The 112459-nt window shown below is 61.7% G+C and carries 108 protein-coding genes and 1 pseudogene (2 of these 109 only partly in view); 50 read left to right on the top strand and 59 right to left on the bottom strand.

Features of this window, described 5'->3' with window-relative positions; genetic code table 11:
- A protein-coding gene (puuD, locus tag EFB14_RS02740) for a urate hydroxylase PuuD (RefSeq protein WP_126822476.1) crosses the window boundary here: on the bottom strand, window positions 1-950 show its 5' portion. Its footprint begins 289 nt before the window's first position; only the first 950 of its 1239 coding nucleotides appear in the window; it begins with the start codon at window positions 948-950; its stop codon lies off the left edge, out of view.
- 321 nt (window positions 951-1271) lie between these two features.
- On the opposite strand from puuD, the gene EFB14_RS02735 reads away from it, so the two are divergent.
- Window positions 1272-1604: a hypothetical protein gene (locus tag EFB14_RS02735; protein WP_003565666.1), complete on the top strand. Its 333-nt coding sequence runs from the start codon at window positions 1272-1274 to the stop codon at window positions 1602-1604.
- Between the two features lie 44 nt (window positions 1605-1648).
- Here EFB14_RS02735 and gcvA read toward each other — a convergent pair whose 3' ends face one another.
- The gene (gene gcvA / locus EFB14_RS02730) at window positions 1649-2563 is read right to left on the bottom strand and encodes a transcriptional regulator GcvA (RefSeq protein WP_126822474.1); all 915 of its coding nucleotides are present in this window, start codon (window positions 2561-2563) and stop codon (window positions 1649-1651) included.
- Window positions 2564-2664: 101 nt separating this feature from the next.
- Between gcvA and EFB14_RS02725 the strand changes: the two genes are divergently transcribed.
- The gene (locus tag EFB14_RS02725) at window positions 2665-2856 is read left to right on the top strand and encodes a hypothetical protein (protein ID WP_126822472.1); all 192 of its coding nucleotides are present in this window, start codon (window positions 2665-2667) and stop codon (window positions 2854-2856) included.
- Here the strand turns inward: EFB14_RS02725 and xdhC are convergent.
- The 4 genes from xdhC to EFB14_RS02700 all read right to left on the bottom strand — a co-directional run bounded on the left by xdhC (window position 2832) and on the right by EFB14_RS02700 (window position 8597).
- Entirely contained in the window at window positions 2832-3647 is an 816-nt protein-coding gene (gene xdhC, locus EFB14_RS02720) for a xanthine dehydrogenase accessory protein XdhC (protein WP_126822470.1), read from the bottom strand. The two genes, EFB14_RS02725 and xdhC, sit on opposite strands and share 25 nt — an antisense overlap.
- Window positions 3648-3918: 271 nt before the next feature.
- The gene (xdhB, locus tag EFB14_RS02710) at window positions 3919-6258 is read right to left on the bottom strand and encodes a xanthine dehydrogenase molybdopterin binding subunit (RefSeq protein ID WP_126822468.1); all 2340 of its coding nucleotides are present in this window, start codon (window positions 6256-6258) and stop codon (window positions 3919-3921) included.
- Between the two features lie 67 nt (window positions 6259-6325).
- The gene (gene xdhA, locus EFB14_RS02705) at window positions 6326-7792 is read right to left on the bottom strand and encodes a xanthine dehydrogenase small subunit (protein ID WP_126822466.1); all 1467 of its coding nucleotides are present in this window, start codon (window positions 7790-7792) and stop codon (window positions 6326-6328) included.
- A 28-nt stretch (window positions 7793-7820) separates the two neighbouring features.
- Entirely contained in the window at window positions 7821-8597 is a 777-nt protein-coding gene (locus EFB14_RS02700; RefSeq protein ID WP_126822464.1) for a 3-hydroxybutyrate dehydrogenase, read from the bottom strand.
- Between the two features lie 254 nt (window positions 8598-8851).
- On the opposite strand from EFB14_RS02700, the gene glpK reads away from it, so the two are divergent.
- A complete protein-coding gene (glpK, locus tag EFB14_RS02690; protein WP_126822462.1) occupies window positions 8852-10345 on the top strand; it encodes a glycerol kinase GlpK in 1494 nt (497 codons plus the stop codon).
- Between the two features lie 27 nt (window positions 10346-10372).
- Here glpK and EFB14_RS02685 read toward each other — a convergent pair whose 3' ends face one another.
- A complete protein-coding gene (locus EFB14_RS02685) occupies window positions 10373-11335 on the bottom strand; it encodes a hypothetical protein (RefSeq protein ID WP_126822460.1) in 963 nt (320 codons plus the stop codon).
- A 187-nt stretch (window positions 11336-11522) separates the two neighbouring features.
- Here EFB14_RS02685 and EFB14_RS02680 point away from each other — a divergent pair, with 187 nt between their 5' ends.
- From EFB14_RS02680 to map, 5 genes are all read left to right on the top strand, one after another.
- Window positions 11523-11897 carry a YciI family protein gene (locus EFB14_RS02680; protein WP_125847483.1) on the top strand — a complete coding sequence of 125 codons (375 nt, stop codon included), beginning with the start codon at window positions 11523-11525 and terminating at the stop codon, window positions 11895-11897.
- Window positions 11894-13153, top strand: coding sequence for an RNA polymerase sigma factor (locus EFB14_RS02675; protein ID WP_126822458.1), 1260 nt, complete (start codon window positions 11894-11896; stop codon window positions 13151-13153). Before EFB14_RS02680 ends, EFB14_RS02675 begins: the two co-directional genes overlap by 4 nt.
- Window positions 13154-13242: 89 nt before the next feature.
- Window positions 13243-13710 (top strand): SRPBCC family protein, encoded by a 468-nt coding sequence (locus EFB14_RS02670; protein ID WP_126822456.1) that lies wholly within the window; start codon window positions 13243-13245, stop codon window positions 13708-13710.
- 266 nt (window positions 13711-13976) lie between these two features.
- Entirely contained in the window at window positions 13977-15038 is a 1062-nt protein-coding gene (locus EFB14_RS02665) for an LLM class flavin-dependent oxidoreductase (RefSeq protein WP_126822454.1), read from the top strand.
- Between the two features lie 39 nt (window positions 15039-15077).
- A complete protein-coding gene (gene map / locus EFB14_RS02660; protein ID WP_126822452.1) occupies window positions 15078-15836 on the top strand; it encodes a type I methionyl aminopeptidase in 759 nt (252 codons plus the stop codon).
- A gap of 106 nt (window positions 15837-15942) precedes the next feature.
- Here the strand turns inward: map and EFB14_RS02655 are convergent, their stop codons facing one another.
- Window positions 15943-16518 carry a PadR family transcriptional regulator gene (locus tag EFB14_RS02655; protein ID WP_126822450.1) on the bottom strand — a complete coding sequence of 192 codons (576 nt, stop codon included), beginning with the start codon at window positions 16516-16518 and terminating at the stop codon, window positions 15943-15945.
- Between the two features lie 166 nt (window positions 16519-16684).
- Between EFB14_RS02655 and EFB14_RS02650 the strand changes: the two genes are divergently transcribed.
- Together EFB14_RS02650 and sbmA are read left to right on the top strand one after the other, a co-directional pair.
- On the top strand, window positions 16685-17869 hold the full coding sequence (locus tag EFB14_RS02650) for a YbfB/YjiJ family MFS transporter (protein WP_126822448.1): 1185 nt from the start codon (window positions 16685-16687) through the stop codon (window positions 17867-17869).
- Window positions 17870-17994: 125 nt separating this feature from the next.
- Entirely contained in the window at window positions 17995-19260 is a 1266-nt protein-coding gene (sbmA, locus tag EFB14_RS02645) for a peptide antibiotic transporter SbmA (RefSeq protein ID WP_126822446.1), read from the top strand.
- A 228-nt stretch (window positions 19261-19488) separates the two neighbouring features.
- On the opposite strand, the gene EFB14_RS02640 is transcribed toward sbmA, so the two are convergent.
- Complete coding sequence (locus EFB14_RS02640; RefSeq protein ID WP_126822444.1) at window positions 19489-20478, bottom strand: polysaccharide deacetylase family protein; 990 nt, start codon at window positions 20476-20478, stop codon at window positions 19489-19491.
- Between the two features lie 119 nt (window positions 20479-20597).
- Between EFB14_RS02640 and EFB14_RS02635 the strand changes: the two genes are divergently transcribed.
- From EFB14_RS02635 to der, 3 genes are all read left to right on the top strand, one after another.
- Window positions 20598-21182 (top strand): NnrU family protein, encoded by a 585-nt coding sequence (locus EFB14_RS02635; protein ID WP_126822442.1) that lies wholly within the window; start codon window positions 20598-20600, stop codon window positions 21180-21182.
- A gap of 103 nt (window positions 21183-21285) precedes the next feature.
- Entirely contained in the window at window positions 21286-21969 is a 684-nt protein-coding gene (locus EFB14_RS02630; protein ID WP_126822440.1) for a tetratricopeptide repeat protein, read from the top strand.
- A gap of 16 nt (window positions 21970-21985) precedes the next feature.
- Window positions 21986-23407, top strand: coding sequence for a ribosome biogenesis GTPase Der (gene der / locus EFB14_RS02625; RefSeq protein ID WP_126822438.1), 1422 nt, complete (start codon window positions 21986-21988; stop codon window positions 23405-23407).
- Window positions 23408-23665: 258 nt separating this feature from the next.
- Here der and EFB14_RS02615 read toward each other — a convergent pair whose 3' ends face one another.
- Together EFB14_RS02615 and EFB14_RS02610 are read right to left on the bottom strand one after the other, a co-directional pair.
- Window positions 23666-24847 (bottom strand): glycosyltransferase family 4 protein, encoded by a 1182-nt coding sequence (locus tag EFB14_RS02615; RefSeq protein WP_126822436.1) that lies wholly within the window; start codon window positions 24845-24847, stop codon window positions 23666-23668.
- Between the two features lie 237 nt (window positions 24848-25084).
- The gene (locus EFB14_RS02610) at window positions 25085-26125 is read right to left on the bottom strand and encodes a glutamine synthetase beta-grasp domain-containing protein (RefSeq protein WP_126822434.1); all 1041 of its coding nucleotides are present in this window, start codon (window positions 26123-26125) and stop codon (window positions 25085-25087) included.
- 432 nt (window positions 26126-26557) lie between these two features.
- Between EFB14_RS02610 and gstI the strand changes: the two genes are divergently transcribed.
- Complete coding sequence (gene gstI / locus EFB14_RS02605; RefSeq protein WP_125847454.1) at window positions 26558-26749, top strand: glutamine synthetase translation inhibitor GstI; 192 nt, start codon at window positions 26558-26560, stop codon at window positions 26747-26749.
- 73 nt (window positions 26750-26822) lie between these two features.
- Here the strand turns inward: gstI and EFB14_RS02600 are convergent, their stop codons facing one another.
- The 7 genes from EFB14_RS02600 to EFB14_RS02570 all read right to left on the bottom strand — a co-directional run bounded on the left by EFB14_RS02600 (window position 26823) and on the right by EFB14_RS02570 (window position 33902).
- Window positions 26823-27758 (bottom strand): sugar kinase, encoded by a 936-nt coding sequence (locus tag EFB14_RS02600; protein ID WP_126822433.1) that lies wholly within the window; start codon window positions 27756-27758, stop codon window positions 26823-26825.
- 176 nt (window positions 27759-27934) lie between these two features.
- Window positions 27935-28276, bottom strand: coding sequence for a hypothetical protein (locus EFB14_RS02595; protein ID WP_126822431.1), 342 nt, complete (start codon window positions 28274-28276; stop codon window positions 27935-27937).
- 177 nt (window positions 28277-28453) lie between these two features.
- A complete protein-coding gene (locus EFB14_RS02590; protein WP_126822429.1) occupies window positions 28454-29440 on the bottom strand; it encodes an ABC transporter ATP-binding protein in 987 nt (328 codons plus the stop codon).
- Complete coding sequence (locus EFB14_RS02585; protein WP_126822427.1) at window positions 29433-30434, bottom strand: ABC transporter ATP-binding protein; 1002 nt, start codon at window positions 30432-30434, stop codon at window positions 29433-29435. The genes EFB14_RS02590 and EFB14_RS02585 overlap by 8 nt, the downstream gene beginning before the upstream one ends.
- A 1-nt stretch (window position 30435) precedes the next feature.
- On the bottom strand, window positions 30436-31353 hold the full coding sequence (locus EFB14_RS02580) for an ABC transporter permease (protein ID WP_126822425.1): 918 nt from the start codon (window positions 31351-31353) through the stop codon (window positions 30436-30438).
- Window positions 31350-32273: an ABC transporter permease subunit gene (locus EFB14_RS02575; RefSeq protein ID WP_017965401.1), complete on the bottom strand. Its 924-nt coding sequence runs from the start codon at window positions 32271-32273 to the stop codon at window positions 31350-31352. The genes EFB14_RS02580 and EFB14_RS02575 overlap by 4 nt, the downstream gene beginning before the upstream one ends.
- 48 nt (window positions 32274-32321) lie before the next feature.
- Window positions 32322-33902 (bottom strand): peptide ABC transporter substrate-binding protein, encoded by a 1581-nt coding sequence (locus tag EFB14_RS02570; protein WP_126822423.1) that lies wholly within the window; start codon window positions 33900-33902, stop codon window positions 32322-32324.
- Window positions 33903-34187: 285 nt separating this feature from the next.
- Here EFB14_RS02570 and bglA point away from each other — a divergent pair, with 285 nt between their 5' ends.
- A complete protein-coding gene (gene bglA, locus EFB14_RS02565) occupies window positions 34188-35834 on the top strand; it encodes a beta-galactosidase BglA (RefSeq protein WP_126822421.1) in 1647 nt (548 codons plus the stop codon).
- Window positions 35835-35837: 3 nt separating this feature from the next.
- On the opposite strand, the gene EFB14_RS33315 is transcribed toward bglA, so the two are convergent.
- The 4 genes from EFB14_RS33315 to EFB14_RS02545 form a co-directional block, all read right to left on the bottom strand.
- Window positions 35838-36005 carry a ParE family toxin-like protein gene (locus EFB14_RS33315; protein WP_483475587.1) on the bottom strand — a complete coding sequence of 56 codons (168 nt, stop codon included), beginning with the start codon at window positions 36003-36005 and terminating at the stop codon, window positions 35838-35840.
- Window positions 36006-36088: 83 nt separating this feature from the next.
- Window positions 36089-36289, bottom strand: coding sequence for a hypothetical protein (locus EFB14_RS02555; protein ID WP_126822419.1), 201 nt, complete (start codon window positions 36287-36289; stop codon window positions 36089-36091).
- Between the two features lie 58 nt (window positions 36290-36347).
- On the bottom strand, window positions 36348-38045 hold the full coding sequence (gene ade / locus EFB14_RS02550) for an adenine deaminase (RefSeq protein WP_126822417.1): 1698 nt from the start codon (window positions 38043-38045) through the stop codon (window positions 36348-36350).
- A 117-nt stretch (window positions 38046-38162) separates the two neighbouring features.
- Window positions 38163-39266: a branched-chain amino acid ABC transporter substrate-binding protein gene (locus EFB14_RS02545; protein WP_126822415.1), complete on the bottom strand. Its 1104-nt coding sequence runs from the start codon at window positions 39264-39266 to the stop codon at window positions 38163-38165.
- A 459-nt stretch (window positions 39267-39725) separates the two neighbouring features.
- Here EFB14_RS02545 and EFB14_RS02540 point away from each other — a divergent pair, with 459 nt between their 5' ends.
- On the top strand, window positions 39726-40640 hold the full coding sequence (locus EFB14_RS02540; protein ID WP_126822413.1) for an HD-GYP domain-containing protein: 915 nt from the start codon (window positions 39726-39728) through the stop codon (window positions 40638-40640).
- 76 nt (window positions 40641-40716) lie between these two features.
- Here EFB14_RS02540 and aptA read toward each other — a convergent pair whose 3' ends face one another.
- Window positions 40717-42042 (bottom strand): omega-aminotransferase AptA, encoded by a 1326-nt coding sequence (gene aptA, locus EFB14_RS02535; RefSeq protein WP_126822411.1) that lies wholly within the window; start codon window positions 42040-42042, stop codon window positions 40717-40719.
- 132 nt (window positions 42043-42174) lie between these two features.
- Here aptA and EFB14_RS32790 point away from each other — a divergent pair, with 132 nt between their 5' ends.
- A complete protein-coding gene (locus tag EFB14_RS32790) occupies window positions 42175-42336 on the top strand; it encodes a hypothetical protein (protein ID WP_164737479.1) in 162 nt (53 codons plus the stop codon).
- A 73-nt stretch (window positions 42337-42409) separates the two neighbouring features.
- Here the strand turns inward: EFB14_RS32790 and EFB14_RS02530 are convergent, their stop codons facing one another.
- The 5 genes from EFB14_RS02530 to EFB14_RS02510 form a co-directional block, all read right to left on the bottom strand.
- Window positions 42410-42727, bottom strand: a complete 318-nt coding sequence (locus tag EFB14_RS02530; protein WP_125847423.1) for an ArsR/SmtB family transcription factor — start codon at window positions 42725-42727, stop codon at window positions 42410-42412.
- 117 nt (window positions 42728-42844) lie between these two features.
- A complete protein-coding gene (locus EFB14_RS02525) occupies window positions 42845-43594 on the bottom strand; it encodes a HugZ family pyridoxamine 5'-phosphate oxidase (RefSeq protein WP_126822409.1) in 750 nt (249 codons plus the stop codon).
- A 31-nt stretch (window positions 43595-43625) separates the two neighbouring features.
- Complete coding sequence (gene choV / locus EFB14_RS02520) at window positions 43626-44678, bottom strand: choline ABC transporter ATP-binding protein (RefSeq protein ID WP_126822407.1); 1053 nt, start codon at window positions 44676-44678, stop codon at window positions 43626-43628.
- Window positions 44675-45520, bottom strand: a complete 846-nt coding sequence (gene choW, locus EFB14_RS02515; RefSeq protein ID WP_125847417.1) for a choline ABC transporter permease subunit — start codon at window positions 45518-45520, stop codon at window positions 44675-44677. Before choW ends, choV begins: the two co-directional genes overlap by 4 nt.
- Before the next feature lie 75 nt (window positions 45521-45595).
- Window positions 45596-46552: a choline ABC transporter substrate-binding protein gene (locus EFB14_RS02510; protein ID WP_126822405.1), complete on the bottom strand. Its 957-nt coding sequence runs from the start codon at window positions 46550-46552 to the stop codon at window positions 45596-45598.
- Between the two features lie 237 nt (window positions 46553-46789).
- On the opposite strand from EFB14_RS02510, the gene EFB14_RS02505 reads away from it, so the two are divergent.
- The 3 genes from EFB14_RS02505 to EFB14_RS02495 all read left to right on the top strand — a co-directional run bounded on the left by EFB14_RS02505 (window position 46790) and on the right by EFB14_RS02495 (window position 49867).
- A complete protein-coding gene (locus EFB14_RS02505; protein ID WP_126822403.1) occupies window positions 46790-47392 on the top strand; it encodes a thymidine kinase in 603 nt (200 codons plus the stop codon).
- A 121-nt stretch (window positions 47393-47513) separates the two neighbouring features.
- Window positions 47514-48587 carry a hypothetical protein gene (locus tag EFB14_RS02500; RefSeq protein ID WP_126822401.1) on the top strand — a complete coding sequence of 358 codons (1074 nt, stop codon included), beginning with the start codon at window positions 47514-47516 and terminating at the stop codon, window positions 48585-48587.
- Between the two features lie 149 nt (window positions 48588-48736).
- The gene (locus tag EFB14_RS02495) at window positions 48737-49867 is read left to right on the top strand and encodes a DUF2333 family protein (protein WP_126822399.1); all 1131 of its coding nucleotides are present in this window, start codon (window positions 48737-48739) and stop codon (window positions 49865-49867) included.
- Between the two features lie 4 nt (window positions 49868-49871).
- On the opposite strand, the gene EFB14_RS02490 is transcribed toward EFB14_RS02495, so the two are convergent.
- Together EFB14_RS02490 and EFB14_RS02485 are read right to left on the bottom strand one after the other, a co-directional pair.
- Window positions 49872-50333 (bottom strand): PAS domain-containing protein, encoded by a 462-nt coding sequence (locus EFB14_RS02490; RefSeq protein ID WP_126822397.1) that lies wholly within the window; start codon window positions 50331-50333, stop codon window positions 49872-49874.
- Window positions 50334-50380: 47 nt separating this feature from the next.
- On the bottom strand, window positions 50381-51106 hold the full coding sequence (locus EFB14_RS02485) for a helix-turn-helix transcriptional regulator (RefSeq protein WP_126822395.1): 726 nt from the start codon (window positions 51104-51106) through the stop codon (window positions 50381-50383).
- Window positions 51107-51450: 344 nt separating this feature from the next.
- Here EFB14_RS02485 and EFB14_RS02480 point away from each other — a divergent pair, with 344 nt between their 5' ends.
- Entirely contained in the window at window positions 51451-53163 is a 1713-nt protein-coding gene (locus tag EFB14_RS02480; protein WP_126822393.1) for a hypothetical protein, read from the top strand.
- Window positions 53164-53250: 87 nt separating this feature from the next.
- Here the strand turns inward: EFB14_RS02480 and EFB14_RS02475 are convergent, their stop codons facing one another.
- The gene (locus EFB14_RS02475) at window positions 53251-53781 is read right to left on the bottom strand and encodes a TIGR00645 family protein (RefSeq protein ID WP_126822392.1); all 531 of its coding nucleotides are present in this window, start codon (window positions 53779-53781) and stop codon (window positions 53251-53253) included.
- A 155-nt stretch (window positions 53782-53936) separates the two neighbouring features.
- Between EFB14_RS02475 and EFB14_RS02470 the strand changes: the two genes are divergently transcribed.
- Window positions 53937-55616, top strand: coding sequence for a formate--tetrahydrofolate ligase (locus EFB14_RS02470; protein WP_126822389.1), 1680 nt, complete (start codon window positions 53937-53939; stop codon window positions 55614-55616).
- Window positions 55617-55912: 296 nt separating this feature from the next.
- Here EFB14_RS02470 and EFB14_RS02465 read toward each other — a convergent pair whose 3' ends face one another.
- Window positions 55913-56920 (bottom strand): extensin-like domain-containing protein, encoded by a 1008-nt coding sequence (locus EFB14_RS02465; RefSeq protein WP_376772330.1) that lies wholly within the window; start codon window positions 56918-56920, stop codon window positions 55913-55915.
- A gap of 208 nt (window positions 56921-57128) precedes the next feature.
- Here EFB14_RS02465 and EFB14_RS02460 point away from each other — a divergent pair, with 208 nt between their 5' ends.
- From EFB14_RS02460 to queF, 6 genes are all read left to right on the top strand, one after another.
- On the top strand, window positions 57129-59339 hold the full coding sequence (locus tag EFB14_RS02460; protein ID WP_126822387.1) for a TonB-dependent hemoglobin/transferrin/lactoferrin family receptor: 2211 nt from the start codon (window positions 57129-57131) through the stop codon (window positions 59337-59339).
- Window positions 59340-59607: 268 nt separating this feature from the next.
- Window positions 59608-61797, top strand: a complete 2190-nt coding sequence (locus tag EFB14_RS02455) for an anthranilate synthase (protein ID WP_126822385.1) — start codon at window positions 59608-59610, stop codon at window positions 61795-61797.
- 163 nt (window positions 61798-61960) lie between these two features.
- Window positions 61961-62200: a hypothetical protein gene (locus EFB14_RS02450; RefSeq protein WP_125847391.1), complete on the top strand. Its 240-nt coding sequence runs from the start codon at window positions 61961-61963 to the stop codon at window positions 62198-62200.
- A gap of 15 nt (window positions 62201-62215) precedes the next feature.
- The gene (locus EFB14_RS02445) at window positions 62216-62887 is read left to right on the top strand and encodes a DUF2161 domain-containing phosphodiesterase (RefSeq protein WP_126822383.1); all 672 of its coding nucleotides are present in this window, start codon (window positions 62216-62218) and stop codon (window positions 62885-62887) included.
- 148 nt (window positions 62888-63035) lie between these two features.
- Window positions 63036-63950: a CDF family cation efflux transporter EmfA gene (gene emfA / locus EFB14_RS02440; protein WP_126822381.1), complete on the top strand. Its 915-nt coding sequence runs from the start codon at window positions 63036-63038 to the stop codon at window positions 63948-63950.
- The gene (gene queF / locus EFB14_RS02435) at window positions 63950-64414 is read left to right on the top strand and encodes a preQ(1) synthase (protein WP_008530693.1); all 465 of its coding nucleotides are present in this window, start codon (window positions 63950-63952) and stop codon (window positions 64412-64414) included. The genes emfA and queF overlap by 1 nt, the downstream gene beginning before the upstream one ends.
- 135 nt (window positions 64415-64549) lie before the next feature.
- Here the strand turns inward: queF and EFB14_RS02430 are convergent, their stop codons facing one another.
- The gene (locus EFB14_RS02430; RefSeq protein WP_126822379.1) at window positions 64550-65323 is read right to left on the bottom strand and encodes a DUF2076 domain-containing protein; all 774 of its coding nucleotides are present in this window, start codon (window positions 65321-65323) and stop codon (window positions 64550-64552) included.
- A gap of 231 nt (window positions 65324-65554) precedes the next feature.
- Here EFB14_RS02430 and EFB14_RS02425 point away from each other — a divergent pair, with 231 nt between their 5' ends.
- From EFB14_RS02425 to leuA, 3 genes and pseudogenes are all read left to right on the top strand, one after another.
- The gene (locus tag EFB14_RS02425; RefSeq protein ID WP_125847383.1) at window positions 65555-66139 is read left to right on the top strand and encodes an ATP-dependent Clp protease proteolytic subunit; all 585 of its coding nucleotides are present in this window, start codon (window positions 65555-65557) and stop codon (window positions 66137-66139) included.
- Window positions 66140-66292: 153 nt separating this feature from the next.
- Window positions 66293-67523: pseudogene (locus EFB14_RS02420) on the top strand (benzoate/H(+) symporter BenE family transporter).
- Window positions 67524-67865: 342 nt separating this feature from the next.
- The gene (gene leuA / locus EFB14_RS02415) at window positions 67866-69596 is read left to right on the top strand and encodes a 2-isopropylmalate synthase (protein WP_126822375.1); all 1731 of its coding nucleotides are present in this window, start codon (window positions 67866-67868) and stop codon (window positions 69594-69596) included.
- 338 nt (window positions 69597-69934) lie between these two features.
- Here leuA and EFB14_RS02410 read toward each other — a convergent pair whose 3' ends face one another.
- From EFB14_RS02410 to EFB14_RS02395, 4 genes are all read right to left on the bottom strand, one after another.
- On the bottom strand, window positions 69935-70777 hold the full coding sequence (locus EFB14_RS02410; protein ID WP_126822373.1) for an anti-sigma factor family protein: 843 nt from the start codon (window positions 70775-70777) through the stop codon (window positions 69935-69937).
- A 2-nt stretch (window positions 70778-70779) separates the two neighbouring features.
- On the bottom strand, window positions 70780-71289 hold the full coding sequence (locus EFB14_RS02405) for an RNA polymerase sigma factor (RefSeq protein WP_125847375.1): 510 nt from the start codon (window positions 71287-71289) through the stop codon (window positions 70780-70782).
- Window positions 71290-71477: 188 nt separating this feature from the next.
- On the bottom strand, window positions 71478-72038 hold the full coding sequence (locus EFB14_RS02400) for a tetratricopeptide repeat protein (protein ID WP_125847373.1): 561 nt from the start codon (window positions 72036-72038) through the stop codon (window positions 71478-71480).
- A 158-nt stretch (window positions 72039-72196) separates the two neighbouring features.
- Window positions 72197-73105, bottom strand: a complete 909-nt coding sequence (locus EFB14_RS02395; protein ID WP_126822617.1) for a metallophosphoesterase family protein — start codon at window positions 73103-73105, stop codon at window positions 72197-72199.
- Between the two features lie 73 nt (window positions 73106-73178).
- On the opposite strand from EFB14_RS02395, the gene EFB14_RS02390 reads away from it, so the two are divergent.
- On the top strand, window positions 73179-73655 hold the full coding sequence (locus tag EFB14_RS02390; protein WP_126822371.1) for an NUDIX domain-containing protein: 477 nt from the start codon (window positions 73179-73181) through the stop codon (window positions 73653-73655).
- A gap of 6 nt (window positions 73656-73661) precedes the next feature.
- Here the strand turns inward: EFB14_RS02390 and EFB14_RS02385 are convergent, their stop codons facing one another.
- The gene (locus EFB14_RS02385; protein ID WP_126822369.1) at window positions 73662-74648 is read right to left on the bottom strand and encodes a glutathione S-transferase family protein; all 987 of its coding nucleotides are present in this window, start codon (window positions 74646-74648) and stop codon (window positions 73662-73664) included.
- 204 nt (window positions 74649-74852) lie between these two features.
- On the opposite strand from EFB14_RS02385, the gene EFB14_RS02380 reads away from it, so the two are divergent.
- Complete coding sequence (locus EFB14_RS02380; RefSeq protein ID WP_126822367.1) at window positions 74853-75416, top strand: GNAT family N-acetyltransferase; 564 nt, start codon at window positions 74853-74855, stop codon at window positions 75414-75416.
- A 9-nt stretch (window positions 75417-75425) separates the two neighbouring features.
- Here the strand turns inward: EFB14_RS02380 and EFB14_RS02375 are convergent, their stop codons facing one another.
- The 5 genes from EFB14_RS02375 to EFB14_RS02355 are packed head-to-tail and all read right to left on the bottom strand — an operon-like array spanning window position 75426 to window position 82672.
- The gene (locus EFB14_RS02375; protein ID WP_126822365.1) at window positions 75426-75842 is read right to left on the bottom strand and encodes a GNAT family N-acetyltransferase; all 417 of its coding nucleotides are present in this window, start codon (window positions 75840-75842) and stop codon (window positions 75426-75428) included.
- 4 nt (window positions 75843-75846) lie between these two features.
- Window positions 75847-77916 (bottom strand): hypothetical protein, encoded by a 2070-nt coding sequence (locus EFB14_RS02370; protein ID WP_126822363.1) that lies wholly within the window; start codon window positions 77914-77916, stop codon window positions 75847-75849.
- Window position 77917: 1 nt separating this feature from the next.
- Complete coding sequence (locus EFB14_RS02365; RefSeq protein WP_126822361.1) at window positions 77918-80731, bottom strand: DUF4159 domain-containing protein; 2814 nt, start codon at window positions 80729-80731, stop codon at window positions 77918-77920.
- The gene (locus EFB14_RS02360; protein ID WP_126822360.1) at window positions 80728-81648 is read right to left on the bottom strand and encodes a DUF58 domain-containing protein; all 921 of its coding nucleotides are present in this window, start codon (window positions 81646-81648) and stop codon (window positions 80728-80730) included. Before EFB14_RS02360 ends, EFB14_RS02365 begins: the two co-directional genes overlap by 4 nt.
- Before the next feature lie 13 nt (window positions 81649-81661).
- Window positions 81662-82672 carry an AAA family ATPase gene (locus EFB14_RS02355; protein ID WP_125847355.1) on the bottom strand — a complete coding sequence of 337 codons (1011 nt, stop codon included), beginning with the start codon at window positions 82670-82672 and terminating at the stop codon, window positions 81662-81664.
- A gap of 158 nt (window positions 82673-82830) precedes the next feature.
- Between EFB14_RS02355 and EFB14_RS02350 the strand changes: the two genes are divergently transcribed.
- From EFB14_RS02350 to EFB14_RS02340, 3 genes are read left to right on the top strand one after another with little or no spacing between them, the layout of a single operon-like run.
- Window positions 82831-83454, top strand: a complete 624-nt coding sequence (locus EFB14_RS02350) for a DUF1285 domain-containing protein (protein ID WP_126822358.1) — start codon at window positions 82831-82833, stop codon at window positions 83452-83454.
- Window positions 83451-84101 (top strand): CoA pyrophosphatase, encoded by a 651-nt coding sequence (locus tag EFB14_RS02345; RefSeq protein ID WP_126822356.1) that lies wholly within the window; start codon window positions 83451-83453, stop codon window positions 84099-84101. Before EFB14_RS02350 ends, EFB14_RS02345 begins: the two co-directional genes overlap by 4 nt.
- Window positions 84098-85351 carry a CCA tRNA nucleotidyltransferase gene (locus tag EFB14_RS02340; protein WP_126822354.1) on the top strand — a complete coding sequence of 418 codons (1254 nt, stop codon included), beginning with the start codon at window positions 84098-84100 and terminating at the stop codon, window positions 85349-85351. Before EFB14_RS02345 ends, EFB14_RS02340 begins: the two co-directional genes overlap by 4 nt.
- A gap of 73 nt (window positions 85352-85424) precedes the next feature.
- Here the strand turns inward: EFB14_RS02340 and EFB14_RS02335 are convergent, their stop codons facing one another.
- The 3 genes from EFB14_RS02335 to hemF form a co-directional block, all read right to left on the bottom strand.
- Window positions 85425-85610, bottom strand: a complete 186-nt coding sequence (locus EFB14_RS02335) for a DUF1059 domain-containing protein (protein WP_010029983.1) — start codon at window positions 85608-85610, stop codon at window positions 85425-85427.
- Between the two features lie 112 nt (window positions 85611-85722).
- Complete coding sequence (locus tag EFB14_RS02330) at window positions 85723-85986, bottom strand: hypothetical protein (RefSeq protein ID WP_126822352.1); 264 nt, start codon at window positions 85984-85986, stop codon at window positions 85723-85725.
- Between the two features lie 103 nt (window positions 85987-86089).
- Window positions 86090-87001: an oxygen-dependent coproporphyrinogen oxidase gene (hemF, locus tag EFB14_RS02325; protein WP_126822350.1), complete on the bottom strand. Its 912-nt coding sequence runs from the start codon at window positions 86999-87001 to the stop codon at window positions 86090-86092.
- A gap of 177 nt (window positions 87002-87178) precedes the next feature.
- Here hemF and EFB14_RS02320 point away from each other — a divergent pair, with 177 nt between their 5' ends.
- Complete coding sequence (locus tag EFB14_RS02320; protein WP_126822348.1) at window positions 87179-87439, top strand: hypothetical protein; 261 nt, start codon at window positions 87179-87181, stop codon at window positions 87437-87439.
- 3 nt (window positions 87440-87442) lie between these two features.
- Here EFB14_RS02320 and EFB14_RS02315 read toward each other — a convergent pair whose 3' ends face one another.
- Window positions 87443-89089 (bottom strand): Na/Pi cotransporter family protein, encoded by a 1647-nt coding sequence (locus EFB14_RS02315; protein WP_126822346.1) that lies wholly within the window; start codon window positions 89087-89089, stop codon window positions 87443-87445.
- Window positions 89090-89289: 200 nt separating this feature from the next.
- The gene (locus tag EFB14_RS02310; protein ID WP_126822344.1) at window positions 89290-89751 is read right to left on the bottom strand and encodes a tRNA (cytidine(34)-2'-O)-methyltransferase; all 462 of its coding nucleotides are present in this window, start codon (window positions 89749-89751) and stop codon (window positions 89290-89292) included.
- Between the two features lie 385 nt (window positions 89752-90136).
- Between EFB14_RS02310 and EFB14_RS02305 the strand changes: the two genes are divergently transcribed.
- Complete coding sequence (locus EFB14_RS02305; RefSeq protein ID WP_126822342.1) at window positions 90137-91993, top strand: ABC transporter ATP-binding protein; 1857 nt, start codon at window positions 90137-90139, stop codon at window positions 91991-91993.
- Between the two features lie 107 nt (window positions 91994-92100).
- Here the strand turns inward: EFB14_RS02305 and EFB14_RS02300 are convergent, their stop codons facing one another.
- Entirely contained in the window at window positions 92101-92331 is a 231-nt protein-coding gene (locus tag EFB14_RS02300; protein ID WP_126822340.1) for a CopG family ribbon-helix-helix protein, read from the bottom strand.
- 163 nt (window positions 92332-92494) lie between these two features.
- Here EFB14_RS02300 and EFB14_RS02295 point away from each other — a divergent pair, with 163 nt between their 5' ends.
- Complete coding sequence (locus tag EFB14_RS02295; RefSeq protein ID WP_126822615.1) at window positions 92495-94408, top strand: ABC transporter ATP-binding protein; 1914 nt, start codon at window positions 92495-92497, stop codon at window positions 94406-94408.
- On the opposite strand, the gene EFB14_RS02290 is transcribed toward EFB14_RS02295, so the two are convergent.
- Complete coding sequence (locus EFB14_RS02290; protein ID WP_126822338.1) at window positions 94364-95296, bottom strand: endonuclease/exonuclease/phosphatase family protein; 933 nt, start codon at window positions 95294-95296, stop codon at window positions 94364-94366. The two genes, EFB14_RS02295 and EFB14_RS02290, sit on opposite strands and share 45 nt — an antisense overlap.
- Window positions 95297-95583: 287 nt before the next feature.
- Here EFB14_RS02290 and petA point away from each other — a divergent pair, with 287 nt between their 5' ends.
- The 4 genes from petA to EFB14_RS02270 all read left to right on the top strand — a co-directional run bounded on the left by petA (window position 95584) and on the right by EFB14_RS02270 (window position 99117).
- The gene (gene petA, locus EFB14_RS02285; protein WP_126822336.1) at window positions 95584-96162 is read left to right on the top strand and encodes a ubiquinol-cytochrome c reductase iron-sulfur subunit; all 579 of its coding nucleotides are present in this window, start codon (window positions 95584-95586) and stop codon (window positions 96160-96162) included.
- 14 nt (window positions 96163-96176) lie between these two features.
- Window positions 96177-97445, top strand: a complete 1269-nt coding sequence (locus EFB14_RS02280) for a cytochrome b (RefSeq protein ID WP_126822334.1) — start codon at window positions 96177-96179, stop codon at window positions 97443-97445.
- Window positions 97446-97470: 25 nt separating this feature from the next.
- Window positions 97471-98355: a cytochrome c1 gene (locus tag EFB14_RS02275; RefSeq protein WP_126822332.1), complete on the top strand. Its 885-nt coding sequence runs from the start codon at window positions 97471-97473 to the stop codon at window positions 98353-98355.
- A gap of 219 nt (window positions 98356-98574) precedes the next feature.
- Window positions 98575-99117 carry an adenine phosphoribosyltransferase gene (locus EFB14_RS02270; RefSeq protein ID WP_126822330.1) on the top strand — a complete coding sequence of 181 codons (543 nt, stop codon included), beginning with the start codon at window positions 98575-98577 and terminating at the stop codon, window positions 99115-99117.
- Window positions 99118-99137: 20 nt separating this feature from the next.
- Here the strand turns inward: EFB14_RS02270 and EFB14_RS02265 are convergent, their stop codons facing one another.
- Window positions 99138-99605 carry a MaoC family dehydratase gene (locus tag EFB14_RS02265; RefSeq protein WP_126822328.1) on the bottom strand — a complete coding sequence of 156 codons (468 nt, stop codon included), beginning with the start codon at window positions 99603-99605 and terminating at the stop codon, window positions 99138-99140.
- Window positions 99602-100072: a MaoC family dehydratase gene (locus EFB14_RS02260; RefSeq protein ID WP_126822326.1), complete on the bottom strand. Its 471-nt coding sequence runs from the start codon at window positions 100070-100072 to the stop codon at window positions 99602-99604. The genes EFB14_RS02265 and EFB14_RS02260 overlap by 4 nt, the downstream gene beginning before the upstream one ends.
- Before the next feature lie 80 nt (window positions 100073-100152).
- On the opposite strand from EFB14_RS02260, the gene EFB14_RS02255 reads away from it, so the two are divergent.
- Window positions 100153-101226 (top strand): hypothetical protein, encoded by a 1074-nt coding sequence (locus tag EFB14_RS02255; protein WP_126822324.1) that lies wholly within the window; start codon window positions 100153-100155, stop codon window positions 101224-101226.
- 77 nt (window positions 101227-101303) lie between these two features.
- Here the strand turns inward: EFB14_RS02255 and ychF are convergent, their stop codons facing one another.
- A complete protein-coding gene (gene ychF / locus EFB14_RS02250; RefSeq protein WP_126822322.1) occupies window positions 101304-102407 on the bottom strand; it encodes a redox-regulated ATPase YchF in 1104 nt (367 codons plus the stop codon).
- Window positions 102408-102560: 153 nt separating this feature from the next.
- Between ychF and EFB14_RS02245 the strand changes: the two genes are divergently transcribed.
- The 3 genes from EFB14_RS02245 to clpS all read left to right on the top strand — a co-directional run bounded on the left by EFB14_RS02245 (window position 102561) and on the right by clpS (window position 103632).
- Window positions 102561-102839 (top strand): AbrB/MazE/SpoVT family DNA-binding domain-containing protein, encoded by a 279-nt coding sequence (locus tag EFB14_RS02245; protein WP_126822320.1) that lies wholly within the window; start codon window positions 102561-102563, stop codon window positions 102837-102839.
- Complete coding sequence (locus EFB14_RS02240) at window positions 102829-103227, top strand: type II toxin-antitoxin system VapC family toxin (protein WP_126822318.1); 399 nt, start codon at window positions 102829-102831, stop codon at window positions 103225-103227. Before EFB14_RS02245 ends, EFB14_RS02240 begins: the two co-directional genes overlap by 11 nt.
- Window positions 103228-103320: 93 nt before the next feature.
- The gene (gene clpS, locus EFB14_RS02235) at window positions 103321-103632 is read left to right on the top strand and encodes an ATP-dependent Clp protease adapter ClpS (protein WP_126822316.1); all 312 of its coding nucleotides are present in this window, start codon (window positions 103321-103323) and stop codon (window positions 103630-103632) included.
- A 30-nt stretch (window positions 103633-103662) separates the two neighbouring features.
- Here the strand turns inward: clpS and EFB14_RS02230 are convergent, their stop codons facing one another.
- The 5 genes from EFB14_RS02230 to EFB14_RS02210 all read right to left on the bottom strand — a co-directional run bounded on the left by EFB14_RS02230 (window position 103663) and on the right by EFB14_RS02210 (window position 108946).
- Window positions 103663-104115 (bottom strand): GNAT family N-acetyltransferase, encoded by a 453-nt coding sequence (locus EFB14_RS02230; protein ID WP_126822314.1) that lies wholly within the window; start codon window positions 104113-104115, stop codon window positions 103663-103665.
- A 4-nt stretch (window positions 104116-104119) separates the two neighbouring features.
- Complete coding sequence (pth, locus tag EFB14_RS02225; protein WP_126822312.1) at window positions 104120-104851, bottom strand: aminoacyl-tRNA hydrolase; 732 nt, start codon at window positions 104849-104851, stop codon at window positions 104120-104122.
- A gap of 210 nt (window positions 104852-105061) precedes the next feature.
- Complete coding sequence (locus EFB14_RS02220) at window positions 105062-105775, bottom strand: substrate-binding periplasmic protein (protein WP_125847531.1); 714 nt, start codon at window positions 105773-105775, stop codon at window positions 105062-105064.
- Window positions 105776-105799: 24 nt separating this feature from the next.
- Window positions 105800-108151: an EAL domain-containing protein gene (locus EFB14_RS02215; RefSeq protein WP_126822310.1), complete on the bottom strand. Its 2352-nt coding sequence runs from the start codon at window positions 108149-108151 to the stop codon at window positions 105800-105802.
- A 186-nt stretch (window positions 108152-108337) separates the two neighbouring features.
- Entirely contained in the window at window positions 108338-108946 is a 609-nt protein-coding gene (locus EFB14_RS02210) for a 50S ribosomal protein L25/general stress protein Ctc (RefSeq protein WP_125847302.1), read from the bottom strand.
- 289 nt (window positions 108947-109235) lie between these two features.
- Between EFB14_RS02210 and EFB14_RS02205 the strand changes: the two genes are divergently transcribed.
- Together EFB14_RS02205 and EFB14_RS02200 are read left to right on the top strand one after the other, a co-directional pair.
- Complete coding sequence (locus tag EFB14_RS02205) at window positions 109236-109424, top strand: hypothetical protein (protein ID WP_126822308.1); 189 nt, start codon at window positions 109236-109238, stop codon at window positions 109422-109424.
- Window positions 109425-109559: 135 nt separating this feature from the next.
- A complete protein-coding gene (locus EFB14_RS02200; RefSeq protein ID WP_126822306.1) occupies window positions 109560-111020 on the top strand; it encodes a hypothetical protein in 1461 nt (486 codons plus the stop codon).
- A gap of 36 nt (window positions 111021-111056) precedes the next feature.
- Here EFB14_RS02200 and EFB14_RS02195 read toward each other — a convergent pair whose 3' ends face one another.
- On the bottom strand, window positions 111057-111962 hold the full coding sequence (locus EFB14_RS02195) for a LysR family transcriptional regulator (RefSeq protein WP_126822304.1): 906 nt from the start codon (window positions 111960-111962) through the stop codon (window positions 111057-111059).
- A 117-nt stretch (window positions 111963-112079) separates the two neighbouring features.
- On the opposite strand from EFB14_RS02195, the gene EFB14_RS02190 reads away from it, so the two are divergent.
- Window positions 112080-112459, top strand: the start of a protein-coding gene (locus EFB14_RS02190; protein WP_126822302.1) for an aldo/keto reductase. Its footprint extends 649 nt past the window's final position; only the first 380 of its 1029 coding nucleotides appear in the window; the start codon lies at window positions 112080-112082; the stop codon falls past the right edge of the window.

The raw sequence follows: 112459 nt of genomic DNA, 5'->3' as shown, positions 1-112459 counted from the left end.
GCGGGTGCGACGGCTGCCGCATCCGTTTCGCCGGTCAGCAGCTTAGGCACGGTCGAAAGCCACATGATCAGGATGAAGAGGATAAGGGTGACGATCCATGTCCAGGTCGGCCGCCCTTTCCTTGCATGCGTGGTGTTGAACCAGTGGCGGATGGTGACGCCCATCAGGAAGACCAGCGCGGCGATCACCCAGTTGAACTGCGTGCCGAAGGCCAGCGGATAATGGTTCGACAGCATGAAGAAGATGACGGGCAGCGTCAGGTAGTTGTTGTGCAGGGAACGCTGCTTGGCGATCTGGCCATATTTGGGATCGGGCGTGCGGCCGGCAATGAGATCGGCAACGACGATCTTCTGGTTGGGGATGATGATCATGAAGACGTTGGCCGACATGATCGTCGCGGTGAAGGCGCCGAGATGCAGGAAGGCGGCGCGGCCGGTAAAAAGCTGCGTATAGCCCCAGGCCATGAAGACGAGCACGGCATAGAGCACCGCCATCAGTCCCCAGGTGTTTTTCCCAAGCGGGGATTTGCAGAGCAGGTCGTAGACGATCCAGCCGAAGGCAAGCGATGCCAGCGAGATCAGGATCGCGACGGGCGGGGTGATGTCGAGCACGTGCCGATCGATGAGGAAGAGGTCGGCGCCGCCGTAGTAGACGATGCAGAGCATCAGGAAGCCGGAAAGCCAGGTGAAGTAGCTCTCGTATTTGAACCAGGTCAGGTGCTCCGGCATCTGCGCGGGCGCCACCAGATACTTCTGGATATGGTAGAAGCCGCCGCCGTGGACCTGCCATTCCTCGCCATAGGCGCCGGGCGGCAGATGCGGGCGTTTCACCAGGCCGAGATCGAGCGCGATGAAATAGAAGGACGATCCGATCCAGGCGATCGCGGTGATGACATGGAACCAGCGTGCCGCGAAGGCCAGCCATTCCCATGCTATGGCATATTCATACATCGAGTTCCCCTATCTTCCTCCGACTCGCGACATTGCGGAAATTTTGGCGGGGAGGGAAGAGGAGATTGCAGGACTGCACATGCGCCTGGCTTCTGCAACGGCGGCAAGGCCAAAGCTGCCGGCCGCGACCGCATCGTCGATCCCTGTTGCGTGCCTAAAAGCTGCCGAGAAGACTGTGCATTATCCCCTGCTTATACTTGATCTGCTCATTGAGCAGATCTTGAAACCGTAATGGCTAGATTACAGTTATGTTGCAGGCCGCCGGAATAAAATAAGAACCGTTGGATATCGGCGGCGCATTCATCGACGGAGAAGATGCCCATGCGCAGTATTCTGACGTGTGTGATGATTGCGTATGCGTCGCTGGCGACGGCTCACGACGCACCTTCGGGGTGGAGTTATGACCCCTACTGTTGCAATGGCGACAGTCATAATGGCGATTGCCAGATGATCCCTTCCAAAAGCGTGGCGGTGACGCCAGGCGGGTATCGTGTAACGCTGCTGCCGGGCGACCACCGGCTGGTCACGCATGCTCACGTCTTCCTGCTGCCGATGACGAAGGCGATGCAATCCGGCGACAACGACTATCATCTCTGTCTGTTCCCGAACGAGGATACGCCGCGCTGCTTCTACGCGCCGGAGATGGGCTACTGAAACAGGACCAAAGATCGGGCCCGGCCAGGTGCCGAGTCCGATCTCTAGCTCTTCGTTGTCGCATCTTTTCCGGCTAGGCTCATCTCATCGAGGATCCAGTTGCGGAAAGCTTTGATCTTCGGCACGTTGCGGCGGTTTTCGGGGTAGACCAGCCAATAAGCCTTGCCGTCGCTGAGGGTGAGTTCGAAGGGCTGGTAGAGCCGGCCGAGCGCGATCTCGCCCGCATAGAAGGCTGGGTTGAGGATGGCGACACCATGGCCGGCCATCGCCGCATCGGCTTCCACGGCCTGGGAGCCCAGCTGGTTGCGCGGGCGCTGGTCGAGATCCGTCTCAGTGACGCCGGCTGCCTCGAACCATTGTTTCCACCAGGCGTCGCCGGCGTCGAAGAGGTCGAATTTCAGAAGATCGCGCGGCTCCCGAATGCCACCCTTCGACTCCGCCAGCTTCGGGCTCAACATTGGCGTGAACTCCAGGCCCATCAGGCGATGCAGCGTCAGTCCCGGCCAGTCGCCGTCGCCCCAGCGGATGCCGACATCGATCTGCTCGCGGGTGAAATCGATGATGTCGGAGGTCGCCTGAAAACGAACCGCGATCGCCGGATGCTTCAAATGGAAAGAGCCGAGGCGCGGGGCCAGCCATTTCGAGGCGAAGGTATGGGTCGAGCTGATGGCCAGCGTGCCCTCGACGCTGTCGCGCGCCGTCGCCACAGCGTCATGCAGCAGGGCGAAGGCTTCGGTCACCTTCGGCGCCAGCCGCTCGCCGGTATCGGTCAATGCGATCTGGCGCGGCCGGCGCAGGAAGAGCTGCTCGCCGACATTCTCCTCCAGCAGCTTGATCTGGTAGCTGACGGCCGTCTGCGTCATGCCGAGTTCGTCGCCCGCCTTGGTGAAACTGCCGAGCCGGGCGGCGGCCTCGAAGACGCGCAGCGCATTCAGCGGAAATTGTTTCGAGAGTTTCATGGATAAGTTCTCTTGATGCAGACAGACGGTCGTTCGATTGGAATTGCAGCATTTTTGGCAGCAGACTGCAACACATACCATCAATCTGACGAGGTGATGTCATGGATTGCCAAGCTATCGACCAGAGCCGCCTGCAGCCGACCATCGGGATTTTTCAGCGCATCGGCGGCAGGTTGGCGCAGATCTGGCGCATGCCCAGGCTCGATCTCGACACGGCGCCGGACCGGGTCAAGCGTGATCTCGGTTTCCTCGACGGGCGCGATCCCCATTACGAGGACGAATGCAGGCGGTAGGCCGCGAGCGCCGTCAGGATTTCGGCGGCGGTCATGGCGGCGATCACTTCGGGGCGTTTGTCCCTGACGGCGGAGCCGCCGATCGGCAGCGTCAGCCGCTCCATCCAGCCACGCTCGCCGCCGCCTTCGCGGGAAAGCCAGCTTGCGAAGGTGGCGCGCTTGGTCGATGAGCCGATCATGCCGATATAGGCGAGATCGGTCCTTTCCAGCGCCTCGCGGGCGATCAGAAAATCCAGCGCGTGGTCATGAGTCAGTATGACGACCGCGCCGCCGGCGGGAATATCCTTCACCAGCGCCTCGGGCATCGGCACGAGCCGGGTCCTGGTTTCATCAGGCAGGTTGGCGAGTTCTTCCTGCCTGGTTTCGACGACCGTCACCGACAGCGGCAGCGGCGCAAGTGCCATCGCCAGCGCCCGGCCGACATGGCCGGCGCCGAAGAGAAGGATTTCTGGCAGACGCTCGATCTCGCCGGCAAGCCTTGCATCGAGCTCATCTTTCACCGCCTCCGTCAGCCGCCGAAACCGCAACTGCGTACGTCCGCCGCAGCACTGGCCGATCTCCGGGCCGAGCGGAATGTCCATCGCGGGCACCCCGCCAGTTCCGGCCAGCATCTCCCGCGCATTCCGGATCGCCATGAATTCAAACTGCCCGCCGCCGATCGTGCCCCACAGCGTGGTCGGCGATACGAGCATGAAGGCCCCGGCCTCGCGCGGGGTTGAGCCTTGCGTGCCTGTGATGTCGATGAGGATGCTGTCGGGGTGGGCGGCGAGGAACGTGGGGAGGTCGGTCATGGGTGGAAGGCCGATGAGCGGGTGGGTGTGGCACCCCCCTCTGTCCTGCCGGACATCTCCCCCACAAGGGGGGAGATCGGCAAGAGGTTAGGCCCTCGCCTCCTCTCAATCCTGTTGGAGGAGGAGCAGCAACTGAGTTGTTTGGGGAAGCCGTCACCCCCAGCCAATCTCCCCCCTTGTGGGGGAGATGTCCGGCAGGACAGAGGGGGGTGCCGCACGCTCCAGCCCCTCCGTCCATCCTGCTCAAACACCAAATCAGCCGGACGCATCTCTACACCCGCTTCATCCGCTCCACCGCCATCAGCACCCGTTCCGGCGTCGCCGGGGCATCGAGCCTGGGGCACACCCTGTAATCCGCGACACTCGCCACCGCCATCGACAGCGCCTCCAGCACCGAGATCGCCAGCATGAGGGGTGGTTCGCCGACGGCCTTGGAGCGGCCGATGGTGGCCTCAGTGTTTTCAGACCATTCGGCAAGCCGCACGTTGAAGATCTTCGGGCGGTCGGAGGCGAGTGGGATCTTGTAGGTGGAGGGGGCATGCGTGCGCAGTCGGCCCTTGTCGTCCCACCAGAGTTCTTCCGTCGTCAGCCAGCCCATGCCCTGGACGAAGGCGCCCTCGACCTGGCCGAGGTCGATCGCCGGGTTCAGCGAGCGGCCGACGTCGTGGAGGATGTCGGTGCGGTCGATCAGATATTCGCCGGTCAGCGTGTCGATCGAAACCTCGGTGCAGGCGGCGCCATAGGCGAAATAATAGAAGGGCGTGCCGCGGCCGGCTTTGCGGTCCCAGTGGATCTTCGGCGTCTTGTAGAAGCCGGCGGCGGAAAGCTGGACGCGGGCGAAATAGGCCTGCTTGATGAAATCGGGAAAGGGGATCTCGCTCTCGCCGACACGCACGCGGTTCGGCAGGAAGACGACGTCGGAGGGCGTCACATTCCATTTCTCGGCGGCGAACGCCACCAGCCGTTCCTTGATCTGGCGAGCAGCGTCATAGGCGGCCATGCCGTTCAGGTCCGAGCCGGAGGATGCGGCCGTCGCCGAGGTGTTCGGCACCTTGGCCGTCGTCGTCGCGGTGATCTTCACCCTGTCGATATCGACCTGGAAGCTGTCGGCCAGCACCTGAGCCACCTTGGTATAGAGGCCCTGGCCCATCTCGGTGCCGCCGTGGTTCAGGTGGATCGAGCCGTCCTGGTAGATATGGACGAGGGCGCCGGCCTGGTTGAAGGCGGTCATGGTGAAGGAGATGCCGAATTTCACCGGCGTCAGCGCGATGCCCTTTCTGATGTAGCGGCTGTCGCGGTTGAAGGCGATGATGGCGTTGCGCCGGGTCCGGTATTCAGCCGTTTCCTCCAGCTCTTCGACGACGCGGGCGATGATATTGTCCTCGACCTCCTGGTGGTAGGGGGTGAGCGTGCGCCCGGAGCCCGGCTGTCCGTAGAAATTCAGCTTGCGGATATCGAGCGGGTCCTTGCCGAGGGCATAGGCGATTTCTTCGATGAAGCGCTCGGCGCCGAGCATGCCCTGCGGGCCACCGAAACCGCGGAAGGCGGTGTTGGAGACCGTGTGGGTCTTCAAGGGCTTCGACGTCAGATGCACATGCGGATAGAAATAGCTGGAATCGGCATGGAAGAGGGCACGGTCGGTCACCGGTCCCGAGAGATCGGAGGAGAAGCCGCAGCGCGCCGCATAAGTGGCGTCGACCGCGTGGATACGGCCTTCGGCGTCGAAGCCGAGTTCGTAGTCGACGAGGAAATCGTGGCGCTTGCCGGTGGCGCTCATATCCTCGTCACGGTCCGGGCGGAACTTGATCGCGCGGCCGAGCTTCTTGGCGGCGATCGCCGCAAGGGCTGCGAACTGGTTGCCCTGCGTCTCCTTGCCGCCGAAGCCGCCGCCCATGCGGCGCACGTTGACGGTGACGGCATTGGAGGGGATATCGAGCACGTGGCCGACGATATGCTGGATTTCGCTCGGATGCTGCGTCGAGGACCAGACGGTCACCTCGTCGTCCTCGCCGGGGATTGCCACGGCGATATGGCCTTCGAGGTAGAAATGCTCCTGGCCGCCGATGCGCATCTGGCCTCTCAGCCGCCTCTCGGCGTTCGGCATCTCCGTTTCCGGCTCGCCGCGGTGCAGTGTCATCGGCGTGATGACAAGCGGGCTGCCATTTGCGAGCGCGCCGTCGATATCGCTCCAATGCGGGAGATCGCGGTATTCGATCTTTGCCAGCAGTGCGGCGCGGCGGGCGGCGTCGCGCGTTTCGGCGATGACGGCAAAGATCGGTTGGCCGTGGAACTGAACCAAAGTTTCCGCGAGCAGCGGCTCGTCGTGGCTGCCGTTGGAACTGACGTCGTTGACGCCGGGCACATCCTTGCCGGTGAAGGTCCAGACGACGCCGGGATAGGCGGCGACCTCAGACAGGTCGATACTGAGGATTTCGGCATGCGCCCGGTCGGAAAGGCCGAGGGCGCCGTGCAGCAGGCCTGTGGGTTCGGGAATATCGTCGATATAATCGGCGGTTCCGGTGACGTGCTTATGCGCTGAATCATGGCGCAACGAGCCATGCATCGGGCCAGCGATAATGGCTTTGCGGTCTTCGAAGGTGGACTTGTCCATTAGTGGTGTCCTCCGGGAAGATCGCCCGTCGCTGGTGCTCTGCGGCTGGCGCTGGTCAATTTCTTCATCACGCCACCTCCTCGAACCGCTTCAGCTCCGCCGGTGCGCCCACCGTTTCCAGATAGAACCGCGTCAGCAGGTTCTTCGCCGTCAATTGCCGGTATTCTGCTGTGGCGCGCCAGTCGGTGAGCGGCTGGTAATCGGCGTCGAAGGCGGGGCGGGCTGCTTCGATTGTTGCTTCCGTCCAGGGTTTGCCGATCAGTGCGGCCTCCACGTTGCGGGCGCGTTTTGGCGTTGCCGCCATGCCGCCGAAGGCGATGCGAATGTCGGTGACGATCTCGGCGTCGTCGAGCGTCAGCAGGAAGGCGCCGAGGACGGCGGTGATGTCCTCGTCGCGGCGCTTGGTCACCTTGTAGGCGGCAAAGCGGCTGGTTTCCTTGGGATAGGGCACGAACACGCTTTCGACGAATTCGCCGGGCCTGCGGTCCTGTCTTCCATAGGCGATGAAAAACTCTTCGAGCGGTATCCTGCGCTGGCCTTGCCGGGAGCGCAGCGTCAGCGTCGCGCCGAGCGCGATCAGCGGCGGCGGGCTGTCGCCGATCGGCGAGCCGTTGGCGATATTGCCGCCGATCGTGCCCATGTTGCGCACTTGTTCGCCGCCGATGCGGTCGATGAGCCGCCCGAGCGCCGGGATCTTTTTGGAGATCGCCGCAAAGGCGCTGCTGTAGCTGACGCCGGCGCCGAGGGTGACGCCGTCCTCGCTCGCCGTGATGGACTGCAGTTCGCTCAGGTGATTGATGAAGACGACAGGGCCTAGCCGCTTCATCTGTTTCGTCACCCAGAGACCGACATCCGTCGCGCCGGCGACGACGGTTGCCTCGGGCTCCTGCGACAGGATTTCCGCGAGCGCCTGGACCGAGGCCGGCACGATCAGCCGGTCTTCGCCGTTCCCAATCCTGATGGTGCCGCTCGCCTGCATCGCCCAGAGCCGGGCGACGATTTCCGACCGCGTCCGCTCCAGCGGGTCGAAGAGCGCGCTCGGTCGCATCCGGCTCACCTGCTCGGCCGCCTTGACGATCGGCTCATAGCCCGTGCAGCGACAGAGATTGCCCTGCAGTGCCTTCTCGATCTCCCGGCGGTCGGGCTTTTCCTTCGTCAGCCACAGGCCATAGAGCGACATGACGAAGCCGGGCGTGCAGAAGCCGCATTGCGAGCCATGACAATCCACAAGCGCCTGCTGCACGGGGTGCAGCGCGCCGTCCCTGCCGGCCAGATGCTCGACCGTCACCACATGCGTGGCGTGCAGCGAGCCGATGAAACGGATGCAGGCATTGACGGATTCATAGGCGAGCTTGCCGTCGGCCAGCCTGCCGACGAGCACGGTGCAGGCGCCGCAATCGCCCTCCGCGCATCCTTCCTTGGTGCCGGTCAGGCGTCGCTTCAACCGCAGAAAATCGAGAAGTGTCTCGGTCGGCTTGATATCGGTGAGCGCGATGTCTTCGCCATTCAGGATGAAGCGGATGCTGTCGTTCATGATATTCCCGGTTATTTTTTCCAAATGGTTAAGCCGCCGTCCAGCCACCGTCAATCGAGATATGCGTTCCCGTCACCTGGCGGGCGGCATCGCTCGCGAGATAGAGCGACAGCGCGCCGATCTCCTCCGCCTTGACGAATTCACGCGTCGGCTGCGCCTTGAGGATGACTTCGCTTTTCACCTGCTCCTCGGTCATGCCGCGCGCCTTGGCGGTGTCGGGTATCTGCTTCTCGACCAGCGGCGTCAGCACATAGCCGGGGCAGATGGCGTTCACGGTCACGCCGAATTCGGCAAGTTCAAGTGCTGCCGTCTTCGTCAGGCCTAATATACCATGTTTCGCCGCAACATAGGCGGATTTGAAGGGAGAGGCGACGAGCCCGTGGGCCGAGGCGATGTTGATGATGCGGCCATGCTTCCTCGCCTTCATCAGCGGGATGGCGGCGCGCATGGTGTGGAAGGAACTGGACAGATTGATCGCGATGATCTGGTCCCATTTCTCGATCGGGAAATCCTCGATCTTCTCGACATGCTGGATGCCGGCATTGTTGACGAGGACATCGACGGTGCCGAACGTTTTCGCCGCCGTTTCGATCAGGTCGGCGATTTCGGCGGGCTTGGTCATGTCGGCTGGGTGATAGATCGCCCGGCCCTTCGACAATGATTCAAGCCGCGCGACGATCGTCTTGATTTCATCGGCATTTCCGAAACCGTTGATAACGACGTTGTCGCCCGTTTCAGCAAAGGCGGTGGCGATCGCAAGGCCGATGCCGCTGGTGGAGCCGGTGACGACGATTGATCTGCTCATGCTGTTCTCTCCTGACATCGATGCTGCGTTGCAACGTTATGGCGAGGTTATGCCCAAAGCCGGCAGGCTGGCAATTCCGCTTTATTCGCTTTTCTCGCCCGCATCCGTGTCCTATTGATTTGTCACGATAATCGACATCGAGCATTTCCGTTTTTCTCCGAATCACGGAAATGCTCTATCTCTTTGTTTCACGCAATTCCGGACGCAAAACCGCTGTACACTTTTGCTGGAATTGCTCTAGCGGGAGGGGTTTCATGAGCGGATATGTTCTGGCGATCGATCAGGGAACGACGTCGACGCGGGCGATTGTTTTCGATGGAGACATGCGCGTCGCCGGCAAGGGCCAGAAGGAATTCAGCCAGATCTACCCACGCTCCGGCTGGGTCGAGCATGATCCCGAGGAGATCTGGGCTTCGGTGATATCGACCGTCAACATGGCGTTGCGCGATGCCGACATCGAAGCCAGGGATATTGCGGCGCTCGGCATTACCAACCAGCGCGAGACGGTTGTGGTTTGGGAGCGCGAGACGGGCCGGCCGATCCAGAACGCCATCGTCTGGCAGGACCGGCGCACGGCAAGTTATTGCGACAATCTCAAGCGGCAGGATCTGGAGCGGGTTTTCACGAAGAAGACCGGTCTCATCCTTGATCCTTATTTTTCCGGCACCAAGCTCTCCTGGATGCTCGCCAATGTGAAGGGCGCGCGGGCGCGCGCTGCGAGGGGCGATCTCTGCTTCGGCACGATCGACACTTTCCTGATCTGGCGGCTGACCGGCGGCAAGAGCTTCGTGACCGATGCCACCAATGCCTCGCGCACGCTGATGTACAACATCGCCGAAAACGCTTGGGATGAAGACCTGCTCGATATTCTGAGGGTGCCCGCCGCCATGCTGCCGGATGTGAAGGATTGCGCCGCCGATTTCGGCACGGTTGATCCCGGCCTCTTCGGTGCTGCGATCCCGATCCTCGGCGTTGCCGGCGATCAGCAGGCGGCGACGATCGGTCAGGCCTGTTTTGCGCCGGGCATGCTGAAATCGACCTACGGCACCGGTTGCTTCGCCCTGCTCAACACCGGCGCCGACATGGTGCGCTCGAAAAACCGGCTGCTGACCACGATCGCCTATCGCCTGAACGGCGAGACGACCTATGCGCTGGAGGGGTCGATCTTCATCGCGGGTGCCGCCGTGCAGTGGCTGCGCGACGGGCTCGGCATCATCGGCAAGGCCGGCGATACCAACGACCTCGCCGAAAGGGCCGATCCGACGCAAGAGGTCTATCTCGTGCCCGCCTTTACCGGCCTCGGTGCGCCGCACTGGGATGCCAAGGCGCGCGGCGCGATTTTCGGGCTGACGCGCAACAGCGGCCCGGCGGAACTTTCCCGCGCCGCGCTGGAAGCCGTCTGCTACCAGACCCGTGACCTGCTCGATGCCATGCAGAAGGACTGGAAGAACGGCGCCGAGGACACCGTGCTGCGCGTCGACGGCGGCATGGTCGCCTCCGACTGGACGATGCAGCGCCTCGCCGATCTTCTCAAAGCTCCGGTCGACCGCCCGGTAATCCTGGAAACGACGGCCCTGGGCGCCGCCTGGCTCGCCGGCAGCCGGGCAGGGGTGTGGCCGGACAGAGAGAGCTTTTCGGCGACGTGGAAACGGGACCGGCGCTTCGAGCCCGACATGGACGAGAAGACCCGTGCTGCCAAGCTCAAGGGCTGGAAGAATGCGGTCAAGCGGACGCTGAGCGAGATGTGAGGGTGGAATGATTCCGGAGGCGCCGGGTTATTCCTTCAGCCATGGCGTCGCCGTGCTCCAGAAGATCACGTTCGCGCCGAGATAGTCTTGCGCAAAGGCGGTGAATTCGGCCTTGGTGAAGGGCTTCTTCGTCGCCGGGTTCTTGTAGGTCAGCGTCGGCTCCTGCACGGCGAGGCCGACATAGGCAAGCTTGCCCTTGTATTTGTTGAAGAAAGGGTAGGAATTCTTCATCTGCGCCTTGCGGTTCGGCACAATATCAGGCCCGCCGAGGCCGACATTGTTCTTCGCCGCGAAATCGAAGAGACGGCCCATGTAGTTGTGGTCGTTTTCCCACTCGCAGGGCCAGAAGTTCACATATTGCACGACCATGGACTTTGCGAAGGCCTTGCGGGCGAGGGCGAGGTTTTCCATCTCCGCCGAGAAATAGGCATCGCAGGAGAAACCCTTCGGCTCGTGCTTGGGGTCGAGATCGATCGCCGTTTCCGGCAGGTTGACACCGTAGACCCGGCCGTCGAATTTTTCGGCGAGCGCCTTCAGCAGCGCCTGATAGCGGGCGCGCACTTCAGGGTTCCATTGCTGGGCGACCCAGCCGGAACCGACAGGTTTGTTTTCGCCAGGATTGTCGAATTGCGGGGTGAGGCCGCCGTCATATTCCGGTTCGGTCAGCATATAGTCCGGAATATTGCGCGCCTCCGGACTGAAGAAGCGGTCCTGCACCTGGATGAACAGCTTCTTGTTCAGTGCCTCGGCGATGGCGAGGCCTTGCTCGATGGCCGAGAAATCATACTGGCCCTTCGCCGGTTCCAGGCTTTTCCAGTTATAGACGACCTGGACGCCTGAAATATCGGGCCGGGCGAGCGTGGCCTTTACGGCATCGAGATCGCCGGAGCTCGTGTAGAGGAAGTTTTCCGGCGCGGAGGCGGCATGGGCAACCCGCATCGGCAGGAAGAGGGCGGCAAGGGCGACGAGAAATCTCTGAGATCTGTTCATGGCGTTCTCGCATGGAAAGGTGATGGAAATGCCGACAGCTCTCCGGGTCAAAAGAGGCAACTCCATGACTAACAAGGGCGCGGCTCACAGGCGCGCTCAAGCGGGTGCTTGCAACCACCGATAATTTTTTGATGCGGCCTGTCGGGTAAGGGGTTACTCCTTCGTCATTCGGAAAGAGGAGTGATCGATGCTTTACGCAATCCTTTGTTACGCCCATGAGGAAACCGTCTTCGCCTGGACCAAGGAGGAAGAGGCTGCCGTCATGGAAAAGCTCTACGCCGTGCAGGAGCCGCTTGCCAAAGCCGGCAAGCTTGGCCCCGTCGGCCGGCTGATGCCGACGACCGCGGCGACAACAGTGCGCAAGGGCAAGGACGAGGCTCTCGTCATCGATGGGCCTTTTGCGGAAACGAAAGAGGCGCTTCTCGGCTTCTACGTGATTGATTTCGATACGCTGGAGGAGGCGGTCGCCTTCTCGAAACAGCTTTCCTCAGTCAATCCCGGTTCCACCTCTTACGAAATTCGGCCTTTCTACGTGTTCAGGCCGGGAGATGCTGCATCATGACCGACATTGCCTGGATCGACCTTGCGCTTGCCTCTGCCCGCCCGAAGGCGCTCGGCGCGCTGCTGCGCTATTTCCGCGATCTCGATACCGCGGAAGAGGCGTTCCAGGAGGCATGCCTGAGGGCGATCCGCACCTGGCCGGAGAAAGGGCCGCCGCGCGACCCGACGGCCTGGCTCATTTTCGTCGGGCGCAACAGCGGCATCGATGCCGTGCGCAAACGGTCAAAGCTCCAGGCTCTGCCGGATGAGGATACGATCTCCGATATAGAGGACGCCGAAAGCGATATTGCCGAGCGGCTTGATGATTCCAACTATCGCGACGACATCCTGCGGCTTCTCTTCATCTGCTGTCATCCCGATCTGCCCGCGACCCAGCAGATCGCGCTGGCGCTGCGCATCGTCTCCGGCCTTTCGGTGTCGCAGATCGCGCGCGCCTTCCTGGTGTCCGAAAGCGCCATGGAGCAACGCATCACACGGGCCAAGGCGCGCGTCGCCAAGGCAGGCGTGCCATTCGAAACGCCGAGTCCGCAGGAGAGGGCGGAGCGGCTTTCGATCGTCAGTACGATGATCTATCTCATCTTCAACGAGGGCTACAGCCAGGCCGATCCCAAGCGCGAGGCGGCCGCCTTCAGCGATGAGGCGATCCGGCTCGCGCGCCTGATGCTGCGCATCTTTCCCTCCGAACCGGAGCTGATGGGGCTGCTTGCAATGATGCTTCTGCAGATCTCGCGCCGGCAGGCACGCTTCAGCGCCGAGGACGAAATCGTGCTGCTCGAGGATCAGGACCGCTCGCTCTGGAACCAGCCTTTCATCAACGAGGCCCTGGCGCTGCTCGACAAGGCGCTGCGTCACCGCCGGCCCGGGCCCTTCCAGCTTCAGGCGGCGATTGCCGCGATTCATTCCCGGGCAAAACGGGCTGAAGATACCGACTGGGTCGAGATCGATCTGCTCTATCGCGCGCTGGAACGTATCCAGCCGTCCCCTGTCGTCACGCTCAATCGGGCAGTGGTGATTTCCAAATTGCAAGGCCCGCAGGACGCGCTCGATCTGGTCGATCCGCTCGGCGAGAAGCTCGACGGCTATTTCTATTATCATGGCCTGCGCGGCAATCTCTTAAAGCAGCTCGGCCGCAACGGCCAGGCGCGCGAAGCCTTCGACCGCGCCATTGCGCTTGCCCAGTCGGCGGCGGAAGCCGCCCATATCCGTCACCAGATCGACAAGATGCAGGAAGACGCCGCCCGGCCGATCGCAAAATAATTCGGCGTGCTGTCGGAACGTCGAACGTCCACGCGTCCTTGCGACAACCTGATACGAAACAGGTTTCATTCAAACGGAGAGATGTTGAAATGACCGCCAGCACGCAGCATGAACTTGTCCTCGTTCGCGAGTTCGACGCCCCGCGCGAGAAGATCTACAAGGCATGGACCGATCCCGATCTGCTGAAGCAGTGGTTCGTGCCGCGCCCCTGGGGCGTGGCGGAAGCGACGCTTGACGTTCGCCCCGGCGGTTCCAACGTCATCGTCATGCAAGATCCCGAGGGAAATCGATACCCGAACCGCGGCGTCTATCTCGAAATCATCGAGAACGAAAAGATCGTCTTCACCGATGCCTATACCAGCGCCTGGGTGGCGTCGGAAAAACCTTTCTTCACGGGCATCATCCTGCTCGAAGAACTCGGCAACGGTAGGACCAAATATACCGCCAAGGCGCTGCACTGGCGCGCTGAAGACAAGGAAGCGCACGAAAAGATGGGCTTCCACGAGGGGTGGGGCAAGGCAGCGGACCAGCTGGCGGAACTGCTGGCGACGATGTGAGCGACGGGGACGGCGCGGTGAAGGCCGCACCGTCCCGACGCTTCAAGTGTTGCGTGAGGCCTCTTGGAAAATGATTCCGCCCATGCCTCGAAGTCGTTGAATTCAGATTCGAATTGTGGTCCGGGCGCGTTCTGCGGTGGACGTGGGCGCAGTACCAAAATCATCACGCTGCTATCAAGATTCTCGAACATTCCGTTCCAGAGTTTGTATTTGCGTTCGCTCCTGCCGATCCTTATCTCCGGGCTGAATTCAACGGGATGCCGATAATGGAACTGGGTCTTTATACGTTTGCCGACGTCAATCCTAACCCCTCTCGCAGCAAGGGAGTGGAAGGGGCTGAACGGCTGAAGAACCTGATCGAGGAAATCGAGCTTGCCGATCAGGTGGGGCTCGATGTCTTTGGGCTCGGCGAGCATCATCGGCCGGACTATGCGGCATCCGCTCCTGCAGTCGTCTTGGCCGCGGCCGCGGTCAAAACGAAGAACATCCGGCTGACCAGCGCGGTCACCGTGCTCTCCTCGGACGATCCGGTGCGCGTCTTTCAGCAGTTTTCGACGCTTGACCTGCTTTCCAACGGCCGCGCCGAAATCATGGCGGGGCGCGGTTCCTTCATCGAGTCCTTCCCGCTGTTCGGCTACAATCTCGAAGATTACGACCAGCTTTTCGAGGAGAAGCTCGATCTGCTGCTGGCGCTGCGCGACAGTGAGACGGTCGATTGGAAGGGCGAGCTTCGCGCGCCGATCAATGGGCGAGGCGTTTATCCCCGGCCGCTGCAGGATCCGCTGCCGCTCTGGATCGCCGTCGGCGGTACGCCGCAATCGGTGGCCCGTGCCGGCGCCCTCGGCCTGCCGGTGGCACTGGCGATCATCGGCGGTGAGCCGCGCCGTTTTGCGCCGCTCTTCGATCTCTATCGCGAGGCGGCGCGCCGGGCAGGGCAGGACCAGGGGAAGCTGAAGACCAGCATCAACGTCCACGGCTTCATCGCCGATACGACGGAAGCGGCCGCCGACCAGTTCTACGGACCGCAGGCCGAAGTGATGAACCGCATCGGCCGCGAGCGCGGCTGGGGGCCGACCAGCCGGGCGCATTTCGACATGTCGCGCGGGCCGAACGGCGCGCTCTTCGTCGGCGATCCCGAGGTGGTCGCCGAAAAGATCATTGCCCATCACGCGCTTTTCAAGAACGACCGCTTCCTGCTGCAGATGGCCATCGGCCTAATGCCGCATGATCAGATCATGCGTGGCATCGAGCTCTACGGGACGAAAGTGGCGCCGATCGTCAGAAAGGCATTGACTGAAAAGGGCGAAGAGGCGAAAGCCTCAGCTTGAGGTGGCCGCGGCCGCCCTGCGCAAGGCCGGAACAGACGAATGGTTATCGCAAACGACGACGAACTGGTAAAGCTCAAGGAAATCGGCCGCATCTGCGCCAACGCCATCCAGGTAATGGCGGCGGCGATGGAGCCCGGCATGACGACGCTGGAGCTCGACGAGATCGGCCGCAAGGTGCTCGAGGGCTCGGGCGCGCGCTCGGCGCCGGAGTTCTGCTACCAGTTTCCGGGCGCGACCTGCATCAGCATCAACGAGGAAATCGCCCACGGCATTCCGGGCGCGCGCGTCATCCGCGCCGGCGATCTCATCAATATCGACGTTTCGGCTGAGAAGGACGGCTTCTTCGCCGATACCGGCGCTTCCTTCGCGGTGCCGCCGGTCAAGCCGAAGATCGAACGGCTCTGCCGCGACGGCAGGCGGGCGCTCTGGGTCGGTCTCAACCAGGTGAAGTCGGGCGAACCGCTGGCCAAGATCGGCACCGCCGTCGGCGCCTTTGCGCAGAAGAACCGCTATACGCTGGTCGCCAACCTCGCGAGCCACGGCGTCGGCCGCTCCCTGCACGAGGAGCCGGCCGAGCTCTCGACCTGGCCGGACCCTTCCGAAAAACGCATCATGACGGATGGTCTCGTCTTCACCGTCGAGCCCTTCCTGTCGCTCGGCGCGACCTGGGCCGAAGGCGGCGATGACGCCTGGACGCTTTATGCCGACCCGAAGGCGCCGACCGTTCAGTATGAGCATACCGTGGTCGCGACCCGCAACGGGCCGGTGATTTTGACCTTGCCGGATGAGCGGGGGTAAAGGCTACTTCTGACGTTTTCCGGCCTGGCCGGAGCGCCCGCCCGTCCTTCGAGGCCCTTCGGGGCACCTTAGGATGGGGCTCTCTTGAGCTTTGGCGCCTTCCTCTTCACCCCCGCGTTTCCGGTCTGCCTCCCTGCAGGATCTCGGTGGCGGCGCGTTCGAGGATGGCGGCGATGCGGGCGGCTTCGGGTTTGGACCAGGGATAGCGCATCCTGAGCGCCGAACGCAGCAGCATGCGGGCGGCGCGGATGTCGCCGCCGTCCTGCATGAAGTCGCCGTCATCGCCTTCGTCGGCGCCGTGACGGTCGCTTTCAAAGACACGCTTCACATAGGCCATCTTCTCACCGATGCGTTCGAGCTTGGCGAATGTTTGCAGGATCATGGCGCGGTTTTCCTCGACGCGGCGGCGACCGGTCTCGGTGATGCGATAGAGCTTCTTGGCGCCCTCGTTCTCTACTTCCGCCAGACCGGTCTCCTCGAGATAGGTGAGCGCGGGATAGATGACGCCGGGGCTCGGCACGTAGAAGCCACCCGAGCGTTCCTCCAGGATCTTGATCAATTCATAGCCATGGCACGGCCGCTCATCGAGCAAAGCCAGGATGACGAGTTGCAAGTCGCCGGCCGCGAATTTGCGGCCCATGCGGAAACCTCCGCCGAACATGCCGCCTTTAAAGCCTCTCATGGTTTTCCCTTTCATCGTTGGATATATCGTTGACTATGTCGTAAAACATATATCGTAAGATAATCCCTTTCAAGGGCGGTGACGAAAATCGGGTCTTTCGTGGAATTGATCGATCGATCAGAAATACTCGTTTGTGGCGTCTGCGTTGCGGCGCGATAAGCGTTTCATGCTTTCCCGTCCTCCTCGCTCCGCACCGAATCTCGTTGCTACCGCCGCTGCCGGCGCTGTCGCCATGGCGGCGGCCATGGGCTTCGGGCGCTTCTCCTACACGCCGATCCTGCCCGGCATGATGAGCGGCGTGCCGCTTTCGGCGGCCGATGCCGGCTTCATCGCCTCGGCGAATTTCGTCGGTTATCTCGTCGGCGCCGTGCTTGCCGCCTATGGCTGGGCGGCGGGGCGCGAACGAATGGTGGCGCTGCTGGCACTGCTTGCGACCGCGATCCTGCTTGCCGCCATGGCTGCCACCGATTCCGTTGCGATCTTTGCCGTCATCCGTTTCCTCGCCGGCCTCGCCAGCGCCTTCGCCATGGTCTTCACCTCGTCGATCGTGCTCAGCCACGGGGCAGCCGCCGGCAACGACCATGTGCAGGCGGCGCATTTCGGCGGGCCGGGGGCGGGGATTGCGCTTTCCTCGGTCATGGTGCTTCTGATCGGCCTGAGCTTTCACGACGGGCCGGACGGCTGGCGCGCCGACTGGATCGGCGGAGCGCTCTATTGCGCGGCAAGCCTCGTCGTCGTCTGGTGGCTCTTGCCGTCGGAGCCCGCCCAATCGGCGCGGACGGGCAAGGAGCCGGCGCTTGTCTGGGGCCGGCCGATGGTACTCGTCACGCTGTCCTACGGCCTGTTCGGCTTCGGCTATGTCATCACCGGAACCTTTCTCGTCACCATCGCGCGGCTGTCTGCAACGGGACCCTTCGTCGAGTTCCTCTGCTGGTTCATCGCCGGGCTGACGTCCGCGGTTGCGCTCTTTGCCTGGAAGCCGCTGGTGAGGTCGCTCGGGCTTGGCGGCGTCTATGTCGCAGCCCTTGTGGTCGAGGCTGCCGGCGTGCTTGCGACCGTGGCGCTGCCGCCTTCGGTCGCGCCGTTGATCGGCGGCGCGCTGTTCGGGGCGACGTTCCTTGCGATCACGGCTTACGGGCTGCAGATCGGCCGCAAGCTTGCCCCTGAGAGCCCGCGGCGGATTCTGGCAATGATGACGGCCGCCTTCGGCGTCGGCCAGATCGTCGGGCCTGTCGTTGCCGGCTGGATCGCGGAGCGTTCAGGCAGCTTCACCGTGCCGACGGTGATCGCCGCTGCAGCACTTCTTGTTTGTGCGGCGCTTGTCATGCCGGTGATCAAGAAAATCGCTTAACCGGTTACATCTATGTAACAATGGGCCGAACCCATTGCTGCTTCCTTCGAACTGCCTTAGTTTCCGGCACAATCAGTGTTCCATGACACTCCCGAGACTCACAGTTCAGGAAAGCAAAGCCCCCCGTGTTTCATTCCTTCTTCCCCCAGCCGAAGGCGTTCTTTACTTCGCTCGTCGTTTGGACCCTGATTGCCATTGCCGGATGGTATCTCTTCGCCGCCGGTCTCGGCGCATCGCTCGGCTACGCGCCGGTTGCAGAAGAACAGCAGCCGATTGATCTCTCGTTCTTCCTGCTCCCCGAAAATCTCTGGTTCTACAGCTATTTCCTGCTGTCGGCGGCGATCTTCTGCGCCGCGTGGCATCTGATAGCGCGGAACCACCCCTGGAAGCTGTGGTCGATCTGGGGTTCGGCGCTTATCATCTTCGTGACCTATTTCGGCGTCCAGATCAGCGTCGTGATCAACAACTGGCGCCGGCCGTTCGGTGACCTGCTGCAGAACGCATTGTCGAAGCAGCCGGGCATCTCAGTCGACAATTTTTACAGCCTGATGTGGGTCTTCTGTCAGATCGCATTCCTTAGCATGTTCGTGTCGATCATGACCGACTTCTTCACCAGTCACTACATCTTCCGCTGGCGCACGGCGATGAACAATTTCTACATGTCGAAGTGGGAAAAGCTGCGTCACATCGAAGGCGCCTCACAGCGCGTTCAGGAAGACACGATGCGTTTTTCAAGCACGCTCGAAGGCCTTGGCATCAGCCTCATCAACTCGGTGATGACGCTCGTGGTATTCCTTCCGATCCTTCTGGCGCTGTCGCATTATGTGACGGAACTGCCGTTCATCGGGCCGGTGGCGAATTCGCTCTTCTGGCTGGCGCTGTTCTGGTCTGCATTCGGCACGGTTCTGCTGGCGGTTGCAGGCGTCAAGCTGCCGGGCCTGAACTTCCGCAATCAGCGCGTCGAAGCGGCCTATCGCAAGGAACTGGTCTATGGCGAGGACCATGCGGAACGGGCTCATCCGCTGACGGTTACGGAGCTCTTCGGCAACGTCCGCCGCAATTATTACCGCATGTATTTCCACTACATGTATTTCAACGTTGCCCGCTATTTCTATATCCAGGCCGACGCGCTCTTCGTGGTCTTCATGCTGGTGCCGACGATCGTGGCGGGCACGATCACTTACGGTATCTTCCAGCAGATCTCGACTGCCTTCGGCCAGGTCAGCAACTCGTTCCAGTACCTCGTCAATTCCTGGACGACGATCATCGAGCTGCTCTCCATCCACAAACGCCTCAAGGCCTTCGAAGCGGCAATCGATGATGCGCCGCTGCCGGATATCGACCAGCGTTATCTGGAGCGTGAGGCAGGTGTGGTACACGCCGACGGTTGATGGGTCGGGGGTGTCAGCGATCTGGAGTCGCGTTCGGCGCCCTCTCATCCGCCCTGCCGGGCACCTTTGCCTCGGATGAGCCACGGGTCTCAACCCGTCCTTCGGACCCCCGAGGGGAGAAGGGGAAGCGCGGCGTTGCAACGAATCTCTTCTCTCCCGCGGGGAGAAGGTGCCGGCAGGCGGATGAGGGGGCCGCACGGCACGGCGGTTCGTCCCAGTGATTGTCTCTTAAAGCCCAGATGTCTGCTGCAGTTTCCCACGCGCCTCGATCATCGGGATCGCTTCGGAATAGCTCACACAGGCCACATCCGTCCGATGGCAGACGTCGCTGACCAGGCGGTCGAGGGCGCGCCAGTAGGCGCCGCCGTTCATTTCGACGAAGTGGAAGCCGAGTTGGAGGGGGATGCGGTTGCCGTTATACTGGCGGTCGAAGGCCTGGGAAAAGGCGGCGTAGGCGCGGTCCTCGAATTCCTTTGAATCCGCGCTGTCCTCCTCGCCTTTGGAATGACGGACGAAGAGATTGTAGTCCATGCCGATGATCGGCTTCTCACTCGGGCCTTCGGGGATCAGCGGCAGGCCGAAGCGGATGATGCCGTCTTCCTCGACCGGCATCGCTGGGCCTTTGGTGACAAGGCTCGCATCATAGGTGAAGCCCGCCTTCTTTTCGGCGGCAATCATGTCGGCGCCGGCCGTTGCCGAGAGATAGGGTGCGCGAAAGCCCTTGATGCCGTGATCGGCGAGATCCTGCCAGCCGGCCGGCTCCGCAAGATTGACACTCTTCCAGGCGTTTTTAAGCGTCTCTTGAAAGGTCGCGTATTCGGCCAACCAGTCGGCCTCGCTCCATTGGCGGCCGTCGAAATGGCCGCAGGCGTGGCTCGATATGTCGTGGCCTTCGAGATGAGCATGCCAGATATTGCCGAGGCGCTCGCGGATCTCGTCGTCGCTCTGGGCGAAGCCGACATTGGATTTCCCGCGTTTCTGGTGCGGCGCCTGGTAGGCCTTTTTCGCCGCCTCGTTCATCAGGAAAGTGCAGGAGAGGAAATAGGTGAAGTGGGCGCCGTTCTTGGCGGCCATCTCGCGGCTCTTCAGCCAGAGCGCGTTGTCGTGGGCGCCGTCAAAGGAAATGATGACGAGCTGTTTCGGCCGGTCGGCGGCCTCTGCGATTGCCGGAACGAGGAAGGAGGCAGCCAGGCAGGCGGAGAGGAGAAAACGAGACATGGGCACCGCGACAATTTGTTCGCGGTTTCCTTTACCAGAATTGCGGCGAAGCTGCGGTCGCGCTGGCATTTTTTCACGCGAGGCTCTAAGCCATGACAAACGGCACGGAAGGATCCGCAATGACATTGCTTATCGTCGGCATCATACTTTTCCTCGGCGTGCATCTGGTGCGGGTGGTGGCCCCCGGTTTCCGCCGCTCGATGATCGCGAGCCTCGGCGAGAGGGGCTGGCGGGCCGGCTATTCGATCGCGAGCATTCTCACGCTGATCCTCCTGATTTACGGTTTCGGGCAGGCGCGTCAGGTGACCGGCATGCTCTACAATCCGCCGGTCTGGATGGCGCATATCACGATCACGCTGATGCTGATCGCGATGATCTGTCTCGTTGCCTCGCTGCTGCCGGCGGGGCATATCGCGACGAAGACCAAGCATCCGATGGTGCTGTCGGTGAAGATCTGGGCGCTGGCGCATCTGCTGGCCAATGGCGAGACCTCGTCGGTGCTGCTGTTTGCGGCATTTCTGGCCTGGGGCGTCATCCTGCGCATTTCCCTGAAACGGCGGCAGCGGGCCGGCGAGATTACGCTCCGGCCGTTCGTCTCGGCCAAATATGACCTTTATGCCATCGTCATCGGCATTGTCGTCTGGGCGCTGATCATCTGGAAGCTGCACGAATGGTTGATCGGGGTTTCGCCGCTCGCCATGTGACGAATCTTTCACATCCCCCTTACAACGGCTGCAAAATGGGGTAGAAGGCCCGACAATATGCATCTTGCATGATGTTGGGTAATTTCCGCGGCCGGAGACGAGAATGGCATTCAACGACGACAGCTTCATCCGTGAAGTCAATGAGGAATTGCGGTCTGACCAGATGAAGGGCGCCTGGCGCCGCTTCGGCCGCTATATCATCGTCGTCGCCATCCTGATCGTCGTCGGCACCGCCGGCAAGGTTCTCTATCAATACTGGGACGACAACCGCTCCTCCAGCGCCGGCGACCAGTTCCTGGCGGCGATGAAGCTTGCCGACGAGAACAAGAACGACGAGGCGCTGGCCGCGCTCGACAAGCTGGAGAAGGAAGGCCATGGCGCCTATCCGGTGCTGGCGCGTATGCGGGCCGCGACCGTGAAGGCACAGAAGGGCGACGCTGCCGCGGCGATTGCCGCCTTCAACGAAATCGGCAAGGACAATGGCGTTCCGGCTGCCGTGCGCGACGCCGCGAAAATGCGCGCCGGCTGGCTGCTGATCGAGAACGGCTCCTACGAGCAGGTTTCGGCCGCGATCGAGGAAATGGCCGTGCCGGGCAACGCCTTCCGCCATTCGGCGCGCGAGGCGCTCGGCCTTGCCGCCTACAAGGCCGGGAACATGACGCAGGCGCGGCAGTGGTTCCAGTCGATCGTCGACGATACCGACAGCCCGCGCAATGTTGCCAATCGCGCTCATATGATGCTTGATCTCATTACCGCATCCGGCAAGGCGCCCGCCGCGCAGGGCTGAGTTTTAAGGAAAAAGAATGAGTTTCACGGTCGCCATCGTCGGTCGTCCGAATGTCGGCAAGTCGACGCTTTTCAACCGGCTGGTGGGAAAGAAGCTGGCGCTTGTCGATGACACGCCTGGCGTCACCCGCGACCGCCGGCCGGGCGATGCCCGGCTGATGGGCCTGACCTTCACGATCATCGATACGGCCGGTCTCGAAGAGGCCGACGAGGAAAGCCTGCAGGGCCGCATGCGCGCCCAGACGGAAGCGGCGATCGACGAGGCCGATCTTTCACTCTTCGTCGTCGACGCCAAGAACGGGTTGACGCCCGTCGATACCGCACTTGCCGAAATGCTGCGCCGGCGCGGCAAGCCGGTGGTGCTCGTCGCCAACAAATCCGAAGCGCGCGGTTCCGACAGCGGTTTCTACGATGCCTATACGCTCGGCTTGGGGGAGCCGACGCCGATTTCGGCCGAACACGGGCAGGGAATGCTCGATCTGCGCGACGCGATCGTCGAGGCGATCGGCAAGGACCGGGCCTATGCCAAGGAGGATGTTGCCGTCACGGACGTCGACATTATCGAGACGGCTGATGAGGGTGAAGGCGAAGACGAAGAGCCCGCCTATGACGACACCAAGCCGCTCAGGGTGGCGATCGTCGGGCGGCCGAATGCCGGCAAGTCGACGCTGATCAACCGTTTCCTGGGCGAGGATCGGCTTTTGACCGGGCCGGAGGCGGGCATCACCCGCGATTCCATTTCGGTCGAATGGGACTGGCGCGGCCGCACCATCAAGATGTTCGATACGGCAGGCATGCGCCGCAAGGCGCGAGTGATCGAGAAGCTGGAAAAGCTTTCCGTCGCCGATGCGCTGCGCGCCATCCGCTTCGCCGAAACCGTGGTCATCGTCTTCGATGCGACGATCCCCTTCGAGAAGCAGGACCTGCAGATCGTCGACCTGGTGCTGCGCGAGGGGCGTGCTGCCGTTCTCGCCTTCAACAAATGGGACATGATCGAGGACCGGCAGGCGGTGCTTGCGGATCTGCGAGAAAAGACCGACCGACTGCTGCCGCAGGCGCGCGGCATTCGCGCCGTGCCGATCTCCGGCCAGACCGGCTGGGGCCTCGACAAGCTGATGCAGTCGATCATCGATACGGACAGGGTCTGGAACAAGCGCATTTCGACGGCTCGGCTCAACCGCTGGCTGGAGACGCAGCAGATCCAGCATCCGCCACCGGCCGTTTCCGGCCGCCGCATCAAGCTGAAATACATGACGCAGGTCAAGGCCCGCCCGCCGGCCTTCATGATCTCCTGCACCCGCTCCGACGCGCTGCCGGAATCCTATACGCGCTATCTGATCAACGGGCTGCGCAACGATTTCGACATGCCGAGCGTGCCGATCCGCATCCATTTCCGCTCACCTGACAATCCGTTCGAAGGCAAGAAGAGACGGACGTAGCGCCAGGCTTGGCGCTGATTGGTGGCGTTTTGTGGAGTTTGGGCGCGCGCGGTGTGACTACCCCCCTCTGTCCTGCCGGACATCTCCCCCACAAGGGGGGAGATCGACCCGGGGATGGAATTTCCCCAAGCAATTGATGTTGAAACGAGCGGGTGCGCCTAGCCGATCTCCCCACCTGTGGGGGAGATGTCCGGCAGGACAGAGGGGGGTACCCTCGGACACTGCCGCATCTATCCTGATTGCAGCGGTTAAGCGCGATCAGTCCGCGGATGGAAGAGGCCCGGCGGTTTCGCTGGGCTTTCTGCTTCTCGGAAGCGACTTGGCGTACTGCCAGGCCTTTCTCCATTTCGGCGTGATGACGCCGTTGGCGGCGCGGATGTTGTTGATGAACTGCAGCGTCGCGGCTTCCCAGGAATATTGCATGGCAAGGTCGCGGGACTTCTCGCGTGAGGCCGAGAGCGCGGCAAGGCATGCCGCCCGAAGATCGTGATCGAGCGCGCCGACCTCGCTGTCCTCGCCGATAATGTCGAGCGGGCCGGTGACCGGGTAGGCCGCGACCGGCACGCCTGAGGCCAGCGCTTCGAGGATGGTATTGCCGAAGGTATCGGTCAGCGACGGAAAGACAAAGACGTCGGCCTGGGCATAGGTTTTTGCCAGTTCCTCGCCGAACTTCACGCCGGTGAAGTGTACCTGGGGATAGCGCTGCTCCAGTTCGGCGCGCGCCGGGCCGTCGCCGACGACGACCTTCGAACCGGGCAGATCGAGATCGAGAAAGGCCGGCAGGTTCTTTTCCAGCGCCACGCGACCGACTGTCATGAAGATCGGCCGAGGGAGGCCGAAGGGCTCGTCTTCAAGCGGCATGGGATGGAATTGCGAGGCGTCGATGCCACGGGTCCAAGGCATCAGGTTCTTGATGCCGCGCGCCGATAGCTCGCGGGCAAGGCTCGGCGTCGCGACCATGCAGCCGGCGCCGCCATTGTGGAACCAGCGCACGAAGGCATAGAGCCAGCTCTGCGGGATCGGCAGGCGGGCAGAAACATATTCCGGAAAGCGCGTATGATAGCTGGTCGAGAAGGGCATGCGCTTGCGCAGGCACCAGCGGCGGGCGGTGAGCCCCAGCGGCCCTTCCGTGGCGATATGCACGTAGGAGGGATTGTGTTTTTCGATCTCGCGGGCGACGCGGCGATAGCCGGCGATCGACAGACGAATTTCGGGATAGGTCGGGCAGGGGATGCTGTTGAAGCGCTCCGGCGTTACCATCGAGACTTCGACGCCCAGCTTTGCCAGTTCGCGATTGGTGTTCTCGATCGAGCGCACGACGCCGTTGACCTGCGGATGCCAGGCGTCGGTGACGATGACAAGCCGTTCCGGCAGATTGCCGACGGATGCGGCATTGGCCCAGCTCTCGCCGCTGTAAGTGTTTGCCGGACGTTGCAGCATGTCACGATTTCCATCCGCGTTGCAGTGATATGCCAACGCTCAACCCCAAAGCGGGGTTCCGGAATGGCGATTCCCGCTTGCCTATTTTGAGGCATGACCATGATGGAAATATTACAGCCGCATGTCTGTGTTTGCAGAGCCTTAGCGGCTCGATCCCCGCGAATATGTCAGCGGTCGATCGCGGCTTTCGTGCAGAAGGAATGACGGCGCCGGTCGAGGACCGGCGCCGCTGGGAGGTCAGGCGGCGGCGGAAGCCGAGCCTGCGAGCGGAACTTCCGAGATCGTCTTCAGGACCTGCGAAGCGATCTGGTAGGGGCAGCCCTGCGAGTTCGGGCGGCGATCTTCCAGATAGCCCTTGTAGTCGTTCTTGACGAAGGAATGCGGCACGCGGATCGAAGCACCGCGGTCAGCAACGCCGTAGGAGAACTTGTTCCACGGAGCCGTCTCGTGCTTGCCGGTCAGGCGCTTGTCGTTATCAGGGCCGTAGACATTGATGTGGTCCATCAGGTTCTTTTCGAACTGCGCCATCAGCGCTTCGAAATAGGCCTTGCCGCCGACTTCGCGCATGTACTTGGTCGAGAAGTTGCAGTGCATGCCCGAACCGTTCCAGTCGGTGTCGCCGAGCGGCTTGCAATGATACTCGATGTCGATGCCGTACTTTTCGGTCAGGCGCTGCAGCAGGTAGCGAGCCATCCAGATCTGGTCGGCGGCCTTCTTGGAGCCCTTGCCGAAAATCTGGAATTCCCACTGGCCCTTGGCCACTTCAGCATTGATGCCTTCGTGGTTGATGCCGGCAGCCAGGCAGAGGTCGAGATGTTCTTCGACGATTTCGCGGGCGACGTCGCCGACGTTAGAATAGCCGACGCCGGTGTAGTAGGGACCCTGCGGAGCCGGGTAGCCCTGCTCGGGGAAGCCGAGCGGACGGCCGTTCTGATAGAAGAAATATTCCTGCTCGAAGCCGAACCAGGCATCTTCGTCGTCGAGGATGGTGGCGCGGGCATTCGATGCGTGCGGCGTGACGCCATCGGGCATCATGACTTCGCACATGACGAGCGCGCCGTTGGTGCGGGCCGGGTCGGGATAGATGGCGACGGGCTTCAGCACGCAATCGGAGCTGCGGCCTTCGGCCTGCATCGTCGAGGAGCCGTCAAAACCCCAGAGCGGAAGCTGTTCCAGCGTCGGGAATACGTCAAATTCCTTGATCTGCGTCTTGCCACGCAGGTTCGGTACCGGAGTGTACCCATCGAGCCAAATATACTCGAGCTTATATTTTGTCATCGTGACTCTCTCAATGCTACGAAGGTGAGCAAATCCGGAGACGATCTCGGCGCGCAAACGCATCCGACCGCCAGGGGATGCATCTATTGAAGCATGTAGCGTGCCAGTTTGACGCCCTGCGAAAGAAAAATCGCGAATCAGCCGGCCTGCGCGCTTTTTTCCGCTTCCCCTAAAGCAGCCCGATTTCACAGCCGAAGGCTGAATCATCAGGAAGAAAGGAAATTTTCGGCCTTGGAACCGGATGAAAAATTGGGCGTTAGCCTAAACTGATGAAGTGTTGAACAAATAGGCGCCAGCTTCTGGCGTAGACAGCATAGCGATCAATCACCGTGACAGCGCTGCATATATTTTATGCAATTTGCATAAACTCTGTGCATCGTGCTATGGTTTCGGTGGCAAATGTTGATGCGCGAGCTGAATGGAGGCGATCTCATGCCCACCGGTTTCCATCGTGAATCCGCAACGATCTACCAGTTTCCCGTCAGGCCACCGCGGGCCGTCAGCCGGTTCGAACGCGCCCGGATAATGGAGCGCGAGGCTGCCGATGTCTGCGACGCAGCGCTCGACAGCTGCTGGTACCATGACGAGGCGGTTCGCGAGACCGATCGGCCGACGAAGTCCTGATTTCTGTTTCGCTCCGGGCGCAGGAATGCCGATAAGGCGGGGAGCGCCCGCGCATGGCATTCGCGTTATATCGTCATGCGCGGGCCCGGCCGCCGCTCAAGCCAAGTTTTTCCTTCACGACCAAGGCGCCGTGCTCGCTGACGACGCGGGCTGCGACGCCTGCGGCGAAGCGGGCGGCGGCAGGTGCATCGCCGGTTTCCAGATATCGGGAAAGGAAGGCGCCGTTGAAACTGTCGCCGGCGCTTGTCGTGTCGACCACCTTCTTCACCTTCTCGGCCGGAACGAAGGTCTCCTCGTCGGCGAAATTCAACCTGACGCCATCCGCACCGTTCTTGACGACGATATTGACGGCGCCGAGCGCCTTGTAGCGGTGAATGGTCGCGTCGATGGAATCGTCGCCGAAATGGGCGGCCTCGTCGTCGAAACTCGGCATGACCAGCACGGAGGAGCGGGCGCCTTCGCTGATCGTCGTGTGCATCACGTCGTAGCTCGCCCAGAGGCGGGGGCGGATGTTGGGGTCGAAGACCACGAGCTTGCCGGCGGCCTTGGCGCGGCGGATTTCGGCGAGCAACGTCGCGGCATCCTCACGCGGCAGGATGGCAAGGGTGATGCCGGAGAAATAGACGACGTCGGCGCTTTCCACCGCCTCGCGCACACGGTCAGGATCGGCGGCGAGGCTGCGGGCGGCCGAATTGTCGCGCCAGTAGCTGAAGGAACGCTCGCCGTCCTTCAGGTTGATCATATAGAGGCCGGGCGTTCTTCCCCTGATGCGGCGAATGAGGCTGGTGCCGATGCCTGATTTGTCGATGAAGGCCACCATCTCATCCGACATGGCGTCGTCGCCAAGCGCGGTGAAATAATCGACGGACCAGTCGGCGGCAAGGCAGGCGCGGGCATACCAGGCGGTGTTGAAGGTATCGCCGGCAAAGCCCTTGCGCAGCAAGCCGTCGCCCGCCTGCGAAAGTTCCACCATGCATTCACCGATCGATAGAAACCGTCTTCCGCTCACCTTGTCCTCCCGGCATGAGCGCCGCTGATCCAACAGGCCGCTCCATCGCTTTGATTATCCGCTGATACGCGGAGCCGGGCGGAGAGACAAGCGCCGATATCATCGGCGCCGATCTCATGAGGAATGAAAAGCCCGCCTTCACAGACGAAGCGAAGGCAGGCGCCGGCGAAGGATGGTTATTCGTGGATTGTGTAGCTGCCGAGTTCGCAAAGGTCCTGCGTGTCTTCGGTGGTGTCGAGGTCGGAACCCTCTTCGAATTCGAAGCGCATATCGTATTTGCAGACCGTGCGGCCGTCGGCGATGGTGATGTTGACGCTTTCGCCCGGATCGAGAACGTTCTCGCCGAATACATCTTCCTCCCAGTTGTCGACGCCGGTCGGCGAGCTGTAGAAACGCGTCAGGACGGAATTGGTCCCATTGGTGAGCTGGAACTTCAGATCTTCGGCATGCGACGGCACGGCGGAGGCGGTGACGATCGCAGCCGCAAGTGCGATCAATCCTGACAGTTTCGATTTCATGTAACGTTCCCCTGGCCCATGATCAGGCCGGAACGAAATAGCATATCGCCATCTAAATCTTCGTTATCAGAGACTATAGATTCCGAAACAAGCCCGTTTCGGAACGCTCCGTCTTGAAGATGGATGCGCAGATATTCGGGAAAGAACGAAGGCCACTTCAGGTGGCCTTCGTTCCATTCACGGCCTGTCCATGTGATAGCAGGCGGCCTTCTGGCCGGGGCGGACTTCCTCGGTCGGCGGCATTTCGGTGCGACAAATGTCGGTCGCCTTCCAGCAGCGGGGAGAGAAGACGCAGCCTTTCGGCGGGTTGAGCGGCGAGGGCGGATCGCCCTGCAGGCGGATGCGGGTGCGCAGGCGCGCAAGTTTCGGATCCGGGATCGGCGCTGCGGAAAACAGCGCCTGCGTATAGGGATGGGCGGGATGATCGAAGACGGTGGCGCAGTCGCCTGATTCCACCACCCTGCCGAGATAGAGCACCAGCACGTCGTCGGAGATCAGGCGCACGACCGAGAGATCGTGGCTGATGAAGATCAGCGTCAGGCCGAACTCTTTGCGCAATTTGCGCAGAAGCGTGATCACCTGGCCCTGGATCGAGACGTCGAGGGCGGAAACCGGCTCGTCGCAGACGATGAGCTTCGGCTTGGTGACAACAGCGCGGGCAATGCCGATGCGCTGTGCCTGGCCGCCGGAGAATTCGTGGGGATAGCGGTTGATCATCTCCGGCACGAGGCCGACAGCGGTCATGATCTCGCGCACGCGCTCGGTGCGCTTGGCCTTCGAAAGCTTCGGCTCGAAGACGGTGAGCGGCTCGGCGATGATATCGCCAACCGTCATGCGCGGGTCGAGCGAGGCGATCGGATCCTGGAAGATGATCTGCATGTCGCGGCGTGCGGCGCGCATTTCCTCATCGGTGAGGTCGAGAAGGTTGCGGCCCTGCCAGAGGATGCGGCCTTGCTGCGACTTCAGGAGCCGCAGGATGGAGCGGCCGAGCGTGGACTTGCCGCAGCCGGATTCGCCGACGATGCCGAGCGTGCGGCCTTCGGCGAGATCGAAGCTGACATTGTTGACGGCGGTGAGGAAAACCGGCGGCTTGAAGAGGCCTTTTGCCGGCAGTTCGAACTGGGTCGTCAGGTTCTCGACCCTCAGAAGCGATCGATCAGCCATGGTTCAACAACTCCTCACGGCGGGGGAACGGATGGTAGCAGGCTGCGCAGTGGCGCGGCGCCAGCGTTTCGAGGGAGGGCGGACGGTCGATGCAATCGTCCTGGACCTGCGAACAGCGCGGCGAGAAATTGCAGCCCTTCGGCAGGTGCTGCAGGTTCGGCGGGCGGCCGGGAATGACGACGAGGTCATCGACATCCTGGTCGGGGCGCGGGATCGAGGCGTGCAGCGCTGCGGTGTAGGGATGGGCCGGATTGTCGAACAGCTCGTCGACCGGCGCTTCCTCGACGATACGGCCGGCATACATGACGGCGACACGATCGGCGAGGCCGGCGACGACGCCGAGGTCGTGGGTGATCATGACAAGCGCCGTGTTCATTTCCGCCGTCAGATCGTTGAAGAGATCGAGGATCTGCGCCTGGATGGTGACGTCGAGCGCCGTCGTCGGCTCATCGGCAATCAGCAGCTTCGGTTTGGTGAGTAGCGCCATGGCGATGACGATGCGCTGGCGCATGCCGCCTGACAGTTCGTGCGGATAAAGGTGGAAGCGCCGCGTCGGGTCGGGGATGCCGACGCGTTTCAGCATGTCGAGGGCAGCAGTGGATGCGGCGCGTGCCGTCAGCCCACCATGGACCTCGAGCTGTTCCGTCAACTGCCGGGAGATCTTGAGCGACGGATTGAGGGCGGTCATCGGGTCCTGGAAGACCATGGCCATGTCCTTGCCGCGGATCTGGTCGAGTTCGCGCGGTTTCAGCGCCAGCACGTCCTTGCCTTCGAGCAGCGCCTGGCCCGTCGTCCTGCCGTTCTTGGCGAGCAGGCCCATGATGCCGAGGAAGGTCTGGCTCTTGCCGGAGCCGGACTCGCCGACGATGGCGATGCGCTCGCCGCGCCGGACGGTAAGGTTCATGCCGGAAACCGCCTTCACTTCGCCATCGGGCGTCGCGAAGGTGATCGAATAATCCTTGAGTTCGAGGAGGATGTCTTTTTCTTGGAGCATTCTATCGATCCTTCGGGTCGAACGCGTCGCGCAGGCCGTCGCCGATGAAGAGCAGGCTGAGCAGCAACGCCACGAGGAAGCTGGCCGGGAAGATCAGCAGCCACGGCATGCTTTCCATGGCGTCAGTTCCCTCGGCGATCAGCGTGCCGAGCGAGGTCAGCGGTTCCTGCACGCCGAAGCCGAGATAGGAAAGGAAGCTTTCCGTGGCAATGATCTCGGGAACGGTCAGTGCGGCGAAGATCACCACCGGGCCGACGAGATTCGGAATGATATGCTTGATGATGATCTTGAACGGCCGCTGCCCGGATGCGCGGGCCGCCTCGATGAATTCGCGATGCTTGATCGACAGCGTCTGGCCGCGCACGATACGGGCCATGGTCAGCCATTCCAGCGCGCCGATTGCGGCAAAGAGCAGATAGACGTTGCGGCCGAAGATCACCATCAGCAGGATGACGAAGAGGATATAGGGAAGCGCATACATGATATCGACGAAGCGCATCATGATCGCATCCAGCCTGCCGCCGATATAGCCCGATACTGCGCCGTAGAGCACGCCGATGAAGACGGAGACGACGGTGGCCGTCAGCGCCACGGCAAGCGAGACGCGGGTACCGTAAAGGACGCGGGCGAGAAGGTCGCGGCCGTTCGGGTCGGTGCCGAAATAGTGGCCGGTTTCGATCGAGGGCGGGATGCGGAAGGCCGCCCAATCCGGATCCTCGTAGTTGAAGGGAATGAACCAGGGACCGAGGAAGGCCACGAGGATCAGTAGCGTCAGGACGACAATCGACAGGACAGCTGCCTTGTTGCGCCCGAGGCGGCGCAGCGCATCCTTGGTCAGCGACCGGCTTTCGGGCGCAAGGCCTTCCGCCGCCAGCAGTTCCTGGGCGAGCAGCTCGCGCTTTGCGGGGTTGAGGATCATCGGTTTCTCACTTTCGGATCGAGCCACGCATAGGCGATGTCGACGAGAAGGTTCAGGAACACGATCAGCACCATGTAGAAGATAACAGTGCCGAGAACCATGCCGTAATCGCGGTTGAGCGCCGCATTGACGAAATAGCGGCCGATGCCGGGCAATCCGAAGATGCTTTCGACAACCAGCGAGCCGGTGAGAAGGTAGCTTGCCGCGGGTCCGAGATAGGACACGACAGGCATCAGCGCAGGTTTCAGCGCGTGGCGCATCACGGTCAGCCGCGGGCCGATGCCCTTGGCCTTGGCGGTGCGGATGAAGTTCTGGTTCATCACTTCGATCATCGAGCCGCGCGTGATGCGCGAGATGCGGCCTGCATGCGGCAGCGCCAGAACGACGATCGGCAGGATGAGGTATTTGATAGAGCCGTCACCCCAGCCGCCGACCGGAAACCACGCGAGATGGATGCCGAAGACGAGTTGCAGGATCGGCGCAATCAGGAAGTTCGGCAGCACGACGCCGATCAGAATGAGCGCACCTAGAATATAATCCGGTGCCTTGTTCTGATAGAGCGCCCCAAGACAGCCGACGGCGACGCCGACAATGATGGCAATCAGGAAGGCAGCCGTACCGATGGTGAAGGTGTAGGGCAGACCGATCATGATCTGCTGGGCGACAGTGAAATCCTCGCTGGCGAACGAGGGGCCGAGGTCGCCCCGCAGCAGGTCTCCGACATAGATCAGGTACTGCTGGATCAGCGGCTTATCCAGATTGTAGTGGATCGCAAGGTTCTTCAGGATCACCGGCGGCAATGGCCTTTCGCCATCGAAAGGGCCGCCGGGGGCAAGGCGCAAAACAAAAAACGAGGCTGTCACGGCGATCCACATGACGGGGATCGTCGACAGGAGGCGACGGAGGGCGTATTTGATCATGGTCGTGGGCCGGTCCTTTCCGCGATGTGCGGAAAGGACCGTTTTCCCTTACTCTTTCATCGACAGCCAGCGGGTGCGGTGGATGTCCTGAATGTTGTCGACGAAGCCTTCGATCTTCGGCGAAACGACATTCTTGGAGACGTAGTAGTAGATCGGCAGGGCGGCGGATTCATCGAGCGCCAGCTGCTCGGCCTTCTTGAAGATTTCGGCACGCTTCTTCAGATCCGTCTCGGCGTTGCCGTCCTTGATCATCTTGTCGTAATCAGGGTTGGACCAGCGGCCGTAGTTCATCTGCACGCCTGTCACCAGGAGGTTCAGGAAGTTGTCAGGATCGTTGTAGTCGGCGAGCCAGCCGGCACGGCCGATTTCGACCTGGCCACGCTGCATCTGGTCGTAATGCACCTTGGTTTCGGCGTTGACGAGTTCGACATCGACGCCGAGCGGCTTCCACATGGAGGCGATGGCGACAGCGATGCGCTTATGGTTGTCGTTGGTGTTGTAGCTGAGGACGGCGTGGAGCGGCTTGTCCGGGCCGAAGCCGGCTTCCTTCAGCAGCTTCTTGGCTTCTTCGACCTTGTCCTTGTAAGGAAGATCCTTCCAGGAAACATAGGCCGGTTCGCCGTAGTTTGCCGTGCCCGGCGGAACCCAGGAGTAAGCCGGCAGTTCGCCGGTGCCAAGGATCTGCGGACCGATGACTTCGCGGTTGATCGCCATGGAGAGAGCCTGGCGGACGCGCTTGTCGCTGAAGGGCGGCTTCTGGGAATTGACGACGTAGTAGTAGAGGCCGGAGAAGGGGGCGACATGCGCCTGGCCCGGCAGGTTCTTCTTCATCCACTCGTACTGGTCGGTCGGGAAGTCAGTGAGAATGTCGAATTCGCCGGCACGGTAACGCTTCAGCGCGGCTTCCTGGTCCTCGAGCACGAAGAACTTGGCGCCATCGATCTTCAGGTCCTTGGTGCCGTACCACTGGTCGTTCTTGACGGTTGTGACATGCGAACCCGGAACCCATTCGACCGGCTTGTAGGGGCCGTTGGTGACGATATTGCCGATCTTGACCCAATCCTGGCCCTTCGCTTCGACGACATGCTTCGGCAGCGGATAGGCCGTGTAATGCATCAGGGCGTTAATGAAGTAAGGCGTCGGATTTTCCAGGGTGATTTCGAGCGTCTTGTCGTCGATCGCCTTGACCCCGAGCTGGCTGAAATCGGTGATCTCACCCTTGTTGATCTTTTCGGCGTTCTTGATGGTGAACTGCAGATAGGCATAGTCGGCGGCGTTCTTCGGGTCGACGAGGCGCTGGAAGGCGAAGACGAAGTCTCCTGCCGTTACCGGCTGGCCATCGGACCACTTGATGCCGTCACGAAGCTTGAAGGTGTAGACCTTGCCATCAGGCGAAATGGTCCAGCTTTCGGCCTGGCCGGGGATCGGATTATCCTTGGCGTCCTCGGTGACGAGGCCTTCGAAAATGTCGCCGGCGATGCGGTTCTCCCAGTCGCCGGAAAGTTTCTGCGGATCGAGCGACTGCGGGTCGCCACCATTGTGAATATTGAGCGTGGCCGCATGCGCCGAAAATGCCAGCAATGTGCCAAGCATTGCAGAGGCGAGAAATTTTTTCGTGAATTGGTTCATGGTGGGTCCACCTTTCTAGGCTTTGCGCCTTTATTAGACATTTGTTCCCGGGTTTGACTTCTTACGTGCAGGTCAGAGCGCACCTTATCGCAAAGGCTTTGCGTTGCAACCCCAAATCCGGAGGGTGGATTCGGGTTGTGGACAAGTCTATATACGTCTCCCCCTTGCCGGTTCGCGACGAAAGCTTGCGGCGCTTATCAAGGCCTTCATGACGGCTTCACATGGTTGTCTTTTGTTGCGTCCGCTTTAGTGTGGCGGGCGCGAACAAGGCGGGAGACGTAGCCGATGGCATTGCAGGCAGGCGGGAATGCGGACTGGTGGCGGGGTGCGGTGATCTATCAGGTCTATCCGCGCTCGTTTCAAGACACCAACAGCGACGGGCTCGGCGACCTCAAGGGAATTACCCGCCGGCTGCCGCATATCGCCAGCCTCGGCGTCGACGCGATCTGGCTCTCGCCTTTCTTCAAGTCCCCGATGGCCGATATGGGCTACGACGTTTCCGATTACTGTGACGTCGACCCGATCTTCGGGACGCTCGCCGACTTCGACGAGATGATGGCCGAGGCGCACAGGCTCGGCATCAAGGTCGTCATCGATCAAGTGATCTCGCACACATCAGACCGGCACCCCTGGTTCGTCGAGAGCCGGTCGAGCCGGACCAATCCGAAGGCGGACTGGTATGTCTGGGCCGATCCGAAGCCGGACGGTACGGCGCCGAACAACTGGCTGTCGATCTTCGGCGGGCCTGGCTGGGAATGGGACGGCGTGCGCCGGCAATATTACCAGCACAATTTCCTGACCTCGCAGCCGGATCTCAACTTCCACAGCAGCGAAGTGCAGGATGCGGTGCTGGAGACGGTGAAATTCTGGCTCGACCGCGGCGTCGACGGGTTCCGGCTGGATACGGTCAACTATTATTTCTGCGACAAGCAGCTCAGAAGCAATCCGCCGCATGAGCCCGATACGGATGACGGGGGCCTCGATGCGCCCGACACCAACCCATACGGCATGCAGAACCACCTCTACGACAAGACGCAGCCGGAGAATATCGGCTTCCTCAAGCGCTTCCGCGCGCTGCTCGATCAGTATGAGGATCGCACGACCGTCGGAGAAGTCGGTGACGGGGCGCGCTCGCTGAAAACGGTGGCCGCCTATACCAGCGGCGACGACAAGCTGCATATGTGCTACACGTTCGACTTGCTGGGGCCGGAGCTTACCGCCGAACATATCCGCGGCTGCGTCGATGCTTTCCAGAAAGCCGTGACCGACGGCTGGGTCTGCTGGGCTTTCTCCAATCACGACGTCATGCGCCATGTCAGCCGGTTTGCGCTGACCGAGGAAGAGCGCCCCGTCATCGCGAAACTGGCGATCTCGGTGCTTGCAGCACTGCGCGGCTCGATCTGCCTCTATCAGGGCGAGGAGCTCGGCCTGCCGGAGGCAGAGCTCGCCTTCGAGGATCTGCGCGACCCCTACGGCATCCGCTTCTGGCCGGCCTTCAAGGGCCGCGACGGATGCCGCACGCCGATGCCCTGGGAAGCCGGCAAGGCGCATGCGGGCTTTACCTCGGCCGAGAAGAGCTGGCTGCCGGTGCCCTACGAGCAGGCGGCTCTCTCCGTGGATACGCAGGAGGGGAGCGATAGCTCGGTACTGCACCACTATCGCCAGACGCTCGCCTTCCGGAAGAGCCATCCGGCACTGATCGACGGCGACATGAGCTTCATCGACACCAACCAGGATCTGCTCGCCTTCACCCGTGAAAAGGGCGGCGAAAAGCTGCTTTTCGTTTTCAACCTGACGCGCAAGCCGGCGGAATTCCGCCTGCCTGATGGCATGGTGCTCGGGGAGCCGCTTGCCATGCCCGGCTTCGAGGCGGTGGTGAGTGCGGGATCGGTGAAACTTGCCGCGCTGGATGGGTTTTGTGCGCGGGTTTGAGGGCTATTTCAGAAGCTTGTCGTAATCGGCGTGCGAGCCGATCCAAAACCAGATCATGTCATCTCCGTCCCTGACGGCTAAAGCTCTCCAGGATGTGCCGACACGTGCCGACCAGAAACGACCGACGCGCTTGAAATGCAGGGATGGATGTATGGGGTCTTGTTTGAGCAGATCGAAGTTTTCGTCAGCCAGCTTCTATATCTGCTCAGGCAAGCGGTCATAAGCCTCCCAGAAGGCGGGAGTCGCGTGATGTTTCAAAGCCGCCTTGTCTTTCCGGCACGAAAATCGGCAAAGGCCTTCTCAGCGAGATGATCGAGCTTGCCACTGGCGGCGTCTGTTTCCATTTGCCTGTCCCAACGTTCGGCTTGAAGGGCTTCAAACCTCACCGAGAAGGCTTCGAACTCGGACTTGTCGAGTTCGGTGACGATTTTTTCAATCTGTTCCAGCTTCGTCATGATCGGCTCCAACGTTATCGCAAAATAAGCGCTGCCGCGGAATTTGCCAAGGATTCCCTCACCCGATCAGCGCGAACTTGTCCACGTCGACCATGCCGCGGTCCGAAATCTTCAGATGTGGGATGACGGGCAGCGGCAGGAAGGCGAGTTGGAGGAAGGGTTCTTCCAGCGTGGCGCCGAGCGCGAAGGCGGCCTTGCGCAGATGGTGCAGCGTATCGCGGACGGTCTCGTAGGGCTCGAGGCTCATCAGACCGGCGATGGGCAGGGCGATTTCGCCGGTCACCTTGCCGTCCTCGACGACGACGAAGCCGCCCTTGATCTCGCCGAGGCGGTTTGCGGCGTGCGCCATGTCGTCCTCATTGACACCGACGATGCAGATATTGTGGCTGTCATGGCCGACGGTGGAGGCGATGGCACCCTTCTTCAGGCCGAAGCCCTGGACGAAGCCGTTGGCGTGGTTGCCGTTCTTGCCGTGGCGCTCGATGACGGCGACCTTGATGATATCGTTGGCAAGGTCGACCGCCGTCTCGTTGCCCTTGACCGGCAGGCGATAGCGGCGATGCTCCGTGATGATCTTGCCCGGCATGACGCCGATGACAGGCGTTTCGCCCTCGGCGACAGGCACGCCGAAATGCGCGGCGTTGACGGGCCGGGCCTTGACGCTGTCGAGACCGATCGGAGCAACCGGCCTGCGTGTGGAAAAGAGTGCGTCGGTGACGCGGCGGCCGGCAGAAAAGACCATCTCAGCACGGCAGCTTTCCAGACTGTCGAGAACGACCAGATCGGCGCGCCAGCCCGGCGCCACCAGGCCGCGGTCCCGGAGACCGAAGGCGCGGGCGGCCGAAATCGAGGCGGCGCGATAGATCGCCAGGGGCTCGACGCCGGCCGCAATCGCCGTGCGGATCATGTGATCGAGATGGCCCTGTTCGGCGATATCGAGCGGATTACGATCGTCGGTGCAGAGCGCGAGGTAGGGTGAAAGTCGTTCGGTGATGATGGGGATCAACGCGACGAGGTCCTTGGACACCGAGCCCTCGCGTACAAGGATGTGCATGCCCTTGCGGATTTTTTCCAGCGCTTCCGCTGCACTCGTGCATTCGTGCTCGGTGCGGATGCCGGTCGCGAGGTAGCCGTTAAGATCGTTGCCGGAAAGCAACGGCGCGTGACCGTCGATATGGCCGCCCTGGAAGGCTTCGAGCTTTGCCATGCAGACGGGATCCTTGTGGATCACGCCAGGAAAATTCATGAATTCGGCAAGACCGATGACCTTCGGATGGTCGCGGTAGGGCAGGAGGCTTTCGATCGGCAGGTCGGCGCCTGCGGTTTCGAGATGTGTGGCCGGTACGCAGGAGGAGAGCTGGACGCGGATGTCCATGATCGTCTCCAGCGCGGATTCGAGGAAGAATTCGATGCCCTCGGCGCCGAGCACATTGGCAATCTCGTGTGGATCGCAGATCGCTGTCGTGACGCCGTAGGGCAGGACGCAGCGGTCGAATTCATGCGGCGTCACCAGGGAGGATTCGATGTGCAGATGCGTGTCGATGAAGCCGGGAACGACCGTTCTGCCGGATATGTCGATCTCGGTTTCGCCCTGATAATTGCCCGACGTGCCGACGATGCGGTCGCCGCCGATGGCGATGTCGGAGCGGACGACTTCGCCGGTGACGAGATCGAAGAAGCTGCCGCCCTTCAGCACGATGTCGGCAGGCACACGGCCCACACCCTGGTCGATGAGACGTTCGAGTCTGCTGGTCATGGCTTTGCTCACATTGCAATCGATTCCAAAACTTATAACCGATCTGCGACGACATGCGATGCCCACAAACGAAACCGGGCGCCTTGTGGCGCCCGATCGCTGTCTCTGTGTCTAGGTTTATTCCGCGGCGACGATCTTGCCACCTTCCCACTTGTAGAGCGTGAAGCTCTGCGAAGTGAGGTCACCGGTTTCGCCATAAGTGACCTTGCCGATGGCGGTCGGGATTTCCTTGCCGTCTTTCAGCGCAGCCGCAACGGCTTCCGCATCCTCGGCGCTGCCGGCCTTCTCGATACCGGCCTTCAGCACTTCGACGGCGGCATAGGCGTTCAGCGTGAAGGCCTCGGCCGGAATGTTCTTGGCGGAGAGCGCATCGGCGGCAGCCTTTGAGTCCGGGTTCTTGGTGGCGTCGGATGCGTTGGTGAACAGCGTGCCTGCCGCCGCATCCGTACCGATGGCCCAGAATTCGGTATTGGAGAGACCGTCGCCGCCGATGATCATCGCGTTGGCGGCGAGATCATGAAGCTGGCGGGCAAGCAGGCCGCCTTCCGGGTGATAGCCGCCGAAATAGACGATATCGACCTTCTCGGACTTGATGCGGGTGGTGAGCGCGCTGAAATCCTTGTCGCCAGGGGTGATCGCGTCGTTGACGACCTCGGTGACGCCGCCGGCATTCAGCGTCGCCTTAAAGGCGTCGGCGAGGCCCTTGCCGTAGGCGCCCTTGTCGTTGACGATGGCGATGCGCTTATCCTTGAAATTCTTCAGCACGTATTTCGCGGCGACTTCAGCCTGCTGGTCGTCGCGCCCGCAGGTGCGCAGCACATTGGTGAGGCCGCGCTTGGTAAGGTCAGGGGCCGTTGCGGTCGGAGTGACCATCAGCACGCCGTTTTCGGCCAGAACGTCCGAAACGGGAATCGCAACACCTGAGGTCACGGGGCCGACGACAAAGCGGATGCCGTCGCCGACCACCTTATTAGCGGCGGAAACGCCCTGCTTCGGTTCACCGGCATCGTCTGCCAGCTCGAGGACGACCTTCTCGCCGAGGATCCCGCCCTTTTTGTTGATCTCGTCGACGGCAGTCTGAGCGCCGTTCTTCACCTGGTCGCCATAGGCGGCGACGGGGCCGGTCAGCGGCGCGATCAGGCCGATGGTGATATCGGCATGGGCAAGCGGCGCAAAGGCGAGTGACGCGACGAGGGTCGCCGTCAGTGTCTTGAGGGTCATTGTCTGTCTCCTTGGATGGGGTCGTCCGACCCGCGATGAGATGCCACGCCGGCTTTCCCGATCATTCAACGGCCTCCGGGCCGTGCCAAGGACGATCGATAGCGGCGCGATCAGCGAGCCCACCGGCCATATTTGACTCGGGAAGGCCCATGAGGAGATTTCTAGGAATTTTGACGGGATTTCGCAAGTTCATAACAAAATGGAACGAAAATCAGATCGATCTGGCCGAAAATGCGCTCGGATTGGTCATTTTTCTTGCGTTTCCGTCGATTTTTTCAAGCCGGCCCAAAGCGCAAAATCCTTGTCGAGATCGAAGTCTCAGTTCTTGTGGAGGCCTTTATCTTTCCCATTAACCGTTAATTTGGCTGCTTGCGGTAGAAACATTCGATACCCAAACGCGCAGCAGTGAAAAACAACTATCAAAGAATTACAGAGACATATTAGGAAATAGAGATCTGGATGCTCAAGCGTATCGACGCCAGCCAGGTGCGTATCGGAATGTTTGTAGAGGTCATCGAAGGCCTTTGGCAGGATCCTCTTTTATCCAAGCGCAGATTTCCCCTACGGCGCGAGATCGATGCCGCGAGAATTCGCAAATGCGGCACTGCCACCGTCGTCATCAATACGACCAGGGGTTTCGATACCAACGGCCTGCCGGGTCGTGACATCGAGATCGACGTCAAGGCCGCGCGCGAGACCATCCAGAAATCCGTTGAGGTACTGGAGGAGGTTTTCGGCAGGCTGCAGGTTGGCGATGGAATCACCGTCGATCAGGTCGCGCCGGTGATTTCCTCCGTCTCCAAGTCGCTGGATCAGAACCCTTCGGTTTTCATGAGCGTCACGCGCCTGAAATCAAAGGACGAAGTCACTTTCCTGCATTCGATTTCGGTGAGTGCGCTGATGATCCTTTTCAGCCGTCATCTCGCTCTCGACGAACATACGGTTCAGATGCTCGGCACTGCCGGATTGCTGCACGACGTCGGCAAGATCGATATTCCGCTTGAAGTGCTCAATAAGGAAGGGCGCCTGGATGAGGATGAGATGAACCTGATCCGGCGGCATCCGGAGAAGGGACACGTGATCCTGTCGCGGCAGGAGGACATGCCGGAGATCGTTCTCGACGTCTGCCTCAATCACCACGAACGCATCGACGGCAAGGGTTATCCGCATGGGTTGTCCGGCAGCCAGGTCAGCTTGCATGCGCGTATTGCCACGATCTGCGATGTCTATGACGCCATCACCTCCGTGCGGCCGTACAAGGCGCCGTGGAGTGCCAGCGATGCGCTGAAATGGATGCTGGGCGTCGAAGGGCATTTCGATCGCCGGCTCCTGAAGAAATTCGCTCTCTGCCTTTCCATCGCTTCGGTCGCTTGAATTTTCAGCGCTCGCAGAAACGAAAAGCCCGCGAAGACGGTTCTCCGCGGGCCATATGCTGGAAGCTTTCACATCTTCAGATGTTGTTCTGCAGGATAGTCCGCAGCTTGCCGAAGAGCTCGTCGATATGCTGCTTCTCGATGATCAGCGGCGGGGAGAGGGCGATGATATCGCCGGTGGTGCGGATCAGGAGGCCGCTTTCATAAGCCTTCAGGAAGGCAGTGAATGCGCGCTTGGTGGGCTCGCCTGCAATCGGGTCGAGCTCGATCGCGCCGATCAGACCGGTGTTTCTGATGTCGATGACATTGGGGCAATCCTTCAGCGAGTGCAGCGCATCGGCCCAGTAGTCGGAAAGTTCGGCCGCGCGGGTGAGCAGGCCTTCTTCCTTGTAGGTGTCGAGCGTGGCGAGGGCGGCTGCCGAAGCGATCGGGTTGCCGGAATAGGTGTAGCCGTGGAAGAACTCGATCATGTGTTCCGGGCCGTTCATGAAGGCATCATGAATCTCGGAGGTGACGAAAACGGCGCCCATCGGGATCACGCCGTTGGTCAATCCCTTGGCGGCGGTGATCATGTCGGGCTGGACGTCGTAATATTGCGCAGCGAAGGGGGCGCCGAGGCGCCCGAAGCCGGTGATGACTTCGTCGAAGATCAGAAGGATGCCGTGCTTGGTGCAGATTTCGCGCAGCTTCTGCAGGTAGCCCTTCGGCGGGATCAGGACGCCGGTCGAGCCGGCCACAGGTTCGACAATAACGGCGGCGATGGTGGAGGCATCATGCAGCGTGACGATACGCTCCAGCTCGGTCGCGATATCGCCGCCGTGCTCGGGCTCGCCGCGGGTGAAGTTGTTCTTGCCGGGCTGGTGGGTGTGCGGCATGTGGTCGACGCCGGTCAGAAGTGTGCCGAACATCTTGCGGTTGCTGACGATGCCGCCGACGGAGATGCCGCCGAAATTGACGCCATGATAGCCGCGCTCGCGGCCGATCAGGCGGAAGCGTGAACCATTGCCCTTCACGCGGTGATAGGCGAGCGCCACCTTGAGCGCCGTCTCCACGGATTCGGAGCCGGAGTTGGTGTAGAGAACGTGGTTCAGGCCTTCCGGCGCGATGTCGACCAGGCGGTTTGCCAGTTCGAAGGCCTTGGGGTGGCCGAGCTGGAACGCCGGTGCGTAATCGAGTTCGCCTGCCTGTTCGCGAATCGCCTCGGTGATCTTCGGGCGGCAGTGGCCGGCATTGACGCACCAGAGGCCGGCCGTGCCGTCCAGCACCTGGCGACCGTCATGCGTCGTATAATACATGTCCTTGGCGCCGACGAACAAACGCGGCTCCTTCTTGAACTGGCGATTTGCCGTAAACGGCATCCAGAAGGCGCGAAGATCGTTCGGTGCATTGAGGCGATTGGACATGCTGTTCTCCTGGCCGCCGGCGGCCCATTTCCGGGGCTTCACGCCCATATTTTTACTGTCCGGTCAAATTATCAGGGCTTCCCGAGTCGTCAACGGGAAAAGTCCCTCGAAGAAGGCGTTCATCGCCGCAACGTGCTGAAGGGTTTCCTTGCCGCAATCGGCGCTGCGGCTGCTATGTCGGCCGGCTGGTTCACCGGTCTCGACAATCTGGCCGTCGATGGCCTGGCGCTTTCAAAAGACACGACCGGCAAATCGCGAGATCTGCCGGTCGTGCCGTTAAGGTTCTGGTGCTGAAATATCCTTGCCGCGCCTCCGGGAACATCCCCTTACGGCACGATATCGGCCGACATTCATGTCAGCGCTATCATCAGGCTGCGGATCTATTCCTGCTTTGTACGAGGTAGATGTCTTCGAGCGTCGCCAGGATCTTCATGACCGGCTCGGAGGTGCTGGAATAGTAGATGGTCTGTGCGTCCCGGCGGGTCTTGACGAGCTTTTGGGCACGCAATTTCGACAGGTGCTGGGAGAGCGCCGACTGGCTGAGCCCGACCTGTGTCGCGAGCGCGCCGACGGCCACTTCGCCTTTCACCAGGCTGCACAGGATCAGCAATCTTTTCGGGTTGGCCATAGCCGACAATAAAGCTGCCGCCACATTCGTGTGATCGGCCAAATCAGAGGTTTCCATATTGTTATCTTCCTAATGCGAAACGTACATCATCCGTGTTGGCACAGGCCGCCAGCCGGAGTTTCGACTGGGCGGCAAAAACTAGCAATTAGGCTCGAAGATTGTATATACCTAAATTTAAGGTATCGAGTATGCTATTTTAGATATGTTTGAACAAATGTGATCGGAATCCAGAGCGAGGGTTTCGAATTCGTATCGCAGCAAAAAATCACCGGAAATGATGTCAAAGCCCGCGGGATCGATACCGCAAATGCGCCAGGAACCCGATTCCGGCGCTTTTAGCCGTGTTGCGAGCCTTTCGGCCACATCAGGGTGGCGTTCTACTAAATCTCGCACTGCGTCGGCCGCCGTGGCGGCGATCGCCTCATTGGCGGGCGACTGGATGACGAGATCGTCGCCATCGAGACGGTAGGCGCGGCCGAAGCCGCCATTGAGGCTCGCCTGTTTCGGGTTGAGGCGGAAGAAAAGGAAATCAGGAAAGTCGATATAAAGCTTGGCCTTGTCGTGGCGATCGAGAAAGCGTGCGCGGATGCGCTCGTGAAACGCGTGGCCGCGCTCCACGGGTTCCGCCAGGCACTGGGTCGTCAGGCGGCCGTAGGCAAGAGGATCGCCCTTGCCGGGTTCGCCGGTCAGGAGCGAGGCGCGGGGATCGCTCCCGAGCGCCTTCGTGTGGGCCGACAGCCTCGACACCAGGATGACGGGCACGCCGTCGATATCGGTGGCGAGCAGGACACGGCTGGCGAAGGGAAAGCCGGTCTCGGGGTCGAGAACGGCAAGCGCCGCGTGCCTGGCGGAGCGCAGAAGCACGCGGGCGAGCTTTCGAGCGTCGTCGTCGGTTTCGCGAATAGGCGAGGGTTGATCTTTCATATCCGCTTTGTGGCAAAGCGGATTGAAAACATCAAGCTTCCTGCTTGCGACGATGGCGGGTGAGGCCGGCGACGATATCCTGGGCCGAGATGGTGCCGACGATCGTGCCGTTCTCGACAATGCCGATGCTGCCGGGCTGGCGGGCAAGAGCGTCGAGGACATCGACGAGCGGCGTTGCTGCGCGTGCCGTGGCGCTGACGCTCATACCGGCGGCCGTCTGGCCGAGGCCGGGCTGCATGACGTCGGCTGCTGTCAGCATGTTGATCGGATTGAGGTTCTGCACGAAGTCGGCGACATACTGGTCGGCAGGGTTCTTGACGATGTCGTGCGGCGTTCCGCACTGGATGATGCGGCCACCCTCCATGATGGCGATGCGGTTGCCGATGCGGAAGGCCTCGTCGAGATCGTGACTGACGAAGAGAATGGTCTTCTTCAGCCGCCGCTGAAATTCCAGGAGCTCGTCCTGCAGGCGGGTGCGGATCAGCGGATCGAGCGCGGAGAACGGCTCGTCCATGAGCAGGATCGGAGCGCCGGTGGCAAAGGCGCGGGCAAGGCCGACACGCTGCTGCATGCCGCCCGACAGCTCGTTGACCTTCCGGCCCGCCCATTTCGTCAGGTTGACGAGTTCGAGCTGTTCGCCGACGCGGACCTTGCGCTCAGCCTCCGGCATGCCGGCGAGTTCGAGGCCGAAGCCGACATTCTCAGCGACCGTGCGCCAGGGCAGGAGGGCGAACTGCTGGAACACCATGGAGACGGTGTGAGTGCGCAGATCGCGGAGCGCCTTGCTATTGCACTTGTACGGGTTGACGGAACCGGTTGCAGTCGAGACCGCGACATCGCCGCGCACGACAGGGGCGAGCCCGTTGACGGCGCGCAGCAGCGTCGACTTGCCGGAGCCGGACAGGCCCATCAGCACCAGGATCTCGCCTTCCTCGATCGTCAGCGAGGCATTGGCGACGCCGAGCACAAGGCCGGTGGCGGCGCCGATTTCGTCGCGCGTTTTGCCCTGGTCGACCATAGCAAGGGCTGCTTCCGGCCGGTCGCCGAAGATGATGCTAACATTGTTGAAGTTCACCGCGGTCATGCGCCGTCTCCTTCACCCGCCGAGCGGAACATGCGGTCGAGAATGATCGCCAGGATGACGATGCAGAGACCGGCTTCAAAGCCTTTCGCGACATTGACGGTGTTCAGCGCGCGTACAACGGGCACGCCGAGACCATCGGCACCGACGAGGGCGGCGATGACGACCATCGACAGCGACAGCATGATGGTCTGGGTGAGGCCCGCCATGATCTGTGGCGTGGCGAAGGGAAGCTCGATCTTGCGCAGCACCTGGGTCGGCGTTGCGCCGAATGCGACGGCGGCTTCGACGAGCGAAGGCGGCGTCGAGATGATGCCGAGGCGGGTCAGACGGATCGGTGCGGGGATCGCGAAGATGACGGTCGCGATCAGGCCCGGGACCATTCCGAGGCCGAACAGGATCAGCGCCGGGATCAGGTAGACGAATGTCGGGATCGTCTGCATGAGGTCGAGCACCGGGCGCATGGCGGAATAGACCCAGGCGCGGCGGGCCGCCGCGATGCCGAGGGGAATGCCGATCACCATGCTGACGAAGGTGGAGGCGAGCACGAGGGCGAGCGTCTCCGTCGTCTCCTTCCAGTAGCCCTGGTTCATGATGAGCAGCAGGCCGAAAAAGGTGAAGAGGGTGACGGCGATCGACCGACGCAACCAGAAGGCCAGCGCGGCGACGACGACGATGACGATCAGCGGGTGGGGCTTCTGCAGCACGAAGAGCAGGCCGTCAATGACGTGCGACAGCAGGAAGGCGAGCTGGTTGAAGAACCACTCACCGTTCGATGTCAGCCAGTCTACGAACAATTTAGCCCACGGGCCAATCGGAATCTTAGCGTCGGTGATCCAGTTCAAGGGGCGCGCCTATTCTGAAAAGAACAACAATCGGACAAAAATGAAACGGGGCGGCGAGCCGCCCCGTTCATATCATCAAAGGCCGAGGCCGGTTTTGGCGGCCGCCAGCGCGTCGCCCTTGCCGTCGCGGGTCTTGACGCCGGCGAGCCAGGGCTCGAGCGCAGAAGGGTTCGCCTTCAGCCATTCGGAAGCCGCAGCTTCCGGCTCCTTGCCGTCGTCGAGGATCTTGCCCATGATCTGGTTCTCCATCTCGAGGGAGAAAACCAGGTTCTTCAGCATCGCGCCGACGTTGGGGCAATCGGCGAGATAACCGGCGCGGACATTGGTGTAGACCTTGGCGCCGCCGAAATCAGGCCCAAAGATGTCGTCACCGCCGGTGAGGTAGGTCAGCTTGAAGTTGGTGTTCATCGGATGGGGTTCCCAGCCGAGGAAAACCACGGGCTTGCCAGCCTTGTCGGAACGGGCGACCTGGGCGAGCATGCCCTGTTCGGAAGATTCGACGACTTCCATGTCCTTCATGCCGAAGGTGTTCTTTTCGATCATATCCATGATCAGGCGGTTGCCGTCATTGCCGGGCTCGATGCCGTAGATCTTGCCGTCGAGATCGTCCTTATGGGCGGCGACATCCTTGAAGTCCTTGATGCCGAGTTCCGCGCCCTTGGCATTGGTGGCGAGGGTGTACTTGGCGCCAACGAGGTTAGGGCCGAAGGATTCTACCGACTTGTCCTCGATATAGGGGCGGACGTCCTTTTCCTGCGTCGGCATCCAGTTGCCGAGGAAGATGTCGATGTCCTTGTTCTTCAGCGAGGTGTAGGTGACCGGCACCGAGAGAACCTTGATGTCGGTCTGATAGCCGATGCTTTTCAGGACGACGGATGCGGTCGCCGTGGTGGCGGTAATATCCGTCCAGCCGACGTCCGAGAAGTGGACGGTGGAGCAGCTGTCGGGATCGGCGGCGAATGCGGCGGTCGCAATGGACAGAGCGGCAACGGCAGTCGCGGTGACGAATTTGAATGTGCTTGTTGTTTTCATTTTAGACTCCCAGTCTTTAAGTTCCCAAGCCAATCACCAATAGCCGAGTTTGACAAGCGACCTCAGTGTGTTTGCGTCGTATCAAAGGGTGCGATTGCGACGTCGGGGGATTTTTATCCTACCCCCTGTTTTCAAGGGTTTCGGCGGTTTTGGGGCGTGGAATCCTGTGATTATCACCGTCACGGGGCTTTTCTTTGCCATTCCGAGCTTTCAAAAAGCCGATCAAGGAGAAATCGGATGGCAAAACTCTATTTCAACTACTCGACGATGAATGCCGGCAAGTCGACGATGCTGCTGCAGGCCTCCTATAATTATCAGGAGCGCGGCATGCGCACGGTGCAGCTGATCGCCGCCTTCGACGAGCGCGCCGGCCGCGGCATCATCGGCTCGCGGATCGGGCTGGAGGCGGATGCCATTCCCTTCGAGCCGCACGAGGATCTGTTCCGGCTGATCGCGGGCTTGAGCGGAGAAGGCGCGCCGATTTCCTGCGTCTTCGTCGACGAGGCGCATTTCATGACGTCGGTCCATGTCTGGCAGCTCGCCCGCATCGTCGACAGGCTCGGCATTCCCGTCATGGTCTATGGGCTCAGAACCGATTTCCAAGGCAAGCTGTTTCCGGCCTCGCAGGAGCTGCTGGCGATCGCCGACGAAATGCGCGAGGTGCGCACGATCTGCCATTGCGGGCGCAAGGCGACGATGGTGGTGAGGCTCGACGCGGAAGGAAAGGTGCTGCACGAAGGCGCGCAGATCGACGTCGGCGGCAACGAGAAATATGTTTCGCTCTGCCGCAGGCACTGGGACGATGCGATGAACGGCGCCTGGATCGCCGAGCCGGTCTGAAGCCGCCTGTTTTCTTTGGCGCCGCAAGCAAAATAATGGAGCATGACGTCGCCCGAAAACTGCTCACACTTTTCGGCATCATGCTCTAGCTTGAGAGCAGGAGATTCCCTGGAGAGATCAGGTGCGCAAGCCCCCGCCATTCGACAGCCAGTATGAAGCCGCAGGCGGCCTTGCCGAGAAGATTGCGGCTGAGGGAGCCTATTGCGTGGCTTGCATCGGCGCCTTCAGCGGCGACGAAACACGATCTGCCGACGAGGTCTTCCTTGAACAGAATGCCCGCTTCCAGGCCCATGTTGTTGACGGCGCCGCGCTCGACGTGCTGCTCGCCGAGCTGGTCTTTTCCCTCGATCGGCTGACGGCCGAGGTTTCGGCCGATCTCGACAGTTTCCGGGGATTGACGTTGCGCGAGAAAATGGCCGGCTGGGTGTCGCGCCAGCGGATGTGGCGCAAATATACCGAACGCGTGCGCGAGGCGCCCGTCGTCGAGCGATTGCTCGATCTTCTGGCGAAGTCGGATGCGCTCGCCAGGCTGATCGCAAGCCAGCGCGTCTCGATCACCGAACGGCACAAGGCAGCCGAACGCGGCCTCGTCGACATCGTCGAGCAACGGCGCCGGCTGGTCGATTCCATCGATATCGCCCGCCTCAAGATGAAGGAACTCAACGCCAAGGCGCTGACGACCCAGGGCCGCATCGGCGTCTATGGCAACAGGGCGCATTGGGAGCAGATGGAGGCCGAGCGACGGGCGCTGAGGGCGGAGGCCGAGCGCATTTCCGCCGAGGAGCACGAGATGCGCGACGACAGCCAGCGGCGCGAGCACTTCATCGGTCTGTTCCAGTCCTTCGTCGATTCGTTGAACGGCAGGATTGCCGCCTGCAACGTGCTGCTGCGCAAGCTGATGATCGATGTCGAGGAGCGGCTGATCATCTATCAGGCGCAGGTCGATACCGACCGGCCTGGCATGAAGACGCGGATCAAGCCGGAATTCTTCCCCGATATCGCCACACCGATCAGGCTGTTCGAGAAGGGCATGCTGGTCGCCCAGGATCTGGAGCGGCGCAAGAGCCGCGCCGATCTCGAAGCCACGGGGAAGTTTCCGGCCTATGCCGAACCGTCGCCGGAGGCATCGGGTGCGCCGCTGATCGACACTGCGCGCAGATCTTTCCGTCTCAGGCTGCCTTTCCTCAGTTCCTGAGCCGCAGCGCGCGGCCCGCGCCGCTTTTGCACAACGCCTACGTTCGGAAAAATCGAAGGCCTCGTGTTGTGCTCGGCCCACCGAGCGCATATGTGGATGCAACGGGGCGGCGAAGCCTCGATGTTCGCCTCGCCTGACAGGAGACGACGATGCTTGACCGGATAGCCGGTTTTTTCAGGCTGATCGGCCAGACGATCGGCCGCTGGGCCCGACTGTTTGCCGCCTGGGCCTTCTGGCCCTTTCTCGCAGCGCATGGCTGGTATCAGCGCCGGAGCTGGATGATCCGGCTGCCTGTGATCGCGTTCGTGGCGCTCTTCGTCGTGCTCTACGGATATTTCTTCTGGCAGACACAGGCTTGGACGAATTTCAACCCCGCCTTCGTCGACCAGTATCGGCTTTCCGAGCGCAAGGTCGCAGCCGGGCAGGACTTGCCTCTGGCCGAGGGGGCCGATGCCACGGCGCCGAAAACCTGCCAGCGCTCGGCGATCGTCGATGTCGCGGCTGACCTCACCGATTTCAACGTCAACCAGAACGCATGGATCTCCTCCATGCTGCTCTACAAGGCGGGCTTCTTCGGCATCGACTGGGACCACACACCCTTCTTCGACAACAAGGCGTCGTTCCAGCGTGGCGTCAACCAGGCCGTCCGGCGCACTTCGGTGGAGCTTGTCGACACGCTCGGGCGCGTGCGCGGCACATCGGGCATCAACAACGACCTGCAGCGCGCACGCGGCAACCTGCAATTCGACGAATACAGCTGGTATTTCGGCCTCAATCCCTTCGGGCCGAAGACGCCGACACCTTCCTATTACCGCTCGGCGATCGACAGCCTGCGCAAGTTCAACACCGATCTTGCCGCCTGCAACGCCATCTTCGACGGCCGCGCCGACAATCTGGTGCAGTTCGTCGACCGCATCGCTAACGATCTCGGCAGCACCTCCGACATGCTCGCCGAGCGCTCGGAAAACCACAATCGCGGCTGGTTCGATACGCGCGCCGACGACCGGTTCTGGTTCGCCTACGGACAGCTCTACGGCTACTACGCGATCATGGCGGCCGCTCAGGCGGATTTCTCGCAGGTGGCGCAGGAACGCAATCTCGGCGCGATCTGGGGCGGCACGATGCGGCAGTTCCAGGCGGCACTGCGCATTCAGCCGGCGATCATCTCGAACGGGCGCGAGGACGGCTGGATCATGCCGAGCCATCTCGCCACCATGGGCTTTTATATTCTGAGGGTGCGCTCGAACCTCGTCGAGATCCGTTCGGTGCTCGACCGCTAAAATTTCAGCGGAGCGGCGTGTTGTCCTCGAGGCCGACGATGCGCAGTTTCTCGACGAATTCATAAGTGATGCCGACGATGCCGCCGCCGCTCTCATCGTCGCGGAAGCGGCCGACGCTGCGCACCAGCTTGCAGCCGCCAAGCCGGTTGTCGACGCGATAGACGAAATGGAAGCCGACCCGGTGAAGGCTTGCCTGCTCGAAGGTTTCGGCGATCAGGCTACGATCTTCTTCGTGGATGCGCGACATCAGCTCGGTCAGATTGACCGGGCCGTCGCTGTAGGGGAGGTCGAAGATCGCGTGAACATCCTCGCTTGCGAAGAAATGTCCCGTCTCGATGTCGATGCGCCAGAAGCCGAAAAGGCGATAGGCGGCGAGCATCCGGACGATTTCCGCATCGGTGATGCCGATGTGCGCACGGGATTGTTCGATCTTGTCGACGATGGGCTGTTCGAAGCGAAGAGGCACGGTTCCACCAGGTCACGGGACGACCCCGCTGACTCTCTTCTGATACTTCAGTTGATCAGCTTCAATCGAATGGCCTTAGCTACCAACTGGGTACGGTTGACGCAATCGAGCTTTTTGATCGCGTTCGTCATGTAGGCATTCACCGTGTGGTCCGACAGCGCCAGGATCTGACCGATCTCGATCGAGGTCTTGCCCTGCGCCGTCCAGCGCACGACTTCCAGTTCGCGGGCCGAGAGCGCACTGTGCGCGCTTTCCTCGTTGCGCTTGACCGCATTATACGCGTCGAGCGCATGCAGGATGATCATCGCCAGCTCGTTGACTTCGCTCTGGCCGAGCGCTGCCCGCTCGCCGCAGAACCAGAAGACCAGGCGCTGGCCGTCGGCTGCGATGGTCGGCATGGCAACGCCTGCCGGTATGGCATGGCGCAGCATCAGGGCGCGCAGTTCGGCGGGAAAGGCCTGGCCATTGACGGCGTCGTTGAGGTGCCAGACCGGCGGCACAGCCGACTCCCTCAGCCGCAGGCCGAAAGGGCAGCCACGCATCATGTGGGTGCGATCGAACTCCCTGACATAGGCGGCCGGGAGCGAGCTCTCGATCAGCAGGGGTTTGAGCAGGAGGTCTTCGGGAGAGGGGGCGTGCATCAGCGTCGCATGCGACAATCCGAAGGCCGCAGATATTCTGTTGAGCGCCTGTGCAAACAGACCCCGTGTTCTTGCCGTCGCAAGTTCCGCCGAAAGCATAGACTGTCTTTCAGAGGTGGTCATGTAAGACATTTATACGCCCCCGGCAGCCCTAATGTTACCGCTATCAGATACAGAATCTCGGCCGGCGGCTAGTCCAAATTGACGTCATACAAGTCCAATACACGCCGATTAATTCAAATTGTGAAGAAATAGTCACAGCTACGCGCGTCTCGGTTGAGTTGTGTGTGATGCAAGTACCGTTACGGTATCACTGACTTCTTTCGTGACCTGGTCACTGTGAGTTTCGCCTAGGCCGGAGCGGAAGAGAATCACTTCGGGGAACGTCGGGACGGCAGCGGCAATCGAAATCTGGCTTGCTGCAATCCAGTGCAATTGCTAAGCGTATTATCATGTATAAATGAGGCGATTTAATCGTGCGCTTTGCAGTTTCTTTTTTCGTGAAGTATCTGTTTTCCCTGATATTACTTTCTTCATTCCTTTTGATCTTGCCGATCGCTGCAACCTCCCAGGCTGCCGAGCAGAAACAGGCGGAACAGCCGCCGATGCGGTTCATCATCGTGCGCAACTCCCTCTGCCAGGAGAACTGTCCGGAATGGATATCGGCGGAGGGACGCATCACCGCCGATACGCCCGCTCGCTTCAGAAAAATCCTCAAGAAGATGGGCGAGCGGAAACTGCCGGTTGTCTTCCGTTCGGAAGGAGGCGACGTCGACGCCGCCTATGCGATGGGCCGGATGATCCGCAAGACCGGTGTAGAAACGGCGGTCGGCGGCACGCGGCTGAAGGGTTGCCCGGTTCAGGATACGCTCTGCGACGCCGCCATCGCAAAGGACGGCACGGCGGCCGGTTACACCTATTCGGCCGGCGCATATTGCTTTTCCGCCTGTCCGCTGGCGTTTGCCGGCGGTACGTCGCGGGTCGCGTCGCAGTGGTCCTTCATCGGCGTCCACCAGATCACGACCATCTACAACAGGGTGCGCGTCTCCTACCGCATCGAATACAAGATCGTGAACGGCAAGAAGAAGGAAATCTCCCGCAAGGAGATCGGCCGCACGGCGGCCGGCCAGAGCAGTTCCACCAAGCTCGGCAAGAAAGCCAACGCCGCCCTGACGGCCTATCTGAAGGAAATGGGCGTCAGCGACGATGTGATCGACATGATGATGAGCGCCACGCCCGACAACATCCATATCGTGCCGGCTGCAGACGCCCTTCGAACAGGTCTCATGACGGATATGCTTGCTTACAATGAGTGGCCCGGCATGCCGCTTTGCGCGCCGGATGCCGCGGCCGAGACGGTTTGCCGGCGCCATCCGGCAGCTGCCGCGTCGGTGGCAGTTGCCGCGCCTGTCGTAGCTGCCGCGGCTGAGGCAGCGGGAGTGCCTGCCTTCAAGGCGTCCGCACAGAATACGGCGGCACAAGCAAGCGAGAGTCTGCCGAAAACCCAGCCGATGGACTTTCTCCTGATGTCCAACGGCAATTGCCAGGAAGAGTGCAAGCAGTGGATTTCTGCGGATGGAGACATCACGCCTGATACACCGGCTCGGCTGAAAGCTTTCTTGGAGACGCTCGGCGGGAGAAAGCTGCCGGTCGTCCTTCAGTCCAATGGCGGGGATATGGATGCGGCTTTCGCGATGGGGCGTATGATCCGTGCTGCAGGTCTGGAGACCTCAATTGGCAAAACGCAATTGCCGAATTGTCCAAAGCTGGATCCGCGCTGCAAAGCGAGCATCGCCAAAAGCGGACCGACCGAGGGCGAAGTCTTTGCCGGCGGCGGGCACTGCCTTTCGACCTGTACTCTTGTCTTGATGAGCGGAATGCCGCGGATTGTCGGATATTCCAATATCGGCCTCGTGAGACCCACGACGGCTGAATATACGAAATTCTTCGCCTATTTCGACGAGATGGGCGTCAGTGGCAAGACCTACGAGACGATGATGCTCGGGACATCGATTGAGCGGGGAAATATAGTTCGTTCTCAAGCGCTCGAACTCGGCATCATCAATGGTATCATCCCTAATGACGACGAGCCTGGCATGCATGTCTGTGGGCCGGAGGCCAGGGAAAGCCTTCGATGCCCCAGAAAAGCGGAGGCGGAGATCGTTCCTGCTACTGTGTCGGTCAATTGATATCAGGACGCGAAAGAGCAGGGCTCGACGTTTTCGTGTCAGGCTTACTGCTTGTTCACCCGGCCTGAGGCGCCTCTGTGCCGCCCTCTAGGCCTTATCCTTCAAATCGTTCTTCGACGTCACGCTCATGAGCTTTTCCAGGAAGCCGAGCATGACGGCGGAGGCGACGAAGGCAAGGTGCATGAAGGTCAGCCACATGATCTTGCCGTCGGCGTATTTGTCCGCGTTGAGGAAGACCTGCAGCAGGTGGATGGAGGAGATGGCGACGATCGAGGAGGCGACCTTGATCTTCAGGCTGCCTGAATCGAGCTTGCCGAGGAAGGAGACCTCGTTGTCGGCTTCACTTGCCTCATCGAAGCGGCTGACGAAATTCTCGTAGCCTGAGATCATCACCATGACGATCAGGCTGGCGACCAGGGCTGCGTCGATCAGGCCGAGCATGGCAAGGATCATCTCCGCCTCGTCGAGTTCGAAGACGCCGGAGGCGACCTTCAGGAACTTGTAGGCGAAGGAAACGGCGTAGACGGCGAGCGCCAGCACCAGGCCGATATAGAAGACGACGAGGAGCCAGCGGCTGGACAGAATGACGCGCTCGATGATGAGTTCTAGTGATTTCATGCCTTCATCCCGTGAAACCGCAATCGTTGGTCATCACATTAGCGCCCGGTGCGGCGGCAGCAAAGTGTCGCGCTATTCACACCCCGCCGATATTTCGATATCCGATAGAGAGAATTGCGACTCCGCTCCCGCGGAGGTCGGGACGGGGGACATCCATGTCAACGATCAAGTCCGATATCGAAATCGCGCGCGCCGCCACCAAGAAGCCGATCGTCGAGATCGGGGCGAAGCTCGGCATTCCGGCCGAGCAACTCGCCCCCTATGGCCACGACAAGGCGAAGATCAGCGCCGAGTTCATTGCTGCGCAGACGGGCAAGAAGGACGGCAAGCTGATCCTCGTCACCGCGATCAATCCGACGCCGGCGGGCGAGGGCAAGACGACGACGACCGTCGGGCTTGGCGACGGGCTGAACCGGATCGGCAAGAAAGCCATCGTCTGCATTCGCGAGGCTTCGCTCGGCCCCTGCTTCGGCATCAAGGGCGGGGCGGCCGGCGGCGGCTATGCGCAGGTCGTGCCGATGGAAGACATCAACCTGCATTTCACCGGTGATTTCCATGCGATCACCTCGGCGCACAATCTGCTGGCGGCGATGGTCGACAATCACATCTACTGGGGCAACGAGGAGAATATCGACATCCGCCGCATCACCTGGCGGCGGGTCATGGATATGAACGACCGGGCGCTCAGAAGCATGGTCTCCTCGCTCGGCGGCATTGCCAACGGTTTTCCGCGCCAGGGCGGCTTCGACATCACCGTTGCCTCCGAGGTGATGGCGATCCTCTGCCTTGCGACCGACCTCAAGGATCTCGAGCGACGGCTCGGCGACATCATCATCGGCTACCGCTTCGACAGGACGCCGGTGCACGCGCGCGACCTGAAAGCCGACGGCGCCATGGCCGTGCTCTTGAAGGATGCCATGCAGCCGAACCTGGTGCAGACGCTGGAGAACAATCCGGCTTTCGTGCATGGCGGGCCTTTCGCCAATATCGCCCATGGCTGCAATTCGGTGACGGCGACAAAGACGGCGCTGAAGCTCGGCGACTATGTGGTGACCGAAGCGGGCTTCGGAGCCGATCTCGGGGCTGAAAAATTCTTCAACATCAAATGCCGCAAGGCCGGGCTGAAGCCGGATGCAGCCGTCATCGTCGCGACCGTAAGAGCGCTGAAGATGAATGGCGGAGTGAAGAAGGAGGATCTCGGCGTGGAGAACGTCGGGGCTCTGAAGAAGGGCTGCGCCAATCTCGGCCGGCACGTCGCCAATGTGCGCCGCTTCGGCGTGCCCGTCGTCGTGGCGATCAATCATTTCGTCTCGGATACCGATGCCGAGATCGCGGCGGTGAAGGAATTCGTCTCGCGGCTCGGCGCCGAAGCGATCCTTTGCCAGCACTGGGCGAAGGGTTCGGCCGGCATCGAGGAGCTGGCGCACAAGGTGGTGGAACTGGCCGAATCGGGCCAAGCGAAATTCCAGCCGCTCTACGGTGACGAGATCTCCCTGTTCGAGAAGATCGAGATCGTCGCCTCGAAGATCTACCATGCCGGCGAGGTGACGGCCGACAAGGCGGTGCGCGACCAGTTGCAGACATGGGAGGAGCAGGGCTACGGCAGGCTGCCGATCTGCATGGCGAAGACGCAATATTCCTTCTCCACCGATCCAAACCTGCGCGGCGCGCCGGAAGGGCACATCGTCTCGGTACGCGAAGTCAGGCTTTCAGCCGGGGCAGGCTTCGTCGTCGCCATCACCGGCGAGATCATGACGATGCCCGGCCTACCGAAATCGCCGTCGGCCGAACGGATTTTCCTGAACGATCAAGGTTACATCGAAGGGTTATTTTGATCGAGTGGACGGCTTGGTGGGCAAGCGCACCGCCGGTCTATTTGACGCGCAGGTTCAGTTTCCGGAGGGGTTGCGGGCGAGCAGTTTGTGGCAAGGCTCGCTTTTTTGTCCGGCGTCATCCTCGGCCTTGTGTCGCGGATCTGCTGCCCTATCGACCGAAGGCGGATGCTCGGGACAAGCCCGAGCATGACGAAAGAGGGGTTGGGCGGGCTTTGCCAGCAGTCTGAGCGTGTCCTTTGTGGACATTCTCTGCCGCTTGATGACTCGCTTCAAGCGGCAGCAGCCGTTTGAAATGATCAGTGACAATAACGATAGCCGCCCTTCCTCTCGATGACGTCGAGATGGAAATGGGTCTCGTGGGCGGCGTCGCTTTCGGGGTCGAGCACGGTGGTGAAGTAGAGGCAGCCGGCGGCGCTGACGGTGCGCTGGAAGGCGCCTGTCAGCGTCGGGTCCTCGCGGCGGGAGCGGACGGCGACATCCTCGCCCTTTTCGAAATGGAAGCTTGCAATGTCGATGGCGTTGCCGCGGGCATGTTCGGAGATCTTGCCGGTTTCTGCGCCGTTGCGCAGGCGGCACATATAGGCCGTTGCCTGGTTGATGGTGGTGATGCGACCCTGTTCCGGCAGGGCAGTGGAGGCGGTCGGGATGACGCTTTCCTTCATCCAGCGGGCAAGAGCAAGGGCTGCGGGACAGCGGATCGTCGCCTCCGGTTTCAGTTTGATGCCCGGCAGGGCTTCGGAAACGATGATCGGCTTGTCGATACCGCAGCCGTTGCCGTCATCGATGCGCGGCGCTTCCTTGAAGACGACGCCCAGAGCCTGGAGTGCGGCCGTGCATTCGGCGTGCTCGGTATCGCTTTCGGGTTCGATCGTCAGATGCTGCTCTTCCAGCGTCTGCTTGCCGGGCGGCTTACCTTCTTCCGCCGGCGCCTGCGGGCCTTCGGGGCCGCCCGGCGGCAGCGGCGGACCTTGCATCGGTTTTGCCGGCTCCGGCTTTGCCGGTCCGGCCGGCGGCGCGGGCGGCTGGTCCGGTGTATCAGGCCTCTTCATGTCAGGCTTTGGCTGAGGTGCGGGCACATCCGCAGGCGCGGGCGGCTCAGTCTTATCGGGGAGTGGAGCGGGGCCTGTTGCTTCCCCGGCATCCGGCCGAGGTTGGGGTAAAGGGCCTTGAGGGGGCAGGCGGGCGCCGGCAAGAAAGGCAGTAGCGGCGAGCAGGATCGCCAGTATCGAAAGTTTTCTCAACGCATCCGCTTCCCTGGGTGTCGATGGGAGAGGGATAACGCGCGAGGGCGGGTTTCGTTGCAATTTCGCAACGTCTGGGAAGATCGCTAAAACTTGATGATAATATTCAACATAAATCGACAACTTATGTTGACAATCGTGCTCATGTTTTTTATGCGGCGAAAAGAAGGCGAAATACTGTTTCGTCTTATCCGTAAAAGCCCAGCCAGCCCCTCGAGCGTTCGACGCGCCACGACCAGCCAGCCCGGTAATCATCATGAGAGGGTAGGTTATGATCGTCCGGCATTGGCGCTCGGTTCTATTGGTCTGCACGGCAGCCGCAACTGTTCTTCCTGTTTCGCAATCCTTCGCGCAAAACGCTCCGGCAACGACGGCGGATGACAGCACCGTTCTGCAGAAGATCGTCGTCAAGGGTAAACGCGCCGCACCCGGCAGCGTCGCCGATACGCCGCTTGCGACCGAGATCACCGCCAAGCAGCTGGAAGAGAAGCAGGTCACCAACTTCAGGGATCTCGGGCGGAGTGTGGATGCCGGCGTGAACTATTCGCGCGGCGACGGAGGCTTCAACCTGCGTGGCCTTTCCGGCCCTCGCATCCTGACCACCATCGATGGTATTCCGATCCCCTATGTTTCGAACAGCGCGCGCCAGGGTGCCTTCGCGACGAGCAATGCCAACGGCGGCGGCGACACTTTCGACTTCGATTCGCTATCATCGCTCGATATCGTGCGCGGCGCGGATTCGAGTAAGGGCGGTTCGGGCATGCTCGGCGGCGCCTTCGTTCTCAATACGCTCGAGCCCGAGGATCTGATCCCGGAAGGACGCGATTGGGGCGCGATCGTCAAGTCCACCTATGACAGCGAAGACCGGAGCATTTCCGGCTCCGCAGCCGGCGCCAAGAAGGTCGGGAGCACCTCCATCCTTTTCCAGGGCAGCTACCGCAAGGGGCATGAGCGTGACAACATGGGCGACAACGACAGTTACGGTCGTTTCCGTACAGAGTCGGATCCCGCCGATTTCGATCAGCACAACCTTCTCTTCAAACTGCGCCAGGATCTGGAAGGGGGCCATCGCATCGGCCTGACCGCCGAGCGCTTTCGTCGCGATCTTCAGACCGATCTCCGCGAGCAGCAGGGTACGGGCCGCGCCAATATGATCGGCAATTTCGATGGTCGCGAAATGCGCGACCGCGATCGCGTTTCGCTCGACTATGATTATGAGGCGCAGTCTTCCGACGCATTCTTCAGCAGTGCCCGGGCCACGCTCTATTGGCTGGACCTGAAGAAGGAAGCCGGTAGCAATGGTCGCACCGCCGCCAATGTGCCGTACGGCCGCAATAACGAGATCGAGAATGAAAGCTGGGGCTTCAGCGGAACGGCGACGAAGGATTTCGAATATTCCGGCCTGAACCACTCCGTCCGCATCGGTCTCGATGCGGCAGTTACCAGTTGGAGCCAGTACAGCTTTGGACTTTGCTCGACAACGTGCCCGGCGCTGAACAACCAGGCGGAAGTGCCTGACGTCGACAGCCAGAATCTTGCGCTGACCTTCGAAGACAAGATCGAAATCGGCAATACCGGTTTCGCGCTGACGCCCGGTTTCCGCTTCGACTGGTTCAACTACAATCCCTCGACCGGAGGCGGTTTTGCCACCAATACGGGGCTTTCCCGTTTCGGCGATCTCAGCGACCGAACGGAAGCTGCCATCTCGCCGAAGATCCTTGCAACATACGACCTGACGCCTGATGTGCAGCTTTACGCGCAGCTGGCCGTCGGCTTCCGTGCACCGACCGTGGACGAGCTCTACAGCCGCTTCTACAATCCGACGGGTCGTTATGCCCAGCTCGGCAATCCTGATCTCGAACCGGAAATCGGCCGCGGTATCGAGGTCGGTGCCAATTTTGACACGGGCGATTTTACCGGCAGGGTCGCGGCTTTCCACACCCGCTATCAGAACTTCATCGAAACCGTGACAAGCGTCGACGCGACAGGCTTCACGACGTTCAATTACACGAACGTCTCAGCCGCCACGATCTCGGGTGTTGAAGCAAGCGCGGCCAAAACGTTCAACAACGGCATCAATTTGCATGCGTCGCTTGCCTATGCCTATGGCCGCAACGAAGATACAGACAAATACTTGCGGTCGGTCGCCCCCTTCAAGGCGATCGTCGGCGGCGGCTGGAGCAACGAGAATTTCGGCTTCGACCTGTCTTCGACGCTTTCGGCTGGCATGCCCGACGACGACTCCACCACGACCTTCGATGCGCCGGGTTATGGCATCGTCGACCTGACCGGTTGGTGGACGCCGGAACAGGCGCCGGGGCTGCGCGTGCAGGCTGGCGTCTACAACGTCTTCGACCAGGAGTATTTCAATGCGCTCGCCGTGCGCGACGTCAACCTGACCTCGGTGACGGCGTCCCAGCCGCGTGAGTGGTATTCCGAGCCGGGCCGCACATTCAAGGTGTCGATTACGAAGACCTTCTGACGCCAATCAAGCCTTCGAGGCTGAGGAGGGGCGGCCTTCGGGCCGTCCTTTTCATTCCCATAATCGCCCCTTGCGCGACGGCTGATCTCAGGCTAACAATTTTCTCCATGATCACGTCCTTGAACATTGCTGTTTGGTGGTGGGCTCGCTGAGGCGGCCTCGACCAATCGTGTCCAAAGACGACGACGAGTGAGCCGCCCGAAACTTCGAGGCGGCTTTTTTGTTTTATCGCCGCCCTTTGTCCGGGCCCCGATAACGGAGTGGAACAATGGTAACGATCCTGCGGGATGATGGTGCGGAAATCTACGAGACCAAGGGCGGTATTACCGTTACGCGGCAGCGGCGGGCCATCCCCTATGGCGATGCGGTCTCTTCCTATGTCGACAAGCTTGACGAGCGCCGCGGTGCGGTGTTCTCATCGAATTACGAATATCCGGGCCGTTATACGCGCTGGGATACCGCCGTCGTCGATCCGCCGCTCGGCATCTCCTCCTTCGGGCGCGACGTCTGGATCGAAGCCTATAACGAACGCGGCGAAGTGATCCTCGGCTTCGTCACTGAGCGGCTGAAGACGGTGCCTGAGCTTGTGCTCGGCGCTTCCTCCGCCCGCCGCCTCGACCTCACCGTCAAGACGCCGGACCGGGTATTCACCGAGGAAGAGCGATCGAAGATGCCGACGGTCTTCACCGTGCTGCGCGCCGTCACCGACCTGTTCTATTCACAGGCGGATGCAAGCCTCGGGCTCTATGGCGCCTTCGGCTACGACATCGCCTTCCAGTTCGATGCGATCGATCTGAAGCTGACGCGGCCCTCCGACCAGCGCGACATGGTGCTCTACCTGCCGGACGAGATCCTGGTCGTCGACAATTACGCCGCCAAGGCCTGGATCGACCGCTATGACTTCGAGAAGGGCGGCCTCTCGACCGAAGGCAAGGCCGGGGATATCGCGCCGGAACCCTTCAAGCACACGGACGCCATTCCGCCAAAGAGCGACCATCGGCCGGGCGAATATGCCGAGCTCGTCGTCAAGGCGAAGGAAAGCTTCCGCAAGGGCGACCTCTTCGAAGTCGTGCCGGGGCAGAAGTTCATGGAGCGCTGCGAAAGCAAACCTTCCGACATTTCCAAGCGGCTGAAGGCAATCAATCCGTCGCCCTATTCCTTCTTCATCAATCTCGGCGATCAGGAATATCTGGTCGGCGCCTCGCCCGAAATGTTCGTGCGCGTATCCGGCCGCCGCATCGAGACGTGCCCGATCTCGGGCACGATCAAGCGTGGCGACGATCCGATCGCCGACAGCGAGCAGATCCTGAAGCTCCTGAACTCCAAGAAGGACGAATCCGAGCTCACCATGTGCTCGGACGTCGACCGTAACGACAAGAGCCGTGTGTGCGAACCGGGCTCGGTCAAGGTGATCGGCCGCCGGCAGATCGAGATGTATTCGCGCCTCATCCACACGGTCGACCATATCGAGGGGCGGCTGCGCGACGACATGGACGCCTTCGATGGTTTCCTGAGCCACGCCTGGGCGGTTACCGTCACCGGCGCGCCGAAGCTGTGGGCGATGCGCTTCATCGAGAGCCGTGAAAAGAGCCCGCGCGCATGGTATGGTGGGGCGATCGGCATGGTCGGCTTCAACGGCGACATGAACACCGGCCTGACGCTACGCACCGTGCGCATCAAGGACGGCATCGCCGAAGTGCGCGCCGGTGCGACGCTGCTCAACGATTCCGACCCGCACGAAGAAGAAGCCGAAACCGAATTGAAGGCCTCTGCCATGCTTTCCGCCATTCGAGACGCCAAGACCGGCAATTCCGGCAAGGTCCAGCGCGACGTCGCAAGCGTCGGCAAGGGCGTCAGCATCCTGCTCGTCGACCATGAGGACAGCTTCGTCCACACGCTCGCCAACTATTTCCGCCAGACGGGGGCGACGGTTTCGACCGTGCGCACGCCGGTGCCGGAGGAAATCTTCGACCGGCTGAACCCGGATCTCGTCGTGTTGTCGCCCGGGCCTGGAACGCCCAAGGATTTCGACTGCAAGGCGACAATCAAGAAGGCGCGGGCGCGCAACCTGCCGATCTTCGGCGTCTGCCTCGGCCTGCAGGCGCTTGCCGAAGCCTATGGCGGGGAATTGCGCCATCTGGCGCTGCCGATGCACGGCAAGCCCTCGCGCATCCGCGTGCTGGAGCCGGGCATCGTCTTCTCGGGCCTTGCCAAGGAAGTGACGGTCGGCCGCTACCACTCGATCTTCGCCGATCCCTCGACCCTGCCGCGTGAATTCATCATCACGGCGGAAAGCGAGGACGGGACGATCATGGGCATCGAACATGCCAAGGAGCCGATCGCCGCGGTCCAGTTCCATCCGGAATCGATCATGACGCTCGGCGGCGATGCCGGCATGCGAATGATCGAGAACGTCGTGGCGCATCTGGCGCGCAGGGCGAAGACGAAAGCTGCGTGATGACAGTTCCGCCCCGCCCTTCCTGCTTGCGGGAAGGGCGGGGCGGGCGTTCTGACGGTGGATACGGCGGTTAGCGAAGGAACGGGGACGGCACGGCAGAGTCCGGTTGACTTTATCAGGCAAATCAGAACATTTCAGGAACGATCAACTGGGATACACCGCCGTGGCCAATGCAGAAAAGTTCATTGTTCTTCCCTACCGCAAGAACCGGGGCAATCTCGTTCCCGGTGAAATGCGTCAGGCGTCGAACTCCGTCAGCGCGGAGAAAATCGCCTCGGCGATGGCTGAGCGTTTCGTCGGCGTCGCCGCCTATGCCGTGATCGTCGACGAGGAGACCGGCGACATGTCCTCGCCGCGGCTGCTGGCAAAATACGGCGAGATTGCCGATCTCAACGCCGCCTGAGCCGCGGCTTTCAGTATGGAGACATCGCTCTACCTGCCGGTCAAAGCATTCCTGGAGGCGGCAGGCTACGTCGTGAAGGGCGAAGTTGGCGGATGCGATCTCGTCGGGTTGAGCGATGGCGAGCCACCGGTCGTGGTGGTCTGCGAACTCAAACTCTCCTTCAATCTCGAACTGCTTCTTCAGGCGGTCGATCGAGCGTCGATGAGCGATGAGGTCTGGATTGCGGCCCGTGTCTCCGCCAAGGGTCGCGGACGAGAGGCCGACAAACGCTACCGCGATCTCTGCCGGCGGCTCGGTATCGGCATGCTCGGCGTCTCCGATACCGGCGAAGTCAGCGTCATCGTCAGTTCGGTTTCTCCGATGCCGCGCACCAATCCGAAACGGCGGACGCGTCTTGTCAAGGAGCATCAGCGCCGCCGGGGCGATCCCGCCGTCGGCGGCGGCTCGCGGGCGCCGATCATGACCGCCTATCGCCAGCAGGCGCTGCTTTGCGCCTCAGCACTCGAGCGGGGGCTGGTTCGGCCGCGGGATATGAAGGCGCTTGCACCCAAGGCCGGCCCGATCCTGCGCGACAACGTTTACGGATGGTTCGAGCGTAAAGAGAAGGGCGTATACGCACTGACGCCTGCGGGGCAGGCGGCGCTTCTGCGTTGGCCGCAGCCTGTTTTCTCCGAGCCCGCTCTGTGAGCCATGGGGCGTTTCATTCCCCTTTGACAAATCGGTCATCTTCCCCCATATCACCTTCAACTGAGCCGCCTGCGCGACATTCGCGTGGGCGGTTTTGCGTTTCAACGGCTTGAATTCTGCAATTCATTCGCAACCGCAGGGGAACGATATGAGTGACAACGGCGATCTTACGGTTCGTAAGCTGGCGATGTGGGGGATTCCGCTGTCGCTCGGCGTCATGGGCTTGAAGATGGTGGCCTGGTGGGTCACCGGCTCGGTGGCGCTGCTGTCGGACGGGCTCGAATCGACGGTCAATGTCGTTGCCGCCTTCATCGCCTTCTTCGTCATCCGCTATGCGCAGAAGCCGGCCGATCACGACCATCCCTTCGGTCATCACAAGGCGGAATATCTCTCTGCCGTCACCGAGGGCGTGCTGATCGTCGTCGCCGCACTGCTGATCGTCAACGAGGCGATCGGTTATCTCGCCGAGCCGCGCATGCTCGATGCGCCGGTGCTCGGCCTTGCGATCAATTTCGCAGCCGGCGTCATCAATGCGCTCTGGGCGCGGCTGCTGATCCAGACCGGGCGCAAACACCGCTCGGCGGCGCTGGCGGCGGACGGCCAGCATATCATGTCCGATGTGGTGACCTCCGTCGGCGTGCTCGTCGGCTTGCTGCTGGCGCTGGCGACCGGTTATGCGATCTTCGACCCGGTGCTTGCCATCCTCGTTGCCATCAATATCCTCTATCAGGGCTGGAAGGTGATCTCGCAATCGATCGGCGGGCTGATGGACCAGGCGGTCGAACCGCAGGAAGAGGAGGCGATCAAGCAGGCGATCGCCACCCATGCGGCTGGCTCGATCGGCGTGCATGACCTGAAGACGAGGCGGGCGGGCACCGTCACCTTTATCGATTTTCACATGGTGGTGCCGGGAGCTATGTCCGTGCGGCAGGCACATGATATATGCGACCGCCTTGAGGATGCCATCAGGGCGGTGCATGAGGGCGCCAAAATTGCCATTCATGTGGAGCCGGAGGGCGAAAAAGCCCATGGAATCCGCGTCAAAGTCGTCAAGGAGGCATGATGCCGAATACAGATGTTTCCAGCCTGTCGATGCTGGGTCAGCAGACCGAAACCGCCAAATCGCCTGAGGAGGCGGTGCTTGAGAAGGTGCCGTCCAATCATGCCGGCACCGATTATGTCGTGCGCTTCACCGCGCCGGAATTCACCTCGCTTTGCCCGATGACCGGGCAGCCGGATTTCGCCCATATCGTCATCGACTATATTCCGGGCGAATGGCTGGTGGAATCGAAGTCGCTGAAGCTCTTCCTGCATTCCTTCCGCAACCACGGCGCCTTCCACGAGGATTGCTCGATCTACATCGCCAAGCGCATCGTCGAGCTGCTCGATCCGAAGTGGCTGAGGATCGGCGCCTACTGGTATCCGCGCGGCGGCATTCCGATCGACGTCTTCTGGCAGACAGGCAAACCGCCGGAAGGCGTGTGGCTGCCGGAGCAAGGCGTCGCCACCTATCGCGGGCGTGGGTGAGGAGCGGTCGGGCGCAGCCCGAGCAATCGATCCAGTGAATCGATTGCAGCGACGAACGCCCTGAGCCAAAGCGAAGGGCCGGGCAACGGTGCGGCATGTAAAAACAACTGCCGCCCTTTCCTTGGCCCTTAAACCTCAAACGTCCGTGACGTCGTCGCCGGACGAGTCGTCGCTGTAATCGTCGCTGTCGTCGTAATCGGCCTGCTGCACGTTGGCGTTATCGTTGTCATCGGCAGCGTTGTCGGAGGCCTGGCGCGTACCGTCGTTGCCATAATAGTTGTTGATGACGGTTTCTTCGGTGGGGGCGCTGGCATTACCAAAGGGGTTGGCGCCGAAGGGCGAGCCCCAGCCGAGCGAGGACATGTGGTTGCCGAAGATGCCGCTCAGCGAATTGGCAAGCAGCATGCCGCCGGCAACGCCCGCCGCCGTGCCGAGCGCACCGCGCAGGAAGCTACCGCCGGCCGAGGGGGCGGAGGCCTGCGGGCTCCAGGGACCCGTCGGCTGCTGCGGCATCTGGCGGACGTCGCGGTCGTAGCCGCGGGAATCGTCATAGCCGCGGGAGGGCTGGCCCCAGGGGCCGGGGTTGGAGGGCACAGGCGCGGGCTGCTGCGTCTGCGTATTGCCGAAGATCGAACTCAGGAAACCGCCACCCTGTTCGGCCTGGCGGTGATCGCTCGCGCCGGCTTCCAACTGGCGCAGGCGCTCCTCGAGTTCCTTGATATGATTGGCGGCTGCTTCCAGCCCTTTTTCCTGAACGATGACGGCCTGGGCCAGATAATAGGTGGCCGATGGCTGCTCGCGCGTCGCCTGGTCGATTAGGGCTTCGGCGTCACGGTCGCGCGGCTGGGCCGCTGCCGTGCGCACGCGGTCGAAGAGGGTGGTCAGCAATTGGCGTTCTTCCGGTGACATGTCCTGTCTCCTGTTGATCTCGTATGGCAGTTGCCACGTGAGGGGTGAGGTAGGAACCGATTCTGGCTTTTCAAAGCCTTTCATCGTTACATTTCAGTAAGGCTTGCAGAACGGCGCGCGGCTTCTTAAGGATATCTCCACCGCTTCGGTGCCTTGTGTTTTTCCCGCATTGTTTTAGGCATTGAGTCGCACTATGTGCGAGGAACCCGAATTCATCTCCGAGAGGTTCGAATGAACGACGAAGAACAAGACGACAAGACGAAGGAACTGCCGCTCGGCAAGGAAACGGAGGCGAATCTTTTCAAGTCGCGTTCGATCTTCATTTATGGGCCGATCAACCAGGAACTGGCGCAGAAGGTCTGCTCGCAGCTCGTGGCGCTTGCCGCGGCCAGCGACGAAGACATCCGCATCTATGTCAATTCGCCCGGCGGCCACGTCGAATCCGGCGATTCCATCCATGACATGATCAAGTTCATCAAGCCGAAGGTCTGGATGATCGGTACGGGTTGGGTCGCCTCGGCCGGCGCGCTTATCTATGTCGCCGTTCCGAAGGAGCGGCGTCTGTGCCTGCCGAACACGCGCTTCCTGCTGCATCAACCCTCGGGCGGCACGCGCGGCATGGCGTCCGACATCGAGATCCAGGCGCGCGAGATCATCAAGATGAACGAGCGCCTGAACAGGATCATGGCTACGGCCACCGGCCAGCCGCTCGACAAGATCGCCAAGGATACGGATCGTGACTACTGGCTTTCGGCCGAAGAGGCGAAGGACTACGGCCTCGTTTCGCGGATCGTGACGTCGCAGTCCGATATCTGAGTTTTCTCAGTCGAAGCTACCGAATACCGCCCTTGCCTGCCGACCGCAGGCAAGGGCGCTTTGTTTTCGGATGATGCTTGCCATCATCCATCGGCGAGGGCTGGACCGAAAGGGCTGATTCCGGGCTTGCGCGGGCGGCAATGGTCATGCTCCATGCGCCATTCCCGCAGCAGCGAGTCCGGCCATGCTCAAAGATTTTTCCGTCCAGGCCCTGTTCATGGGCCTGCTCACCGCTTTCGTCGGTTTCGCCAGTTCCTTCGCCGTCGTGCTGCATGGTCTGCAGGCGGTGGGTGCGACGGACGCGCAGGCGGCCTCGGGATTGATGGCCCTGTCGATCTCCATGGGTATCTGCGCGGTCGTGCTGAGCGCCGTCACCCGATTGCCGATCAGCATCGCCTGGTCGACGCCGGGTGCGGCGCTGCTCGCAAGCACCGGCGCGATCGAGGGCGGTTTCAATGCGGCAGTCGGGGCATTCCTGGTCTGTGCCGGGCTGATCGTCATCGCCGGACTGTTCAAGCCGCTCGGACGGGCGGTCGCCGCCATTCCGGCGCCGCTCGCCAATGCGATGCTCGCCGGCGTGCTAATCGGCCTCTGCTTTGCGCCGGTGAAGGCGATCGGCTTCAATCCGCTGTTCGGGCTGCCGATCGTCATTTCCTGGATTGTCGTCGGCGCCTTCAAGCGGCTCTGGGCGGTGCCGGCGGCACTTGCAGCCTTCGTGCTGGTGCTTGCCTTCGGCGTCGATATTCCCGACGGCGCCTTCGTCTCGCTCGAACAATCGCTGGTGCCGGCGGCGGAAATCGTCCGGCCGGTGTTCAACTTTGCCGCTTTCATCTCAATCGCGCTGCCGCTCTTCATCGTCACCATGGCCTCGCAGAACATTCCCGGCATCGCTGTTCTCAAGGTCAATCTTTACGATCCCAAGCCCGGGCCGCTCTTTGCCGTCACCGGCTTTTTCTCGCTGCTGGCAGCACCCTTCGGCGGCCACGCCGTCAATCTGGCGGCGATCACCGCGGCGATGTGCGCGGGTCACGATGCGCATGCCGAGCCGAAGCGGCGCTATTGGGCATCGCTGATCGCCGGTGTCGGTTACATCATCCTCGGGCTGCTGGCCGGCGCGGTGACGGCCTTCGTCGCCTTGGCGCCTCCCATCCTGATCGAGGCGGTGGCGGGACTGGCGCTGGTCGGCGCCTTCTCATCCTCTGCGATGTCGGCCTTTCAGGCGCCGGAATCGCGCGAGGCGGCGGCGATCACCTTCCTCGTCACCGCATCCGGTGTTTCCTTCGGCGGCATCTCGGGCGCTTTCTGGGGATTGATCGCGGGCGGGCTGATGCTCGCGCTGTCGCAGTTGGTCAAGCTGGCGAAAGGCCCGGCTCCGTCGAAGTAACGGAAGGCCGGCGCGCCGAGGGCTTGCCAGTTCCGCCGCCCAAGGTTATAAGCGCGGTCATGAAGACCACTGGCGCCAAGATTTCCAACAGCATTGCACGCGGCCGTATCGCCTTGCGTGACAATACGCGCGCCCTGACCTCGCTTCTTCTCCTCGGCCTTACGCGCGGTTGCCGGGTCCTTTGAGGAGCGCCCGGCGGCCGAAAGCCCGCCCGGCCATCGCTCCTCGCGACTCATTTTCAAAATTGACCTAACGACCGACGAAGGTCCGCATTTGTTTATCGCCAAGCCCGATGCGATCGGCTAAGAGGCGAGGCAAATGCCGGGACGAGGAGACAAGACAATGGACAACACGACCAACCGGTCCTCCGAAAACGCTTCCGCCAAGGGCATGCCCGACGCCGCGGTGAAATACCGGCCCTATCCGCAGGTGAACATTCCCGACCGCACCTGGCCGACCAAGACCATCACCAAGGCGCCGGTCTGGTGCTCGGTCGACTTGCGCGACGGCAACCAGGCGCTCGTCGACCCGATGGGCCACGACCGCAAGGCCCGCATGTTCCAGCTGCTGCTCGAGATGGGCTTCAAGGAAATCGAGATCGGCTTCCCCTCCGCCTCGCAGACGGATTTCGATTTCGCCCGCTGGTGCGTGGAGGAGGGCAACGTGCCCGCCGACGTCTCCCTGCAGGTGTTGGTGCAGTGCCGTCCCGAGCTCATCACCCGCACCTTCGAAGCGCTGGAAGGCGCAAACCGGCCGATCGTGCATTTCTACAATTCGACCAGCGAGCTGCAGCGCCGCGTCGTTTTCGCCAAGGATGTGCAGGGCATCAAGCAGATCGCCGTCGATGCCGCGAAGATGATCACGGACATGGCTGCCAGAGCAGGCGGCGGCTACCGCTTCGAATATTCGCCCGAGAGCTTCACCGGCACCGAGCTGGAAGTGGCGCTGGAGATCTGCAACGCCGTTATCGAGGTCGTCAAGCCGACGCCCGACAACAAGCTGATCATCAACCTGCCGTCCACCGTCGAGATGGCGACGCCGAACGTCTATGCCGACCAGATCGAATGGATGTGCCGCAACCTCGACAATCGCGAGAACCTGATCGTCTCGCTGCACCCGCACAACGACCGCGGCACCGGCATTGCCGCTGCCGAACTGGCCTTGCTGGCGGGCGCCGACCGCGTCGAAGGCACGCTCTTTGGCAATGGCGAGCGCACCGGCAATGTCGACGTCGTCACCATGGCGCTCAACATGTTCACGCAAGGGGTCGATCCAGGGATCGATTGCTCTGATATCGAGCACATCAAGGACGTGTTCGAATATTCGAACCAGATGGCGATTGCAGAGCGCCACCCCTATGTCGGCGAACTGGTCTATACGGCTTTCTCCGGCTCGCATCAGGATGCGATCAACAAGGGCATGAAGGCCGCGCAGGTCGCCAACCATCCCGTCTGGGAAGTGCCCTACCTGCCGATCGATCCGCGTGACGTCGGCCGTTCCTACGAGGCGATCATCCGCATCAACTCGCAGTCCGGCAAGGGCGGAATCGCCTATATCCTGCAGCAGGATTATGGGCTGAACCTGCCGCGCAACCTGCAGGTCGAGTTCCGCGAGGACATCCAGCGCATCACCGACGTGGAGGGCAAGGAGCTTCCCTCGAAGCGTATCCATGACCGCTTCATCGAGCGCTACGTGACCCAGCCGGATGCCCGTCTCAAGTTCATCGACCACCACACCTATCCGGACACCGAGCGCAAGGGCCAGCGGATCGTTGCGGCCGAGATCACCGACAATGGCGAGATCAAGCGCATCGAAGGGCGCGGCAACGGCCCGATCGACGGCTTCATCAACGCTCTGTCGCATTATCTCGGCATCGAGATGTCGGTCGAGGACTACTCCGAGCATTCGCTGCAGCACGGCTCCAACGCAGCGGCGATCTCCTATGTCGAAACGTCCTATCCGGGCGGCAAGCTCTTCGGCGCCGGCATCAATACCAACATCGTCGCAGCATCGCTGGAGGCGATCGTCTCGGCCGCCAATCGCGTGCTCGACGTGAAGGCCGGCAAGGCCTGATATCGGAAAGTCTCAGGCCGCGATCGCCTTGGTGCGGCCTGATGATGCCGTCTTCGCTGTACGCTAGCGAAACGCAATGAAGGGCGTGCCGTGCGGCCCCCTCATCCGCCCTACGGGCACCTTCTCCCCGAGGGGAGAAGAGGAGAGCAAGCCTTTTGCCCTGACTTCTTGCTGTCGAGGCTTTAGGGGCGAGACGTTGCCGCATGTCTCTTCTCCCCTCGGGGAGAAGGTGCCGGCAGGAGGATGAGGGGGCTGCCAGTGCCGATGGCCACTTTCCATCCTCCCGCTTCCGTTCCGTCGGCGCGTCAACGTCGGCAAAAGCGCGTCGATCGCATATGTCAGATCGCTGTCGCGATCTCCATGGCGAGCTGGCCGAGCGTGGCCTCGGAGGAAGGGCCGGCGAGTACATAGGAAGTGCCGGCGTTGTGCCAGGTCACGAGGCCGATCTCGTCCTTGATCGTTTCCTTGAAGTCGTCGGTCTCCGGCGGCTGCGCATCCTTGCGGAAGCAGATGGAGATGATGTCGCCGTCATTGTTGGAATAGACGAGCTGGCCGACAGGGCGGCTGTCGCCGAGGATGACGCGCGCGCCCTGGAAGGTCCAGGATTCTGCGGAAAGATCGGGCACGCGGAAGGGCACGCCGATTGCAGTCGTCAACCAGCTGGAGATTTCCTCGGCCTGCGAGGCGGGCACTTCGACGAGATGGCGGGGCTGGCGCATCAGCAGGCGCTGATAAGCGGTGACATCCCCCAGCCAGTCGCTGGTATTGGCGGGCGCCGTGGTGGCGGTCGTGGTGGCGATCTCGTCGGCATCCGGGCTGTTGCCGACGAAATAGCCGATGCCGCAGCCGACGACAAAGAGGATGAGGGCAGCGGCCAGCGCCTGTGGACCGCTCGGCGCCAGTTTCACCTGCGGGCGCGTGGCGCGCTGGGCAATCGGCGTCTTCGGCGGCTGCGTGCTCTTGATGGAGCGGACGAGGGAGAGCGGCACCGGCTCCTTCAGGACATCGTCAAGGCGGCGGCGGCCGAAATCGGCGCCGTGCCGCAGTTTTTCATGCAGCCGGCGCGCATTCTCGTCGCTTGCCAGGCGCTGCTCCAGTTCATGACGCTGTTCGGGCGAGACTTCGCCGTCGAGAAGGGCGGTGAGCTGGGCTTCGAGCGGCAATTTCCTGAGATCGAGCAAATTCAGTACCTGTGGATCGGGTGGGAGCCGGCGAGCCCGGCAAAATGCAGCCTTGCGGTGGCGAGCTGGGAGACGACGCTTGCCGCGGGAATGCCCATGATGTCTGCGGCCTGCTGGTAGCTGTGGCCTTCGACGTCGACGAGCAGGAAAATCGAGGAAACGCCGTCCGGCATCTCGGCGATCATGCGATGGATGACATCGGGATCGGCCGCGGCAGAGCGTTCGCGCGCAGCCTCTCTGATATCGGTGACGTTGCTGCGGGCCGACGCCTTCGGCTTGCGCTTGCGGCTGTCGTCGGCCCATTGCTGGCGGGCGAGCGTATAGATCCAGCTTTCCAGCCGGCCTTCGCCGTTCCACTGGTGTCCTTTGGTGATGGCGCGCTGACAGATGGCCTGGACCAGTTCGTCGGCCACCGCAACATCACCCGCGAGCGTAATCGCGAAGCGGCGAAGGCGGGGCAGAAGGCCGACGAGGTCACGCCGGAGATCGATGGTCGTTGCGGGCTGACGCATTGTCTATCCAAGAAGCATTCACAATGGTTTCGCGGACGAAGGTTTCGCTGTCGGGCGCGAAGCCGACTTTAACGGCGCCGACGATGCATGCGCTTTATGAAACAAGTCTCCTGTACTGTGCAAGCATCCGGTCGTCTTCATCCCCCCTTTCTCAAGGGATTTTCGTAGCGTAGCCCACAAAGCTTGCTTCAATATGTCCTGTATCCGTTCAAGCTTTGCAGCAGAGCGCGATAGGCCCAGGTGCCTTCGCCGCCGCGATCGCGGATTTCGACGAGCTGGACGCGGGCGCCCTGAATGTCTCCCTGTTCCACCAGCGCCATGCCCATGTAGGAGCGTGCGAGGATGTAGTTCTCATCCGCCTGCAGCGCCTTGCGATAATAGGACATGCCGAGTTCCATGCGGCCGGCCTTGCGGTTGGCATAGCCGAGGTAGTTCAGGATGCGCGGGTCGTTCTGGTTGCTGGCGAGGTTGAGCACGGTGATGGCGTTCTCATACTGGCCGGCATAGGCGAATTCGCGAGCGAACTTGTAAAGATCGTCGTCGTTGAAGCTGCTCTTCTTCGGGGTGACGCATTCCTTCTTCGCCTTGTCCCAGACCTTGCCACCGGTGCAGGTCTTGGTCGTCTGGGTCTTCGGCGGCGGATTGGTATCGTCGTTGTTGTCACCGACCGCGAAAGCGGCCGTTGCGATGCCGACGGCAAAGCCGGCAACGAGCGAAATTCTGCACATGCGATGGAAGGGGGAAGTCATTGGCGGCTCCGTTCTGAGGCGATGCAGTTATCCGGAGTGTACGCTTAACGCCAAAAATACCAAGGGGGTAAGCGGCCTCCACGGCAAATGTTGCGGGGACGGCTCGATGTCTTCACAGACCGATTGAAGCGCTGGATAAAGACGGTTCGGAGAGAAGGCTAACGTACGAAAATATTGGCGCTTTCCGGCATGACAGCATCGCCGGCCCTGTTCACGCTGAAGCGCTCGCCGGTGAGCTCCCAGGCGCCGGGAGAGCCGTCGATCGAGAAGAGGTTGTAGGCGGCGGGCGGCTTGATGCTGCCCGGTCCCTGCGAGGCCGACGCGATGCCGACGACCGGCACCGGCTGCACCTGGCCGCGCAGCCAGTGCAGCGTGTTGAGATGCGTGTGGCCGTGCAGCACGAGCTCGGCGCCGCCGGTGGAAATCACGGCGGCGAAACGGCGAATGCCGATCATGCGCTTGTAGAAGGCGGTGGCGCCGCGGATCGGCGGATGGTGGATCATGACGACGCGGAAGAGGCCAGCCTCACCGGCCGCGCGCAGCATGTTCACCGTGTCGCGGGCCTGGCGCGCGCCGAAAAAGCCGGAGGCGGCAAAGGGAGGGGTGGCGACCGCCGTCGAGCAGCCGACGATCGCGACTTTGCCGCGGATGCGCAGATAGGGGAAGATGTGGCGGTCTTCCTGCCATTGCGGCGGGGAAAGATCGCCGCGGACATAATCGTACCACGCGCGCATCGACTTTTCGTAGGCGCCGGGCACATAGGCGTCGTGATTGCCGGGAACGACGGAGGTGTCGGCGGGATCGCCGAGTTCGCGCAGCCATGCGGCGGCGGCACGGATCTCGATGCCGCTCGCCAGATTGACGAGATCGCCGGTGACGGCCAGGTGATCGGCCTGATGGGCGCGGATGTCGTCTAGCAATAGATCCAGCGTGCTGCCGAAAAGGTGCTTGCGTCGATTTCGATGCCAGTTCACAAAGCCGGTTATGCGTTTTGAAAACAGCTCTTGAACGGAAAGACGGGGCAGAGGTCCGAGGTGGACGTCGGAAATATGCGCGAGCTTGAACATTCTACGAGACATAGACCAGCTTATTGACAAATCAAACACATCCGGCGTGATGAATAGCCGAAACGGAGCAACGGTGGATAAAGAGAAGCGGCCCCTTCACATCAGGGCGGCCCTGCGCCTCCTGCATGTCTATTTCTCCTTCGCCCGCGGCATGACGATGGGCGTCAGGGCCGCCTGCTTCGATGCCGAGGGGCGGATTTTCCTCGTGCGCCATAGCTATGTCGGCGGCTGGCATATGCCGGGCGGCGGGTTGGAGCGCAACGAGACGGTCGCGGAAGCGCTGGCCAAGGAGCTGCGCGAGGAGGGCAACCTCAGGATCATCGGCAAGCCGCAGCTGATCCAGGTCTATTTCAATACCTCGACCACAAGCCGCGACCATGTCGTGTTCTACCGGGCGACCGTCGAGCAGACGGCGCCGCGACCGCCGGACTGGGAAATTTCCGACAGCGGCTTCTTCTCTCTCGACAGCCTGCCCGCGGGCACGACCGAGGCGACGCATCGCCGCCTCGCCGAGCTTCGCGGCGAGCAGGAGCCCGACCACCGCTGGTGAGAAGCTTCAGGCGGCATTCAGCCTGGCGCGGCCATGTGGGCTGTCGAGATCGAGCGCCGGGCCGACGGGGACGATGCCGGTCGGGTTGATCGTCTTGTGGCTGCGGTAATAGTGCTGCTTGATGTGCTTCAGATTTACCGTCTCGGCAATGCCTGCCGTCTGATAGAGATCGCGGAGATAGCCCGCCAGGTTGCGGTAATCGGCGATGCGGCGGATGTTGCACTTGAAATGGCCGACATAGACGGGATCGAAGCGCACCAGCGTGGTGAAGAGGCGCCAGTCGGCCTCGGTCAACCTGTCGCCGACGAGGTAGCGGCTCTTGCCCAGGCGTTCGTCGAGCATATCGAGCGTTTCGAACAGCTTGCCGACATTTTCCTGATAGGCTTCCTGGGTGGTGGCAAAGCCCGCCTTGTAGACGCCGTTGTTGACGTTGTCGTAGACGGTGGCGTTCAGCGCGTCGATTTCGGCGCTGATATCCTCAGGGTAAAAATCGGCCTTCGAACCCGTCAGCCCGTCGAAGGCGCTGTTGAACATGCGGATGATCTCGGCGGATTCGTTGTTGACGATCATGCCTGACTTCTTGTCCCAAAGGACGGGAACGGTCACGCGGCCGGAATAATGCGGATCGGCCTTGACGTAGATCTGCCAGAGGGTGGCGGCGCCGAAGAGATGGTCGCTGGTGGCGCCATCGCCGATCCCGAACTCCCAGCCGTTTTCGAACATCAGCGGGTCGACGACGGAGACCGAAATCAGGTCTTCCAGCTTCTTCAGCTTGCGGAAGATCAGCGTGCGATGCGCCCAGGGGCAGGCGAGCGAGACATAGAGATGGTAACGCCCGGCTTCGGCCTTGAATCCACCGCTGCCGGAAGGGCCGGCTTCGCCGTCCTGCGTCACCCAGTTGCGGAACTGCGAGGGCTGCCGCTTGAATTGGCCCTTGCTCTCCTTCGTGTCGTACCAAATGTCATGCCAGACGCCGTCCACCAGCATTCCCATGATCTTCATTTCCTTGATTTGCGTTTGGGGATCGAAGTTAGCTGAGATAGCGGGGCTTTGCAGGCGGTAAAGATTGAACAGTGCGTCACGCCTGGCAAAAATGTATTTTGCGTTGGACGGCAGAAATTTTTCCTGCTATCGGCGTTTTCACGATTTGAGAGACTCCGGCCTGATGTTCATTTCCAGAAACCCGCGACGACGCTGATGCTCCCGAACGCCCAAGGCGTGTTCGAGACCCATCAATCTGTCCATCCGGTTTCTGTCATCATGTACAAGCACGATCTCGTCTACCTCACAGAAGACGCGTCTCATGACGCCGCCATCGAACACATCAACGAGGAAGCTTTCGGTCCGGGCCGCTTCACGCGCGCTGCCGCACGCATCCGCGAGCAGGGGCCGCACGATCTTTCGCTCTCCTTCATCTGCACCGACAATGGCGAAACGATCGCGTCGGTGCGCATGACACCGGTGCTTGCCGGAACGGTGAAGGGGCATCTGCTCGGCCCGCTCGCCGTCCGCCCCTCCCACAAGAACATCGGCATTGGCCGGGAACTGGTGCGGATCGCGGTGGAGGCGGCAAGACGCAAGGGCTCCGAAGCCGTCATCCTCGTCGGCGACCCGCCTTATTACGGTCCGCTCGGCTTCGAGAAGGTCGCCTACAACGCGCTTTGCTTTCCGGGTCCCGTCGATCCCGGCCGCGTGCTCGTCGTTCCGATCGCCGAGGGCGTGCCCGAGCGGCTGAAGGGCACGATCGCCTGGCGGGAGTGATTTCGGCTTTTACAGGTTTTTCCTGAGGAAGCTGCGCGTGCGGCCTTCCGGGAAATCCTCGAGTTCGCCGAAGACCTCATAACCTTGGCGCAGATAGGCTCGCAGAGCCTGCGGATTGAACGTGTCGATCCAGGCACCGCGGCACCCCCTGGCTCTCGCCTCTTCTTCCGCCTTTGCGAGGATATTGCCGGCAAGACCGGTGCCACGCAGCGTATCGGGAATATAGAGCATCTGGGTGAAGAGCCAGCCCCAGGCGGTGAAGCCCGACAGGCCGCCGGTCACCTTGCCGTTGGTATCGCGGATGAGGATTGCCAGCGGCTGGCGCTCCGAGGGGCCGGCATCGCCGTTGTTGAAGGCCGAGAGGGCGTCGGTGATCGCCGCGAGTTCCTCCAGCGAGGGCGAGGCGGTGAGCTCGAATTCCGGCATGAGATTACCGCCCTTCGCGCCACCACATGGCGCCGAAGGCGAAGAGCAGGATGCCGACGCCGGCAAAACCGGCAAAGAGCGGCAGCGTGTTGATGCCCTTCAGAACCGTCTCGCTGGTCATGCGGATCATCATGCGCTCGGTGTCGGAGACACGGACCTGGCCGCGCACCGGCAGGATCGGGGGCACGCTGATTTCGCCGTTTGCATCGGCGACACGGGTAACGAGACCCTTGCTTCTGTCGGCGACCGGCTTCAGCACATCCGTCGTCGAGATCATCGCCTTGAATTCCGGCGCGTCGACGGCGCCGATGTGGACGAGGGTCGAGAGCTGGCCGTTGCGGATTTCGAAGAGGCCGATCTCGTCCATCCGCTTTTCGGCCTTGTAAAGGCCGGGTTCGGTCTGGGTGAGAGGCAGGGTTTCGGTCTTGCCGGAGGGATAACGGACGGTGGCGTTGCCCGGATTGTCGCCGATCGTCTGGCGCGTGACCTCAAGGGTGCGGCCGGAGGCGCGCGCCGTCAGCGCTTCTTCCTCAAGCGCCGGTTCCTTCATCAGCCAATGGGCGATGCGGCGATAGAGCGAGACATTCGGACCGCCGCCCTCGAAGCCGCGCGCCCAGAGCCAGCCCTGATCGGAAAGCAGCATGGCGACGCGGCCCTGGCCGGCGCGGTTCAGCACCAGCAGCGGATGGTTGTCGGCGCCGAGCATGATCGTCTCGCCCTCGGGCTTTTCGACGTCGACGCTGCGGAACCAGCGGCCCCAATGCGGTGGGTCTTCGCCCGAACCGTCCAGGCCGCGGGTGACGGGATGCTTGCGGCCTTCCTCCGAGAGGCGGGGATAGAAGGCTCTCTCGATCATCTGGCCAGTGGGCATTGCCGGCAGAACAGAGGAAAGCGGCGTCATGGCGATGGAATCCGGACCGGCATGCTCGGGGCCGGCGGCGATCAGCAACGCGCCGCCGTTTTCGACATATTGGGCGATGTTGTCATAGTAGAGCAGCGGCAGAACGCCGCGATGCTGGTAGCGGTCGAAGATGATCAGGTCGAAATCCTTGATCTTGTCGACAAAGAGTTCGCGTGTCGGGAAGGCGATCAGCGACAACTCGTTGATCGGCGTGCCGTCCTGCTTTTCCGGCGGACGCAGGATGGTGAAATGGACGAGATCGACCGAGGCGTCGGATTTCAGGAGATTGCGCCAGGCGCGCTCGCCGGCATGCGGCTCGCCGGAGACGAGCAGGACGCGCAGATTCTGGCGGATTCCGTCGATGACATGGACGGCGCGATTATTGGCGGCCGTGACTTCGCCGGGAAGCTCGGCGACGGAGAATTCGAGCACATTGCTGCCGCCGCCCGGCACCTTGAAGGAGAAGGGCGTGTCCTGGCCGGGCGTCGCCCGCAGGGTGGCGATCTCGTTGCCGTTCATCTTCACGACGACATCGGCAGTGCCGCCGGGGCTCGGGCCGTCGTCGAAAACGCGCAGGATGACCTGCTGCTCCTCGTTGACGATGCCGAAGCGCGGCCCCTTGATGACTTCGATGCGGCGATCGAATTCCTTGGGCCTGCCGGTCACGAGGCCATGGATCGGCGCGTCGAAGCCGAGCGCCTGATTGGCGGCCGGGACATCATGGACTTCGCCGTCCGTCAGCATGATGGCGCCGCCAACGCGGGAAGGGGGGACATCGGCAATGTTGGCGGCCAGCGCGTCGAACAGGCGCGTGGCGGGCACGTCGGAATTGACGTCGCCTTCGACATCGATGAAGCGGGGCTCTATCTGGGGAAAGCGGGCGAGCTGTCCCTTCAGGGCGGCAAGCGCGTCGTCGGTCATCTTGACGCGATCGGGCGTCTGCTGGCTCTGGCTTCGGTCGACGATGACGGGGACGATCGTCGACAGCTGATCCCGGTCCTCCTGCAGCAGCACGGGATTGGCCAGCGCGGTCAGCAGGGCGAGTGCCGCCAACGTCCTGATCCAGGCGCCGCGAACGCCGCGCCAGATCGCGAAGGCGGCGATAACAGCGCTGACGACGGCCAGCGTCGCCAGAACCGGCCAGGGCAGGAAAGGCGAAAAATCGAACGTCATATCATTGTCCTAACCGCTCGAGCAGGTCGGGAACATGAACCTGGTCTGTCTTGTAGTTGCCGGTCAGCATGTACATCATGATGTTGACGCCGGAGCGGTAGGCATATTCGCGCTGCGTTTCATCCTGGGGCACGGTCGGCAGCATCGGCGTGCCGTTCTCGTCGATCGCCCAGGCGCCGGCGAAATCATTGCCGGTGATCAGGATCGGTGAAACGCCGTCGGCCGTCGCCGCCGATTTTGCGCTTGGCTCGCGGCCGCCCTGCCGGGCCTCGATCCAGAGGGGGCTGCCGGTGTAACGGCCGGGAAAGCTCGACAGGAGATAGAAGGATTTCGTCAGCACGTGATCCGACGGCACCGGCTCCAGCGGCGGAATATCGAGATTGGCGAGGATTTCCTGCAGTCTCTGGCCGTTGGCGCTGACATTGCCGCCATTGTCCAATGCGCTGATCTGATCGCGCGTGTCGAAAAGCACGGTTCCGCCATTGCGCATATAGGCGTCGATGCGGCTGATCGCGGCCGAGGACGGCATCGGCGCCGTCGCCGAGACCGGCCAGTAGATGATCGGATAGAAGGCGAGCTCGTCCTTGGTGAGGTCGAGGCCGACGGGCGGCGCCGGCTCCAGCGTCGTGCGGAAGGTCAGGAACTGGGTGAGGCCTTCCAGGCCGCGCTCCGATATATCGTCCACCTCCTGTTCGCCGGTGACGACATAGGCGAGATGGGTATTGTCCAGCCTCTCCAGGATGACGTCGTCGCCGGGCCTGACGTCGTTGGCGTGAAGCGTGCCGGGCTGCATGAGGAAGCCCGCGCCGATTGCCACCGCGATCACGCCCATGGTGCGGACAGCCGGGCGCAATCGCGAGAAGGCGCCGTTCATGAAGAGGACGATCAGGCTATCGGCGAGCAGAAGCAGAAAGGCTGCGAGGAACAGCGCCGGCTTTGCCGACCAGCTTTCGCCGCCGATCAGACCTTCGCGAACGGCGTTGGTTCCCGTTGTGTCGAGCGGTTTCAGTTCGGCGTCCTCCGGCAGCACGTTCAGGGAGGTGAAACCGTCTTCCGAGCCGTAGAGCCCGGGCGGATTGTCGAAATTCGCCGTCGGTTCGGTTCCGGCCTTGGGAATGAGCGGGCGCGCCGCGCCCGTCTCGGAGACGAGCATGCCCTTGGCCGTCAGCATCCGGAACGGCGGCAGGGTTTCGGCAACACGCGCATTGCCGCGCGCCTCCGACGTCACGCCACCTGAGCGCGATATCTGCAGCAGGTGGCGCAGCATGTCGACGAAGGTGCCGGAGATCGGCAGATCGGACCAGGTCGCTTCCGCCGTGACGTGAAACAGGACGATCTGCCCGGATGCGAGCTGCTTCATCGTCACGAGCGGCGTGCCGTCGGCCAAGCTCGCCCAGGTGCGCTCGGCAAGATCGGGTGTCGGTTCGGCAAGCACCTGCCGCTTGACGACGACGTCCGCGGGACGCGCTATGCCGGCGAAAGGCCCGAAATTCGGAAATTCGGCCAGCGATTGCGGTTCGCTCCAGGACAATGTACCGCCCAGCGCGCGTTCTCCCTGACGCAGGATGACGGGGATCAGCGGATCGTCCGCGGGTGCTGCCGCCATGCGCGGGCCGGCAAAACGCAGGAGCATGCCGCCGTTCGATATCCAGCGTGTCAGGGGTTCGTAGGTCTCCTCCGGCAGCCGGCCGATATCGGCCATGATGATGATGGAGGGATTGTTGGCAAGAAGCTTCGGTATGGCGACGGCAAGATCGGAATCGGCGGGTTGGACCAGATCCGCATAAGGCTGCAGCGCCCGCTGGATATAATAGAGCGGCGAGAGCAGCGGCTGGAACTCGTCGCCTCCCGCACCCGACAGCAAGACGACGCGACGGCGCTTGAATGCGTCGTCGAGAAGGTGGACGGCGCCTGCCGTCGCGCCGTTGTCGACGCTGATGCGCGCGAAATCGTTGCGCATCTCGAAGGGAGCGGTGATCGAACTCGTCGCGACGCTCTGGCCGGGGCTGAAATCCACCCGGCCGTTGGCGATCGAGCGGCCCTGGGCATCAACGGCGTTCAGCGCCACGGATGCGGCATGCGAACTGTTGAGCCGCGTGACTTTGACGGTCATGGCATCAGCCGCATTGTTGGCCGCGGTGACCGCGACCGTCTTTGCGGCATCGCCTTCAATCAGGCGGAGATCGGCGGGCTGGAGTTCGGCGAGTTGCCGCACCGTGGCGTCGTCGGCCTTGGCGGCCGCGCCGTCGGTGAGGAAGGCGAGGGTACCGGGCTTGACGCCGTTCAGGGCGGCGCGCAGCGCCTGGAAGGCGCGCTCGCGGTCCGGCACCAGCGGTCGCGGCTCGGCGGCGCGCAGCTTGTCGCGGGCGCTGGCCGCGGTGCCGGGAATGGCGTCATTGGCCGGATCGGCGGTGAAGGCGATCGACACCGGCGTGCCGGCGGATTCGGCGTCGTCTATCAGCGCGCCGGCGGTCTGGACACGGCGCTCCCAGTCGGGTGCGGCCGCCCAGCTATTGTCGACGAAGAGGACGAGCGGGCCACCTGAAGCCAGCGAACTTGTACGCGGGTTGAAGACCGGATCGGCGATCGCAAGGATGATGGTGGCGGCGAGCAGCATGCGCAGCAGCGTCAGCCACCAGGGGCTCTGCGCCGGCGTCTCCTCGCGCTTCAGCACGGATGCGAGGATCTTCAGCGGCGGGAAGACCTCGGCCTTCGGGCGCGGCGGCGTCAGTCGCAGCAGCCACCAGATGACGGGGAGCGCAACGAGGGCGCCGAGAATGGCAGGATAGGCAAAAGCGAAGGGAAGGGCGTTCATAACATCCCTCCATGCGTCGCCTTGGCCGGCATGCCCGAGAGATACATGTGCATGGCGACCAGCGCTTCCGAAGCCAGGTGATCGGTGCGGTGGGTCGCAAAGGTCCAGCCGAGATGGCGAAGCGACTGGCCGAGGTTCTCCCTGCGCGCGAGGTAGGCGTTGCGGTAGGCGTCGCGGACGTGTTCGGCGCGGCCGGAAATCAGCCTGGCGCCGGTTTCCGGATCGGTGAATTCGGTGCGGCCGCTATAGGGGAATAGCTCCTCGGCGGGATCTGATATCTCGATTACATGGCCGCGCAGGCCGCGGCGGGCAAGCGGGCCGAGGCGCTCCATGATTGCCGGCGCATCGTCGAGGAAATCGCCGATGAGCACGAGGTCGCTCCAGCCGCGGATCATCGCCGTTTCCGGCAGGCCGCCGGTCAGCGGCGTGTGCATGAGTGCCGCCGCCAGCCGTTCGGCGGCGGTGCGGGTAGAGACGGGGTCCATGATGCCGGGGCAGCCGATGCGTTCGCCGGAGCGGGCAAGGATTTCGGCAAGCGCCAGCATGACGACGAGCGCCCGGCTTTCCTTCGAGACGCTGCCGTAGCTCGACTTGTACATCATCGAGGGCGACATGTCGCACCAGAGCCAGATGGTGTGCGCCGCCTCCCATTCGCGCTCGCGCACATAGGTATGGTCGTCGCGGGCGGAGCGGCGCCAATCGATGCGCGACAGGCTTTCGCCTTCGGCATAGGGGCGAAATTGCCAGAAATTCTCGCCGATGCCACGCTTGCGGCGGCCATGCCAACCGGCGATTACCGTGTTGGCGATGCGCTTGGCTTCCACCAGGCAGTCCGGTATCAGGGCCGCCCGCTGCCTGGCGCGGGAAAGGGCATCGCTGCCTGACGTCGGGTTGACGATCTGTCCGATAGATGCCACGCGTCCGGCTTCCTTATCCCTTTGCCTGCCTGACCAGTCCGGCGATGACGTCGCGCACCGACATGCCTTCGGCGCGGGCGGCGAAAGTCAGCGCCATGCGGTGCTGGAGAATGGGTTCGGCGAGCGCGAAGATATCGTCCAGGGACGGGGCGAGACGGCCTTCGTATAGCGCGCGGGCACGCGCGCAGAGCATCATCGCCTGGCCGGCGCGCGGGCCTGGGCCCCAGGCGACGTTCTTGTCGGTCGAGGCATTGCCCTGTCCGGGACGGGCGGAGCGCACCAGCGAAAGGATGGCATCGACCACCGTGTCGCTCACCGGCATCTGGCGCACCAGCGTCTGGATCTCGATCAGCCGCTGCGCATCGATGACGGCTTGCGGCCGGGTTTCGCTCAAGCCGGTCGTCTCGAGCAGGATCTGGCGCTCGGCGGCAAGCTCGGGATAGTTGACGTCGACCTGCAGCAGGAAACGATCGAGCTGGGCTTCGGGCAGGGGATAGGTGCCTTCCTGCTCCAGCGGGTTCTGGGTGGCAAGCACATGGAAGGGCGCGGGCAGGTCGTAGCGCTGGCCGGCGATGGTGATGTGATATTCCTGCATGGATTGCAGCAGCGCCGACTGCGTGCGCGGCGAAGCGCGGTTGATTTCGTCGGCCATCAGAAGCTGGGCGAAGACCGGCCCCTTGACGAAGCGGAAGGAGCGCCGGCCGCTATCGTCCTGGTCCATCACCTCGGAGCCGAGAATATCCGAGGGCATCAGGTCGGGCGTGAACTGGATGCGGTTGGCGGCAAGACCGAGCACTTCGCCGAGCGTCGTCACCAGCCGGGTCTTGGCAAGGCCGGGAACGCCGACGAGCAGGGCGTGACCGCCGGAGAGCACGGCGAGAATGGTGTTCTCGACCACGCCTTCCTGACCGAAGATCACCTTCGAGACTTCCACGCGGATGGCGGCGATATCGGAGAGCGCCCTTTCGGCGGCGGCGACGATCGCCTTTTCATCGAGGCTGGCTTCGGTCTTCATCATACCCACGGGCATCTCCAACGGCTGAAATCATTCGGCTGCGAATCGGCGGACTTATACATCTGCCTCATACTCGATAGAGTTATGGAGATGCGACGGGCTGACAAGTTCGTTACGAATGACTATCTCGTGACTTTACTTCGTTAAGGACAAACCGGGACGGAAGAATGGCAGCCGAGGAAATCAGCGGACAGGCGGATGCGGCGGGGCTTGCCGCGCTGATTTCGCGCGCGTCCCAGGAAATCGGCGGTAAAAATCGAGGATTACCGCCGGTGGAGCGGTGGAATCCGCCCTTCTGCGGCGATATCGACATGGAGATCAGGGCCGATGGCACCTGGTTCTACATGGGCACGCCGATCGGCCGGCCGGCGCTGGTGCGGCTGTTTTCGACGGTTTTGAGGAGGGACGAGGATGAGAAGACCTATCTCGTAACTCCTGTGGAAAAGGTTGGCATAAGGGTTGTCGACGCGCCTTTCGTCGCCGTGGAGATGAGCGTGACGGCGCGGGAGGGCTACCAGGTGCTGACATTCCGCACCAATGTCGGTGATGTCGTGGAGGCGGGAGGAGAGCATCGGCTGCGTTTTGCCATTGCTGGCGACAATGCCGAACTGAAACCCTACCTGCATGTGCGCGGGCGGCTGGAGGCGCTGGTGTCGCGTGCGGTGATGTATGAACTGGTCGCGCTCGGCGAGACACTCGATGTCGAGGGGCAGGCGATGTTTGCGGTCCGCTCCGTAGGCGAGGTCTTCCCTGTCATGCCGGCCGAAGAATTGGATGCGCTTTGCCGATGAACGATGCTATTGCCCAACGTTATCCGCTGTTTTCAGCGGCCGAATTCCGCCGTCGCGCGCTCAATCAGAGCGGCGGGCCGGTGGATCATGCCTGGCGCGATCACGGGGACCATATCCTCAACCCTGATATCGTGGCCGAAGTCGCGACCTTTAAGCTGCGCGATGCCGCCGTGCTCGTGCCCGTCGTCGACGACGGCGAGGAGGCGCATGTGATCTTCACCAAGCGCACGGCGACGCTGCGCAAGCATTCCGGGCAGATCGCCTTTCCCGGCGGCTCGATTGATCCCGCCGATGTCTCGCCTGAAATGGCGGCGATCCGCGAGACGGAGGAGGAGATCGGCCTTGCAGGCTCCTACGTCGAAACCGTCGGCCGGCTGCCGAACTATCTCGCCTCGACGGGTTTCCGCATCACGCCGGTGCTCGGCGTCGTCTCGCCTGGCTTCGCGCTGAGGCCGAACCCGGCCGAGGTGGACGATGTGTTCGAGGTGCCGCTTTCCTTTTTGATGAATCCGGCCAATCACAGCCGCGACAAGCGCGTCATCGACGGCATCGACCGGCATTTCTACCGGATGCCCTATGAAACCAGGATGATCTGGGGCATTACCGCCGGCATCGTCCGCACGCTTTATGAAAGGCTTTATGCATGACCGGCCTTGCCGACCAAGCATGGTTCCGCGATCCGGCACTCGGCCAGGTCCTTGCCCTTCTCAACGCCGATGGCGGGGAAGGGCGCGTGGTCGGCGGCGCGGTGCGCAACAGCCTGATGGGGTTGCCGGTCAGCGATATCGACATCGCCACGACACTGACGCCCGAGATCGTGATGGAGCGGGCGGCGGCGGCCGGCGTCAAGGCGGTTCCAACGGGCCTGCAGCACGGCACCGTGACGCTCGTCGTCGATGGCAAGCCCTTCGAGGTGACGACGCTGCGCACCGACGTCGAGACCGACGGACGCCGTGCCAAGGTCGCCTTCAGCACCGACTGGAAGGTCGATGCCGAGCGGCGGGACCTGACGATCAATGCGCTCTATGCAGATGCCGAGGGCGAGGTGGTGGATCTCGTCGGCGGGCTTGCCGACATCGAGACGCGCAACATCCGCTTCATAGGCGATCCGGCAACGCGCATCGCCGAGGATCATCTGCGCATCCTGCGTTTCTTCCGCTTCTTTGCTTATTACGGTTCCGGCCGGCCGGATGCCGAGGGGCTGAAGGCCTGTTCGGCGGCGCGCTCGAAACTGAAGGCGTTGTCGGTGGAGCGCGTCTGGTCGGAGCTCAGAAAGCTGCTCGGCGCCGACGATCCCGGCCGGGCGCTGCTCTGGATGCGACAGGTTGCGGTGCTGACGGAAATCCTGCCGGAAACGGAACGATGGGGGATCGATGCGATCCCGTCGCTGGTCGCCACCGAAAAGGCGCTCGGCTGGGCGCCCGATCCGCTGCTGCGCCTTGCGGCGATCGTGCCGCCCGATGCCGTACGGCTGGAGGCGCTTGCGGCCCGGCTGAAGCTCTCGAATGCGGAAGCGGCCACCCTCAAGGCCTGGGCAATGGCAGCGCCGGTCAATGACGAAATCTCGTCGGCCGCCTTTGAGCGGCTGCTTTATCGCAACGGCACAGACGGCATCACCACACGGCTGAAGCTGGCGCTCGCCGTTGCGCGCGGCAAGGCCGAAGGCGATCTCGGTGAAATGGCGCGCACGGCGCGGCTCATCAAGCTGCTTCAACTGACGGTGAACTGGAAGAAACCGGCATTTCCTGTCAATGGCGGCGACGTCATCTCGGCCGGCATCGCCTCGGGTCCGCGTGTCGGCGAACTGCTGGCGGCGCTGGAAAGCCAGTGGGTGGAGGAAAACTTCGCTTCCGATCGGGCAGCATTGCTCGCCCGGCTGCAGGAGCGCGTGCGATAGGCAGCGTGGCGTCGCATCCCATGGATGCGGCGCGGCTCAAGCCTCTGTTATCGCTGCTGTCTGCCGTCGGCAATCAAGCTGCGGTCGCCTCGTCGCGGATGCGGGCCTTGATGTTGTCGACCATGTTTTCGCGGATGGTCGTTTCGCCGTGGGCGGTCTTCAGGTGCTCGACGGCGCGGCGGACGACTTCCGCGTCATTGTCTGCCCGGGTGTGCCAGGCGCAGCCTGGAACGAGCGTGCCGCATTCGAAAAGTCGCATGGTTTTCTCCTCTGTCTGAGACGCAACGGCCAACGCGTTTTCACGCGATTGATGAATGTACGTGGGAAGAGAAGGTTCCGGCCGGCATCAGGTGTCGACCGGAGAAGGTCTTTCAATCGGGCATTGCCCAGGCTTTGTAGGTATCCGAGAGATGGCGGGGCATGTTGTTGTTGGCTGCCTCTTTCTGCAATTCTTCCGGCGACTTTCCGCCGGCCAGCTGCAGCTTGACCTGCTCGATGAAGCAGGAGAGAGGCAGATCCGAGCCGCTCTTGGCTCTCAGTTGCTCGGCGATGCGCGTCAGGAATTCCGGCGTGTCGATCACGCGGGGTGTTTCCTGAACATTCGTGGATACAGGCGAGCCGCTTTGTATCGTCATGACAATCCTCCTCCGATTGTTACGCACATACATATAAAGTTAGGACGCACTGAATTTTTATGAAGGTACCTCACTTCGAATTTATCGACGAGATCTCACAGTTTCACGGCCAGCGGACGACGGGGGGCAGCGAAGAGAGAATGGATTCGACGTTGCCGCCTGTCTTCAGGCCGAAGATCGTGCCGCGATCATACAGCAGATTGAATTCGACGTATCGGCCCCGGCGGATCAATTGTTCGTCACGGTCGGCTTCCGTCCACATCTTATTGAAGTTGGAGCGGACGATCTTCGGATAGACCATGGCGAAGGCCCGGCCGACATCGCGCGTGAAGGCGAAATCGGCATCCCAGCCGCCGGCTTCCTCGCTCGAATGCAGCCAGTCGTAGAAGATGCCGCCGATGCCGCGCGGCTCGTTGCGGTGCTTCAGGAAGAAATAGTCGTCGCACCAGGTCTTGTAGGCATCGTAATCGGCGACCGCATGGTTGCGGCAGGCGATTTCCATGGCCTTGTGGAAGAGTTGGCTGTCCTCATCCTCCTGCGTGCGGCGGCGCGACAGCACCGGCGTCAGATCGGCCCCGCCGCCAAACCAGCGGCTGGTGGTGACGACCATGCGGGTGTTCATATGCACGGCGGGAACGTTGGGGTTCACCGGATGGGCGATCAGCGAGATGCCGGAGGCCCAGAAGCGCGGATCGTCCTTGGCGCCCGGTATCTGCGCCCGGAAATCCGGGGCGAACTCGCCGTGGACGGTCGAGGTATGGACGCCGACCTTTTCGAAAACGCGGCCTTCCATCATCGACATCCGGCCACCGCCGCCGGCGCCATTTTCGCGCGACCAATCCTTGGCGACGAAGCGGCCGGGTTCCTGGTCGGAGAGCGGACCTTCCAACTCGTCCTCGAGGGCCTCGAAGGAGGCGCAGATCGTATCGCGCAGCCCTTCGAACCAGCTGCGGGCAGCCGCCTTCTTCTCTTCGATATCCTCAGGCAAGCCGATCGGCAGTTCCGGTCTTTCCATTTACGCCTCCAGCGGCCGGCATCCATTGCGGACGCGACTCGCTTATTCCTCGTTGTCGGCCACATCTAGCAGGTGGCGCCGCATCTCGCCAAGCCGAGGCGGGCCGGCGCCAGCCTTCGAGATTCGACTCGCAAAGCGAGGAAATCGATACTACTTTTTCCCCAAGAGGTAGGTTTGATGGCAAAAATTCCAGGACCCCCGTCCTTCGACGGCCTGAAGCGCAGAATGGCGAAACACCGGGCGGAAAATCCTCCCCGCAAGAAAGACCATTTCGTGCGTGAGACATATTGCCTCGGCCTGATCGACGCCCGCGCCAAGGCGCGCGAATGGTTCGACGAATATCCGAAAGCTGCTTATTGGACCGAGGTGGAGAGCTGGCGCCAGCTCGATGGCGACCGGATCGAGTTCACCATGCGCCGCCTGCCTTCGGCGGACTGACCGTCACTCCGCGGCGCTCCGCACGCGGCTTTCGATCAGCAGGCCGCTTTCATCCATGATCGGATGCGCTACCGAGACGATATGGGCGTTGATCCGCTTCAGGTCGCGCAGCATATCGAGATGCAGGGAACTGGTCTGCAGACTGTCGGCACGGCCGTCACGCAGGCGTTCGAGATGATGCTCGGCGGACTGCTTTTCCATTCGTCGCACCTCGACCTTCACCTCCATCATCTGGCGCGCGAGATTGAAATCGCGGGTAACGAAGATCGTCTGGGCGACGCGCAGATTATCGATCGTCAGATCGAACAGCTTTCGCAGTTCCTGGTGGCCGTCTTCGGAAAATTTGAGCCCGAGCGAGATCTTCTTCGACACCTGCTCCGAGAGGCCCTTCTCGATGATGTCGCCCATATGTTCGAGGTTGATCGCGTAATCGATGACGACGATCGAGCGGCGGGCGTTTTCGTCGCTGAGGCCTTCACGGCCGAGCTTGGAGAGATAGACCTTCACGGCCTGTTGCAGCCGGTCGACGCGCTCTTCGAGGGCTGCAATCTCGGCAAGCTTAGACGCGTCGCTATGTTCGAGAGCTTCGGAAACCCGCATCAGCATGCGCTCGATGAGGTCGCCGATGCCGAGCACTTCGCGGGTGGCGCTGGCAAGGGCAATGACGGGCGTCGAAAGTTCGTTCGCATCCAGATATTTGGGCGCGTTGTCGGGCTCGGCCTGATCCGGCACCAGCCGGGCCATCAGGGCGGCGAGCGGCCGGGAGACGGGCCAGGCGAATGCGGCGAGCAGAAGGTTGAAGGCAAGATGGGCATCGACCGGCAGCTTGGCAGGTCCGAAGGGCAGCATCTGGATGAGTTCCGCGCCATAACCTGCGAGCGGCAGCGCGATGATGCATCCGAGCGTGCGGATTGCGAGATTGCCGATGGTGACGCGTCGTGCCGAGGCCGGACCTGATAATGTCGCGACAACAGGCGGTATGGCGCCGCCGAGATTGGCGCCCAGCACGAGCACGATGACGAGTTCGGCTGAAATGAGCCCGGCCGAGGCAAGCGACAGGATGAGCACCACCACCGCGAGGCTTGATGAAGACACGAAGGCAAGGGCCGCCGAAAAGAGCAGCGCCACGGGCAAGGCGCCGTCCAGCAGGCCGATGAAAGCGGCGAGGGCCGGGGAAGCGCGCATCGGCTCCGTCGCAAGATCGAGGAGATGCAGCGACAGCAGCATCAGGCCGATGCCGATCAGCGCGCCGCCGCCGCCCTGACGGGTGCTGGAGCGGCCACGGCAAAGCACGATGCCGGCCAGGATCAGCAGCGGGGAGAGCCATTCGATGCCCGTCGCCACGATCCAGGCGGTGATCGCCGTGCCGACATTGGCGCCGAGCAGGACGATCTGCGCCATGCGCGGCTTGATCAGATCACGCTCGACGAAGGATGCGGTCATCAGCGCCGTTGCCGTCGAGCTTTGCAGGGCGACGGTCGCCACGAGCCCCGACAGGAAGGAACGAAAGCCGCTGCGCGTCCCGGTCGCCAGACCCGTTCTGAGCCGTGCGCCGAAGGCTCTGGACACCCCATCCTTCACCTGCGCAAGGCCGAACAGCAGCAGAGCCACGGCGCCGAACAGGTTGATCATGGTGACGGTGGAATCCATTGTCTTGGTTTTATTCTTCTTTCATCTGTCCAAAGAATCGCGAACTGATGGACAATCTTCTCAAGCCGTTGAAATTATGGGGGCAATCGACATCTTTTTGATTGCCCGGCTAATAAATATAACGCAGTTCCGCAGCTTGGCAACGTCATTTTGCGACACATTCCGGAACTGGGCGGCAATTCCGCCGAAGCCCGCGCCGATCAAGCCCAGACGGTCTGGCGCATCGCCTCGCCGACGATCATCGCCGCAGAGGCTGCGACATTGATGGAACGCTGGCCCTCGACCATCGGGATCAGGATGCGGGCATCGGCCCGTTCATGTACCTGGTCCGGCACGCCGGCGCTTTCGCGGCCGAAAAGCAGGATGTCGTCCGAATGGAAGGCAAAATCGGTATAGCGCTCCGCAGCCTTGGTCGAGGCGAGGATCAGGCGGCGGCCGGTCGCGGCGCGCCACGCCTCGAAATGATCCCAGCTGACATGGCGGGTCAGCGCGGCGGCGGCAATATAATCCATGCCGGCCCGTCTCAGATTGCGGTCGGAGACGTCGAAGCCGGCGGGTTCGATCAGGTCCACGGCGAAACCGAGGCAGGCCGCAAGGCGCAGGATCGTGCCGGTATTGCCGGGGATATCCGGCTGGTAGAGTGCCAATCTGAGGTTCGTCATCCATGCGCCGTTTGTTTTGTTCCGACGCGAGAGGCCTAATGCAACTGTGATTTCGGCGCAACAGGGCGCGGTTTGGCCCAGAAACATTCAATTTACGTCATCACAGGACTGGAAGTTTCGCGTTTTTCGCGTTATGGATGCACGGCTTCAATCGCCAGCAGGGAGGGCCACATGAATATTTTGCTCATTATGCGCTTTCCCGCCGTGATGCCGATCAAGGCGACATGGCGCCGCTAGAGCGGGCTTCTTTCTAAAAATCCCCCTTTTGATCCATTGCGCGGCTGTTTAGCCTCGCCCTTAGAACGTCCGGTTCCCATATGTGCTTGCGTAGCGCCGGGATGGCGCGAAGCCGGGAGCCGGAACGCTGACGTTTCGGAGCAATTTCATGTTTGGCTGGTTCGAACAGAGACTCAATCCCTTTCCGAGCGAGGAGCCTATCGCCCCTCCGAAGGGTCTCTTTGCCTTTTGCTGGCACTACAGCAAACCGGCAGCGCCCTGGCTCGGCCTGATGGCCGTGCTGACGGCACTGATTGCCGTCGGCGAAGTGGCGCTTTTCCAGTTCCTTGGCGACATCGTCGACTGGCTGACCAATGCCGACCGGGCCACCTTCCTGCAGGCGCAAGGCCATAAGCTTTTCTGGATGGCGGCGCTGGTGCTTGTCGGCTTGCCGCTGGCGGCCGGTCTCGATTCGCTCATCATGCACCAGATGATGCTCGGCAATTATCCGATGATCGCGCGCTGGCAGATGCACCGCTTCCTGCTGCGCCACAGCATGACGTTCTTCGCCAACGAGTTTGCCGGGCGTGTCGCCACCAAGGTGATGCAGACCTCGCTTGCCGTGCGCGAAACGGTGATGAAGATCCTCGACGTCTTCGTCTATGTCGTCACGTACTTCCTGACGATGATCATCGTGATCGCGGCGGCTGACTGGCGGCTGATGATCCCGATCCTCGTCTGGCTCGCCGTCTATATCGGCATCGTCTCCTATTTCGTGCCGCGGCTTCGCAAGATCGCCGCTGCGCAGGCGGATGCGCGCTCGATGATGACGGGGCGCGTGGTCGACAGCTATACGAACATCGCGACCGTCAAGCTGTTTTCGCATGCGGGGCGCGAGGAGGTCTACGCCAAGCAGGGCATGGACGAGTTCCTGCAGACCGTGCACAGGCAGATGCGCAAGGTGACGCTCTTCCACGTCAGCGTCTACCTGAACAACTGCGTCGCGCTCTTCGTCGTATCGGGCTTGTCGATCTGGTTCTGGCTGAACGGGGCGATCTCGGTTGGTGCGATTGCCATCGCCATCGGTCTTGCCATGCGTGTCAACGGCATGTCGCAATGGATCATGTGGGAAGTCTCGGCGCTGTTCGAGAATATCGGCACGGTCTATGACGGCATGGAGATGATGAGCAAACAGCACGACATCGTCGACAAGCCGGGCGCACCTTCCCTGACGGCCAAGAAGGGCGCGATCCACTATGATCGCATCCGCTTCCACTACGGCAAGAGCAAGGGCGTCATCGACAATCTGTCGCTCGACATCAAGGCGGGCGAGAAGGTGGGACTGGTCGGCCGCTCGGGTGCCGGCAAGACGACGCTGATGAACCTGCTGCTGCGCTTCTACGACCTGGAAGCCGGCCGCATCACCATCGACGGGCAGGATATATCCGGCGTCTCGCAGGAGAGCCTGCGTTCGCTGATCGGCGTGGTGACGCAGGATACCTCCCTGTTGCACCGCTCGATCCGCGACAACATCGCCTACGGCCGGCCGGAGGCGACCGACGCCGAGGTGATCGAGGCGGCCAAGCGCGCCAATGCCTGGGAGTTTATCGAAGGGCTCGTCGACATGCAGGGCCGTGCAGGGCTCGACGCCCAGGTCGGCGAACGCGGCGTCAAACTGTCAGGCGGCCAGCGGCAGCGCATCGCGATTGCCCGCGTCTTCCTGAAGGACGCGCCGATCCTGGTGCTCGACGAGGCGACCTCGGCGCTCGATTCGGAAGTCGAGGCGGCGATCCAGGAGAACCTCTTCGCCTTGATGGAGGGCAAGACGGTGATCGCGATCGCCCACCGGCTTTCGACGCTGACGGAGATGGACCGGCTGATCGTGCTCGACAAGGGACGGATCATCGAGGCCGGTTCGCACAGCGAACTGATCGAGAGCGGCGGCATTTATGCCGACCTCTGGAACCGCCAGTCCGGCGGCTTCCTTTCCGATCACGCCGAGGAGGCGGAAGAGGCGGCGGAATAAGGATAGGCCCTCCTAGTGGAAGCGGGGAGGGCCTATCGAATTCTTAGGGTGGTTCTGAGATTACTGGACGGTTGCTGAAGACCCGAACCGCGTCTGCCCCTTTTCATTCAAAGGCTGTCGGCCCAGTCGATCACCCGGTGATGTTCGACGAGAACGATGGTGTTGGCGGCGGCGATCGTGCGCAGCGCTGTAATGCGGTGGCGCTCCTCGCGGTCGAGCCAGGTGGTGATGGCTTCGGTGACGATCTCATCGCGCGGCTGCGCCAGGTCGATCGCCATGGCATCGAGCCTTTCTGCAAGCGGAATCGGAATATGCGCATCAAGCACTTTCGTTTCCATCGACCTTCTCTCCGGTGAAGCGCGATCGTATCGTCAGATTGTGACGGGTTCGGGAGCAATCAATGGCGATGCCGCCGATGTTACCGATAATTACGAAAATATAAGGTTGCGTCCGCTTTTCATTCCCTTTGCCGCTCCCCTCAATCCGCCTATATCGTTTTCCATGTTCCTGAGCCCCATCCTTCGCCTGTTCGAAACCTGGATCGATCCCTTCCGTCCGCGCGCCAATCTCCAGCCGCCGCGCGGAACGCTCGGATTCATCCGGTTCTATATCGGCCAGGCGAAGATGCCTTTCATCGCCATGCTCATTCTCGGCGGCGCATCAGCGGCCATCGAGGCCGCGCTCTTCTGGTTCGTCGGCCGGCTGGTCGACATTCTCGCCAGCATCACGCCCGGCGCCGGCTGGAGCGGCCTCCTCGCAGCCCATGGCAGTGAGCTGTTCGGCATGCTCGCCTTGATCGGGATCGTGCGTTTCGTCATTGCCTTCCTGATCGCGCTGGTCGATCAGCAGGTGATCACGCCCGGCTTCTATAATCTAGCACGTTGGCAATCCTATCTCCATGTCTCAAGACAGTCATTGTCGTTCTTTCAGAGCGATTTCTCCGGGCGCATCGTCACCAAGGTCTGGTCGGCGGGGCAGGCAACCGGCGATCTCGTCACTTCGCTGATGGAAAGCGTGTGGTTCGTCGGCATTTATGCGGTAACGACATTGGTGCTCGTCGCCCGGCTGGACCTTTCCCTTGCCGCCGTCGTTCTCTTCTGGCTCGGCGCCTTCAGCCTGCTTGCCCGCCATTTCGTTCCCAGGATCCGCCGTCATTCCCGCGAAACGGCGGAAGCCGGATCGATGCTGAACGGGCGGATGGTCGATTCCTACAGCAACATGCAGACGCTGAAGCTCTTTGCGCGCGACGAAGAGAGCGACCGCTACATGCGGCAGGGCTTCGACATCTATCAGGACACGGTGCTGCGTTTCACACGCTTCATCACCGGTGTCAGGGCCTCCATGGCGCTGCTCTCCGGCCTGATGATCGTGACGATGGCGGGCTTGAGCGTCGATCTCTGGCTGCGCGGCCTGGTCAGCTCCGGTGCGGTAGCCTTCTCGCTGGCACTGGTGCTCCGGCTGAATTTCCTGCTCGGGCGACTGATGACGCAGTTCAACGGCATCATGCGCAATCTCGGCACCATCCAGAACTCCGCCGAGCTGATCTCCCAGCCGCTAGGCCTCGTCGATCGGCCCGATGCCAGGAGCCTGGTGATCCGGCAGCCCGGCATCCGCTTCGATAATGTTTCCTTCCATTACGGCAAGGATCACCAGCCCGTCGTCGAGAATTTCTCCCTGACCATACGCCCGGGCGAGAAGGTCGGCATCGTCGGCCGTTCGGGCGCGGGGAAATCGACGCTGATGAACCTGCTGCTGCGCCTCTACGATATCCAGGGGGGCCGCATCCTCGTCGACGGCCAGGATATATCAGCCGTGACGCAAGAATCGCTCAGGACGCAGATCGGCGTCGTCAGCCAGGACACCTCGCTGCTGCATCGCTCGGTGCGCGACAATATCCTGTTCGGGCGGCCGGATGCCGGCGAGGAGCGGCTGGTGGAGGCGGCCCGGCGCGCCGAGGCCATCGATTTCATTTCCCGCCTGCAGGACCAGCAGGGCCGCAAAGGCTTCGATGCGCATGTCGGCGAACGCGGCGTCAAACTGTCGGGAGGGCAGCGGCAGCGCATCGCTATTGCCCGCGTCATGCTGAAGGATGCGCCGATCCTCGTGCTCGACGAGGCGACCTCGGCGCTCGATTCGGAAGTGGAAGAAGCGATCCAGTCCAATCTCCATCGGATCATGGAGGGCAAGACGGTGCTGGCGATCGCCCACCGGCTGTCGACGATCGCTGCGCTCGACCGGCTGATCGTCGTCGATCTGGGCCGCATCATCGAGGAGGGAAGCCATGAGGAGCTGCTTTCCCGCGGCGGGCTCTATGCCGAACTCTGGGCGCGCCAGTCCGGCGGCTTCCTCGCGGCGGACGAGGACCAGAGCTCAAGGGTCGACGACGAAATCCGCCAAGAGGCCAAAATGGTTTGATCCGAAGCTGTTCTCGATGCGGCGGACCGATTTCAGCCGGAGAGGTGCTTTGCTGAAGACGTGATCGATCGGAATGCCGAAGGGACCGGCGCGGATCGGCCATGTCGCGGGCTCCAGCGATGCCGTGCCCAGGCCCTGGCGGCGCATAAGGTACTGCACGTCGGGCGCCAGAATCGACGTGTTGAAATCACCGGCAAGAACGAGCGGTCCGGGCAGGGAAGGGATGATCTCGTCGAGATCTTCGATCTCAAGGCCGTGGAATTCATCATAATAGGGTTTGGTCAGGTGCGCGGCGAGGAAATTGACCTTCCGGCCATCGAAATCGATCGTCGAGACCGTCAGCCGGTTGCGCCAGAGTAGGCCGAGATTGCGGATGCGGGGTTCGATCAGCGGGCGCTTCGACAGGACGAGCGTATCGCATTGCTCCATGCCGACGCCGCAGCCGATATAATAGGGATAGGTCTTCAAGAGCCGCGGCAGTTCCGACAGCAGCGGTTCGGCTTCCAGGATGTTGACGACGTCAGCGCCCGAGGCGAGGACCATGTCGGCGATGGCAGGGCCGTTTGCGAAATTGTCGTTCTCGATATTGAAGGACAGCAGCCGGAAGAGAGCGGGACGGTTCTCGTCGACCGCGGGCTCGACGAATTCGCGGGTCATCACGACGCCGTGGGCGGCAAGGACCAGCGAGACGCCGAGCGTCAGAAAGCCATACCAGTGCCGCTTGACGACAAGAGCCGCGATGGACGCGGCCGCCGCGGCTACCGCCAGGTGGAGCTGGAAGCTGTAAAAGAAGGAAAGCAGATAGAAATCTTTGACATAGCGCAGCGAGACGACGGCGAGGACGAGGGTCGTGAGGACGCTGAATACGCAATAAATCGTGTCTCTCATCCGCTCCGGTCCGGCTTGCTGGCGTGATTGCGACAGCGCCTATCACGGTGGCCTTTTTGTTGCAATGCAACATAATGGCAAGCGGGTGTTTGCCTTAAAAATTTCATCGGAAATTTCCCGCGACATTGTGCCCTCATCCCCTTGTCAAGGCTGGACATAATTTGCGATCAAGCATAGAACGCGCCGGATTGCCGGGGAATCTATGGCCGAATTGTGTCCAGAGAGATTCGCCGGTAAAGGGGGCGGGGCGGAATTCCGCGACAATTTGCGCAGAGGATGGATAGGCCGTGAGCGAACACGTAACGACAAGCGAGGCTTCAGCAGAGCCCACTCGCCGTGATTTCCTTTATCTCACCACTGGTATGGCGGGTGCTGTCGGCGCCGTTTCGCTTGCATGGCCGTTCATCGACCAGATGCGTCCGGATGCGTCCACCTTGGCGCTCGCTTCCATCGAAGTCGATGTCGCGAGCCTTACGCCCGGCATGTCCCTGACGGTCAAGTGGCGTGGCAAGCCGATCTTCATCCGCAACCGCACGCCGGAAGAAGTCAAAGCCGCAGCCGACGTTGCGCTGTCGGACCTCAAGGATCCGATCGCCCGCAATGCAAACCTTCCGCCCGACGCCCCGGCAACCGGCACTGACCGTTCGGGCGGCAAGGACAAGGAAAACTGGATCGTCATGGTCGGCACCTGCACCCATCTCGGCTGCGTTCCGCTCGGCCAGGCCGGCGAGTACAATGGTTGGTTCTGTCCCTGCCATGGCTCGGTCTACGACACGGCCGGCCGCATCCGGAAGGGTCCTGCGCCGCAGAACCTGGCGATTCCGACCTTTTCATTTGTGTCCGATACAAAAATCAAGATCGGTTGAGGGGAGACTGATTCATGAGTGGCCATTCCAGCTACGAGCCATCAACCGGCTTGGAAAAATGGGTCGATGCGCGCCTTCCGCTGCCGCGCATGGTCTATGACAGCTTCATTGCGTACCCGGTTCCGAGGAACCTGAACTACGCCTACACCTTCGGCGCCATGCTTGCCGTCATGCTGATCGTGCAGATCCTGACGGGCGTCGTGCTCGCCATGCATTACGCCGCTGACACGTCGATTGCGTTCAACTCCGTTGAAAAGATCATGCGCGACGTCAACCACGGCTGGCTGCTGCGCTACCTGCATGCCAACGGCGCATCCTTCTTCTTTGTCGCCGTCTACCTGCACATCGCCCGTGGTCTCTACTACGGTTCCTACAAGGCGCCGCGCGAAATCCTCTGGATCCTCGGCGTGGTCATCTACCTCCTGATGATGGCGACCGGCTTCATGGGCTACGTTCTGCCCTGGGGTCAGATGTCCTTCTGGGGTGCGACCGTCATTACCGGCTTCTTCTCGGCCTTCCCGCTGGTCGGCCAATGGATCCAGCAGTTCCTGCTTGGCGGCTTTGCCGTCGATCAGCCGACGCTGAACCGCTTCTTCTCGCTGCACTACCTGCTTCCCTTCATGATCGCCGGCGTCGTCGTCCTGCATATCTGGGCGCTGCACGTCACCGGCCAGACGAACCCGACAGGCGTCGAGGTCAAGACGAAGACTGATACGGTGCGCTTCACGCCCTATGCGACGATGAAGGATGCGCTCGGCGTTTCCGTCTTCCTGCTGGTCTACGCCTATTTCGTCTTCTATCTGCCGAACTTCCTCGGCCATGCCGACAACTACATCCCGGCCGACCCGTTGAAGACGCCGGCTCATATCGTTCCGGAATGGTACTTCCTGCCGTTCTACGCGATGCTGCGTTCGATCACCTTCAATATCGGTCCGATCGACTCCAAGCTCGGCGGCGTGCTCGTGATGTTCGGCGCGATCATCGTGCTGTTCTTCCTGCCCTGGCTCGATACTTCGAAGGTGCGTTCGGCGGTCTATCGCCCCTGGTACAAGCTGTTCTTCTGGTTGTTCGTGCTCAACGCGATCATCCTCGGCTGGCTGGGTTCGCAGCCTGCGGAAGGCGTGTTCACCACGATCTCGCAGATCTGCACGCTCCTCTACTTCGCCTTCTTCCTGGTCGCGATGCCGGTTCTCGGTCTGGTGGAAACACCGCGCCGCATTCCGAATTCGATCACCGAAGCGGTCCTCGAAAAGCGCAACAAGGTTGCTGCGGCCACGGCCTGAGCGAGCGACGGGAAGGAATAGAAATATGAAAAAGCTTGTTGCAAGCATTCTCTCGCTCGCTGTTGCTGCCGCTCTCGGCAGCGCAGCCCTGGCCGAGGAGGCGACGCCCGCCAGCGGTGCGGCTCCGGCCCATCACGAGGAAGGTGCTACGCCGCACTATCCGCTGAAGGAGCCGAGGGAGCAGGAATGGACTTTTGCCGGTCCGTTCGGCCATTACGACAAGGGCCAGCTCCAGCGCGGCCTCAAGGTCTACACCGAAGTCTGTTCCGCCTGCCATTCGATGAACCTCGTGCCTTTCCGCACGCTCGACGAGCTCGGTTATTCCGAGGCGCAGGTGAAGGCTTTCGCCGCGAATTACGAAGTTCAGGACGGCCCGAACGCCAGCGGTGAGATGTTTACCCGCAAGGCGGTCCCTTCCGATCACTTCCCGTCGCCGTTCCCGAATGCGGAGGCGGCCGCCGCTTCCAACAACGGCGCGGCTCCGCCTGACTTTTCGCTGATCGCCAAGGCCCGTGAAGTCGAGCGCGGCTTCCCGCGGTTCGTCTTTGACATCTTCACGCAGTATCAGGAAAACGGCCCTGACTACATCTACTCGCTGCTGACGGGTTATGAAGAGCCGCCGGCCGGTTTCCAGGTGCCGCAGGGCGCACATTACAATCCGTATTTCCATGCGGCTGCTGCCTTTGCCATGCCGAAGCCGCTCTCCGACGGCCAGGTGACCTATGATGACGGCGCGCCGCAGACCGTCGATCAGTATGCCAAGGACGTCTCTTCCTTCCTGATGTGGGCCGCCGAGCCGCATCTCGAGGAGCGCAAGCGCACCGGCTTCATGGTCATGATCTTCCTGGCGATCTTCACAGTACTGATCTACCTGACGAAACGCTCGGTCTACGCCAACAAGGACCATTGAGCGTTCCTTGCCGGAATTCGAAAGGCGGCTTGCGGGCCGCCTTTTTTGTTGGTTCCGCCCTTGGCAATTGATAGGGTGCAGCCAGTTTCATGCCCTAAAGCGTGTCGCGATCTTTCAGATTGGCTTGCCACGCTTTAGGTTTTGGTTTTGCGACATGTCGTGAGCGCAAAACCGCTGCACACATTTGCGCGACATGCTTTAGCAGAATATGGACTTTCCATGGACAATACGACGTCGGAGCTCGCAGCCAGCATTCGCTCCATTCCCGACTACCCCAAGCCCGGGATCATTTTCCGTGACATCACGACGTTGCTCGGCAACCCTCGCGCATTCCGCCGGGCGGTCGACGAACTCGTGCAGCCCTATGCCGGTACGAAGATCGACAAGATCGCCGGCATGGAGGCGCGGGGCTTCATCCTCGGCGGCGCGGTGGCGCACCAGCTTTCCTCGGGCTTCGTGCCGATCCGCAAGAAGGGCAAGCTGCCGCACGACACCGTGCGCATCGCCTACAGCCTGGAATACGGCGTCGACGAGATGGAGATGCACCGTGACGCGGTCCAGCCGGGCGAGAAGGTGATCCTGGTCGATGACCTGATCGCTACCGGCGGCACGGCCGTTGGCGCGACGAAGCTGCTGCGCCAGATGGGCGCCGAAGTGGTCGGCGCCTGCTTCGTCATCGATCTGCCGGATCTCGGCGGCCGCAGGAAGCTGGAAGAACTCGGCGTCGTCGTGCACACGCTGGTCGAATTCTCGGGGCACTGAACCCGTATCTATGGGCGGCGTCAATCGAATTCGAGGACGCCGCTTTCGAAGCGCATGACGGGATCACCGTTCTGATTGACGCCTTCGCAGAGAATGGTGTTGAGATGCCAACCCGGCCGCGATGCGAGCGGCCGGCTGGAGAGGAAGGCGACGGAATAGCTGACCACGTCGCCCGCGAAGACCGGCCGCTGCCATTGCAGTTTCTGAAAGCCGGGCGAGGGGCCGAGATTCGGCGCCGTCAGGCCCTGTTCCGCGAGTGCGACGCGCTGCCTTTCCCAAAAGGCGAGGAAGGTCTGCATCCACGCGGCCGTGGTGTGCCAGCCCGAGGCCCAAAGGCCGCCGAAGAGGGTGTCTTTCGCGGCTTCCTTGTCGACATGAAAACGCTGCGGGTCGTAGCGTCTCGCGAAGCGGATGATATTTTCCTCGGTAAAGGCATAGCTGCCGATCTCGCCCTTCTCGCCGACGGCGTAAAGTTCCGACATCCTCATGCTGACAGCTCCGAGCCGGGACGCATCCGGATCATCACCGAATTCTCCGAGACGCAGACAAGTTCGCCGCGCTGGTTTTCCAGCTCGTGGCGGAACTTGACGATGCCCATGCCGGGGCGCGAGCGCATCGGCCGGGCTTCGAGCACGAGAGACTGACCCTGCAGCATGTCGCCCGCAAGCACCGGCTTTCGCCATTCCATCAGATCGATGCCCGGCGCGCCCTCGCAGAGCGCGTTCACGATGTAACTGTCGGCCATCATGCGCATGAGCATCGCGGAGGTATGCCAGCCCGAGGCGGCAAGTCCGCCAAGGATGCTGGCGCGGCCGGCGGCTTCGTCGATATGCATCGGCTGCGGATCAAATTCGCTGGCGAACTCGATGATTTCCTCGGCGAGAACCAGCTTCGGACCGAGGGGAAAGCGGCGGCTGGGTTCGAAATCCTCCAGGGACAGCTTTTCTGCCGACATTCGCTCCTCCGCCATATCAAGCGCACAATGTTTACAATAGCATCCGCGCGGGCTCAATGATTCCGGGGAGATAAACCGGCATGACGGAACTGAGGTCGATACTCGACGAGGCGGCGCGCGAAGGGCTGATTTCGCCGGAGGCGGGCGGGCGGCTTCTGCCGTTCCTCATCGCGCGCGGCGTAGCCGTCGCCGGGGGACCGCCGGCAATGGCGGCCGAAGGGCAAGCCTGGTCGGATACGGAGACGCCACGTTTCGTGCGCGGGTTCCACGACGTGCTGATCACCATCGGCGTCGTCGTCGCGCTTGCCGGCCTCTGGGGCCTTGCGCCGCTTTACGCCGTGCCGCCGGCTATCCTCGTGCTTTCGGAAATCCTGGTGCGCCGCCAGCGGCTCGCCTTGCCGGCCGTCAGCCTGACGGTCGCGCTGCTGTGCTGGACATTCGTGCTGATGTCCCGCGTCTTCACGCCGTGGACTTCCGAAATCGGGGCTGACCTGACGCAGTTCGTTGCCGGCTTCCCGATCCTTCTCGGCGTCTACTATGCCCGCTATCGCGTGCCCTTGTCGCTGGCGCTCGCTATCATGTCGACGCTTGCCTTGGTACTCACCGTGCTTTTGCGCCTGGTGCAATGGCTAAGCGGCAATCCCGCATTTTTCGTCGATCATCTTGCTCTGCTGGCATTGATCGCGCTCATCTGCGCGCTCGGTCTCTTCGCGATGGCGCTCTATTTCGATCTCGGCGACCGGCTGCGCCGGACGACGCGCTCGGATATCGCTTTCTGGCTGCATCTCGGGGCGGCGCCCGCGCTGCTCTACAGTACCGTTTCCCTGCTGTCTTTCGGAGAAGGCGGCCGTATCTTCGACTTGGCGAACATGTCCGCCCGCACGCCCGTGGTCGTCGCGACCGTGGCGGCGCTGATGCTGATCGGCCTCATCATCGACCGCCGCGCCTTCGTCACCTCGGGGCTGCTGTCGCTCGGCGCTGCGATCTTCAGCGTCGTCCGGCACGGAAGCGCGACTGCCGACACTTACATCTTCACGACGCTGATCGTCGTCGGGGCCATCGTGCTCGTCATCGGAACAGGGTGGATGCCGCTTCGGCGGCTGGTGCTCAGGGCACTGCCGCCGGCAATCGCAAACAGGCTGCCGCCCGGTTGAGGCGGCAGCCTGTTCTAAATGAATTAGCCAAAGCATGATGTGCCCGAAAACCTCTCACAGTTTTCGGCGTCGTGCTTTTAGGTGTTGAAGCGGAAGTGAATGACGTCGCCGTCCTGGACGACATATTCCTTGCCTTCGTCGCGCGCCTTGCCGGCATCTTTCGCGCCGACTTCACCGTTGTATTTGATGTAATCGTCATAGGCGATGGTGTTGGCACGGATGAAGCCGCGCTCGAAATCCGAATGGATGACGCCGGCTGCCTGCGGCGCTTTGGTGCCGCGCTCGATCGTCCAGGCACGCGTTTCCTTCGGGCCGACGGTGAAATAGGTGATGAGGTGGAGCAGCTTGTAGCCGGCGCGGATCAGCCGGTCGAGGCCTGCCTCGTCAAGGTCGAGGGCGGAGAGGAATTCCTTGGCTTCCTCTTCGGCAAGCTGGGCGACCTCAGCTTCGATCGCCGCCGAAATGATGACGGTTTCGGCGCCCTGTTCCCTCGCCATGACAGCGACGGCCTCGGTGAATTCATTGCCGGTCGATGCATCGCCTTCAGCGACGTTGCAGACGTAGAGCACCGGATGCGAGGTCAGCAGGTTGAGGCCCTTGAGGATGGCGATCTCCTCGGCGTCGAGCGTCGACAGCAGCGTGCGCACCGGCTTGCCTTCGTTCAGGAGCTTCAGCGAGGCTTCCATGATCGGCAGCATCGCCATCGAATCCTTGTCCTTGCCGGTGGCGCGCTTGCGCGTCTGCTCGGTGCGCCGCTCCAGACTTTCGAGGTCGGCAAGCATCAGCTCTGTCTCGATCGTCTCGGCGTCGGCCACAGGATTGATGCGGCCCTCGACATGGGTGATGTCGCTGTCTTCGAAGCAGCGCAGCACATGCACGATGGCGTCGACTTCGCGGATATTGGCGAGAAACTGATTGCCGAGGCCTTCACCCTTCGAGGCGCCGCGCACGAGGCCGGCGATATCGACGAAGGAGATGCGCGTCGGGATCAATTCCTTGGACTTGGCGATATCGGCAAGTTTGCGCATGCGCGGATCCGGCACGGCGACTTCGCCGGTGTTCGGCTCGATCGTGCAGAAGGGATAGTTCGCCGCCTGTGCCGCCGCCGTCTTGGTGAGCGCGTTGAAGAGGGTCGATTTGCCGACGTTCGGCAGACCGACAATGCCGCATTTGAAGCCCATGGCTTGATCCATATCTATTGGTAACTTTGCCCTGCCTATGCGGTAATGACCGTCCTGGGTCAAGGGTGAGCAACATGAATTGAAAATCCAGCAACGCTTGGCTTGAAAGTAAGGCGATATAACCTTACCTTTAGAGCAAAGGATATCTGGAACATGTCAACTCTCACGGTGACGGCAAAGGGGCAGGTTACCCTGAAAAAGGAGGTGCTTCAGCACCTCGGGGTCAGGCCCGGCGACAAGATCGATGTCGATCTCCTGCCTGGCGGCAAAATCGAGGTCGTCGCCGTGGAAAGGCGGCCGGTCGCAGGTTCGATGGAAAGCTTCTTCGGAAGTCTGGACAACAAAGAAAATATCCATGCGACTCTTGAGGAGATCGACGAGGCCATAAAGGCGGGTTGGGCAGGCGAGATCGGCATCGGCGATGATCGTTGACACGAATGTGCTCGTGCGCGCGGCCGTGGACGACGATCCTATCCAAACTGAGCGCGCAAGGGCATTCATGCGCGAGGCCGAACGGCTATTCGTTTCCAATCTAACGTTTTGCGAATTCGTCTGGGTCGTAGGCCGGATCTATCGCAAGAGCGCTTCCGAGATATCAGCGGCCATCCGACTGCTGATATCAGACAGGAAGGTTGTCTACGACAGAGTTGCCGTCGAAGCCGGACTATCTTTTCTCGATGCCGGCGGGGACTTCGCCGATGGCATCATCGTCTTCGAAGGTCGCAGGCTCGGCGGCGAAATATTCGCGACCTTCGACAGGAAGGCTGTCGCGATCCTCGAAAAAGCTGGGCGAGATTGCCTTCTATTGTCCGCAGAGTGAGATTAACGTCATTGAACTGCCGTGCTGACGGTGCAATATGTTCCTGCGGATTTTTCTTCCGCCTTTTCATGTCATCAACGGGTGGATTTTCCGATGAGTGACAATGACGTTGTCCTGAAACCGAAGACCAAGGTGAAGCCGACGCTGGATAAGCCGAAGCTCTACAAGGTCATCCTCGTCAACGACGATTATACGCCGCGTGAATTCGTCATCGTGATCCTGAAGGTCGTCTTCCGCATGAGCGAGGAGACCGGCTATCGGGTGATGATGACGGCGCACAAGCTCGGTTGCTGCGTGGTTGTGGTCTGCGCCAGGGATATTGCCGAGACCAAGGCCAAGGAGGGCATCGACCTTGCCAAGGAGATGGGCTTCCCGCTGATGTTCACCACCGAGCCCGAGGAGTAGGCGCTTTCCGGGGGCGCCTCTAAGATGGGTTCAGAGCCGGCGGATCTGGTAGCCGGTCTTGTCTTGGGCAAAACCGCAATTCTCATAGAAGCGTAGCGTCGCCGGGTTCTTGGAGCCGGTGAGCAGCATCACCTTGTAGCAGCCAACTTTCCAGGCCTGCTCCACCGCATGGCCGATAACGGCGCGGGCATAACCGCGCTTGCGATGATCGGCATGAGTGACGACGTTTTCCATGAGCGCATAGGAGGCGCCGCTCCGCGTCAGGTTCGGCACGACGATCAGCGTGACGGTGGCGGCGGCAAGATCGCCTGCAAAGCCGATGAATACCGTCATTCCGGGCTGGGCCAGGATGGCGGAGAAACGTTCCTCGGCCACAGTCCCGTCGAGAATGGGGTCGGTCGGATTCAGATGGTGGTAGAGGACGGTCAGCCCCAAGAGATCGCCGGCAGCGGCGGGACGGATGGTGAAATCCTGGTCCGGCACCGGCTCAGTCTCCCTTGCCGCCGAACATCTTCTTCAACATGTCGGCCATCGGCCCGGTGGCCGGAAGCTTCGGCTGGTTGCTGTTGCGGGCCTGGCGGATATGCGACTGGCCGGCCGGCTTCTTATCGCTGCCTTTATCTTCCTTCCGCGGCTTTTCCTCTTCGGCCTTGCCGCCGAGCGCCAGCGCGATCTTGTTCATCAGCTGCGAATCCTCGTTTCGCACCAGCATGTCGGCATTGTCGGCAAGCGCGTCGAGAAGCGGCTCCAGCCAGACCTTGTCAGCCTTGGCGAAATCGCCGAGCACATGGTTCTGCACCATTTCCTTGACGCCGGGATGGCCGATGCCGAGGCGCAGCCGCCGGTATTCCTTGCCGCAATGGGCGTCCAGAGACTTGATGCCGTTATGGCCGCCATGGCCGCCGCCGGTCTTCAGCCGCGCCTTGCCCGGGAGCAGGTCGAGCTCGTCGTAGATCGCGACAAGGTCGCCGGGCTGGAGTTTGTAGAAGCGCATGGCCTCGCCGACGGACTCGCCGGAGAGGTTCATGAAGGTCTGCGGCTTGATCAGCAGCACCTTCTCGCCGGCAATCTCTCCTTCGGCAATCTCGGCCCGGAACTTCTTCGACCAGGGCGAGAAGCTGTGGCGCCGATGGATGGCATCGACGGCCATGAAGCCGATATTGTGGCGGTTGCCGGCGTATTTGCCGCCGGGATTGCCGAGACCCGCGATGATCAGCATGGCCTGTCTTTCCTCGCTTGAGCATGTCGCGCAAAAGTGTGCAGCGGTTTTGCGATCACGACATGCCAGAAATCAGAGACCTAAAGCGCGGCAAGCGAATCTGAAAGATCGTGACGCACGTTGGAGCTTTCCAGAGTTCACCACCCGGAAACGAAAGCAAAGTCAAGCGGAAAGGGCAGAGGTCTGCCGGCCAAGGTCACCCAGACAGGGTCAGTCGGCGAGATTCATGCCGTATTTCAGGTAGATCTGTTTCTGGTCGCCATCGGCAATCAGCTTGTCGAGGGCGGCCTGCATCTTGGCGCGCAGATCGTCCGGAAAGCTCTTCTCACAGGCGATGCCCATCGGCTGGGCGGACAGCACGGTCACCATCTCCACCGGCTGGTCGGCCTTCAGCTTGTCGAAATAGAGTTCGGAGATCGGCATCATGTCGATGCGCCCGTTCAGCAGCTTGCGCAGCGTGGCGTTGAAGTCGCTGGCGACATCGAGTTTGGTGAAGCCCTTATCCTTCAGGATCGTTTCGGTATAATCCTCGCGCTGGGTACCGATCGTATATTTCTTCGCCTCGTCCAGATTGGCGGCGGTGACCCCCGAGCCCTTGCGGGTGATCAGGATGTTGCGGTCGATGAGCAGCGGCTCGATCCATTTGAACAGTGGGTCGCGCGCGCTGTTGTGGGCGGTCGCAAAGACGCAGGTCATCGGTGCCGTGCGGGCAAGGCCATAGGCGCGCGCCCAGGGCATGACCTCGAGCGTATAATCGACACCGATCGCGGCCATCACCTTTTCGACCTGCTCGACGGTCGCGCCCTTGATTTCCTTGCCTTCCCGATAGTTGAAGGGGGCATAATCCTCGGTGGTGAAGGCCACCGTCTGCGCATGGGCGGCGCATGGCAGAGCCAGGCAGGCGAGAAGCAGGAGTCTTTTCATCATATCATCTCCTTGGGTCTTCGTTCACGAGGCGCGTGCGACGTTGGATTGCGGAGCCACCAATTCCTCGATGAGCTTGGCCGCATGCTGCGGACGATGGAAGAGGTAGCCCTGGCCGTAGTCAAGCCCCATCTGGTGGAGCGTGCGGCATTCCTCTTCGGTCTCGATGCCCTCGGCGATAACGGTGCAATTCATCTTGTGGGAAAGCGTGGTGATGCCTTCAATCAGCATGCGGCTCTTCTGGCGCACATCGTCGTCGCCGTCGTTGATCGCGCGGGTGAAGGACTGGTCGATCTTGATGATATCGACGGGGAAACGGTTGAGGTAGCTCAGCGAGGAATAGCCGGTGCCGAAGTCGTCGAGAGCAATCCGGCAGCCGAAACGGCGAAGCTCGGTGACGATCATGCGGATCTGCGGGTTGTCGTGCATCAGCACGGCTTCGGTGATCTCGACGACGATCCGCTCAGGGCGGATGCCGTGACGACCGACGATGGCGGCAATGCGGGCCGGCAGGGTCGCTTCGAACTGCAGCGGTGAGAAGTTGATGGCGAGATAGGTATCCTGCATGCCCGATATGCGGGAAATCTTCGCGAGGTGGCCGACCGCCTTTTCCATGATGACATTGCCGACGCGAACGATCTTTGCCGTCTCCTCGGCGACGCTGATGATTTCGGCCGGCGGCATCAGGCCTTTTTGCGGATGGTTAAGGCGCATCAGCGCCTCGAAGCCGGCAATGCTGCGGCCGTTCAGGTTGACGATAGGCTGCAGGAAGGCCTCGAACCAATTGTCGACGAGACCGGCTTCGATATTGGCCTCGATCTCTGCGCGGCTGCGGGCGCGGTCGAGCATGACGTTGTCGAAGAGCTGCGCGCCGTTCTTGCCGTCGCGTTTCTTGGCATACATCGCCATGTCGGATTTCTGCAGCAGTTCGGCCGCGGTCGCGGCATGTCTGGGATAGACGGCGATGCCGACGGAAGCGCTGAGATGCATGTCGGGACCGAAGGGCGTTTCGAAGATCGAGGCGATCTGCTCGCACATCATCGCGGCGCGCTTTTCGGCGTCCTTGGCCGGCAGCAGGATGGCGAATTCGTCGCCGCCGAGGCGGGCCGCTTCGTCGGAGGGGGCAAGATGCCTCTTCAGGCGCTCGACGAGTTCGATCAGCGCCATGTCGCCGGCGGCGTGGCCCATATTGTCGTTGATCCACTTGAAGCGGTCGAGATCGACGAAGAGGCAGGCAAGTTCCTGGCCGGCCGCGTCGGCGGCGGCGATCTTGGTGTCGAGGACGGCTTCGAAGCCCTGGCGATTGAGAAGCCCGGTCAGGTGATCGGTAATCGCCTGGCGGTGGTTGCGGTCCTCGGAGGCCTTGAGCTCGGTCACATCGGTCATGACCGACAGCGAGAGGCGGTCCTGGGCATCGGCTCCCGCTTCCGATTCCATGATGAGCACGTCCATGATGCGGCCGTCCATGCAGACGAACTTGACGGTGACGGCCATGCCGTTCTCCGCCTCGCGGCGTCTGACGAACCTGTCGCGGGTGCTTGATGTGACGAGGTGGGCGAAGTTGCGGCCGATGACGGCGGCGCGATGATAACCCGTGGCGAACAGCCAGTAGTCGCTGACGGCGGTGATGCGGTCTTCCTCGTCGAGCGAGAAGAGCATGGCGGGGGTCAGGTTGTAGATATCGGTGGCGCGGCGATGGGCGACCTTCAGCTCCTTCTCCTCGCTTTCGAGCTTGGTCTGCATCTCGTTGAAACTGCGGGCAAGCCGGCCCATCTCATCGTTCGATTGCCAGTCGACATGATGGCGGGAGCCCAGCTGGCGGGTCGCCTCGATCGCCGCCGTCAACCGCATCAGCGGCTGGATGACGAAGATGCGGTTGCCGATCAGCGCCGTGCCGAAAACCGTCAGCACCGCGAAGATGAAGATCGAGATGAAGACGACCTCTTCCTGCTTCAGGCCCGAAAACAAGCCAAGTGCCGGGTAATAGACGCTGATGCTGCCGAGGTTTTTCGGACCGTCGATGGTGTTGTAGATGATGGCGCGCGACACCTGCACGAGCTTGCCGTCGAAGGAGCGCGGAATGGTGGACTGGCTGACGTCGAGCTGGCCCGACTGGTCGCGTACCTCGACCTTGACGATTGCACCCTGGGAAACGACCGTGGCGCTGATCTGGGTGACGCTGTCCTCGTCGAGGTCCCAGAGAGGTTTGGCGAGCGCCTGGGCATTGGCGACAAGAAGAACGGAAATATGGTCGCGTATTTCCTTGTCGGCCCGTTCGGAGGAGAGAAAGAGGAAGAGAACAAACAGAGGAGCTACAAAGACGAGCAGCGCTCCACATACTATCGCAAAAAATCTGTTCTCAACGGAATTGTTCATGGTTCCGTCTACTCCCCCGGCCGGCCTTATCTGCTGTCATGCGTTGGGCGGGCTTCTTCGCAGCTGACGGAGCATGCTTCCATAAATTTGTTAAATGTTGCTGAAACCGCAACCCTTCCGGGCAGCAAAAAAAGCCCGCTTTCCAGGGGAAAGCGGGCCATATGCTTTACAAATTGGTCGAAGCGATCAGGCTTCGGCTCCGCCTTCCGCAGCGGCTTCGTCAATGCCGCCAGCCGGGGCAATGATGGTCGCGATCGTGAAGTCGCGGTCGATGACCGGAGTGACGCCCTTCGGCAGGGTGACTTCCGAAATATGGATGCTGTCGCCGATCTTCTTGCCGTTGAGGTCAACGTTGAAGAATTCCGGAATCGCATCGGCCGGGCAATGAACTTCGACTTCGTGACGAACGATGTTCAGCACACCGCCGACCTTAATGCCCGGGGACTTCTCTTCGTTGATGAAGTGAACCGGGATTTCGACGGTCACCTGGGTGTTGCCAGAGACGCGCAGAAAATCGACATGCAGCGTGAAGTCACGGACCGGATCGAGCTGGTAGTCCTTCGGCAGAACCTTGTGCTTCTTGCCGTCGACTTCGATCGTCGCCACGGTGGTCATGAAACCACCGGCATGAATGCGCTTCGTCACCTCATTGGTGTTGAGAGCGATAGAAATTGGGGCCTGCTTGTCACCATAGATGACAGCGGGAATCAAACCGTTGCGGCGAAGTTCACGGGCGGACCCCTTACCAACCCGTTCGCGCGCCTCGGCCTTGAGCTCGTAAGTTTCGTGGCTCATGGCTATTCCTTTCGAGGTTATTTGGAGAGTTCGGCGGCGGCCGGAAAGCCTTGTGCCATCGAACCGGAGGCGGGTTTCCCCATCCTCATCCGCGTTGCCTCCAAGGGTGTCTACGCGGACCGGTGGCCTATATTATAAGTCGCTCGAAAACGCAAGTTGCGGATTGCGGCGCGCATTTGCCGCGAAAACAGCCGCCGCATGAGCGGCAAGATTGTTATTTCCCCAAAGCGCAAATTGACACGGAAGCGCCCCCCATCTTTGGATGGCCGCTGTCAACCGGCTGGGGAATATGCGTCTCAAACTTATCACGGCAACGTGCGCGCTGGCACTTGGTCTTTTCACCACGGCTGAAGCGGTCGAGATCAGCCAGGACGGCGCCAATGCGGGCAGGGACAATCTGACGAAGGTGCTTTCGAAGGAACTGGCGAAGAGCGGCCTGATCACAGTCAGCCCTCGGTCATGGTCAACGACCAGGTGATGAAGGGGCGGATCAGCGGTAATCCTTGCTCGCCCGCGCGGCAAAATCGCCATTGCCTGTCGCCACTTGGCTTGACATCGCCGCGCTTCACATCTTTGGATGGCCGCACAAAAGCGGCTGAGGAGAAATCGGACTATGCGTCTTAAACTTGTCACGGCAACGAGCTTGCTGGCACTTTGCCTTGTCACCACGGCGCAGAGCGTCGAGATCAACCAGGACGGCGCCAATGCGGTCAAGGACACTCTGACGAAGCTGCTTCCGGAGGATCTGGCGAAGAGCGGCCTGATCACCGTCAATCCGGCCGGTGCGCGCTACGAGATCATTTACGATCTGGCGAAGCTGCTTGGCAAAGCCGATCCCGCATCATTCGCGATCAGCGGTCTAACGCCGCTCTCGATGTTCGCCACACCGCTCGACAGCGGACTCTGGAATATCGAGGGAGACGACAAGTTCAATGTCTCCGGCCATTTCAAAGGCCCCGACCAGAAGCCGACGGATTTCGCCTATTCCATCGCTTCGCTTGTTTACACTGGGGTCTTCGACCCGGCGATCAGCTATCTGCGCTCCGGCACGTTCAATGCCAAGGACATCAAGGTCAGCAGCAAATCCGACACCGAGGAAGTCCATGCCAGCATCGCCGGCATAGACCAGAAGCTGAGCTCGACCGACAGCGCAGGCGGCAATGGGCGCATCGATTTTGCCGGCACCGGCTCGATGACGAACTTCTTCGAACAGGTTTCCAGCCAGCAGACGCCGCCGGTCGAAATCCGCGCCGACTCGATCGATGTCGCGGCCGAGGTGAAAGGCCTGCCGGCCAAGCAGATCCGCGACATGATCTTCTTCGTTCTCGACCACGTCGACGAGAAGGAATTGAGCCCTGAAAACAGCGACAAGATAAAGGGAATACTCAAGCAAGCCTTCCCGATTCTTGCCTCGTTCAGCGAGACGATCGGGGTCAACAACCTGACCGTCAGCACCGAAGTGGGCAAGGGCGGCGCCAAGGCATTTGGCTATAACGTCGTCATGGACGGGCCGACCGATGCCATGCGTTTCGGCTTCGGCATGAATGCGCAGGACATCAGCGTTGATACGCCGCTGATGCCGGCAAGCTATTCGACCTTCATGCCGACCAGCTTCGATCTGCAGGTTGCTGTTCCCAATTTGGATTTCGCAGGCTTCGGCGACGCCTTCATGGCAATGGATTTCAACGACAAAACGTCGGAAAAGAGCGGCGAGGAGATGGCGAAGAAGCTCTTCCGCGACGGTCGGCTCGCCGTCGAGTTTCCGAAGATCAGCGCCAAGTCTGATGTCTACGACATCGACATGACGGGCAAGATCGAGGGAAGGGTCGATGCCGAGAAGGACTATTCGATGGAAGCGACGATCCTTGCCCGCGATCTCGACAAGACGATCGCCGCGGTTCAGGAGCTTGCCAAGACGGATCCCGATCTTAACCAGGTCTCCTTCGGCATCATGATGGTGAAGGGCTTCGCCAAGACCGATGCGGACGGTCGCTCGCGCTGGGACATCAGCATCAGCCGCGACGGTTCGATCTCCGTCAACGGACAGGTGGTCAAGGAAGCGGACCAGCCGTAATTCTCCCGAGGATCGAGCCTATGCGCCGCCGAGGTATCACCCTTTGCGGCGCAGGAGCGTCGACGCCATGTCGAGAAAGGCGCGCAGCTTGGGCTGCGCCTGCGAGCGGGCGGGGAAATAGGCAAACAGGCCGGGTGAGGTTGGGAGAAAGGCCTGAAGCACGCATTCGAGCCGCCCTGCCGCCACTGCCTCGCCGACTGAAATATCCGGCAGATAGGCAAGGCCGAGCCCTGCTTCGGCAAGTTCGAGCAGCAGCAGGAAATCGTTGACCATCAGGCCGCCGGGCGCATCGACCGAGAAGTCGCGCCCGGCACGCTCGAATTCCCAGCGGTAGATGACGCCCGATGCCGGATAGCGGTAGCGGATCGCCTGATGCCGGGTGAGATCCTCCGGCGTCGCAGGTCGGCCATGCCGCGCGAAATAGCCGGGCGAGCCGACGACCGTCCAGGTGATGTCCGATGTCAGCCGCATGGCGATCATGTCCTTTTCGATCGCCTCGCCGATGCGGATGCCGGCATCGAAGCCGTGTTCGGTAATGTCGATCGCCGCATCGTCGACCGAAACCTCGACCGATATATCGGGATAGGCCTGGCGAAATCGCGGCAGCAACGGCGTGACGATCACAGGTACGGCCATGCGCGGTACGGTGAGTCTGAGATGCCCGAGCGGACGGTCACGGAAGCCCCCCAGCATGTCGAAGGCATCGGCGATGTCGGCTGCAGCGGGGCGAACCCGCTGGAAAAGCGCTGCACCCGCTTCGGTGAGCGCGACGCGCCGCGTGGTGCGGACGAAGAGGGGCACGCCGAGCCTTTTCTCGAGGGCGCGGATCGCCTGGCTGACAGCGGTCGGCGTGACGCCGAGCGACGCGGCGGCAGCCGTAAAGCTGCTGACGTCGGCGACGGCCAGGAATTCGGTCAGTCCGGTGAAGGGATCGGGCGCCATGGGTCGATTATGAAGTTGAGCTTCATAAGGCTTATCGCCATAGTGGGTTTTTCGCAATAATGCTTTCAGGCATTGTCCCTCCATCCGATCACAACAATCCAACGGATGGAGAATGACATGCAATACACCACTCTTGGCAGAACCGGCCTTGCCGTTTCCAGGCTCGCCTTCGGTGCGATGACCTTCACATCGGGCGACCGCAGCATGGGCTCGATCTACAAGACCGAGGCCGATGTCGCCGATGCGCTCGTCGGGCAGGCGCTCGACGCCGGCGTCAACTTCTTCGATACGGCGGATGCCTATGCCTCAGGCCAGTCGGAAACGATCCTCGGGCAAGTGCTGAAGTCGCGGCGCAGCGAGGTGGTGATCGCTACGAAGGTCGGCTTCCGCACCGGCACGCCGCTCGGCCAGGCCGGCCTCTCTCGCCGCCATATCCTCTGGTCGGTCGAAGAAAGCCTGAAACGGCTCGGAACGGACTGGATCGATGTTTATATCGT

The sequence above is a fragment of the Rhizobium fabae genome, assembly GCF_003985135.1.
GTDB classification, from domain to species: Bacteria; Pseudomonadota; Alphaproteobacteria; order Rhizobiales; family Rhizobiaceae; genus Rhizobium; species Rhizobium pisi.
This window is presented reverse-complemented; position numbering and strand designations above follow the sequence as displayed.

Coding starts and splice junctions, on each gene's coding strand:
- EFB14_RS02735 (WP_003565666.1), top strand. CDS start 1,272: ATGCGCAGTATTCTGACGTGTGTGATGATTGCGTATGCGTCGCTGGCG.
- gcvA (WP_126822474.1), bottom strand. CDS start 2,563: ATGAAACTCTCGAAACAATTTCCGCTGAATGCGCTGCGCGTCTTCGAG.
- EFB14_RS02725 (WP_126822472.1), top strand. CDS start 2,665: ATGGATTGCCAAGCTATCGACCAGAGCCGCCTGCAGCCGACCATCGGG.
- xdhC (WP_126822470.1), bottom strand. CDS start 3,647: ATGACCGACCTCCCCACGTTCCTCGCCGCCCACCCCGACAGCATCCTC.
- xdhB (WP_126822468.1), bottom strand. CDS start 6,258: ATGGACAAGTCCACCTTCGAAGACCGCAAAGCCATTATCGCTGGCCCG.
- xdhA (WP_126822466.1), bottom strand. CDS start 7,792: ATGAACGACAGCATCCGCTTCATCCTGAATGGCGAAGACATCGCGCTC.
- EFB14_RS02700 (WP_126822464.1), bottom strand. CDS start 8,597: ATGAGCAGATCAATCGTCGTCACCGGCTCCACCAGCGGCATCGGCCTT.
- glpK (WP_126822462.1), top strand. CDS start 8,852: ATGAGCGGATATGTTCTGGCGATCGATCAGGGAACGACGTCGACGCGG.
- EFB14_RS02685 (WP_126822460.1), bottom strand. CDS start 11,335: ATGAACAGATCTCAGAGATTTCTCGTCGCCCTTGCCGCCCTCTTCCTG.
- EFB14_RS02680 (WP_125847483.1), top strand. CDS start 11,523: ATGCTTTACGCAATCCTTTGTTACGCCCATGAGGAAACCGTCTTCGCC.
- EFB14_RS02675 (WP_126822458.1), top strand. CDS start 11,894: ATGACCGACATTGCCTGGATCGACCTTGCGCTTGCCTCTGCCCGCCCG.
- EFB14_RS02670 (WP_126822456.1), top strand. CDS start 13,243: ATGACCGCCAGCACGCAGCATGAACTTGTCCTCGTTCGCGAGTTCGAC.
- EFB14_RS02665 (WP_126822454.1), top strand. CDS start 13,977: ATGGAACTGGGTCTTTATACGTTTGCCGACGTCAATCCTAACCCCTCT.
- map (WP_126822452.1), top strand. CDS start 15,078: ATGGTTATCGCAAACGACGACGAACTGGTAAAGCTCAAGGAAATCGGC.
- EFB14_RS02655 (WP_126822450.1), bottom strand. CDS start 16,518: ATGAGAGGCTTTAAAGGCGGCATGTTCGGCGGAGGTTTCCGCATGGGC.
- EFB14_RS02650 (WP_126822448.1), top strand. CDS start 16,685: ATGCTTTCCCGTCCTCCTCGCTCCGCACCGAATCTCGTTGCTACCGCC.
- EFB14_RS02640 (WP_126822444.1), bottom strand. CDS start 20,478: ATGTCTCGTTTTCTCCTCTCCGCCTGCCTGGCTGCCTCCTTCCTCGTT.
- EFB14_RS02635 (WP_126822442.1), top strand. CDS start 20,598: ATGACATTGCTTATCGTCGGCATCATACTTTTCCTCGGCGTGCATCTG.
- EFB14_RS02630 (WP_126822440.1), top strand. CDS start 21,286: ATGGCATTCAACGACGACAGCTTCATCCGTGAAGTCAATGAGGAATTG.
- der (WP_126822438.1), top strand. CDS start 21,986: ATGAGTTTCACGGTCGCCATCGTCGGTCGTCCGAATGTCGGCAAGTCG.
- EFB14_RS02615 (WP_126822436.1), bottom strand. CDS start 24,847: ATGCTGCAACGTCCGGCAAACACTTACAGCGGCGAGAGCTGGGCCAAT.
- EFB14_RS02610 (WP_126822434.1), bottom strand. CDS start 26,125: ATGACAAAATATAAGCTCGAGTATATTTGGCTCGATGGGTACACTCCG.
- gstI (WP_125847454.1), top strand. CDS start 26,558: ATGCCCACCGGTTTCCATCGTGAATCCGCAACGATCTACCAGTTTCCC.
- EFB14_RS02595 (WP_126822431.1), bottom strand. CDS start 28,276: ATGAAATCGAAACTGTCAGGATTGATCGCACTTGCGGCTGCGATCGTC.
- EFB14_RS02590 (WP_126822429.1), bottom strand. CDS start 29,440: ATGGCTGATCGATCGCTTCTGAGGGTCGAGAACCTGACGACCCAGTTC.
- EFB14_RS02585 (WP_126822427.1), bottom strand. CDS start 30,434: ATGCTCCAAGAAAAAGACATCCTCCTCGAACTCAAGGATTATTCGATC.
- EFB14_RS02580 (WP_126822425.1), bottom strand. CDS start 31,353: ATGATCCTCAACCCCGCAAAGCGCGAGCTGCTCGCCCAGGAACTGCTG.
- EFB14_RS02575 (WP_017965401.1), bottom strand. CDS start 32,273: ATGATCAAATACGCCCTCCGTCGCCTCCTGTCGACGATCCCCGTCATG.
- EFB14_RS02570 (WP_126822423.1), bottom strand. CDS start 33,902: ATGAACCAATTCACGAAAAAATTTCTCGCCTCTGCAATGCTTGGCACA.
- bglA (WP_126822421.1), top strand. CDS start 34,188: ATGGCATTGCAGGCAGGCGGGAATGCGGACTGGTGGCGGGGTGCGGTG.
- EFB14_RS02555 (WP_126822419.1), bottom strand. CDS start 36,289: ATGACGAAGCTGGAACAGATTGAAAAAATCGTCACCGAACTCGACAAG.
- ade (WP_126822417.1), bottom strand. CDS start 38,045: ATGACCAGCAGACTCGAACGTCTCATCGACCAGGGTGTGGGCCGTGTG.
- EFB14_RS02545 (WP_126822415.1), bottom strand. CDS start 39,266: ATGACCCTCAAGACACTGACGGCGACCCTCGTCGCGTCACTCGCCTTT.
- EFB14_RS02540 (WP_126822413.1), top strand. CDS start 39,726: ATGCTCAAGCGTATCGACGCCAGCCAGGTGCGTATCGGAATGTTTGTA.
- aptA (WP_126822411.1), bottom strand. CDS start 42,042: ATGTCCAATCGCCTCAATGCACCGAACGATCTTCGCGCCTTCTGGATG.
- EFB14_RS02530 (WP_125847423.1), bottom strand. CDS start 42,727: ATGGAAACCTCTGATTTGGCCGATCACACGAATGTGGCGGCAGCTTTA.
- EFB14_RS02525 (WP_126822409.1), bottom strand. CDS start 43,594: ATGAAAGATCAACCCTCGCCTATTCGCGAAACCGACGACGACGCTCGA.
- choV (WP_126822407.1), bottom strand. CDS start 44,678: ATGACCGCGGTGAACTTCAACAATGTTAGCATCATCTTCGGCGACCGG.
- EFB14_RS02510 (WP_126822405.1), bottom strand. CDS start 46,552: ATGAAAACAACAAGCACATTCAAATTCGTCACCGCGACTGCCGTTGCC.
- EFB14_RS02505 (WP_126822403.1), top strand. CDS start 46,790: ATGGCAAAACTCTATTTCAACTACTCGACGATGAATGCCGGCAAGTCG.
- EFB14_RS02495 (WP_126822399.1), top strand. CDS start 48,737: ATGCTTGACCGGATAGCCGGTTTTTTCAGGCTGATCGGCCAGACGATC.
- EFB14_RS02485 (WP_126822395.1), bottom strand. CDS start 51,106: ATGTCTTACATGACCACCTCTGAAAGACAGTCTATGCTTTCGGCGGAA.
- EFB14_RS02475 (WP_126822392.1), bottom strand. CDS start 53,781: ATGAAATCACTAGAACTCATCATCGAGCGCGTCATTCTGTCCAGCCGC.
- EFB14_RS02470 (WP_126822389.1), top strand. CDS start 53,937: ATGTCAACGATCAAGTCCGATATCGAAATCGCGCGCGCCGCCACCAAG.
- EFB14_RS02460 (WP_126822387.1), top strand. CDS start 57,129: ATGATCGTCCGGCATTGGCGCTCGGTTCTATTGGTCTGCACGGCAGCC.
- EFB14_RS02455 (WP_126822385.1), top strand. CDS start 59,608: ATGGTAACGATCCTGCGGGATGATGGTGCGGAAATCTACGAGACCAAG.
- EFB14_RS02445 (WP_126822383.1), top strand. CDS start 62,216: ATGGAGACATCGCTCTACCTGCCGGTCAAAGCATTCCTGGAGGCGGCA.
- emfA (WP_126822381.1), top strand. CDS start 63,036: ATGAGTGACAACGGCGATCTTACGGTTCGTAAGCTGGCGATGTGGGGG.
- queF (WP_008530693.1), top strand. CDS start 63,950: ATGCCGAATACAGATGTTTCCAGCCTGTCGATGCTGGGTCAGCAGACC.
- EFB14_RS02430 (WP_126822379.1), bottom strand. CDS start 65,323: ATGTCACCGGAAGAACGCCAATTGCTGACCACCCTCTTCGACCGCGTG.
- EFB14_RS02425 (WP_125847383.1), top strand. CDS start 65,555: ATGAACGACGAAGAACAAGACGACAAGACGAAGGAACTGCCGCTCGGC.
- leuA (WP_126822375.1), top strand. CDS start 67,866: ATGGACAACACGACCAACCGGTCCTCCGAAAACGCTTCCGCCAAGGGC.
- EFB14_RS02405 (WP_125847375.1), bottom strand. CDS start 71,289: ATGCGTCAGCCCGCAACGACCATCGATCTCCGGCGTGACCTCGTCGGC.
- EFB14_RS02400 (WP_125847373.1), bottom strand. CDS start 72,038: ATGACTTCCCCCTTCCATCGCATGTGCAGAATTTCGCTCGTTGCCGGC.
- EFB14_RS02395 (WP_126822617.1), bottom strand. CDS start 73,105: ATGTTCAAGCTCGCGCATATTTCCGACGTCCACCTCGGACCTCTGCCC.
- EFB14_RS02385 (WP_126822369.1), bottom strand. CDS start 74,648: ATGGGAATGCTGGTGGACGGCGTCTGGCATGACATTTGGTACGACACG.
- EFB14_RS02380 (WP_126822367.1), top strand. CDS start 74,853: ATGCTCCCGAACGCCCAAGGCGTGTTCGAGACCCATCAATCTGTCCAT.
- EFB14_RS02375 (WP_126822365.1), bottom strand. CDS start 75,842: ATGCCGGAATTCGAGCTCACCGCCTCGCCCTCGCTGGAGGAACTCGCG.
- EFB14_RS02370 (WP_126822363.1), bottom strand. CDS start 77,916: ATGACGTTCGATTTTTCGCCTTTCCTGCCCTGGCCGGTTCTGGCGACG.
- EFB14_RS02365 (WP_126822361.1), bottom strand. CDS start 80,731: ATGAACGCCCTTCCCTTCGCTTTTGCCTATCCTGCCATTCTCGGCGCC.
- EFB14_RS02350 (WP_126822358.1), top strand. CDS start 82,831: ATGGCAGCCGAGGAAATCAGCGGACAGGCGGATGCGGCGGGGCTTGCC.
- EFB14_RS02345 (WP_126822356.1), top strand. CDS start 83,451: ATGAACGATGCTATTGCCCAACGTTATCCGCTGTTTTCAGCGGCCGAA.
- EFB14_RS02340 (WP_126822354.1), top strand. CDS start 84,098: ATGACCGGCCTTGCCGACCAAGCATGGTTCCGCGATCCGGCACTCGGC.
- EFB14_RS02335 (WP_010029983.1), bottom strand. CDS start 85,610: ATGCGACTTTTCGAATGCGGCACGCTCGTTCCAGGCTGCGCCTGGCAC.
- EFB14_RS02330 (WP_126822352.1), bottom strand. CDS start 85,986: ATGACGATACAAAGCGGCTCGCCTGTATCCACGAATGTTCAGGAAACA.
- hemF (WP_126822350.1), bottom strand. CDS start 87,001: ATGGAAAGACCGGAACTGCCGATCGGCTTGCCTGAGGATATCGAAGAG.
- EFB14_RS02320 (WP_126822348.1), top strand. CDS start 87,179: ATGGCAAAAATTCCAGGACCCCCGTCCTTCGACGGCCTGAAGCGCAGA.
- EFB14_RS02315 (WP_126822346.1), bottom strand. CDS start 89,089: ATGGATTCCACCGTCACCATGATCAACCTGTTCGGCGCCGTGGCTCTG.
- EFB14_RS02310 (WP_126822344.1), bottom strand. CDS start 89,751: ATGACGAACCTCAGATTGGCACTCTACCAGCCGGATATCCCCGGCAAT.
- EFB14_RS02305 (WP_126822342.1), top strand. CDS start 90,137: ATGTTTGGCTGGTTCGAACAGAGACTCAATCCCTTTCCGAGCGAGGAG.
- EFB14_RS02300 (WP_126822340.1), bottom strand. CDS start 92,331: ATGGAAACGAAAGTGCTTGATGCGCATATTCCGATTCCGCTTGCAGAA.
- EFB14_RS02295 (WP_126822615.1), top strand. CDS start 92,495: ATGTTCCTGAGCCCCATCCTTCGCCTGTTCGAAACCTGGATCGATCCC.
- EFB14_RS02290 (WP_126822338.1), bottom strand. CDS start 95,296: ATGAGAGACACGATTTATTGCGTATTCAGCGTCCTCACGACCCTCGTC.
- EFB14_RS02280 (WP_126822334.1), top strand. CDS start 96,177: ATGAGTGGCCATTCCAGCTACGAGCCATCAACCGGCTTGGAAAAATGG.
- EFB14_RS02275 (WP_126822332.1), top strand. CDS start 97,471: ATGAAAAAGCTTGTTGCAAGCATTCTCTCGCTCGCTGTTGCTGCCGCT.
- EFB14_RS02270 (WP_126822330.1), top strand. CDS start 98,575: ATGGACAATACGACGTCGGAGCTCGCAGCCAGCATTCGCTCCATTCCC.
- EFB14_RS02265 (WP_126822328.1), bottom strand. CDS start 99,605: ATGAGGATGTCGGAACTTTACGCCGTCGGCGAGAAGGGCGAGATCGGC.
- EFB14_RS02260 (WP_126822326.1), bottom strand. CDS start 100,072: ATGTCGGCAGAAAAGCTGTCCCTGGAGGATTTCGAACCCAGCCGCCGC.
- EFB14_RS02255 (WP_126822324.1), top strand. CDS start 100,153: ATGACGGAACTGAGGTCGATACTCGACGAGGCGGCGCGCGAAGGGCTG.
- ychF (WP_126822322.1), bottom strand. CDS start 102,407: ATGGGCTTCAAATGCGGCATTGTCGGTCTGCCGAACGTCGGCAAATCG.
- EFB14_RS02245 (WP_126822320.1), top strand. CDS start 102,561: ATGTCAACTCTCACGGTGACGGCAAAGGGGCAGGTTACCCTGAAAAAG.
- EFB14_RS02240 (WP_126822318.1), top strand. CDS start 102,829: ATGATCGTTGACACGAATGTGCTCGTGCGCGCGGCCGTGGACGACGAT.
- clpS (WP_126822316.1), top strand. CDS start 103,321: ATGAGTGACAATGACGTTGTCCTGAAACCGAAGACCAAGGTGAAGCCG.
- pth (WP_126822312.1), bottom strand. CDS start 104,851: ATGCTGATCATCGCGGGTCTCGGCAATCCCGGCGGCAAATACGCCGGC.
- EFB14_RS02220 (WP_125847531.1), bottom strand. CDS start 105,775: ATGAAAAGACTCCTGCTTCTCGCCTGCCTGGCTCTGCCATGCGCCGCC.
- EFB14_RS02215 (WP_126822310.1), bottom strand. CDS start 108,151: ATGAACAATTCCGTTGAGAACAGATTTTTTGCGATAGTATGTGGAGCG.
- EFB14_RS02210 (WP_125847302.1), bottom strand. CDS start 108,946: ATGAGCCACGAAACTTACGAGCTCAAGGCCGAGGCGCGCGAACGGGTT.
- EFB14_RS02205 (WP_126822308.1), top strand. CDS start 109,236: ATGCGTCTCAAACTTATCACGGCAACGTGCGCGCTGGCACTTGGTCTT.
- EFB14_RS02200 (WP_126822306.1), top strand. CDS start 109,560: ATGCGTCTTAAACTTGTCACGGCAACGAGCTTGCTGGCACTTTGCCTT.
- EFB14_RS02195 (WP_126822304.1), bottom strand. CDS start 111,962: ATGGCGCCCGATCCCTTCACCGGACTGACCGAATTCCTGGCCGTCGCC.